The 114091-nt window shown below is 73.8% G+C and carries 96 protein-coding genes, 5 tRNA genes, 1 pseudogene and 1 riboswitch (1 of these 103 cut by a window edge); of the genes and pseudogenes, 33 read left to right on the top strand and 69 right to left on the bottom strand.

Features of this window, described 5'->3' with window-relative positions:
• Nucleotides 1-382, bottom strand: a 382-nt coding sequence (locus RF640_RS11575) for an MFS transporter (RefSeq protein WP_368827904.1), incomplete at its 3' end; no start/stop codon positions are given.
• 224 nt (nt 383-606) lie between these two features.
• Nucleotides 607-906, bottom strand: a complete 300-nt coding sequence (locus RF640_RS11580) for a GntR family transcriptional regulator (protein WP_126350102.1) — start codon at nt 904-906, stop codon at nt 607-609.
• A gap of 186 nt (nt 907-1092) precedes the next feature.
• Between RF640_RS11580 and RF640_RS11585 the strand changes: the two genes are divergently transcribed.
• Genes RF640_RS11585 through RF640_RS11595 form a run of 3 tightly spaced genes read left to right on the top strand, consistent with a single transcriptional unit; the run spans nt 1093 to nt 3961 of the window.
• Nucleotides 1093-2121: a Gfo/Idh/MocA family oxidoreductase gene (locus RF640_RS11585; protein WP_368827906.1), complete on the top strand. Its 1029-nt coding sequence runs from the start codon at nt 1093-1095 to the stop codon at nt 2119-2121.
• Entirely contained in the window at nt 2118-2906 is a 789-nt protein-coding gene (locus RF640_RS11590; protein WP_176337690.1) for a TIM barrel protein, read from the top strand. Before RF640_RS11585 ends, RF640_RS11590 begins: the two co-directional genes overlap by 4 nt.
• On the top strand, nt 2903-3961 hold the full coding sequence (locus RF640_RS11595; protein WP_368827908.1) for a LacI family DNA-binding transcriptional regulator: 1059 nt from the start codon (nt 2903-2905) through the stop codon (nt 3959-3961). Before RF640_RS11590 ends, RF640_RS11595 begins: the two co-directional genes overlap by 4 nt.
• Before the next feature lie 103 nt (nt 3962-4064).
• Here RF640_RS11595 and RF640_RS11600 read toward each other — a convergent pair whose 3' ends face one another.
• The 5 genes from RF640_RS11600 to RF640_RS11620 form a co-directional block, all read right to left on the bottom strand.
• A complete protein-coding gene (locus tag RF640_RS11600; RefSeq protein ID WP_152609221.1) occupies nt 4065-5234 on the bottom strand; it encodes a hypothetical protein in 1170 nt (389 codons plus the stop codon).
• 236 nt (nt 5235-5470) lie between these two features.
• Complete coding sequence (locus tag RF640_RS11605; protein WP_017832857.1) at nt 5471-5740, bottom strand: hypothetical protein; 270 nt, start codon at nt 5738-5740, stop codon at nt 5471-5473.
• A gap of 121 nt (nt 5741-5861) precedes the next feature.
• Nucleotides 5862-7619 carry a BCCT family transporter gene (locus RF640_RS11610; protein ID WP_017832858.1) on the bottom strand — a complete coding sequence of 586 codons (1758 nt, stop codon included), beginning with the start codon at nt 7617-7619 and terminating at the stop codon, nt 5862-5864.
• Nucleotides 7620-7756: 137 nt separating this feature from the next.
• A complete protein-coding gene (gene coaE, locus RF640_RS11615) occupies nt 7757-8374 on the bottom strand; it encodes a dephospho-CoA kinase (RefSeq protein WP_035924002.1) in 618 nt (205 codons plus the stop codon).
• 44 nt (nt 8375-8418) lie between these two features.
• Nucleotides 8419-10140 (bottom strand): alpha-amylase family protein, encoded by a 1722-nt coding sequence (locus RF640_RS11620; protein WP_368827911.1) that lies wholly within the window; start codon nt 10138-10140, stop codon nt 8419-8421.
• Nucleotides 10141-10230: 90 nt separating this feature from the next.
• On the opposite strand from RF640_RS11620, the gene RF640_RS11625 reads away from it, so the two are divergent.
• Nucleotides 10231-10950 carry a YigZ family protein gene (locus RF640_RS11625; RefSeq protein ID WP_368827913.1) on the top strand — a complete coding sequence of 240 codons (720 nt, stop codon included), beginning with the start codon at nt 10231-10233 and terminating at the stop codon, nt 10948-10950.
• A 114-nt stretch (nt 10951-11064) separates the two neighbouring features.
• Here RF640_RS11625 and rpsA read toward each other — a convergent pair whose 3' ends face one another.
• From rpsA to RF640_RS11645, 4 genes are all read right to left on the bottom strand, one after another.
• Nucleotides 11065-12555: a 30S ribosomal protein S1 gene (gene rpsA, locus RF640_RS11630; RefSeq protein WP_035924005.1), complete on the bottom strand. Its 1491-nt coding sequence runs from the start codon at nt 12553-12555 to the stop codon at nt 11065-11067.
• 172 nt (nt 12556-12727) lie between these two features.
• Nucleotides 12728-14140: a GNAT family N-acetyltransferase gene (locus RF640_RS11635; protein WP_109222610.1), complete on the bottom strand. Its 1413-nt coding sequence runs from the start codon at nt 14138-14140 to the stop codon at nt 12728-12730.
• A gap of 62 nt (nt 14141-14202) precedes the next feature.
• A complete protein-coding gene (gene polA / locus RF640_RS11640) occupies nt 14203-17091 on the bottom strand; it encodes a DNA polymerase I (protein WP_115162595.1) in 2889 nt (962 codons plus the stop codon).
• An 84-nt stretch (nt 17092-17175) separates the two neighbouring features.
• Nucleotides 17176-17778: an ANTAR domain-containing response regulator gene (locus RF640_RS11645; protein ID WP_031282683.1), complete on the bottom strand. Its 603-nt coding sequence runs from the start codon at nt 17776-17778 to the stop codon at nt 17176-17178.
• Between the two features lie 227 nt (nt 17779-18005).
• Between RF640_RS11645 and RF640_RS11650 the strand changes: the two genes are divergently transcribed.
• Nucleotides 18006-18086: transfer RNA gene (locus tag RF640_RS11650), tRNA-Leu, on the top strand.
• A 52-nt stretch (nt 18087-18138) separates the two neighbouring features.
• On the opposite strand, the gene RF640_RS11655 is transcribed toward RF640_RS11650, so the two are convergent.
• From RF640_RS11655 to RF640_RS11715, 13 genes are all read right to left on the bottom strand, one after another.
• Nucleotides 18139-18597: a PaaI family thioesterase gene (locus RF640_RS11655; protein ID WP_031282685.1), complete on the bottom strand. Its 459-nt coding sequence runs from the start codon at nt 18595-18597 to the stop codon at nt 18139-18141.
• A 14-nt stretch (nt 18598-18611) separates the two neighbouring features.
• Nucleotides 18612-20090, bottom strand: coding sequence for a pyruvate kinase (gene pyk, locus RF640_RS11660; RefSeq protein ID WP_368827916.1), 1479 nt, complete (start codon nt 20088-20090; stop codon nt 18612-18614).
• A gap of 271 nt (nt 20091-20361) precedes the next feature.
• Nucleotides 20362-21825: a glutamate synthase subunit beta gene (locus RF640_RS11665; protein WP_031283259.1), complete on the bottom strand. Its 1464-nt coding sequence runs from the start codon at nt 21823-21825 to the stop codon at nt 20362-20364.
• Entirely contained in the window at nt 21818-26488 is a 4671-nt protein-coding gene (gene gltB, locus RF640_RS11670) for a glutamate synthase large subunit (protein ID WP_109222607.1), read from the bottom strand. The genes RF640_RS11665 and gltB overlap by 8 nt, the downstream gene beginning before the upstream one ends.
• A 303-nt stretch (nt 26489-26791) precedes the next feature.
• Entirely contained in the window at nt 26792-27682 is an 891-nt protein-coding gene (gene lgt / locus RF640_RS11675; protein ID WP_052132729.1) for a prolipoprotein diacylglyceryl transferase, read from the bottom strand.
• A gap of 77 nt (nt 27683-27759) precedes the next feature.
• A complete protein-coding gene (trpA, locus tag RF640_RS11680) occupies nt 27760-28563 on the bottom strand; it encodes a tryptophan synthase subunit alpha (protein WP_052132747.1) in 804 nt (267 codons plus the stop codon).
• 47 nt (nt 28564-28610) lie between these two features.
• On the bottom strand, nt 28611-30737 hold the full coding sequence (trpB, locus tag RF640_RS11685; protein ID WP_272027522.1) for a tryptophan synthase subunit beta: 2127 nt from the start codon (nt 30735-30737) through the stop codon (nt 28611-28613).
• 155 nt (nt 30738-30892) lie between these two features.
• A complete protein-coding gene (locus tag RF640_RS11690) occupies nt 30893-31150 on the bottom strand; it encodes an HGxxPAAW family protein (protein WP_368827919.1) in 258 nt (85 codons plus the stop codon).
• 195 nt (nt 31151-31345) lie between these two features.
• Nucleotides 31346-31945 carry a Trp biosynthesis-associated membrane protein gene (locus tag RF640_RS11695; RefSeq protein WP_368827921.1) on the bottom strand — a complete coding sequence of 200 codons (600 nt, stop codon included), beginning with the start codon at nt 31943-31945 and terminating at the stop codon, nt 31346-31348.
• Nucleotides 31938-33536, bottom strand: a complete 1599-nt coding sequence (locus RF640_RS11700) for an anthranilate synthase component I (RefSeq protein ID WP_368827922.1) — start codon at nt 33534-33536, stop codon at nt 31938-31940. Before RF640_RS11700 ends, RF640_RS11695 begins: the two co-directional genes overlap by 8 nt.
• Nucleotides 33537-33589: 53 nt before the next feature.
• Nucleotides 33590-33970, bottom strand: a complete 381-nt coding sequence (gene hisI / locus RF640_RS11705; RefSeq protein ID WP_017833956.1) for a phosphoribosyl-AMP cyclohydrolase — start codon at nt 33968-33970, stop codon at nt 33590-33592.
• Between the two features lie 78 nt (nt 33971-34048).
• Nucleotides 34049-35539, bottom strand: coding sequence for an ATP-binding protein (locus RF640_RS11710; protein ID WP_109222604.1), 1491 nt, complete (start codon nt 35537-35539; stop codon nt 34049-34051).
• Nucleotides 35505-36170, bottom strand: a complete 666-nt coding sequence (locus tag RF640_RS11715; RefSeq protein ID WP_017833954.1) for a Pr6Pr family membrane protein — start codon at nt 36168-36170, stop codon at nt 35505-35507. The genes RF640_RS11710 and RF640_RS11715 overlap by 35 nt, the downstream gene beginning before the upstream one ends.
• Nucleotides 36171-36320: 150 nt before the next feature.
• Between RF640_RS11715 and RF640_RS11720 the strand changes: the two genes are divergently transcribed.
• Nucleotides 36321-36827: a hypothetical protein gene (locus RF640_RS11720; RefSeq protein ID WP_109243818.1), complete on the top strand. Its 507-nt coding sequence runs from the start codon at nt 36321-36323 to the stop codon at nt 36825-36827.
• 4 nt (nt 36828-36831) lie between these two features.
• Here RF640_RS11720 and RF640_RS11725 read toward each other — a convergent pair whose 3' ends face one another.
• Nucleotides 36832-37350: a helix-turn-helix domain-containing protein gene (locus RF640_RS11725; protein ID WP_219931161.1), complete on the bottom strand. Its 519-nt coding sequence runs from the start codon at nt 37348-37350 to the stop codon at nt 36832-36834.
• 161 nt (nt 37351-37511) lie between these two features.
• On the opposite strand from RF640_RS11725, the gene RF640_RS11730 reads away from it, so the two are divergent.
• Nucleotides 37512-37718: a hypothetical protein gene (locus RF640_RS11730; protein WP_136341564.1), complete on the top strand. Its 207-nt coding sequence runs from the start codon at nt 37512-37514 to the stop codon at nt 37716-37718.
• 444 nt (nt 37719-38162) lie between these two features.
• On the opposite strand, the gene hisF is transcribed toward RF640_RS11730, so the two are convergent.
• From hisF to RF640_RS11810, 16 genes are all read right to left on the bottom strand, one after another.
• Complete coding sequence (gene hisF / locus RF640_RS11735; RefSeq protein ID WP_126350088.1) at nt 38163-38927, bottom strand: imidazole glycerol phosphate synthase subunit HisF; 765 nt, start codon at nt 38925-38927, stop codon at nt 38163-38165.
• A 42-nt stretch (nt 38928-38969) separates the two neighbouring features.
• Nucleotides 38970-39815 carry an ATP phosphoribosyltransferase gene (hisG, locus tag RF640_RS11740; protein WP_095651010.1) on the bottom strand — a complete coding sequence of 282 codons (846 nt, stop codon included), beginning with the start codon at nt 39813-39815 and terminating at the stop codon, nt 38970-38972.
• A gap of 60 nt (nt 39816-39875) precedes the next feature.
• Nucleotides 39876-40139 (bottom strand): phosphoribosyl-ATP diphosphatase, encoded by a 264-nt coding sequence (locus RF640_RS11745; RefSeq protein WP_017833948.1) that lies wholly within the window; start codon nt 40137-40139, stop codon nt 39876-39878.
• A 70-nt stretch (nt 40140-40209) separates the two neighbouring features.
• The gene (gene ribH / locus RF640_RS11750) at nt 40210-40689 is read right to left on the bottom strand and encodes a 6,7-dimethyl-8-ribityllumazine synthase (RefSeq protein WP_017833947.1); all 480 of its coding nucleotides are present in this window, start codon (nt 40687-40689) and stop codon (nt 40210-40212) included.
• Entirely contained in the window at nt 40686-41447 is a 762-nt protein-coding gene (locus RF640_RS11755) for a GTP cyclohydrolase II (RefSeq protein ID WP_144836576.1), read from the bottom strand. Before RF640_RS11755 ends, ribH begins: the two co-directional genes overlap by 4 nt.
• Complete coding sequence (ribB, locus tag RF640_RS11760) at nt 41444-42118, bottom strand: 3,4-dihydroxy-2-butanone-4-phosphate synthase (RefSeq protein WP_081994146.1); 675 nt, start codon at nt 42116-42118, stop codon at nt 41444-41446. The genes RF640_RS11755 and ribB overlap by 4 nt, the downstream gene beginning before the upstream one ends.
• Nucleotides 42118-42795, bottom strand: a complete 678-nt coding sequence (locus tag RF640_RS11765) for a riboflavin synthase (protein WP_272027515.1) — start codon at nt 42793-42795, stop codon at nt 42118-42120. The genes ribB and RF640_RS11765 overlap by 1 nt, the downstream gene beginning before the upstream one ends.
• 86 nt (nt 42796-42881) lie before the next feature.
• Nucleotides 42882-43940, bottom strand: coding sequence for a bifunctional diaminohydroxyphosphoribosylaminopyrimidine deaminase/5-amino-6-(5-phosphoribosylamino)uracil reductase RibD (ribD, locus tag RF640_RS11770; RefSeq protein WP_035924014.1), 1059 nt, complete (start codon nt 43938-43940; stop codon nt 42882-42884).
• A gap of 117 nt (nt 43941-44057) precedes the next feature.
• A riboswitch (FMN riboswitch) is annotated at nt 44058-44221 on the bottom strand.
• Between the two features lie 55 nt (nt 44222-44276).
• Complete coding sequence (gene rpe / locus RF640_RS11775) at nt 44277-44942, bottom strand: ribulose-phosphate 3-epimerase (protein ID WP_017833942.1); 666 nt, start codon at nt 44940-44942, stop codon at nt 44277-44279.
• 31 nt (nt 44943-44973) lie between these two features.
• A complete protein-coding gene (locus tag RF640_RS11780) occupies nt 44974-46563 on the bottom strand; it encodes an RsmB/NOP family class I SAM-dependent RNA methyltransferase (protein WP_368827927.1) in 1590 nt (529 codons plus the stop codon).
• Complete coding sequence (fmt, locus tag RF640_RS11785) at nt 46560-47483, bottom strand: methionyl-tRNA formyltransferase (protein ID WP_017833940.1); 924 nt, start codon at nt 47481-47483, stop codon at nt 46560-46562. Before fmt ends, RF640_RS11780 begins: the two co-directional genes overlap by 4 nt.
• A 34-nt stretch (nt 47484-47517) precedes the next feature.
• The gene (gene def, locus RF640_RS11790) at nt 47518-48090 is read right to left on the bottom strand and encodes a peptide deformylase (RefSeq protein WP_017833939.1); all 573 of its coding nucleotides are present in this window, start codon (nt 48088-48090) and stop codon (nt 47518-47520) included.
• Between the two features lie 74 nt (nt 48091-48164).
• Complete coding sequence (locus tag RF640_RS11795; RefSeq protein ID WP_035924018.1) at nt 48165-49019, bottom strand: hypothetical protein; 855 nt, start codon at nt 49017-49019, stop codon at nt 48165-48167.
• A gap of 164 nt (nt 49020-49183) precedes the next feature.
• Nucleotides 49184-49258 (bottom strand) — tRNA-Val (locus tag RF640_RS11800).
• Nucleotides 49259-49308: 50 nt separating this feature from the next.
• Nucleotides 49309-49379, bottom strand: a tRNA-Cys gene (locus tag RF640_RS11805).
• A gap of 60 nt (nt 49380-49439) precedes the next feature.
• A tRNA-Gly gene (locus RF640_RS11810) sits at nt 49440-49512 on the bottom strand.
• Nucleotides 49513-49810: 298 nt separating this feature from the next.
• On the opposite strand from RF640_RS11810, the gene RF640_RS11815 reads away from it, so the two are divergent.
• A tRNA-Val gene (locus RF640_RS11815) sits at nt 49811-49882 on the top strand.
• 124 nt (nt 49883-50006) lie between these two features.
• On the opposite strand, the gene zapE is transcribed toward RF640_RS11815, so the two are convergent.
• Nucleotides 50007-51068 carry a cell division protein ZapE gene (gene zapE, locus RF640_RS11820; RefSeq protein ID WP_017834193.1) on the bottom strand — a complete coding sequence of 354 codons (1062 nt, stop codon included), beginning with the start codon at nt 51066-51068 and terminating at the stop codon, nt 50007-50009.
• Nucleotides 51069-51348: 280 nt separating this feature from the next.
• On the opposite strand from zapE, the gene RF640_RS11825 reads away from it, so the two are divergent.
• The 3 genes from RF640_RS11825 to ybaK are packed head-to-tail and all read left to right on the top strand — an operon-like array spanning nt 51349 to nt 53218.
• On the top strand, nt 51349-52257 hold the full coding sequence (locus RF640_RS11825; RefSeq protein WP_017834192.1) for a sulfurtransferase: 909 nt from the start codon (nt 51349-51351) through the stop codon (nt 52255-52257).
• Complete coding sequence (locus tag RF640_RS11830; protein WP_035924019.1) at nt 52254-52709, top strand: SufE family protein; 456 nt, start codon at nt 52254-52256, stop codon at nt 52707-52709. The genes RF640_RS11825 and RF640_RS11830 overlap by 4 nt, the downstream gene beginning before the upstream one ends.
• A 17-nt stretch (nt 52710-52726) precedes the next feature.
• On the top strand, nt 52727-53218 hold the full coding sequence (gene ybaK, locus RF640_RS11835) for a Cys-tRNA(Pro) deacylase (protein ID WP_368827930.1): 492 nt from the start codon (nt 52727-52729) through the stop codon (nt 53216-53218).
• Between the two features lie 25 nt (nt 53219-53243).
• Here the strand turns inward: ybaK and RF640_RS11840 are convergent, their stop codons facing one another.
• The gene (locus RF640_RS11840) at nt 53244-54557 is read right to left on the bottom strand and encodes an alpha/beta hydrolase family protein (protein ID WP_368827932.1); all 1314 of its coding nucleotides are present in this window, start codon (nt 54555-54557) and stop codon (nt 53244-53246) included.
• A 168-nt stretch (nt 54558-54725) separates the two neighbouring features.
• Here RF640_RS11840 and msrB point away from each other — a divergent pair, with 168 nt between their 5' ends.
• The 3 genes from msrB to RF640_RS11855 all read left to right on the top strand — a co-directional run bounded on the left by msrB (nt 54726) and on the right by RF640_RS11855 (nt 57331).
• Nucleotides 54726-55160, top strand: coding sequence for a peptide-methionine (R)-S-oxide reductase MsrB (gene msrB, locus RF640_RS11845; protein WP_017834188.1), 435 nt, complete (start codon nt 54726-54728; stop codon nt 55158-55160).
• Between the two features lie 103 nt (nt 55161-55263).
• Nucleotides 55264-55932, top strand: a complete 669-nt coding sequence (locus RF640_RS11850; protein WP_109222597.1) for a DUF3000 family protein — start codon at nt 55264-55266, stop codon at nt 55930-55932.
• Between the two features lie 103 nt (nt 55933-56035).
• Nucleotides 56036-57331 (top strand): HRDC domain-containing protein, encoded by a 1296-nt coding sequence (locus RF640_RS11855; RefSeq protein ID WP_109222596.1) that lies wholly within the window; start codon nt 56036-56038, stop codon nt 57329-57331.
• Between the two features lie 143 nt (nt 57332-57474).
• Here the strand turns inward: RF640_RS11855 and RF640_RS11860 are convergent, their stop codons facing one another.
• Nucleotides 57475-57918, bottom strand: a complete 444-nt coding sequence (locus RF640_RS11860) for a hypothetical protein (protein WP_109222595.1) — start codon at nt 57916-57918, stop codon at nt 57475-57477.
• 246 nt (nt 57919-58164) lie between these two features.
• Here RF640_RS11860 and RF640_RS11865 point away from each other — a divergent pair, with 246 nt between their 5' ends.
• The gene (locus tag RF640_RS11865) at nt 58165-58602 is read left to right on the top strand and encodes a Rieske (2Fe-2S) protein (RefSeq protein WP_095651020.1); all 438 of its coding nucleotides are present in this window, start codon (nt 58165-58167) and stop codon (nt 58600-58602) included.
• 7 nt (nt 58603-58609) lie between these two features.
• Here RF640_RS11865 and dxs read toward each other — a convergent pair whose 3' ends face one another.
• The 4 genes and pseudogenes from dxs to RF640_RS11885 all read right to left on the bottom strand — a co-directional run.
• Nucleotides 58610-60649, bottom strand: a complete 2040-nt coding sequence (gene dxs, locus RF640_RS11870) for a 1-deoxy-D-xylulose-5-phosphate synthase (protein WP_017834183.1) — start codon at nt 60647-60649, stop codon at nt 58610-58612.
• Between the two features lie 167 nt (nt 60650-60816).
• The gene (locus RF640_RS11875) at nt 60817-63642 is read right to left on the bottom strand and encodes an aconitate hydratase (RefSeq protein WP_109222593.1); all 2826 of its coding nucleotides are present in this window, start codon (nt 63640-63642) and stop codon (nt 60817-60819) included.
• A 167-nt stretch (nt 63643-63809) separates the two neighbouring features.
• Entirely contained in the window at nt 63810-65240 is a 1431-nt protein-coding gene (locus RF640_RS11880; RefSeq protein WP_368827976.1) for a class I SAM-dependent RNA methyltransferase, read from the bottom strand.
• A pseudogene (locus RF640_RS11885) lies at nt 65217-67160 on the bottom strand (APC family permease); the annotation flags it as partial. The pseudogene RF640_RS11885 and the gene RF640_RS11880, both read right to left, overlap by 24 nt.
• A gap of 86 nt (nt 67161-67246) precedes the next feature.
• Between RF640_RS11885 and RF640_RS11890 the strand changes: the two are divergent.
• Both RF640_RS11890 and RF640_RS11895 read left to right on the top strand, forming a co-directional pair.
• The gene (locus RF640_RS11890) at nt 67247-67993 is read left to right on the top strand and encodes a TrkA family potassium uptake protein (RefSeq protein ID WP_017834179.1); all 747 of its coding nucleotides are present in this window, start codon (nt 67247-67249) and stop codon (nt 67991-67993) included.
• The gene (locus RF640_RS11895; protein WP_017834178.1) at nt 67993-68676 is read left to right on the top strand and encodes a TrkA family potassium uptake protein; all 684 of its coding nucleotides are present in this window, start codon (nt 67993-67995) and stop codon (nt 68674-68676) included. The genes RF640_RS11890 and RF640_RS11895 overlap by 1 nt, the downstream gene beginning before the upstream one ends.
• Before the next feature lie 15 nt (nt 68677-68691).
• Here the strand turns inward: RF640_RS11895 and RF640_RS11900 are convergent, their stop codons facing one another.
• From RF640_RS11900 to dut, 4 genes are all read right to left on the bottom strand, one after another.
• Nucleotides 68692-69417, bottom strand: coding sequence for a DUF3159 domain-containing protein (locus RF640_RS11900; protein ID WP_017834177.1), 726 nt, complete (start codon nt 69415-69417; stop codon nt 68692-68694).
• Nucleotides 69414-69818 (bottom strand): hypothetical protein, encoded by a 405-nt coding sequence (locus tag RF640_RS11905; RefSeq protein ID WP_232035311.1) that lies wholly within the window; start codon nt 69816-69818, stop codon nt 69414-69416. The genes RF640_RS11900 and RF640_RS11905 overlap by 4 nt, the downstream gene beginning before the upstream one ends.
• Nucleotides 69819-69821: 3 nt before the next feature.
• Entirely contained in the window at nt 69822-70553 is a 732-nt protein-coding gene (locus tag RF640_RS11910; protein WP_249033801.1) for a DUF3710 domain-containing protein, read from the bottom strand.
• 71 nt (nt 70554-70624) lie between these two features.
• On the bottom strand, nt 70625-71110 hold the full coding sequence (dut, locus tag RF640_RS11915) for a dUTP diphosphatase (protein WP_017834174.1): 486 nt from the start codon (nt 71108-71110) through the stop codon (nt 70625-70627).
• A 54-nt stretch (nt 71111-71164) separates the two neighbouring features.
• Here dut and RF640_RS11920 point away from each other — a divergent pair, with 54 nt between their 5' ends.
• Nucleotides 71165-71686, top strand: a complete 522-nt coding sequence (locus tag RF640_RS11920) for a DUF3093 domain-containing protein (RefSeq protein WP_109222588.1) — start codon at nt 71165-71167, stop codon at nt 71684-71686.
• A gap of 94 nt (nt 71687-71780) precedes the next feature.
• Here RF640_RS11920 and RF640_RS11925 read toward each other — a convergent pair whose 3' ends face one another.
• Complete coding sequence (locus RF640_RS11925; protein ID WP_017834172.1) at nt 71781-72080, bottom strand: DUF4193 domain-containing protein; 300 nt, start codon at nt 72078-72080, stop codon at nt 71781-71783.
• Between the two features lie 298 nt (nt 72081-72378).
• Between RF640_RS11925 and sepH the strand changes: the two genes are divergently transcribed.
• Nucleotides 72379-73800 (top strand): septation protein SepH, encoded by a 1422-nt coding sequence (gene sepH / locus RF640_RS11930; RefSeq protein WP_272027510.1) that lies wholly within the window; start codon nt 72379-72381, stop codon nt 73798-73800.
• A 157-nt stretch (nt 73801-73957) separates the two neighbouring features.
• Nucleotides 73958-74689 (top strand): hypothetical protein, encoded by a 732-nt coding sequence (locus tag RF640_RS11935; protein WP_368827937.1) that lies wholly within the window; start codon nt 73958-73960, stop codon nt 74687-74689.
• Between the two features lie 160 nt (nt 74690-74849).
• Here the strand turns inward: RF640_RS11935 and RF640_RS11940 are convergent, their stop codons facing one another.
• The 4 genes from RF640_RS11940 to RF640_RS11955 are packed head-to-tail and all read right to left on the bottom strand — an operon-like array spanning nt 74850 to nt 81071.
• Nucleotides 74850-76016, bottom strand: coding sequence for an alkaline phosphatase family protein (locus tag RF640_RS11940; RefSeq protein ID WP_109243803.1), 1167 nt, complete (start codon nt 76014-76016; stop codon nt 74850-74852).
• Nucleotides 76017-76021: 5 nt separating this feature from the next.
• On the bottom strand, nt 76022-76732 hold the full coding sequence (locus RF640_RS11945) for a DUF5998 family protein (protein WP_035924032.1): 711 nt from the start codon (nt 76730-76732) through the stop codon (nt 76022-76024).
• Nucleotides 76733-76778: 46 nt separating this feature from the next.
• Nucleotides 76779-78359: a protein kinase gene (locus RF640_RS11950; RefSeq protein WP_368827939.1), complete on the bottom strand. Its 1581-nt coding sequence runs from the start codon at nt 78357-78359 to the stop codon at nt 76779-76781.
• 15 nt (nt 78360-78374) lie between these two features.
• Nucleotides 78375-81071, bottom strand: coding sequence for a GNAT family N-acetyltransferase (locus RF640_RS11955; protein ID WP_017834168.1), 2697 nt, complete (start codon nt 81069-81071; stop codon nt 78375-78377).
• Between the two features lie 127 nt (nt 81072-81198).
• Between RF640_RS11955 and RF640_RS11960 the strand changes: the two genes are divergently transcribed.
• Nucleotides 81199-83700 carry a DNA topoisomerase (ATP-hydrolyzing) subunit A gene (locus tag RF640_RS11960; protein ID WP_368827941.1) on the top strand — a complete coding sequence of 834 codons (2502 nt, stop codon included), beginning with the start codon at nt 81199-81201 and terminating at the stop codon, nt 83698-83700.
• A 3-nt stretch (nt 83701-83703) separates the two neighbouring features.
• Here RF640_RS11960 and RF640_RS11965 read toward each other — a convergent pair whose 3' ends face one another.
• Both RF640_RS11965 and RF640_RS11970 read right to left on the bottom strand, forming a co-directional pair.
• Nucleotides 83704-84756, bottom strand: a complete 1053-nt coding sequence (locus RF640_RS11965; RefSeq protein ID WP_115162576.1) for a malate dehydrogenase — start codon at nt 84754-84756, stop codon at nt 83704-83706.
• A 94-nt stretch (nt 84757-84850) separates the two neighbouring features.
• On the bottom strand, nt 84851-86959 hold the full coding sequence (locus RF640_RS11970; protein ID WP_017834165.1) for a type IIA DNA topoisomerase subunit B: 2109 nt from the start codon (nt 86957-86959) through the stop codon (nt 84851-84853).
• Nucleotides 86960-87225: 266 nt separating this feature from the next.
• Here RF640_RS11970 and RF640_RS11975 point away from each other — a divergent pair, with 266 nt between their 5' ends.
• A complete protein-coding gene (locus tag RF640_RS11975; protein ID WP_017834164.1) occupies nt 87226-87426 on the top strand; it encodes a hypothetical protein in 201 nt (66 codons plus the stop codon).
• A gap of 159 nt (nt 87427-87585) precedes the next feature.
• On the opposite strand, the gene RF640_RS11980 is transcribed toward RF640_RS11975, so the two are convergent.
• The 4 genes from RF640_RS11980 to RF640_RS11995 all read right to left on the bottom strand — a co-directional run bounded on the left by RF640_RS11980 (nt 87586) and on the right by RF640_RS11995 (nt 93146).
• Complete coding sequence (locus RF640_RS11980; RefSeq protein ID WP_031283343.1) at nt 87586-89082, bottom strand: RNA polymerase sigma factor; 1497 nt, start codon at nt 89080-89082, stop codon at nt 87586-87588.
• A gap of 187 nt (nt 89083-89269) precedes the next feature.
• Nucleotides 89270-90718: a DUF4192 family protein gene (locus RF640_RS11985; RefSeq protein WP_109243802.1), complete on the bottom strand. Its 1449-nt coding sequence runs from the start codon at nt 90716-90718 to the stop codon at nt 89270-89272.
• A gap of 120 nt (nt 90719-90838) precedes the next feature.
• Nucleotides 90839-92134: a nitrate/nitrite transporter gene (locus RF640_RS11990; RefSeq protein WP_368827945.1), complete on the bottom strand. Its 1296-nt coding sequence runs from the start codon at nt 92132-92134 to the stop codon at nt 90839-90841.
• A gap of 94 nt (nt 92135-92228) precedes the next feature.
• On the bottom strand, nt 92229-93146 hold the full coding sequence (locus tag RF640_RS11995; protein ID WP_017834159.1) for a proteasome assembly chaperone family protein: 918 nt from the start codon (nt 93144-93146) through the stop codon (nt 92229-92231).
• A 267-nt stretch (nt 93147-93413) separates the two neighbouring features.
• On the opposite strand from RF640_RS11995, the gene RF640_RS12000 reads away from it, so the two are divergent.
• From RF640_RS12000 to RF640_RS12015, 4 genes are all read left to right on the top strand, one after another.
• A complete protein-coding gene (locus RF640_RS12000) occupies nt 93414-94967 on the top strand; it encodes a leucyl aminopeptidase (protein ID WP_081994153.1) in 1554 nt (517 codons plus the stop codon).
• A 143-nt stretch (nt 94968-95110) separates the two neighbouring features.
• A complete protein-coding gene (gene lpdA / locus RF640_RS12005) occupies nt 95111-96478 on the top strand; it encodes a dihydrolipoyl dehydrogenase (protein ID WP_017834157.1) in 1368 nt (455 codons plus the stop codon).
• Nucleotides 96479-96587: 109 nt separating this feature from the next.
• The gene (sucB, locus tag RF640_RS12010) at nt 96588-98888 is read left to right on the top strand and encodes a 2-oxoglutarate dehydrogenase, E2 component, dihydrolipoamide succinyltransferase (RefSeq protein ID WP_368827948.1); all 2301 of its coding nucleotides are present in this window, start codon (nt 96588-96590) and stop codon (nt 98886-98888) included.
• Nucleotides 98889-99020: 132 nt separating this feature from the next.
• Nucleotides 99021-99368, top strand: a complete 348-nt coding sequence (locus tag RF640_RS12015) for a hypothetical protein (RefSeq protein ID WP_035924038.1) — start codon at nt 99021-99023, stop codon at nt 99366-99368.
• 49 nt (nt 99369-99417) lie between these two features.
• Here RF640_RS12015 and RF640_RS12020 read toward each other — a convergent pair whose 3' ends face one another.
• The gene (locus RF640_RS12020) at nt 99418-101127 is read right to left on the bottom strand and encodes a hypothetical protein (RefSeq protein ID WP_368827951.1); all 1710 of its coding nucleotides are present in this window, start codon (nt 101125-101127) and stop codon (nt 99418-99420) included.
• A gap of 95 nt (nt 101128-101222) precedes the next feature.
• Between RF640_RS12020 and lipB the strand changes: the two genes are divergently transcribed.
• The 3 genes from lipB to RF640_RS12035 all read left to right on the top strand — a co-directional run bounded on the left by lipB (nt 101223) and on the right by RF640_RS12035 (nt 103926).
• Nucleotides 101223-101924, top strand: coding sequence for a lipoyl(octanoyl) transferase LipB (lipB, locus tag RF640_RS12025; protein WP_035924040.1), 702 nt, complete (start codon nt 101223-101225; stop codon nt 101922-101924).
• A 70-nt stretch (nt 101925-101994) separates the two neighbouring features.
• Complete coding sequence (gene lipA, locus RF640_RS12030; RefSeq protein ID WP_017834152.1) at nt 101995-103002, top strand: lipoyl synthase; 1008 nt, start codon at nt 101995-101997, stop codon at nt 103000-103002.
• A 126-nt stretch (nt 103003-103128) separates the two neighbouring features.
• The gene (locus tag RF640_RS12035; protein WP_368827953.1) at nt 103129-103926 is read left to right on the top strand and encodes a DUF4191 domain-containing protein; all 798 of its coding nucleotides are present in this window, start codon (nt 103129-103131) and stop codon (nt 103924-103926) included.
• 108 nt (nt 103927-104034) lie between these two features.
• On the opposite strand, the gene RF640_RS12040 is transcribed toward RF640_RS12035, so the two are convergent.
• Nucleotides 104035-104481, bottom strand: coding sequence for an RDD family protein (locus tag RF640_RS12040; RefSeq protein WP_109243797.1), 447 nt, complete (start codon nt 104479-104481; stop codon nt 104035-104037).
• A 196-nt stretch (nt 104482-104677) separates the two neighbouring features.
• On the opposite strand from RF640_RS12040, the gene glnA (RF640_RS12045) reads away from it, so the two are divergent.
• On the top strand, nt 104678-106102 hold the full coding sequence (gene glnA, locus RF640_RS12045) for a type I glutamate--ammonia ligase (protein ID WP_017834149.1): 1425 nt from the start codon (nt 104678-104680) through the stop codon (nt 106100-106102).
• A gap of 121 nt (nt 106103-106223) precedes the next feature.
• Here glnA (RF640_RS12045) and RF640_RS12050 read toward each other — a convergent pair whose 3' ends face one another.
• Nucleotides 106224-109289, bottom strand: a complete 3066-nt coding sequence (locus RF640_RS12050) for a bifunctional [glutamine synthetase] adenylyltransferase/[glutamine synthetase]-adenylyl-L-tyrosine phosphorylase (protein WP_368827956.1) — start codon at nt 109287-109289, stop codon at nt 106224-106226.
• A gap of 18 nt (nt 109290-109307) precedes the next feature.
• Nucleotides 109308-110648 carry a type I glutamate--ammonia ligase gene (gene glnA / locus RF640_RS12055; protein WP_017834147.1) on the bottom strand — a complete coding sequence of 447 codons (1341 nt, stop codon included), beginning with the start codon at nt 110646-110648 and terminating at the stop codon, nt 109308-109310.
• A gap of 137 nt (nt 110649-110785) precedes the next feature.
• Here glnA (RF640_RS12055) and panB point away from each other — a divergent pair, with 137 nt between their 5' ends.
• Entirely contained in the window at nt 110786-111622 is an 837-nt protein-coding gene (panB, locus tag RF640_RS12060; protein WP_095651555.1) for a 3-methyl-2-oxobutanoate hydroxymethyltransferase, read from the top strand.
• A 64-nt stretch (nt 111623-111686) separates the two neighbouring features.
• Here panB and RF640_RS12065 read toward each other — a convergent pair whose 3' ends face one another.
• Nucleotides 111687-111863 (bottom strand): SPOR domain-containing protein, encoded by a 177-nt coding sequence (locus RF640_RS12065; protein WP_017834145.1) that lies wholly within the window; start codon nt 111861-111863, stop codon nt 111687-111689.
• Nucleotides 111864-111994: 131 nt separating this feature from the next.
• On the opposite strand from RF640_RS12065, the gene map reads away from it, so the two are divergent.
• Nucleotides 111995-112894 carry a type I methionyl aminopeptidase gene (gene map / locus RF640_RS12070; RefSeq protein WP_272027493.1) on the top strand — a complete coding sequence of 300 codons (900 nt, stop codon included), beginning with the start codon at nt 111995-111997 and terminating at the stop codon, nt 112892-112894.
• Nucleotides 112895-112952: 58 nt separating this feature from the next.
• Nucleotides 112953-113765 (top strand): polyphosphate--glucose phosphotransferase, encoded by an 813-nt coding sequence (gene ppgK, locus RF640_RS12075; RefSeq protein WP_017834143.1) that lies wholly within the window; start codon nt 112953-112955, stop codon nt 113763-113765.
• Nucleotides 113766-114002: 237 nt separating this feature from the next.
• On the opposite strand, the gene nrdR is transcribed toward ppgK, so the two are convergent.
• On the bottom strand, nt 114003-114091 hold the 3' portion of the coding sequence (gene nrdR / locus RF640_RS12080) for a transcriptional regulator NrdR (protein WP_368827959.1). It continues 481 nt past the right edge of the window; only the last 89 of its 570 coding nucleotides appear in the window; its start codon lies beyond the right edge, outside the window — the gene reads right to left on this strand; the stop codon is at nt 114003-114005.

The raw sequence follows: 114091 nt of genomic DNA on the forward strand, positions 1-114091 counted from the left end.
CCGTGTACCCGGTCAGGGAGAACGTTCCCTCCTCAGCAGGTGTGGGGGTGAGGACCACCAGGGCGGTGCCGAGGAAGAACAGCACGGCCAGCAGGATGATCGTCCTGCGCCTCCCCCAGGCATCCGAGACCCGGCCCCAGACCAGGGCGCCGACGGCGGCGGCGAAGATGAGCGAGCTGATCACCACGCCCAGCTGGATCAGGCTCAGCCCCAGGTCCTGGGCCATCGGCCCCTCGGCGCCGTTCGTCACGCCGGTGTCGTAGCCGAACAGCAGCCCGCCCAGGCAGGCGACGACCGAGATCAGTCCGAGCCGCTTCCGGTGCGGCCCCTGGGTCAACGGCGGGAGGGCGACCCGGCTGTCGCTCGGAGACTGGTGAGACATGGGAACTCCTTGGGTGATGACCTCGTGAAGCACGGTCGAACCGTGTGCGGCACCGGTCGGATGGTGGGTTGTTCGTGCGGGTGGATCGGGGATCGGCCGAGAAGGCAGGACGCCGCTCGGGGCCGGCGGGCGTGCAGGCGGAATGCCCTTCGCCGTCCGGGCGGGGTCGTGGCTCCTCCGGTCGGTTGCCGCACCCGGCATCCGGTGCGACGGTGGCGAAGCGTCTACAGCGACTGCTGCGACGTGGAGTGCGCCGGAGGGCGCGCCCACCGGTGGGGCGGGGTGACGTGCGTGCCGGATCCGGGGGTGCGTACCACCAGGCCGGCCTCGACCAGATGCTGCAGAGCGCTGCGCACGGTGACGCGGGCAATGCGCAGTCGGGACGCGAGCTCGTGCTCGTTGTCCAGCTTGCTGCCCGGCGCCAGAGCCCCGCTGTGGACAGCCCCCTCCAGGAGGAGAGCGAGTTGGTGGTAGAGGGGCACCGGGGAGTTCCTGTCGATCGGCAGGGACAGCGTTGCGGTCATGAGAGGTCTCCTCTTCGGGCCGGGCCTCGGCCCTTCGACGCGCTGCCGCACACTCGTTCGGCAGAGGTGTTGGCGATCACACTAATACGTACTAGTGTTTCTGCCAAGGGTTTGTCAGGACATGTTCACGACACCGTTCCCGGGCATCCCCTTCCGCGCTCCATCCCTGACCTGAAGGAGAATTCCGTGTCCGAGCCCCGTACCTTGAACATCGGCCTGATCGGCGCCGGCCGGATCGGTTCCAGCCATGCCGAGCTGATCACCCGCACCGTGCCCAACGCCCGGCTGGTCGCGATCGCCGATCCCGTCGAGGGCGCCGCGGCGCGCCTGGCGGAGGCGTTGCACGTGCCTGCGGCCTGCACCGACATCGCCGAGCTGCTGGCCGACCCGGAGGTGGAGGCCGTGGTGATCACCGCACCGGCCCGGTTCCACACCGAGCTGGTGGAGCAGGTCGCCGCGGCCGGCAAGGCGATCTTCTGCGAGAAGCCGGCCGGGATGACGCTGGAGGAGATCGACCGGGTCCACCAGGCCGTCGAAACCCACGGAATGCTGTTCCGGATCGGGTTCAACCGCCGCTTCGCCGACGGATTCCCGCAGGCCCGGGCGGCCATCGAGGCCGGGCGGATCGGCTCCCCGCAGCTGCTGCGCTCGACCACCCGCGACCCGGGACTGGCGAACCCCGGCGCGGTGGCCCCGTGGACGATCTTCCTGGAGACCCTGATCCACGACTTCGACACCCTGAACTTCCTCAACCCCGCCGCCCGGGCGGTACAGGTCCACGCGGTGGCCGACGCCCTCGTGGCCCCGGACTTCAAGGACGCCGGGCTGCTGGACACCGCCGTGGTCACCATCCGCTACGACAACGGGGCGATCGCCACCGCCGAGGCCAGCTTCTCGGCCGCCTACGGCTACGACACCCGCGCGGAGGCCTTCGGCTCCGCCGGCATGGTCACCGCCGGGGACCTGGCGGCCTCGAGCATGCGCTACTACGGCCCGGAGGGCATCGCCGCCGAGACCGTCCGCGCCGACACCCAGTCGATGCGCGGCGCCTACACCGCGGAGCTGCAGGCCTTCACCGACACCGCCCTCGGACACCTCTCGCCGGGTCCGGGCGTGGAGGCGGCCCGGGACGCGCTGCGGATCGCCCTGGGCTGCATCGAGTCCTGCCGCACCGGCGCCCCGGTGAGCCTGGACCCGGTGGGAGCCACCCGATGAGCGGCTTCACCCTGGCGGCGAGCGCGGAGATGGTCTTCGTCGACCTGCCGTTCGAGCAGCGGGTGCGCCGGCTGCACGAGGCCGGGTTCGAGGTGGAGATCTGGGACTGGACCACCAAGGACCTGCCCGCCCTGGCCGCCACCGGGGCCCGGTTCGGGTCGATGACCGGCTACGTGCGCGGGGCCCTCGTGGACCCGGACGGGGCGGCGGAACTGCTGCGCACCGCAGAGGACTCGCTGGCCGCCGCCGAGGTCCTCGACTGCCCCCGGCTCAACGTCCACGGCACCGGCCTGGACCCCCAGGGGCTCCCCGTGGTGCCACACGAGGTGGTCACCGGGGCGGACTGGCTGGCAGCGGCCCGCACGCTGGAGCGGCTGGCCGTCCTGGGCGAGCGCCACGGGCGGGTCTTCACCCTGGAGAACCTCAACCGCGCCGTCGACCACCCGGGGGTGCCCTTCGGGGCGGCCGAGGACACCCTGGCGCTGGTCGCGGCGGTGGACAGTCCGCACCTGCGGCTGAACCTGGACCTCTACCACGCCCAGATCGGGGAGGGGAACCTGGTAGAACTGTGCCGGAGGGCCCTCCCGTACGTGGGGGAGATCCAGGTGGCCGACGTCCCCGGGCGGTGCGAGCCGGGCACCGGGGAGATCCACTTCCCCCGGGTGGCCACCGCCCTGGCCGAGGCCGGATACGAAGGAGTGATTGCGATGGAGGCCTTTGCCGCCGCCGACCCCGAGCTGGCGCTGAGGCGATTCCGGGACGCCTTCACCGTTCCCTGCCCGTGAGCCCGGACGCCCCGGGGCGGGAAGCCCCCGGCCACCCGTCCGGGCGCCGCGTCACCATGCGCGACGTCGCCCGGGCGGCCGGGGTCTCCCAGCCCCTGGTCTCGATCGTCTTCCGCGACGCCCCCGGCGCCAGCGAGGAGACCCGGGCCCACGTCCTGCGGGTCGCCGCCGAGCTGGGCTACCGCCGCGACGAACGTGCCCGGCTGCTGCGCCAGGGCCGCTCCCGGCTGCTGGGGGTGGCCTTCGAGCCCGTGCAGCCCTTCCACGGAGAGATCCTCGACGGCGTCCACACCGCCGCCCAGCAGCGGGGCTACGACGTCGTGCTCTCGGCCGTCACACCGCACCGGGCGGAGGACGCCGCGGTGGAGGCCCTGCTGCGCGACCGGTGCGAGGCCCTGGTCCTGCTGGGCAGCGCCCTGCCGCGGGCCCGTCTCGAGCAGATCAGTGCGACCCTGCCGGTCGTCTCCGTCACCCGGGCTTTCGACGCGGCGGCCTTCGACAGCGTGGCCACCGACGACCACCGCGGCGCGGTGCTGGCCGTGGAGCACCTCCTCGACCTGGGGCACCGGCGGATCGCCTACATCGACGCCGACCGCGAGGCCGGCGGGGCGCGGCGCCGGGCCGGCTACCAGGACACCATGGCCGCCGCGGGCCTGGTCGACGAGATGCTGATCGTGCGCGGCAGCGCCTCGGAGGCCGGCGGCGCCACCGCCATCACCGGGCTCCTGGCCCAGGACCCCGCGCCGACCGCTGTCATCGCCTTCAACGACCGCTGCGCCGTCGGGGTGATCAGCCAGGCCCGCGTCCTGGGCCGGTGCGTGCCCGAGGACCTGTCGGTGGTCGGCTTCGACGACTCCGAGCAGGCGTCCCTGCCCTACCTCGACCTCACCACCCTGGCCCAGGACCCCTGCCTGCTCGCGCACACCGCCGTGGACCTGGCGCTGCGCCGCTTGGATGCGACGGCTGAGGACACCGCGGTGACCGGCGAGCACGTGGTGCTCCCCGCCCGGCTGGTCACCCGCACCAGCACCGCACCCGTCTCCGCTGCCCCCTGAGGCGGCTCCCTCGCCACACCGGCCCAGGACCGGGCAGGCGGCACTTGCGGGACGGGGCCCTTCCGCACCGATCAGGAACCCCGCCTGTCCCCCGATGAACGGACTACACGGGGCCCCCGACGAGGTCGTGCCGGGGCACGCTGCGCTGCACGAGCAGGTACGGGGCCCACAGCAGGGCCGCGGAGAGGACGGTCAGCCCGAAGCCGATCATCGCGGTCTGCTCGGCAGCCGGCCCCATCTCCACGCTGCCCACCAGCACCGAGAAGGAGATGACCACCAGCAGAAGCCAGCACACCAGCCCGTGGAACCAGCGCAGGCCACGGCGCAGCGGCAGGAAGAAGAGCGCGGCCGCCGGCAGGACCACGAGGAGCTCCAGCGGCCAGACGGCGGCGGGCAACCACCCGTGCTGGACGAGGTAGGGCAGCAGGAAGCCGGCGCTCAGGGCGTACATGCCGGCGAACCATGCACCGAGGATCCAGTGCCGGCCGGTGGGCCGCTGACGCGCCTCCCGCAGCGCGGGGTCCCGGCGCTCCGCCTGCTCCTGGGCCTGCGCGGCGTTCTGATGCCAGCGGTTCTCCAGCCGGATCGTGTTGTCCAGCCACCCGCCGGTGGCGGGGAAGGGGATGACCTCTTCGGTGGTCGCGAGGTGCTCGAGCTGGGCCTCGGGGCCGAGGTAGGCCTCGCCCTTCCACGAGAGCGGCCGGGCGGTGTAGCCCAGTTCCACGCCGTGCTTCCGCAGCGCTGCGATCCAGACGTCGACCGCGGGGTCCTTGTGCGAGGAGAAGGGGACGCTCGTGATCCGGCGGCTCCCGTCCTGGTCGAACAGGATGTGCAGGACGGGGGCCGTCTCGGTCAGTGTTCCGCCGCCGTTCTCGACGAGGATCGTGCGGCGCAGGATCCGGTAGGAGGCCACGACGGAGGCCACGGCCTCCCACGGGATGGCCCGGCGGACCGGTGCGTCGGCGCCGAAGGTGTTCCACTCGGTCGTCTCGATGCCGGTCTCGCGCAGGGTATAGGTCGAGCGGTGGCGGGCGTGCCAGGCTCCCCTGCGCACCAGGTCCACCGTCCTGACCAGGAGCAGGACCCCGGCCGCCACGAAGACCAGAGTGAACAGCAGCCACGGGTTCCAGAACGCGATCATCAGCCAGACGGGGACGCCGATGAAGAGCGCGACGATGGCCGCGACGAAGAACAGGCCGACCACCGCGGCGCCGCGCCAGAACAGGTCCTCCCGCTGCTCCTGCTGGACGTGGACGATTCGGCTTCCGGTCACGGCGGTCCGGGAGACGGGGTGGGGGTCCGGTGTCACGACAGGTGCTCGCTCTCGATGCAGGGGCGGGTGCGTCCCGGGCAGGGGTGTTCCGGCGCTCTCGGAGCCTATCGGGGACCAGGGCTCAGGGCGCTGACCCGACACGGCGCCACCCCGTCGCCTCCGCCCGCCCGTCCGTCCGGAGAGCGCACGCAGAAGGGCGGGGAGCCTCCGGAGGCTCCCCGCCCTTCGCGAGAGTTCTAGTTGCGCGAGCTGCCGGTGTTCGTGCCCTCGCCGGAGTCGTCCCGGTGGTAGAGGTACTCGTTGCCGTGCTCGTCCTTCTCGACGTAGAAGTGCTCCTGGACCTCTTGGTACCAGGTCTGGGCGGCCTCGCTCATCCTCTCGCCCTCCTGCGCCTGGGCCAGCCGGTCCCCCGGCCCGTAGACGCGCATCGCGATGGCGTTGAGCCGGTCGAGGATGCGGTGCTGCTGCTCGCCGTCCCGGTTGGTGTTCTGCCTGTTCCGCGCCATGACGTCCCCCGTTGCCGACTGTGATGGTGATCACCAGTCTAGCGCCTGGGTGCCGGCACGGACCGGGCCCACCGGCGGGTGTGACGCCGGTGGGCCCGTACGGTCCCTGGTGTGCGGGCGGCTACTCGACGTCGCGGATCTGCTTGAGGGAGCCGGTGCTCGTGCGGTACTCCCGCACGTAGTCGGGCTGCTCCGGGTGCTCGATGGCCGGGGCGTTGGCCGGCTCCGAGCCGTGCACGTAGTCCGGGGCCACGACGATCTCCTCGTCCACCTCGGCGCCGGTGGAGGTGCGGCGGCGGAACTCCTCGGGCGGCAGCACCCGGCGCCACTGGCGGGTGGGCAGGACGCCCACCTCCCCGGCGTCCTCGCGCAGGGCCCGGAGCAGCGAGTAGATCATCACGTACCCGAGCACGAAGAACGGCAGGCCGATGAGGATTGCCACGTTCTGCAGGGCGGCGAGCCCGGTGGCGCCGGTGGCGGTCAGCAGGATCGCGGCGATGAGGCCGATGGCGACGACCCAGAACACGCGCTGGTGCACCGGGGACTCCTCCTCGTGGCCGCTGCCCATGGTGTCCATGACCAGGGCGGCCGAGTCGATCGAGGTGATGAAGAACAGCACCACGATGAGCACGCCCACGGCGGAGGTGACGGTGGAGAACGGGAAGTTCTCGAGGAAGACGAACATCGCGCCGGGGATGTCGCCCTCGTCGACGACGGCCTCCACGAGCCCGCCCCCGCCGTTGAGCTCGATGTCGAACACGCCCATGCCGAAGATCCCGAACCAGATGACGGAGAACAGCGTGGGGAAGGCGAGCACCCCGGAGACGAACTGGCGGATGGTACGGCCGCGGGAGATGCGGGCGATGAAGATGCCCACGAACGGGGACCACGTGATGGTCCACGCCCAGTAGAAGACGGTCCAGCCGCTCTGCCACCCGGTGTCCGCGAGCGAGTCGTTCCAGAAGGCGAGCGCCGGGAGCATCGACAGGTACGTGCCGGCGGACTCGACCATGCCCTTGAGCATCAGCACGGTGGGCCCGGAGACGAGGATGAAGACCAGCAGGGCGATCGCGATGAGGATGTTGGTGTTGGACAGCCGCTTGATGCCCCGGTCGAGGCCGAGGGCCACGGAGACCGAGGCGACGAGGCTGACGGCGGCGATGATGAGGATCTGCGACAGCGCCGACTCGGAGATGCCGAAGAGCCGTGCCAGGCCGCTGTTGATCTGCATGGTGCCGAGCCCGATCGAGACGGCCACGCCGAAGAGGGTGCCGACGATGGCCAGGATGTCGATGAGCCGCCCGACCGGCCCGTGGATGCGCTCCCCCAGCAGCGGCTGGAACATGGAGCTCACCCGCGGCGGGAGGTTGCGCTTGTACATGAAGTAGCCGAAGGCCAGTGCCGGGAGGGTGAAGATCGTCCAGGTGTGCAGCCCGAAGTGGTAGAGCGTGAAGCCCATCGCCTCGGTGGCGGCCTCCATGGAGGCCGGCTCGACGCCCTGCCGGGGCGGGTTCGCGAAGTGGTTCACCGGTTCGGCGACGGCCCAGAACATCAGGATCGTGCCGATGCCCGCGGCGAAGAGCATCGAGAACCAGGACAGGTTGGTGTGCTGGGGCCGTTCGTCGTCGGCCCCGAGCCGGACCTGACCGAAGCGGCTGACCATGAGGTAGATCAGGAACAGCAGGAAGACGGTCACACCCAGGATGTAGAACCAGCCGAGCTGTTCGATCACCCAGGTCGAGCCGTCCGCGAAGACAGCGTCCATGAACTCCGTGAACACCAGCGTCAGGACCACGAACGCGGCGATCACCAGCGCGGAGCCGAAGAAGATGGTGGGACTGGTCCGCAGTCGCAGGGAGTCGTGCAGTCTGTTCAGCATCGCCGTGCTTCCCCGGCTGCCCTCGGCCTCGGACGAGCGGACGGCCGCCGTGTCTCGGTTGTGTGCGTCGGTCGTGTGGATCGGTGGTGCGTTCTGGTTGCTACGACCCTACCGCGTGGTCGTCCTGAGGCGGAGGCTCACTCCGGGGACGGCGTGGACGCCAGGCGCGGCTCCACGTGCCACTCCCACCACGCGTCCACGCGGTCGCGCAGGCGCTGCACGGTGCCGTCGTTGACCAGCACGGTGCTGGAGACGGCTGCCCGCTCCTCGTCGGTGGCCTGGGCGGCGATCCGGGCGCGGGCGTCGGCCTCCGTCATGCCGCGGTCCTCGACCATCCGCCGCACGCGCTCCTCTGCCGGGGCCTGGACCGTGAGGACGAGGTCGAAGCGCCCGTGCTGGCCGGTCTCCACGAGCAGCGGGATGTCCTCGACCAGGACGGCGTCCTCCCCGGCCGCGGCCGCGAGCCGCTCGGCCTCCGCCCGGACGAGGGGGTGGATGATCGCGTTGAGCCGGGCGCGCGCCTCCGGGTCCGCGAACACGCGGGCGCCGAGCGCGGCCCGGTCCAGGCGGCCGTCCGGGGTCAGCACGGAGGGTCCGAACTCCTCCACGATCCCCTCGAGGCCGGGCCGGCCCGGCTCCTGCAGGGCGCGGGCGATCGCGTCGGCGTCGACCACGGTGGCCCCGAGCTCCATGAGCCGCCGGGAGACCGTGGACTTGCCCGAGGCGATCCCGCCGGTGAGTCCGATGGTCAGCATGGGACCATGCTATCGGCCGGTCCCGGCCGCGCCCCGCCGGGCGCTCAGGCCTCCCCGGCCCCGGCCACGGTGGTCATGACGTCCGGCAGCGTGCCGGGCCCGTGCGCCCGCTGCACCCGCAGCCAGCGGTACCCGTAGCCCTCCAGGGCCAGCTCGGCCGAGGAGTCGGCGTCGAGGGTGCACGTCCCGCTGCCCAGCAGGTCCAGCAGCTCGGTGCCCTCCTCCTCGTCCGGCAGCCGCAGCAGCACCGTGGTGGGCTCGGCGGAGAAGTTGTGCAGCGCCACGATGCCGGAGCCCTCCCACGAGCACCGGTGGGCGAGGACCTCCCGCCGCGGCTGGTCCAGGACCTCGGCGGGCCCCCAGGCCAGCTCGGTGCACTCGCGGTAGCGGCGGGCCAGGGTGGTGACGAAGTTCAGCAGGGAGTCCGGGTCCCGCTTGGCGTCGGCCACGTTCACGGCCGCGGGGCCGAACTCCCCCTCGACGACGGGGCCGGAGAGGTCCTCGGCGCCGGCGGAGGAGAACCCCCCGTTGCGCCCGGAGGTCCACTGCATGGGCGTGCGGACGGCCATGCGGCCCTCGGCGGCGAGGTTCTCGCCCATCCCGATCTCCTCGCCGTAGTACAGCACCGGGGTGCCCGGCAGGGAGAAGAGCAGCGAGTAGACCATCCGGATGCGCTGCCGGTCCCCGTCCAGCATGGGCGGCAGCCGCCGGGTGAGGCCCCGGCCGTAGATCTGCATGCGCTCCTCGGGCCCGAAGGCGGCGAAGACCTCCTCCCGCTCGGACGCGGAGAGCTGGTCGAGGGTGAGCTCGTCGTGGTTGCGCACGAAGTTGGCCCACTGGGCGTCCTGCGGGATGCGGGGCCGGTTCTTCAGGGCGGTCGCCAGCGGCCCGGCGTCCCGGCGGGCCAGCGAGAGGTAGAGGTTCTGCATGGCCACGAAGTCGAAGATCATGGTCAGCTCCCCCGCGTCCTCGGTGCCGAACAGCTCGAGCTGCTGCTGGTAGGGCAGGTTGACCTCGCCCAGCAGGGCGGCCCGGCCGTTGCGGCGGTTGGCGAACCTGCGCAGCGAGCGCAGGAACCCGTGCGGGTCCGTGAACCCGCCCTGGTTCTCGATGTCGTCGCCCTGCGCCAGCGTGAGCAGCTGGGGGATCCCGTCCACGCGGAAGCCGTCGAGGCCCAGGTGCAGCCAGAACCCGACGATCTTCGCGATCTCGTCCCGCACCTTGGGGTGGGAGAGGTTGAGGTCGGGCTGGTGGCGGTAGAAGCGGTGCAGGTACCAGTGCCCGGTGATCTCGTCCCGGGTCCAGATGCCGCCCTCCTGGTCGGGGAACACGGCCTTCCCGGAGGTGTCCGGCGGCTCGTCGGCCCGCCACACGTAGTAGTCGCGGTACGGGCTGTCCGTGCTCGAGCGCGCGGCCTGGAACCACGGGTGCTGGTCGGAGGTGTGGTTGACCACGAGGTCGGCGATGACCCGCAGACCGCGGTCCTGGGCGGTGCGGACGAGCTCCACGAGGTCGCCGAAGCTGCCCAGCCGCCGATCCACGCCGTAGAAGTCGGTGATGTCGTAGCCGTCGTCCCGGTTCGGTGAAGGGTAGAACGGCATGAGCCACAGGCAGGTGACGCCGAGCTCCGCCAGGTAGTCCACCCTCTCGGCCAGCCCGGCGATGTCGCCGACGCCGTTGCCGTCCGTGTCCAGGAACCGCTCGACGTCCACGCAGTACACGACCGCCTGCTTCCACCAGAGGTCGGAGGTGTCGGCGATGCGCATGTCTGCTCCCTCGGTCGCGGCTGCTCCCCTGTCTAGCACCCCGTCCCGGTCCCGTCGAGGGCGCGCGGTGCCCGGCCTAGAGTGGGGAGCATGGACCCGGACCCCCTGCTCAGCCGCGCGACCCGGTACACGACGCTCGCCGCGGGCACGGAGGCGGTGGCCGAGCTGGAGATCAAGCGCTCCCGCTTCCTGGCGGTGCTGCGCCGGGCGCCCACGGAGGCCGAGGCCCGGGCCCTGGCCGAGGAGCTGCGGCGCGGATTCCACGACGCCCGCCACCACTGCTCGGCGTTCGTCCTGGGCCCGGACCGGGACGTGCAGCGCTCCTCCGACGACGGCGAGCCCGCCGGCACCGCGGGCCTGCCGATGCTCGAGGCCCTCGTGCTGCGGCGCACCGCCACGGACGCCGCCGGCCGGGACGTCACCGACCTCTCGGACGTGAGCGCCGTGGTGGTCCGCTGGTTCGGCGGCACCCTGCTCGGCGCCGGCGGGCTGGTCCGGGCCTACTCCGAGGCCGTGTCCCAGGCCCTCGACGGCGCGTCCCTGGTGGTCCGCCGGCGGCAGCGGCTCTACCGGCTCCCCGCCTCCCACGCGGACGCGGGCCGGATCGAGAACGAGCTGCGCGCGGCCGGGACCACGGTCCTGGACACCGCCTACGGGGCGGCCGGCGCGGAGCTGGGCCTCGCCCTGCCCGACGACGACGCGGCCGTCGCCGCGCTGCACTCCCGCGTGGCCTCGCTGACCTCCGGCGCCGGTGTCCTGCGGCCCGTCGGCACGGACTGGGTGGACACCCCCGCCGGCAGCCGGCCCTGAGCGGCGCCCGGCCGGTCCGGCGGCCCCGGGAACAGCACGACGGCCCCCGCCCTGCGAAGGGTGGGGGCCGTCGTGGTCAGCGCCGTGCGGAACGGCCTGGCGGTGCCTGTCGGATCAGGCTCCGGTCAGCTTCTCGCGCAGAGCGGCCAGGGCCTCGTCGGAGGCCAGGGTGCCGGAGTCGGCGGCCGGGGCCTCGGAGGAGTAGCTGGTCGGGGCCGGCGCGGACGAGGAGGAGGACGAGGAGGACGAGGACGAGGAGCTCGTCGTGCCGCCGGCGGCGGCCTCGGCGTCCTCGGCGATCGACTTCCGGACCTGCTCCTTGTGCGCCTCCCAGCGCGACTGGGCGTCGGCGTACTGCTGCTCCCAGGCGGCGCGCTGGGTCTCGTAGCCCTCGATCCACTCGTTGGTCTCGGGATCGAAGCCCTCGGGGTACTTGTAGTTGCCCTGGTCGTCGTACTCGGCGGCCATGCCGTACTGGGCCGGGTCGAACTCGGTGGAGTCCGGGTCCACGCCCTCGTTGGCCTGCTTGAGCGACAGCGAGATGCGGCGGCGGTCCAGGTCGATGTCGATGACCTTGACGAACAGCTCGTCGCCCACGGAGACGACCTGCTCGGCCATGTCCACGTGGCGCTGGGCCAGCTCGGAGATGTGCACCAGGCCCTCGATGCCGTCCTCGACGCGCACGAACGCGCCGAAGGGGACGAGCTTGGTGACCTTGCCCGGCACGACCTGCCCGAGGGCGTGGGTGCGGGCGAACAGCTGCCACGGGTCCTCCTGGGTCGCCTTCAGCGACAGGGAGACGCGCTCGCGGTCCATGTCGACGTCCAGGACCTCGACGGTGACCTCCTGGCCGACCTCGACGACCTCGGAGGGGTGGTCGATGTGCTTCCAGGACAGCTCGGAGACGTGCACGAGGCCGTCGACGCCGCCCAGATCCACGAAGGCACCGAAGTTGACGATCGAGGAGACCGTGCCCGTGCGGACCTGGCCCTTCTCGAGCTTGTGCAGGAAGTTCGAGCGGACCTCGGACTGGGTCTGCTCGAGCCAGGCACGGCGGGACAGGACCACGTTGTTGCGGTTCTTGTCCAGCTCGATGATCTTCGCCTCGATCTGCTGGCCGATGTACGGCGCGAGGTCGCGCACGCGGCGCATCTCGACGAGGGACGCGGGGAGGAAGCCGCGCAGGCCGATGTCGAGGATGAGGCCGCCCTTGACGACCTCGATGACGGTGCCGGTGACGACGCCGTCGTCCTCCTTGATCTTCTCGATGTCGCCCCAGGCGCGCTCGTACTGAGCCCGCTTCTTGGACAGGATCAGGCGGCCTTCCTTGTCCTCCTTGGTGAGGACCAGAGCCTCGACCTCATCACCCACGGTCACGACCTCGTCCGGGTCGACATCGTGCTTGATGGACAGCTCGCGGGACGGGATGACGCCCTCGGTCTTGTAGCCGATGTCGAGAAGGACCTCGTCGCGGTCGACCTTGACGACGGTGCCCTCGACGAGGTCGCCGTCGTTGAAGTACTTGATGGTCGCGTCGACAGCGGCGAGGAAGTCCTCGGCGGACCCGATGTCGTTGACGGCAACCTGCGGGGTGGTGGTGGTCATGTAGTAGGGGCTCCGATGGGGATAGTTTGTGATCAGTCGGAACGGAGATTGTCCGGCCGGACCGCGGCCGTTCCGAAGGATTGCTGGACAGGGCACGTGCAGAGCACGCACCGGGTCAGTCTACGGACGGAGGAAAAGGGGCGCAACACGCGACCCGCCGCGGCGCGCGGGCTCAGAACTGTGTGACGCCGTACGGGGCGGTCGGGGTCTCCATGAAGTCCTGCAGGTCCCGCAGCGCGTCCTCGTCCCGGGCCACGATCAGCCCCGCCTGCGCGAGGGTGCTCGCCTTCACCGCCCCGAGGTACAGGGACCCGAGCACGTCCACCCGCATCGCCACGTCGGCCCCGTCGGGCAGCTCCACCGCGGGGACGGAGCGCCCGGCGTCGTCGTCGGCGGTGCGGGGCCGGTCGCCCAGCCGCTCGACCACGGGCGTCCCGCCGCTGGTGTCCAGCGCCCAGACGCCGTCGGCGTAGCCCATCGAGTCCACGAGGGAGATCACGATCCGCCCGCGGAAGGTGTACGGGCGGGCCTCCAGCGCGGCGGCGGGGTCCAGGACCCGCACCCACACCTTGTCGGACTCCGCGGTGACGCGGTACTTGGCCCGGTCCGCCATCGCCCACACCAGCGGGTCCTCCACGGGGGCGCGGCCGAAGCGGACCTGGTCCACGAGGTCCAGGGAGGTCACGAACTCCCACAGGGCGATCGACACGTCCGGGGAGGCGCCCACGAGGTCGAGCACCGTCAGGGTCAGCGGGTAGGAGGTGTTGGGCTCGAACCGGTAGGTCACGTAGCCGTCCGGGCGCATCGCGTCGTCGTAGTGCACGGCGCAGCGCACCTCGGGGTCCGCCTTCTGCGGGGTGATGGCGTACTCCCCCGTGTACTCGGGCCAGTGGTAGGCCACCCGGCTCACCGATCCGTGGGAGCTCTCGTGGAAGCGCTGGAAGAGCACGGGGGCGAGCTGGCGCACCGCCTCGCCGTCGGCCATCTCCACGCTGCCCACGGTCGGTGCCTTGAGCTGCAGGCGGGTCGTGGCGTCCACGGTGACCTCGCGGTTGAACGTGGCCGCGCCGAAGCCGAACCGGCCGTAGATGGTGGCCTCGGTCGCGGTCAGCAGCGCCACGGGGTAGCCGTCCCGCCGGGCGCGGTCGAGCTCCCCCGTCATGAGTCGGCGCAGCAGCCCGCGGCGGCTGTGCGTGGGCCGCACGGTGACCTCGGAGATGAGCCGGGCCCGCAGCAGCCGGCCGCGGCCCGCGTTGAGCGAGCCCTCCCAGGAGGTGAAGGTCGCCACGGGCCGCCGGGTGGGGAGCGCCGCCTCCGGCACGGCGTGCGGGTACGCCGCTCGCAGCCGCACCCGCTCGGCGTGCATCCAGGACAGGGTGCGCTCGAGGGTCTCGTCGGTCGGCTCCGCCTGGTGGAAGCCCTGCCGGATGGCCCGCACCCACTCCACGGCGGCCGGGTTGGCCGCGACGCCGCCGGGGCCCACGCCGAACTCCGCGAAGGTGTAGTCGTGCCCGCCGGCCGAGTAGGACTCGGTCACGGTGCCGGGGGTGGACGGTGTCGTCGGAGCGTCGTGCTGGGGGTCCATGGTGGGTTCCTCGTTCGCGGTGGGTTCGGGGAGCGGGCCGGCCGGGGCGCCGGTCCGGCCGGTCAGTGGGCCGCCTCGTGCCAGGAGCGGCCCGCGCCGACGTTGACCTCCAGCGGCACGGACAGCTCGGCGGCGCCGCCCATCTCCTCGCGCAGCACCCGCTCCACGGTCTCGCGCTCCCCGCGCACGACCTCCACCACGAGCTCGTCGTGGACCTGCAGGAGCATCCGGGAGCCGAGGCCCTCGTCGGTGAAGCGCCGGTCCACCCCGAGCATCGCCTTCTTGATGATGTCGGCGGCCGAGCCCTGGATGGGGGCGTTGAGGGCGGCGCGCTCGGCCATGGAGCGCAGCTGCCGGTTGTCGCTGGAGAGGTCCGGGAGGTACCGGCGGCGTCCGTCGATGGTGGCCGTGTAGCCGTCCTCGCGGGCCTGCTCCACGACGCCGCGCAGGTAGTCGCGCACCGCCCCGAACCGGGTGAAGTAGTCGCTCATCAGGGTGCGGGCCTCGTCGACGGGGATCCGCAGCTGCTTGGAGAGCCCGAAGGAGCTCAGCCCGTAGACCAGCCCGTAGCTCATGGCCTTGACCTTGGAGCGCATGGGCGCGGTGACCTCCTCCGGGGCCACCCCGAAGATCTTCGAGCCGACGAAGCGGTGCAGGTCCTCGCCGCTGCGGAACGCCTCGATCAGCGCCTCGTCCCCGGACAGGTGCGCCATGATGCGCATCTCGATCTGGGAGTAGTCGGCGGTGAGCAGCTGCTCGTAGGCCCGCCCGTCCTCCGGGCGCCCGACCACGAACAGCCCGCGGATGCGGCGGCCCTCCTCGGTGCGCACGGGGATGTTCTGCAGGTTGGGGTTGGTGGAGGACAGCCGGCCGGTGGCGGCGACGTTCTGCATGTAGGTGGTGTGCACGCGACCGTCCTCGGCGATGGCCTTCTGCAGGCCCTCGACGGTCTGGCGGAGCTTGTTGGCGTCCCGGTAGGCCAGCAGGCCGGCGAGGAAGCGGTGCCCCTTGGAGTCCGGGTCGGTGCGGGTGAGCAGCTCCGCCACGGCGTCGGCGTCGGTCGTGAAGCCGGACTTGATCTTCTTGGTCTTCGGCAGCCCCAGCTCCTCGAACATCACCTGCTGCAGCTGCTTGGTGGAGCCGAGGTTCACGGGCTCCGCGATCTGGGCGTGCGCCTCCTGCTGCGCCTGCTCGATCACCCGGGCGAAGTCGTCGAGCAGGACCTGCACCCCCTCGGGGTCCACGGCGATCCCGGCGAGCTCCATCCGGCCCAGCACCACGGCCAGGGGCAGCTCGAGGTCCGTGAGGAGGGCGGTCTGGTGGGTCTCGGCCAGCTTCTCCAACAGGTGCTCGGAGAGCTGGACGGTGGCGACCGCCAGCTCCGCCTCCCGCCGCAGCACCGCCGGGGCGGGCCAGGGCTCGGCGTCCAGGGCGAGCTGCTGCTGCCCCTCGGCGGCGGGGCCGTCCGCGGCGGGGGCCACCGCCAGGCCCAGCCGGTCCTCGAGCAGCGCGGGGAGCTCGTAGCTGCGCCGCGCCGGCTGCAGCAGGTAGGCCGAGAGCTGGGGGTCGTCCACGACCCCGGCCAGCGGCAGGCCGCGCACCGCGAGGGACTTCCAGACGTCCTTGAGCCCGTCCACGATCTTGGGCCGGTCCGCGTCGGCCAGCCAGCGGGCCAGTGCGGACTCGAGGCCGGAGTCGGCGGCCGCGAGGTCCAGGAACAGCGCGGACGGCTGGTGGCCGCCGCGGGCGAGGACCGCCCCGGAGAGCTCGCGGGCGCCCGGCAGCACGGGGTCGTCGTCGCGGTGCAGGGCGTGCAGCACCACGGGGCCCTCCCCGCCGGCCAGCCACTGCTCGAGGTCCTCGGCGGTGCCGGGGCGCTCGACCTCGCCCAGGCCGAGGTCGGCCGGCGGGGCCGCCTCCTCGACGGGACGCCCGAAGGCGTCGAAGAGCCGGTTGCGCAGGCCGTCGCCGAACTCGAGGTCGTCGAAGACCTCCCCCACCGCCTGGGCGTCGGGCACGGGCAGGCCGGCGTCGGCGAGGTCGACGTCCAGCGCGAGATCGGTGATCAGACGGTTGAGCCGGCGGTTGCGCTCGACGTCGGCGCGGTGCTCGCGCAGCGCCTCGCCCTTCTTGCCCTTGACGCGGTCCGCGTGCGCGAGGATCGCGTCGACGCCGCCGTAGGCGAGGATCCACTTGGCCGCGAACCCCGCGCCCACGCCGGGGATCCCGGGGAGGTTGTCGGCCTGCTCCCCGGTCAGGGCCGCGAGGTCCGGGTAGTGCTGGGGCGGCACCTTGTACTTCTCCACCACGGCGGCGGCGTCCATGTGCTTGAGGTCGGACGGGGTGCGCCCGGGGTAGACCACCGTGACGTGCTCGTCGATCATCTGGAAGGCGTCCCGGTCCCCGGAGAAGACCAGCACCTCGTAGTCCTGCTCGGCGCCGCGGCGGGCGAGGGTGGCGAGGACGTCGTCGGCCTCGTGGCCCTCGGCGGTCACCACGGGCACGCCCAGGGCGTCGAGGATCCGGCGGATCTGCGGGACCTGCCCGTGGAACTCCTCGGGCGTCTCGTCCCGCCCGCCCTTGTACTCCTCGTACTCCTGGGAGCGCAGGGTGGGGCCGTCGAGGTCGAAGGAGACCACCAGGTGGGTGGGCCTCTGCTCGCGGATCAGCTTCACGAGCGTGTTCACGAAGCCGTAGACGGCCTCGGTGTGCCGGCCGTCGGAGGTCACGAAGGCGGGCCCGCCGCCGTACTCCGCGGCGCGGGACAGCGCGAAGAACGCGCGGAACGCCAGGGAGTGACCGTCGACCAGCAGCAGCTTGCGCTCGGGCCGGGAGACCGGGTGGGGGATCTCGACGTCGACGGGGTGGTCGGTGTCGGTCCCGACGGTCACCGTGCGGACAGCGGTCTCGGGGCTCGGGTCGGTCTGCGTGTGCTGCGTCGTTTTCTCCACGGACCCATCCTAGGGCCGGGCGGGAGCAGGGGCCGGCGGTCCGCCGGGGCCCGGCGGGTCAGCCGGCGCGGCCGGACAGTGCGCTCAGGCGACCTGGTTGATGATGGCCTCGGCGACCTCCCGCATGGAGAGCCGGCGGTCCATGGAGGTCTTCTGGATCCAGCGGAACGCCTCGGGCTCGGTGAGGCCCATCTTGGTGGTCAGCAGCGACTTCGCGCGCTCCACGAGCTTGCGGGTGGCGAACTGCTCCTTCATGTCCGAGACCTCGCGCTCGAGCGCGGCGATCTCCTCGGCGCGGGAGATCGCGATCTCGATCGCGGGCACGAGGTCGTCCACCGTGAACGGCTTGACCACGTAGGCCATGGCCCCCGCCTCGCGGGCGCGCTCCACGAGTTCCCGCTGGCTGAAGGCCGTCAGCAGGACCACCGGGGCGATCCGGTCCGAGGCGATCTGCTCCGCCGCGGTGATCCCGTCGAGGACGGGCATCTTCACGTCCATGAGCACGAGGTCGGGGCGGTGCTCGCGGGCGAGCTCCACGGCGCGCTGGCCGTTGTCGGCCTCCGCGACCACCTCGTAGCCCGCGTCTTGGAGCATCTCCACGATGTCCAGGCGGATCAGGGTCTCGTCCTCGGCGACCACCACCCGGCGGGCCGGGCGCAGGTCGTTCTCCGCCGCCTCGCCGGACAGGTCGTCGCGGGTCTCGGGCTCCTCCGCCGGGGAGGGGTTCGGCTGCTCCGTCACGCTGACTCCTTGGCTGCTGGTGCGTCGTTGCCCGCGCCGCGCGGGCAGCGGGGCCGGCGGCGCCCGACTGCCCGGCGCCGCGCGTTCCGTCCGATCAGCCCCAGCCTATAACTGTTGTAGAGTGGTCGAGCGCAGGAGCCGCCCTCCCGAGGCGGCGCGGACTGCGACCGCAGGCCCAAGTGGCGGAATTGGCAGACGCGCCGCACTCAAAATGCGGTTCCCCTGGAGTGTGGGTTCGAGTCCCACCTTGGGCACCGGCACCCCGGACCTCTCGGTCCGGGGTCTTCTCGTCCCGCCCCCGTGCCGTCAGCCCGCGGCGCCCCGCTCCCGCACCAGGTTGGTGACCCGGGCGGTGGACAGCCGCCGCCCCCGCTCGTCGGTCATCACGACCTCGTGGACGGTGAGCGTGGCGCCCAGGTGCAGCGCCGTGCACGTGCCGGTGACCGTCCCGGAGGCCACGCCGCGCTGGTGCGTCGCGTTGACGTCGACACCCACCGCGTACCGCCCCGGACCGGCGTGCACGCTGGCCGCGGTCGAGGCGAGCGTCTCGGCGAGGACGCAGTGCGCTCCCCCGTGCAGGATCCCGCCCGGCTGCGTGTTCGGCTCGACCGGCATCGTGGCGACCGCCCGCCCGGGCGTGAGCTCCGTGAACCGGATGCCCATCGCCCGGGCGAGACCGCCCATCCCGTGCCCGGGGAAGGCGGCGTGCAGCTCCTCGGGGACCCCGTGCTCGCGCAGGTCCCGGGAGTGCTCCTCGGGGGTCATGGCCGGGGGGCTGCTCACCCCTCCCGCCACGGTCCCACGCGCTCGCGCCGCTGACCGCTGCCCAGCAGCTCCCCGGCGTCGGCGACGTCGCCCACGCGGTGCACCTTGACGAGGTTCGTGGTGCCGGCGACCCCGGGGGGCGAGCCGGCGCAGATCACCACGAGGTCGTCCTTGCCCGCGAGGCCCTGCTCCTGGAGGTGCAGGTCGACCTGCCGGGTCATCTCGTCGGTGTGGTCGACCTTCGCGACCTGGATCGGCTGCACGCCCCACAGCAGGGACATGAGCGCCGTGACGAGGGGCTCCGGGGTGAACGCCAGGATCGGGTGGGCCGGGCGCAGCCGGGAGAGCCGGCGGGCGGAGTCCCCGGACTGGGTGAACGTGCAGAGGTAGCTGACGTCGAGCTGCCGGGCGATGGTCACCGCCGCCCGCGTCACCGCGCCACCGCGGGTTCGGGGCTCCGTGCCCAGCGCCGGGACGCGCTCGAGGGCCTGGGACTCGATGGCCTCGATGATGCGGGCCATCGTCTCGATCGTCTCGATCGGGTACTTGCCCACCGAGGTCTCCCCGGAGAGCATGACCGCGTCGGCGCCGTCGAGCACGGCGTTGGCGCAGTCGGAGGCCTCGGCCCGGGTGGGGCGGGGGCTGTCGATCATCGACTCGAGCACCTGGGTCGCGACGATCACGGGCTTGGCCCAGCGCCGGGCGAGCTCGATGGCGCGCTTCTGCACGATCGGGACCTGCTCCAGCGGCAGCTCCACGCCGAGGTCCCCGCGGGCCACCATGATGCCGTCGAACGCGTCGATGATCTCGTGCAGGGCGTCCACCGCCTGCGGCTTCTCGATCTTGGCGATCACCGGCAGCCGCCGGCCCTCCTCGTCCATGATCTCGTGCACCCGCACGATGTCCTTGGCGTCGCGCACGAAGGACAGGGCGATCAGGTCCACGCCGCGGCGCAGGGCCCAGCGCAGGTCGTCCTCGTCCTTCTCCGACAGGGCCGGGACGTTCACGGCCACGCCGGGAAGGTTGATGCCCTTGTTGTTGGACACCGCCCCGCCCACGACCACCTCGGTGGTGACGGTGGTGTCCGAGACGGCGGTGGCGCGCAGGGCGACCCGGCCGTCGTCGATGAGCAGCGGGTCGCCCACGTTGACGTCGCCCGGCAGGGCCTTGTGCGTGGTGGAGCACAGGCTCGCGGTGCCCTCGACGTCGTCGACGGTGATGGAGAACACGTCGCCGGGGAGCAGCTCGTGCGGACCGTCCGCGAAGCGGCCCAGCCGGATCTTCGGTCCCTGCAGGTCCGCGAGGATCGCGACCGTCTGCCCGGCGTCCGCCGAGGCGCGCCGCAGGTTCTCGTAGGACGCGTCGTGCACGGAGTGGTCGCCGTGGCTCATGTTGAGCCGGGCCACGTTCATGCCGGACCGGATCGCCTGGGAGAGGTTCTCGTACGAGGAGATGGCCGGGCCGATCGTGGCCACGATCTTTGCTCGTCGCATGTGTGCCGCCTTGGGTCGAGGGATGCCACCGGGGAGGACGCGCACAGCACTGCGGCCGGGGGCTCCGTCGCGCAGGACACGACGCAGCTCCCGGCCGCACTGCCTGGATGTCCGCCCTGGGGCGGGAGGTCGTTCCCAGCCTACCAACGCCGCCGCCGGTGTCGAGGCGCCCGGCCCGTCGGCCCGCCCCGGACGTGCGACGGCGCGGGCCGCCCCCTCCCTCTCGGAAGGGGGCGGCCCGCGCCGCGGGACCGTGGGGCCCGGTGCCGTCCTACAGGGTGAGGTCGATGGCCCGGTCGGTCGGGGCCACGGGCTCGGGCAGACGGGTCGAGCCCATGAGGAACCGTTCGACGGCGGCCGCGCAGGCGCGGCCCTCGGCGATCGCCCAGACGACGAGGGACTGGCCGCGGCCGGCGTCGCCGCACGCGAAGACGCCGTCCACGCTGGTCATGTACCGGTCGTCCCGGGCCAGGTTGGTCCGGCCGTCCAGCTCGGCGCCGATCTGCTCGGTGATGTCCTCGGACTCGTTGCCGGTGAAGCCCAGGGCCAGGAAGACGAGGTCCGCCGGGATCACCCGCTCGGTGCCGCCCTTGGGGGCGCGCCGGCCGTCGGGCAGGTACTCGGTCTCGGCGACCTTCAGGCCGGTGAGCCTGCCGCCCTCCCCCACGAACTCCACGGTGGAGGCCATGTAGGTGCGGTCGCCGCCCTCCTCGTGGGAGGTCGAGACCTCGAAGACCTTGGGCATCATGGGCCACGGGTCGGCGTCGGAGCGGTCCGCGGCGGGCTTGCGCCCGATCGCCAGGGACGTGATCGACGCCGCGCCCTGGCGGTTGGCGGTGCCGATGCAGTCCGAGCCGGTGTCGCCGCCGCCCAGGACGATGACGTGCTTGCCCGCCGCGGAGATCTGGTCCTCGACCTCGTCGCCGGCCACCACGCGGTTGCCCTGCACCAGGTAGTCCATCGCGAAGTGGACGCCGTCCAGGTCCCGGCCCGGGATCTCGAGGTCCCGCGGCCGGGTGGCGCCGGTGGCGACCACCACGGCGTCGTAGCGGCGCTTGAGCTGGTCCCAGGTGATGTCCTTGCCGATCTCCACCCCGGGGCGGAAGCGGGTGCCCTCGGCGCGCATCACGTCGAGGCGCCGGTCGAGGACCTCCTTCTCCATCTTGAAGTCGGGGATGCCGTAGCGCAGCAGCCCGCCGATGCGGTCGTCGCGCTCGTAGACCGCCACCGTGAACCCGGCCTGGGTCAGCTGCTGGGCGACCGCGAGGCCGCCGGGCCCGGAGCCCACGACCGCCACGGTCTTGCCGACCAGGCGCTGGGGCACGTACGGCTTGACGATGCCCTCGTCGAAGCCCATCTCCCCGATCGAGTACTCGATCTGCTTGATGGTCACCGCCGGCTGGTTGATGCCGAGCACGCACGAGGACTCGCACGGGGCCGGGCAGACCCGCCCGGTGAACTCCGGGAAGTTGTTGGTGGCGTGCATGCGCTCGACCGCCTCGGCGTCGAGGCCCCGCCACACGAGGTCGTTCCACTCGGGGATCAGGTTGCCGAGGGGGCAGCCCTCGTGGCAGAAGGGGATCCCGCAGTCCATGCACCGGCCGGCCTGCTTCTGCAGGACCCCCCGGTCCTGGGCCTCCTGGACCTCCTTCCAGTCCATGATCCGGACGGGCACCGGCCGCTTGGGGCGGTCGACGCGCTCGGTCACCTTCATGAAACCGCGCGGATCAGCCACGGGTCGTCACCTCCAGGATCTTGTGCCAGGCCTCGTCGCCGTCGGGGTCCTGCCCCTGGGTCCGGGCCTCTTCGCGGATGCCCTGCACGGCGGCGTACTCCCGCGGCAGGACCTTGGTGAAACGCCCGAGCGTGGCCACGGGGTCGGCCAGGAGCCGGTCCGCGAGCTCGGAGCCCGTCTCCTCGGCGTGCTTCGTGATGAGCGCCAGCACGACTTCGGCGTCCGCCTCGTCCAGGGGCAGCAGCTGCAGCTCGCCGCCGTCGCGCGCCTGCTTGTTGACCGAGGTCTCGGCGAGGTCGATGACGTAGGCCACGCCGCCGGACATGCCGGCGCCGAAGTTGCGCCCGGTGCGGCCGAGCACCAGGGCGGTGCCGCCGGTCATGTACTCGCAGCCGTGGTCGCCGATGCCCTCGACCACCGCGGTGGCGCCCGAGTTGCGCACCAGGAACCGCTCGCCCACGGTGCCGCGCAGGAAGATCTCCCCGCTCGTGGCGCCGTAGCCGATCACGTTGCCCGCGATGACGTTCTCGGAGGCCTCGAACACCGCGTCCCGCTCGGGACGCACGATGATCCGCCCCCCGGACAGGCCCTTGCCGCTGTAGTCGTTGGCGTCGCCCTCGAGCCGCAGGGTGATGCCCTGCGGGAGGAACGCGCCGAGGGACTGGCCGGCCTGGCCCGTGAGCGTCACGTCGATGGTGTCGTGGGCGAGGACGTCCGTGCCGAACGTCCGCGTCACCACGTGGCCGAGCATCGTGCCGACCGCGCGGTCCGTGTTGATGATGTGCTGCTGGATCCGCACGGGCTCGCGCTTCTCCAGGGCGGCCCGGGAGAGCCGGATCAGCTCGTTGTCGAAGTGCTTCTCCAGCTCGTGGTCCTGGCCGCGCATGTTGCGCACCGCCGCGCCCCGGTGCTCGAGCACCGTGGAGTGCAGGATCGGCGAGAGGTCCAGCCCGTGCGCCTTCCAGTGGTCGATGGCGTCCTTGGTCTCGAGGACCTCGGCGTGCCCGACGGCCTCCTCGATCGAGCGGAACCCGAGCTGGGCCAGGTACTCCCGGACCTCCTCGGCGATGAACTCGAAGAAGTTCACCACGTGCTCGGCCCGCCCCGTGAACCGCTTGCGCAGCTCCGGGTTCTGGGTGGCCACGCCCACCGGGCAGGTGTCCAGGTGGCACTTGCGCATCATGATGCAGCCCTCGACGATCAGCGGCGCCGTGGCGAAGCCGAACTCCTCCGCGCCGAGCAGCGCGGCGACGATCACGTCCCGGCCGGTCTTCATCTGCCCGTCCGCCTGGACGACCACGCGGTCCCGCAGTCCGTTGAGCATCAGCGTCTGCTGGGTCTCGGCGAGGCCGAGCTCCCAGGGGGCGCCGGCGTGCTTGAGGGAGTTCAGCGGGGCCGCGCCCGTGCCGCCGTCGTGCCCGGAGACGAGCACCACGTCCGCCTTGGCCTTGGTGACGCCCGAGGCCACGGTGCCGATGCCGATCTCGGAGACCAGCTTGACGTGCACCCGGGCCTGCGGGTTGGAGCGCTTGAGGTCGTAGATCAGCTGCGCCAGGTCCTCGATCGAGTAGATGTCGTGGTGCGGCGGCGGCGAGATCAGGGACACGCCCGGGGTGGAGTGGCGCGTGCGGGCGATCCACGGGTACAGCTTCTGGGCCATGAGCTGGCCGCCCTCGCCGGGCTTCGCGCCCTGGGCCATCTTGATCTGGATGTCGTCGGCGTTGGTCAGGTACAGGCTCGTGACGCCGAACCGGCCGGAGGCCACCTGCTTGATCGCCGAGCGCCGCTGCGGGTCGAGCAGCCGGTCGACGTCCTCGCCGCCCTCACCGGTGTTGGACTTCGCGCCGAGCCGGTTCATCGCGATCGCCAGGGTCTCGTGCGCCTCCTGGGAGATGGAGCCGTAGCTCATCGCCCCGGTCTGGAAGCGCTTGACGATCGAGCTGACGGGCTCGACCTCCTCGAGCGGCACCGGCTTGCGGTCCGCGGTGAAGCCCAGCAGCCCGCGCAGGGTCAGCAGCTTCTTCGTCTGGTCGTCCACGAGCTTCGTGTAGGACTTGAAGATGTCGTAGCGGCCGGTGCGGGTGGCGTGCTGCAGCCGGAAGACGGTCTGGGGGTTGAACAGGTGCGGCGGGCCGTCCCGGCGCCAGTCGTACTCGCCGCCGGTCTCGAGGTCCCGGTGGGGCTCGGTCACGCCGTCCGCCGGGTACGCCCGGCGGTGGCGGGAGGCCGTCTCCTCCGCGATCACGTCGAGGCCGATGCCGCCGATCTGGGTGTGGGTGCCGGTGAAGTAGTCGTCCACGAGCTCCCGCGACAGGCCGAGGGCCTCGAAGACCTGGGCGCCGCAGTAGGAGGAGACCGTGGAGATGCCCATCTTGGACATGATCTTCTGCACGCCCTTGCCCAGGGCCTTGATCAGGTTGTGCACCGCGTGCTCGGTGGTGATCCCGGTGAGGTCGCCCGAGCGGACCAGCTCCTCCGCGGACTCCATCGCCAGGTAGGGGTTCACCGCGGACGCGCCGTAGCCGATGAGCAGCGCCACGTGGTGGACCTCGCGCACGTCGCCGGCCTCCACGACCAGCGCCACCTTGGTGCGGGTCGCGGAGCGCAGGAGGTGGTGGTGCACGGCCGAGGTGAGCAGCAGCGACGGGATCGGGGCCCACGCGCCGTTGGAGTCGCGGTCGGAGACGATCACGTACTCGACGCCGCGGGCCACCGCCGCGGAGACCTTCTCGCAGATCTCCGCGATCCGGGCGCGCAGGGACTCCGCGCCGCCGTCGGGGCGGTACAGGCCCCGGACCTTGAGGGCCGCGGGCATCCCGTCCTCGCCCTCGAGGTGCAGGAACTGGTCGAGCTGGTCGTTGTCGATGACCGGGAAGTCCACCGCGACCTGGCGGGTGCGGACCCGCTCGGTGGTCAGCAGGTTGCCGGAGGGGCCCACGGAGCCGCGCAGGCTCGTGACGAGCTCCTCGCGGATGGCGTCCAGCGGGGGGTTGGTGACCTGGGCGAAGGACTGCACGAAGTAGTCGAACAGGGTGCGGGACTTCTCGGAGAGCACGGCGATCGGGGTGTCGGTGCCCATCGCGTAGATGGGCTCGGCGCCCTTGGCCGCCATGGGCCCGACGATCATCTTCAGCTCCTCCTGCGTGTACCCGAAGGTCTTCTGGCGCAGGGTGATGGAGGAGCGCGGGTGGATCATGTGCTCGCGCTCGGGGAGGTCCGTGATGTCGACGATGTTGCTGTCGGCCCACTCCTCCCACGGGGCGGCGGAGGCGATCTGGGCCTTGATCTCGGCGTCCTCGACGATCCGGCCCTGCGCGGTGTCCACGAGGAACATCGTGCCCGGGGACACGCGGCCCTTGCGCACGATCTTGCGGTCCCCGACGTCGACGACGCCGACCTCCGAGGCGAAGACGACCAGGCCGTCGTCCGTGACCCAGAACCGGCCGGGGCGCAGCCCGTTGCGGTCCAGCAGGGACCCGACCTGCACGCCGTCGGTGAAGGCCACCGCGGCGGGCCCGTCCCACGGCTCCATGAAGGAGGCGTGGTAGCGGTAGAACGCCTTGCGGGCGGGGTCCATGGTCTCGTGGTTCTCCCAGGCCTCCGGGATCATCATCATCATGGCCTGGGTGACCGGCCGGCCGGAGAGCACGAGCAGCTCGGCGACCTCGTCCAGGGACTGCGAGTCGGAGGCGCCCTCCGAGCAGATCGGGAACAGCTCCTCGGGGTTGCGGCCCAGCAGCGGGGACTTCAGCTGCGACTGGCGGGCGCGCATCCAGTTCCGGTTGCCCTTGACGGTGTTGATCTCGCCGTTGTGCGCGAGCGTGCGCATGGGCTGGGCCAGCGGCCACGAGGGGAAGGTGTTGGTGGAGAACCGGGAGTGCACGATCGCGAGCTCGGTGGTGAACCGCTCGTCGGACAGGTCCGGGTAGAAGGGCTCGAGCTGCTGGGTGGTCAGCATGCCCTTGTAGACGATCGTGCGCGAGGACAGCGAGGGGAAGTAGACGCCGGACCGGTTCTGGGCGCGCTTGCGCAGCCGGAACGCCTTCTGGTCCAGGCGCCGCCGGGCGGCCTCGTCCTCGGGGGCCGGCGTGGTCTCGGCCACGAACAGCTGCACGAAGTAGGGCATGACCTCCCGCGCGGACCGGCCCACCACGGACTCGGCGATCGGGACGGGCCGCCAGCCGAGGACCTGCAAATCCTCGGAGCGCGCGAGCTCCTCGAGGGCGCCCTGGATCCGCTCCGCGTTCTCTCCGCCGTGCGGGAGGAACGCGGTGCCCACGGCGTAGCCGCCCAGGGGCGGCAGCTCGAAGTCCAGCACGGCGCGGAAGAACGCGTCCGGCAGCTGGGTCAGCAGCCCGGCGCCGTCACCGGTGCCCTCGTCGCCGCCCACGGCGCCGCGGTGCTCCAGGTTGCGCAGTGCCGTCAGCGCCGCGTCGACGATCTCGTGGCTCGGGGCGCCGTTGAGGGTCGCGACCACGGCGAGGCCGCACGCGTCCTTCTCCTCGTCCGGGTGGTAGAGGCCCTGCTCCTCGGGCGCGTTGGAGAACTGCTCGAACGGGGACTCCGGCTGCTCCTGCGCGGTCTCGGCGGGATCGGCCGGACGCGGGTCCGTGCCGCCCTGGGCGGAAGTGTCACCGGGGGTGCCGGCCGGGGTAGAGGTCATGACTGACGTCTCCTCACCATGGGATGCGGTCAACAGGAGCGGCCCCCGCGGCAGAGCTCCGGTCGGGAGGTGCCGCCGGATCGTGAGCTGCCGCCGACGTCCTCGAGCAGTGGTCGAAGAGGTGCCGGGCGGCGGAAGGGCCCCGTTCCAGGAATGTCCGACGATGGACGATCGTGGCGTGCACCGGAGCGGTGGACGTGGTTCACCCGTCCGCCGGTCAGGCGCTGGAAAAATCTAGCACTCAGATGTTACAGCTCTGAAAACTCTCCGGCCAGGAGCCCCGGTGCGGCCCCCGGTGCGGTATCAGGCGCGCGAGGACTCCACCGCGGCGCCGCGGGCCCTGCGGCGGCGGAGCACCGCCGCCGCGAAGAGGGCCAGCCCGAGCAGCACGAGCCCCAGGGCGGTCCACACGTGCACGCGCAGGCCCAGCACCATGAGGGACGGGTCGATCCGCAGGAACAGCTCGATGAGCATCCGGCCCAGGCCGTAGTGGACCAGGTAGAGCGCGAAGAGGCGGCCGCCGTCCAGGCGGAACCGCCGGTCCAGGGCCAGCAGGAGCACCACGCCGAGCAGGTTCCACAGGGACTCGTAGAGGAACGTGGGGTGGAAGAGCGTGTCGGCCGGCAGCCCGGCCGGGAAGTTCGGGCTGCCGGGGTCGATCTCGAGGCCCCACGGCAGGGTGGTGGGCCGGCCGAAGAGCTCCTGGTTGAACCAGTTGCCCCAGCGCCCGATCGCCTGCGCGAGGAGCAGGCCGGGTGCCGCGGCGTCGGCGAAGACGGCCAGGGAGACGTTGTTGCGGCGGCACACCCACCACGCGGCCGCCGCGCCGAAGGCCACGGCCCCCATGATCCCGAGACCGCCCTCCCAGATCCGCAGCGCGTCGACGGGGTCGGCGCCCGGGCCGAAGTAGCCGGCCGGGTCGGTGATGAGCACGTGGTAGACGCGGGCGCCCACGATCCCGGCGGGAACGGCCCACATCACGATGTCCCACACGATCTCCGGGTCCAGCCCCCGGGCCGCCCAGCGGCGCGTGGTCAGCCACAGCGCCGCCGCGATGCCCGCGAGGATGCACAGCGCGTAGGCGTGCACGGTCAGCGGGCCGAGCGAGAAGCCGGACCAGTCCGGGGAGGGGATGCCCTGCCGGAGCGGGGCGCTCATCAGGGCGGGCACGGGGGGAACGGCGCTCAGCAGCATGCGGTGGGGCCTCGGCTCGTGGGGTCGTCGGGACGGGCGGCCCCGCCCGGAGGAGGGCGGGGCGCCACGTCACGCTATCAGGCGCGCCCGGCCAGTTCCCGGGCCAGCGCGCCCACGGCCTCGGGGCCGCCGTCGGCCAGCGCCTGCACGAGGGCGGTGCCCACGATGACGCCGTCCGCGTAGGCCCCGATCTCCTCGACGTGCTCCCGGCGGGAGACGCCCAGCCCCACGCACACGTGCTGGGCCCCGGCGGCGCGGGTGTCCGCCACGAGCTTCTCGGCGACGTCGGAGACGGCGTCCCGGGCGCCGGTGACGCCCATCACGGAGACCGCGTAGACGAAGCCGCTCGCGGCCTTGACCACCAGGTCGAGCCGCTCCCGCGAGGAGGAGGGCGCCACCAGGAAGATCCGGTCCAGGCCGTGGGCCTGGGACGCGGCGAACCACTCCCGGGCCTCGTCGGGGATCAGGTCGGGGGTGATCATCCCCGCTCCCCCGGCCTCGGCGAGCCGGCGGGCGAACGTGTCGACGCCCATCTGCAGGACGGGGTTCCAGTAGGTCATCACCACGGGCACCGCGTCGGTGCGCTCGGCCACGGCACGGACCACGCGGAACACGTCGGCCACCCGGAAGCCGTTGGCGAGGGCCGTGGTGGTCGCGTGCTGGATCACCGGCCCGTCCATGACGGGGTCCGAGTACGGGATGCCGATCTCGATGACGTCGGCGCCGTTGGTGCCCAGGGCCACGGCCGCCTCGATGGACTCGTCGACGGTCGGGAAGCCGGCGGGGAGGTAGCCGACGAGGGCCGGCCGGCCCTGGTCCCGGCACTCGGCGATGCGCGCGGCGAGCCGCGAGCCGGGGTCGGCGCTCAGGCCCGGCGGCAGGAGGCGGGAGGCGAGGTCCGCCCCGGGGGTCTCGTGTCGGGTGGTGCTCACAGTCGCTCGCCCTTCTCGCCGAGCTCGGCCTCGGCGCTGTCGTCCGGGAGCATCCCGAACCATTCCGCGGCGGTCGCCACGTCCTTGTCGCCCCGCCCGGAGAGGGAGACCACGATGATCTTCTCCGCGGCCGCCTCCGGCCCGAGCTCCTCCACCCAGCGCCGGCCGATCTTCAGCGCGCCGGCCAGGGCGTGGGAGGTCTCGATGGCGGGGATGATGCCCTCGGTGCGGCACAGGAGCCGGAAGGACTCCATCGCCTCCACGTCGGTGATCGCCTCGTAGCGCGCCCGCCCGATGTCGTGCAGGTAGGAGTGCTCGGGGCCCACGGCCGGGTAGTCCAGGCCCGCGGAGATCGAGTGGGACTCGAGCGTCTGCCCGTCCTCGTCCTGCATGAGGTAGGTCCGGGCGCCGTGCAGCACCCCGGGACGGCCCAGCGAGATCGTGGCGGCGTGGCGTCCGGACTCCACGCCGTCCCCGCCGGCCTCGAGGCCGTAGAGCTCCACCGAGGGGTCGTCCAGGAAGCCGTGGAAGATGCCGATCGCGTTGGACCCGCCGCCCACGCAGGCCGCGACGGCGTCCGGGAGGCGCCCGGCCTGGGCCAGGATCTGCTCGCGGGTCTCCTCGCCGATCTGCTCGTGGAAGTAGCGGACCATCGCGGGGAACGGGTACGGCCCCGCCGCGGTGCCCAGCAGGTAGTGGGTGTGCTCGACGGAGGCGACCCAGTCCCGCAGGGCCTCGTTGATCGCGTCCTTGAGCGTGCGGGAGCCGTTGGTCACGGGCACCACGGTGGCGCCCAGCAGCTCCATGCGCGCGACGTTGAGGGCCTGGCGCCGGGTGTCCTCCTCGCCCATGTAGACCACGCACTCCATGCCGAACAGGGCGGCGGCGGTGGCCGAGGCCACGCCGTGCTGGCCGGCACCGGTCTCGGCGATCAGCCGGGTCTTGCCCATCCGGCGCGCCAGCAGGGCCTGGCCGAGCACGTTGTTGATCTTGTGCGAGCCGGTGTGGTTGAGGTCCTCCCGCTTGAGGAAGATCCGGCACCCGGCCTCGGCGGCGAAGCGCTGGGCCTCGGTGAGCAGGGAGGGCCGGTTCGAGTAGTCGCGGGAGAGCCGCTGGAACTCCGCGGTGAACTCCGGGTCGGCCTTCGCCTTCTCGAACACGTCCGTGAGCTCGTCGAGGGCGGCGATGAGGGACTCGGGCATCCACCGGCCCCCGAAGTCCCCGAAGTACGGTCCGGGGGCCTCGCGCAGGGAGGCGGCCTCCGCGGCGACGGCGTCCGCCTCGGCCTCGGGGACGTGCCGCCGGGCGCGCGCGGCGGCACCGGCCGCGCGGAAGGCCGCGATGGTGGACGCGGGCTCGGCGCTGCGCACGAGGGCCTCGCCGACCAGGACGGCCTTGGCACCGTGCGAGGCGTAGAGGGCGATCTGCTCCTCGCCCTCGACGCCGGACTCGGCCACGATCACCGCGTCCTGGGGCAGGAGGCCGGCGAGCCGGCCGAAGGTCTCGACGTCGGTGTCGAGGGTCTTGAGGTTGCGGACGTTGACGCCCACGATGCGGGCGCCCACGGCGACCGCCCGCTCGATCTCCTCGGGCGTGTGCGTCTCCACCAGGGCGTGCATGCCCAGCTCGTGGGTCAGCGCGAGGAAGCGGCGCAGCTCGTCGTCGGAGAGGGCGGCGACGATCAGCAGGACGAGGTCGGCCCCGTGGGCGCGCGCCTCCCAGATCTGGTACTCGTCGACCGTGAAGTCCTTGCGCAGCACGGGCACCCCCACCGCCGCGCGCACGGCGTCGAGGTCCGCCAGGGAGCCGTTGAAGCGTCGCTGCTCCGTCAGCACGGAGATCACCGAGGCCCCGCCGTGCTCGTAGGCCGCGGCCAGGCGCGCCGGGTCCTCGATCGGGGCCAGCGCGCCCTTGGAGGGGCTCGAGCGCTTGACCTCGGCGATGACCTGCACGGCGTCCGTGCTGGGTCCCCGGAGCGCCGACTCGGCGTCCAGGGCCGGCGGCCGCTGTGCGGCGGCCCGGCGGAGCTCGTCGAGGCCGACGTGCTCCCGGCGCTCCGCGAGATCCGCCCGGACGCCCTCGATGATGGCGTCCAGGACCGTCCCGGTGCTCTGTTGCGACATGGTTTCCTGTCCTCTCGGCGGCGCTGGCCGCGCTGGTGCGTTCGTGGGCCGCGCCCGGACCGGGCGGGGACGGCGACCGGTCCCTTCCGGGGACCGGTCGGCCCGTGCGCGTGCCGCGCTCCCGGGGCCGGCCCGCGCCGGCCCCGGTCTCAGCCCTAGTGCTGGCGGGCCTCGTGCTTGCGCTGCTCGGAGCCGCTGCCGTGGCCCATCCTGCTCAGCACGGCGCCGGCGACGAGCCCGACGACGACCAGCACGATGCCCGCGATCAGCAGGGCGGTGCTGCCCACCGTGAAGCCCACCACGCCCACGATGACGCCCACCGACATGATGCCGACGGTCACCCACGCGGCCAGCGTGTTGCCGTGCCCCACGAAGCCGGTGTGGTCGAGGACGATCTCGTTTCCGTTTGCCATGTTGTTGCACTCCCGATTTCCCTGCCGGAGCCGGCCGGCTCCGCGCGCACGGCCCCGGCGGGGCGCGGCGGTTGCTGACAGTCTGTCCCGTCCCATTGTGCCACCCCTCGGCCCGCGCCCGCGCACGCCCCACGGGGCCCCGGGGCGCCCGCTGCCCCGCCGCGGCGGGCCCGGGCCCCGGGGCGGGCAGGGTGCTCAGGCGGTGGGGTCGTGGCCCTCGGTGAGGGCGTCCCACGAGTCGATCTCGTCGCCGGAGCGGGCCGTCCCGGCCGGGGGCCCGTCCGCCCCGGAGCGCTCGTAGCGCCGGGCCGCGGTCCAGGTGCGGCCGGCCACGAGGGCCCAGGCGCCGCACAGCGCCACGAGCGCCGAGGCGGCCGCCGCGAGCGGGGGCCAGGCGGTGACGGCGAAGTCGCCGCCGGCGTTGATCATGCCGGTGGCCTCGCCCACGGCGGTCTGCGCGGCCCCGGCCGGATCGGCCAGCACGGCCACGGACGCGGCCAGTGCGCCGAGGCCGGCGAGCACGACCACCACGGACACCACGGTGCGCAGCACCCGGCCGGAGATCGCCGTGGTGAGGGCACCGGCGGCCGCGACGAGCCCGAGGGCGGTGACGGCCGGCGCGGCGTCGGACCCGGCGACGTCCACGGTCACGGGCTCGAGCGTGGTCTGCACCGTGGCGGAGACCCAGGTGGCGGCCGAGCAGGCGAACACGGCCAGGGCGGCGACCAGGGTGGCGAGCACCACCGTGGACCGCCGGGACAGCGCCGCCCGCCGGGAGCCGCGGGCCTCAGGCACGCCCGGCGCCCGTCTCCGGCACGGCCACCCGGTCGAGGTCCAGGGCGTGCAGCCGCTCGGCGAGCAGCACCGCCCGCAGCGGTGCGGTGGCCTTGTTGAGGGACTCGAGGGCCTCGGTCTCGGGGTCGGAGTCCGCGACGATCCCGCCGCCGGCCTGGACGTACGCCTTGCCGTCGACGAGCAGGGCCGTGCGGATGGCGATGGCCATGTCCATGTCCCCCGCGAAGTCGAGGTAGCCGACCACGCCGCCGTAGACGGCGCGGCGCAGGGGCTCGTACTCGTCGAGCAGGCGCAGGGCCCGGGGCTTGGGCGCCCCGGAGAGGGTGCCGGCGGGGAACGTCGCGGCGAGCACGTCGTAGGCGGTGGCGTCCGGGCGCATCCGGCCGACGACGTTGGAGCACAGGTGCATGATGTGGCTGAAGCGCTCCACCTCCATGAACTCCGTGACCTCCACCGAGCCCGGGACGGCGATCTTGGAGATGTCATTGCGCGCGAGGTCCACGAGCATGAGGTGCTCGGAGCGCTCCTTCTCGTCCTGGAGCAGGTCCCGCTCCAGCGCGAGGTCCTCCTCGACCGTGCGCCCGCGCGGGCGGGACCCGGCGATGGGGTGGGTCACCGCCTGGTCCCCCGTGACGGTCACGAGCGCCTCCGGGGAAGAGCCGACGATCGAGAAGGGACGGCCGCCGGCGTCCTCGAAGCTGTACAGGTACATGTACGGGCTGGGGTTGATGGCGCGCAGCATGCGGTAGACGTCGAGGGAGTCGGCCGTGCACCCGGTCTCGAAGCGCCGGGAGACGACCACCTGGAAGATGTCCCCGTCCACGATGGCCTTCTTGCCCTCCACGATGGAGTTCATGAACAGGGTGCGGTCCCAGCTCTGGTCGACCTTGGACTCCAGGTCCCCCCGGATCTCGTCGCTGCCGGTGAGCGTCGAGGCCGTGCCGTGGCCGAGGGGCCGGGCGAGCCGCTCCAGCATCGCGTGCACCCGGTCCACGGCGTCGGCCCAGGCCTCGTCGACGCGCTCGTCGGTGTCGTCGAAGTTGATCGCGTTGGCCGCGAGCATCACGGTGCCGTCCGTGTTGTCGTGGATGGCGATGTCCGAGACCAGGTTCATGGCCAGCTCGGGGATGCGCAGGTCGTCCTCCGGCGGGTGCGGGAGCTTCTCCCAGCGGCGCACGGCCTCCCAGCCGACGAAGCCCACGAGCCCGGAGGTCAGCGGGGGGACGTCCTCGAAGCGCTCCGTGTGCAGCAGCGCCATGGTGTCCCGCAGCGCCTCGACGGGGTTGCCGCCGGTGGGGGCGCCGGCCGGGGCCTGCCCGATCCAGTGCGCCTCGCCGTCCCGGGCGGTGAGCGTGGCCCGCGAGTTGGCGCCGATGAAGGAGTAGCGGGACCAGACGCCGCCCTCGGCGGCGGACTCGAGGAGGAACGTGCCCGCCCGGGCCGCCCCGTCCTCGAGGGCGAGGGCCCGGTAGAGACCGATCGGGGTCATGGCGTCCGCGAGAATCTTGACGCGGACGGGGATGACGCGGCGCTCCGCGGCGAGCGCGCGGAACTCCTCGAGCGTGGGGCTGATGCTGCCCAGGTCCTGCATGGGTGTCGACCTGACTTCCTGGTGGCGGACGGGAGGAATGAGGGTGGCGGGGCTCAGACGGCGGCGACGGCGCCGAGGTCGCGGCCGTCGAAGCAGCTGCGGGTGCCGGTGTGGCAGGCCGCCCCGGTCTGGTCGACCCGGACGAGGAGGGCGTCGCCGTCGCAGTCGAGGCTCACGCTGTGCACGGCCTGGACGTGCCCGGACGTGTCGCCCTTGCGCCAGTACTCCTGGCGGGAGCGGGACCAGAACGTCACGCGGCCCTCCGTGAGGGTGCGGCGCAGGGCCTCGTCGTCCATCCAGCCCAGCATGAGCACCTCGAGGGTGTCGTGCTGCTGCACCACGGCGGCCACGAGGCCCGAGGGGTCGCGCTTGAGCCGCCGGGCCACGGCGGGGTCGAGGACGTCGGTTCCGGTGTCGGGGGTCTGCTCGCTCATCGCCACCCATCCTATCGACCTGTCCGGGCGGCCCGGCCCCCGGCGCCCCCCGGCGTCCGCCGGGGGGCGCCGGAGCCGTCAGGGGGCCTCCGGCCGGGCGCACCACCGGAGCCCGTCCGTGTCCTCGCCCGTGTCTTCGCCCGTGTCCTCGTACTCGTCGGGGGACCCCCCGGTGTCCGCGTGGCCGAGCAGCCGGCGGGTCAGCGCCTCCCGACCGGAGAGGAGCTCGTCGAGGGCGGCGGACAGGTCCGCGTCCGCCGCGTCCTCGCCCCGGACCGCCGCCGCGAGGACGGCCCGGCGGACCAGCTCCTTCGGGAAGGAGCCGGTGGTCCCCTCCGCGCGCGCCGCCGCGGCGTCGAGGGCGGCGGCGGAGAACCGCTGCTCCCCCGCGTACCGCCGGAACAGCCGGGACCGGGCGTCCGCGTCCGGCAGCGGCACCTCGACCGCGAGGTCCACGCGCCCGGGGCGCTCGGCGAGCGCCCGCTCCAGCACGGCCACGCGGTTGGTCGTGAGCACGAACGCGACGTCGGCGTCGCCGTCGAGCCCGTCCAGGGCGTCGAGCACCTCGAAGAGCACCGGCTGGGGCCCGGGCCCGAGGTCCCGGTCCATCGCCACGAGGTCGACGTCCTCGAGCACCACGATCGACGGCTGGAAGGTGCGGGCCACCTCGGCGGCGGCCCCGATGAGGTGCAGGCCCGACCCGGTCAGCAGGATCGCCGTGGTCCCCGGGGTGACGGAGAGCAGGTGCCGGACCGTGAGGGTCTTGCCGGTCCCCGGCGGGCCGTGGAGCAGGATCCCGCGCTTGAGGTGCTGGCCCGCGGCCCGGAGCGCGTCGCGGTGCTCCCCGATGCCCACGACGTGCCCCACCACCTGCTCCAGCAGGCCCGGGGGCAGCACGATCTCGTCGGCGGGCACGTGCGGGCGCGGCAGGAACGTGGCCCCGGCCTCGCTGCCGTACTCGGTGGCGGCGAACGAGAGCACCTGGCCGCGCAGCACGCTGCGCTCGAGCATCAGCGCCCGCAGCCGGGCGAGGAACGTGGCGCAGACGGCGGGGTCCGCGGCGAGCACCTCCAGGACCACCTGCGACCGGCCGTACTCGGGCCGGGGCATGCGCTGGAGCACGGCCACCGGCACCCCATCCACGGTGAGGCACCGGATGCCGAACGCGACGACCTGCCGCTCGGTGGCCGGGCCCGTGGCCCGGGTCGCGTAGTCGACGGGACCGATGTCGGCCCCGGAGTACGGGGCCGTGAGCAGCTCGGCGAGGCCGAGGTCGTCGCGGCTCCGGCCGCCGCTGACGCCGAGGAGGGAGCCCGGCCCGTCCCCCGCCAGCTCGGCGAGGGCGATGTCGACGTCCGCCAGGCGGTGCGGGGCGAAGTCCTCCGAGACCACGGGCAGGGTGCGCACGTCCGCGCCGAGCACCGCGGACAGGTGCCGCCCGAGCGGCGTGGGCTCGTCCCCGCGCTCGGGCGGCAGGGCGGCGAGGCGGTCCACCAGGCGCCGGACCGAGCGCAGGAGCTGGGCGTCGTCCGGATCAGGGACCGGGCCGGCGGGAGAGGAGTCGTCCATGGGCCGACCCTACCGGGACGGTGGGCAGACGGGTGGCGGCGACAGTCAGGAAGGACACCGCGAGGATCAGCACGGACAGCCCGAGGGCGTAGGTGCCCACCGCGCGATAGCCGCCCACCAGGGCGGGGTCGAGGAAGAAGTACGGGTACCAGCCCACCAGCTGCCCGCGGACCAGGGTGTACACGGCCCACAGCGCCGGGAACACGGTGGACGCCCAGGTGGCGGCCCAGCGCAGCCGCCGGCGGCCCGGGCACAGCAGGAAGTCGGCCACGGCGTAGACCGGCAGCACGAAGTGCAGCACCTGCGAGGACAGCGGGACGAGGAAGAGGTGGCCGAACAGCTCTGCGTTGGCCAGCAGCACCCCGAACACCGCCCCGGAGACCACGGTGTAGGTGGTGGCCATCGCCCGGAGCCCGGTCAGCCAGCCCGGCTCCTGCGCCCCGGCGGCGGTGTGCAGGAGGGCCAGCAGCACGGCCAGGATCAGCAGCACGGCGCTGTGGACCGTGAAGTAGCTGAACAGGTTCGACCCCAGGCAGGTGCGCGTCACGAAGGCGCAGTCCGCCCGCGAGACCAGGGCCCAGACCGCGACGGCCAGGGCGCAGGCCCGGGCGGCGACGACGACGACTCGCACGTTCGTCCTCCTCCCGGCCCTCCGGGCTCCAGGATAGGAGTTCCGGCACCCCCAGGCCGTGCCCGCCCGCCCGTGGCCCTGCCAGGTCGGGTCGGCGGCGCCTATGGTGGGAGCAGGACCAGAGCGGCGACGGCGGGCGGGACCGAGACGATGCATCCCAGGGCGGCGACGGGGCGGCGCGCCGCCCCCGGCACGGCGGTGGCCGCGCTCGTCGTCGCGGTGCTGTGCGGATGCGGGAGCCCCGGCGCCCCGGGCCCGCCGACCGGCTCCCCCACGGCCGCGGCGCCCCCGGCCTCCCCCGCTGCGTCGACCGCTCCCGCCACGGACGTCACGTGGGGCGCCTATCCGGACCGCCGGGAGGCGTGCGCGGCGGTCGCCGACGACATCCTGGTGCTCGCGCTGCTGCCGGCCGGCCTCTCGGCGGGCCCGACCGTGGCGGAGGTGCAGGACGTCGAGGACGAGGTCGAGGCCGTGCGCGGGGCCGCTCCTCCGGCGCTGGCCGCGGACTACGCGCGGGTGCAGCTGCTGGTCGACTCCTACGGGGAGGACCTGGCGGAGGACCCCTCGGCGCGGTTCGACGGGCAGGCGCTCGACGAGGCGCTCGTCCCGGTGCGGGACTGGTTGGAGGGGACCTGCCGGGACGGCGACCGAGCCTGAGGTCTCAGCGGCGCAGCGTGGCGGCGGGCGGCTCCCCGAACCGGGCCCGGTAGGCGGTCGCGAAGCGCCCGGGATGGCCGAAGCCCCAGCGGGCGGCGACGGCCGCGACCGTCACGCCCCCGGCCGGGTCGGCCCGGAGCAGCTCCTGCTGGGCGGCGTCCAGGCGGGCCTCCCGCAGGTAGCCGACGGGGGTGCGCCCGAGCTCCCGGCGGAACGCGGCCTGCAGCCCCCGGGGGCTCATCCGTGCCGCCGCGGCGATCTCGGCGAGACCGACGTCCTCGTGCAGGTGCTCGTCGACGAAGGCGACCGCCCGGCGCACCTGCGCCGGCAGCGCCCGTGCGCTCTCCGACGGCGCCGGCTGCGCCAGGAAGGTGTTCGGGAAGCAGTGCAGCAGGGCACCGGCCAGCGACCGGAACGCCTCGGCCCGCACCAGGGGCGTGCGCAGCGCCTCCGCGTTGGGCAGCAGGTCCCGGTGGAAGTGCCGGACCTGGGCCAGCCAGTACCGCGTCATCTGCGCGGACACGGGCGTGCTGCCCGTGTCCGCGCAGCGCGAAGTCCGGCCGGCCGAGCAGGTTGCGCGCGATCGCCTCGACCGAGCGGGCGTCCAGGACCACGGTGCTCAGCTCCAGCAGCCCGTCCCACCGGCCGCCGTACAGACCCTGGGGCAGCAGGAACGGCAGGGTCGTGCCGATGCGCTCCTTCCCGGAGCTGACCGTCAGCCGCCCGGTCAGCACGTGCACGACCGAGTACGTGCCCGAGACGTCGCCCGTGCCGGAGGACTCCGAGGTGGACAGCCGGAACCGGTGCGCCAGGAGCGGGCCCGTCGAGGCCGCCGCCATGCGCAGCTCGAACGAGGCGTCGGTGGGTGGGCGCATGCCGAGACCCGTGTAGAGCTCGGACATGGCGGCGATGCCCCGGTCGGCGTCGTTCGTGGCGAACGACGTCCGGCGGACCGGGTCCGCCGCGGGGCCGGAGTTCTCGCCCGGGGCGGACGGCTCGGTCGTGGTTATGGATGTCCTCGGCACGTGCAGGAGCGGCCCCGTTCCGGGGCCGCTCCTGGTTCGGTGCGCTATCGGCGGTTGAGGAGGCCGCGCAGCATGCCGCCCAGACCGCGGCCGCTCCTGCCCGCGCCCGCCTGGCCGGCGGCGTTCATTCCGCGGGTGCCCCGGCGTCCGCCGGCGGGACGGCCGGCGGTCCCCCCGGCACGTCCGGTGAAGCTCCTGATGATGCTGTTCAGTCCCACGGTGGACTCTCCTTCGGGTCGGCCTGTCGAGCGACTGTCGTCAGCTCACTGTCGACTCTACGCCCGGTGGCCGTCCCGGACCACGGGGCCGTTCAGCGGACCTCGTGGCCGGCCGCGCGCAGCGCGTCCTTGACCTCGGCGATCGCGTGCACGGGACCGAAGTGGAAGATCGAGGCGGCGAGCACGGCGTCCGCGCCCGCGTCCACCGCCGGCGGGAAGTGCTCGGGGGCGCCCGCGCCGCCGGAGGCGATGAGGGGCACGTGCACCCGGGCGCGCACGGCTTGGATCATCTCCAGGTCGAAGCCCGCCCGGGTGCCGTCCGCGTCCATGGAGTTGAGCAGGATCTCCCCCACGCCGCGGTCCTCGGCCTCCTGCGCCCAGTCCAGGGCGTCGAGACCGGTCAGCGTGCGCCCCCCGTGGGTCGTGACCTCGAAGCCGGAGGGCGTGTTGCCCGTGCGGCGGGCGTCGAGGGAGAGGACGAGCACCTGGCTGCCGAAGTGCCCGGTGATCTCGTCGATCACGCCGGGCCGGGCGACCGCGGCGGTGTTGATGGACGCCTTGTCCGCGCCGCAGCGCAGCAGCCGGTCGACGTCGGCGACCGCGCGGACGCCGCCGCCCACCGTGAGCGGGATGAAGACCTGCTCGGCCGTGCGGGAGACCACGTCGAAGGTCGTGGCCCGGGCCGCCGAGGAGGCCGTGACGTCGAGGAACGTCAGCTCGTCCGCACCGGCCTCGTTGTAGCGCTTGGCGAGCTCCACCGGGTCACCGGCGTCGCGCAGGTTCTCGAAGTTCACGCCCTTGACGACTCGACCGGCGTCGACGTCCAGGCAGGGGATGACACGTACGGCAACGCCCACGGGCGGCACCTCCTCGGCTGCGGGGATGGGGCGGGAAGGGGGTCAGATCCGGGCGGCCTGGATCGGGGAGACCAGGATGGCGCGGGCCCCGACGTCGTAGAGGGCGTCCATGACCTTGTTGGTCTCGGACTTGGGGACCATGGCGCGCACGGCCCAGGCGTTGCCGCGGCCGAGCCGGGAGATGGTGGGCCCCTCCATTCCGGGGGTGATCCGGGTGGCGGCCTCGACGTACTCCTCGGCGACGTCGTAGTCCATCAGCACGTACTGCCGGGCCACGAGCACGCCCTGCAGGCGCCGCCGGAGCACGGCCAGGCCCTCGGGCTCCCCGGCCGCACGGCTGCGGATGAGCAGCGCCTCGGAGGTCATGATGGGGTCGCCGAAGACCTGCAGGCCCGCGGCGCGCAGGGTGTTGCCGGTCTCCACGACGTCGGCGATCGCGTCCGCCACGCCCAGCCGGATGGAGGACTCCACGGCGCCGTCGAGGCGGACCACGGAGGCCTCCACGCCCTGCTCGGCGAGGTAGTCGCGCAGCAGGCCGTCGTAGCTCGTGGCGATCCGCCGGCCCGCCAGCTCGGTGATCGAGGAGAACTCGCCCGCCGGGCCCGCGAACCGGAACGTGGAGCGGGCGAAGTCCAGCCCGAGGTCCTCGTCGGCGTGGGCCCCGGAGTCCAGGAGCAGGTCCCGGCCGGTGATCCCGACGTCGAGGATGCCCCCGCCCACGTACACCGCGATGTCCCGGGGGCGCAGGTAGAAGAACTCGACGTTGTTCTCGGGGTCCACGAGCACCAGCTCGCGGGAGTCCCGCCGCTGCCGGTAGCCGGCCTCCTTGAGCATGGTGACGGAGGACTCGGACAGGGCGCCCTTGTTGGGCACTGCGACACGCAGCATGGGGTTCCTTCTCGGCTCAGGGAGTTCGGTGGGGCGGGGACGGACGGTGCGGCGGGGCGCTCAGAGGTGGCGGTAGACGTCCTCGAGCCGCAGGCCCTTCGCGACCATCATCACCTGCACGTGGTAGAGCAGCTGCGAGATCTCCTCCGCGGCCTGCTCCGAGGTCTCGTACTCGCAGGCCATCCAGACCTCGGCGGCCTCCTCGACGACCTTCTTGCCGATGCCGTGCACGCCGGTGTCGAGCTCCCGGACCGTGCCGGAGCCCTCCGGTCGGGTCACGGCTTTGTCGCTGATCTCGGCGAAGAGGGTCTCGAAGGTTTTCACGACTACCAGGGTAATGGGTCCGCGACGGCCTCCGGACCGGCGCGGGCCCGCACGCCCCGCGGGACGGGGCTCAGACCCCGAGGGAGCGCAGCAGCAGCGCGGTGCGCACCGCGGCGGCCGTGGCCTCGTAGCCCTTGTCCTCCTGGGAGCCCTCGAGCCCGGCGCGGTCCAGGCCCTGCTGCTCGGTGTCGCACGTGAGCACGCCGAAGCCCACGGGCACGCCGGTGCGCACCGACACGTCCGTGAGGCCCTGCGTGGCCGCCGAGCACACGTAGTCGAAGTGCGGGGTGCCGCCGCGCACGACCACGCCGAGGGCCACCACGGCGTCGAGGCCCGGGGCGAGGCGGGCCGCGGCGACGGGCAGCTCGAAGCTGCCGGGCACGCGCACGACCGGCGCGTCCCGCACGCCGGCGTCGGCGAGCGCGCGGCGGGCGCCGTCGACCAGCCCGTCCATGATCTCGGTGTGCCAGCTGGAGGCGACGACGGCGACGCGCAGGCCGCTCGCGTCGTCGGTGCTGAGGTCGATGTCGGGGGCGCCGTGTCCGCTCATGGGGTGTGGTCTCCTGTGCCGTTGGTGGTGCTGTCGGTGGTGCTGTCGTACGTGCGGTCGGTCGTGCTGTCGGTGCTGCGGTCGGCCCGGCCGCCGGGCTCCGCCGCGGGGCCGCGGTGGGCGGTGGGGTCGTCGACGTGGCGCAGGCGGTGCCGCATGCGGTCCCGCTTGGTCACGAGGTAGTCGTGGTTCTCCGGGCGGGCCGGCACCTCGTTGGGCACCATGGCGACCACCTCGATCCCCAGGTCGGCCAGGCGCTCGGCCTTGGCGGGGTTGTTGCTCAGCAGCCGGATCCGGGTCAGCCCGAGCCGGTGCAGGATGGCCGCCGCGGCGGTGTAGTCCCGGGCGTCGGCGGGCAGGCCGAGCAGCTCGTTCGCCTCGACCGTGTCCGCCCCGCCGTCCTGGAGCTTGTAGGCGCGCAGCTTGTTCACCAGCCCGATCCCCCGGCCCTCGTGGTTGCGCAGGTAGATGAGGGTGCCGCCGTCGTCGGAGATCCGGCGCAGCGCCAGGTGCAGCTGGGGTCCGCAGTCGCACCGGTAGGAGCCGAAGACGTCCCCCGTGAGGCACTCGGAGTGCAGCCGCACGAGCGGGGGCCGGCCCACGGGCACGCGGTCCGAGGAGGGCGCGGTGAGGCTGAGGTGCTCGGCGACCGCGTCCCTGGGCCCGCCCGGCAGCTGCCAGCCGATGACCTCGAACCGGCCCTCGGGCGTGGGCACCACCACGGGCTCGGAGCTGACCAGGGGGGCGTCCGGCCTCATCGGCGGTCCTCCTGCAGCTGCGCCGCCAGGTCCTCGATGCTCACGAGCGGGATGCCGTGCCGGTCGGCGAAGGCGCGCAGGGCGGGCAGCCGCATCATCTCGCCCTCGTCGTGGACGAGCTCGGCGATCACGCCGACCGGCTCGAGCCCGGCGAGGGAGCACAGCTCGACGGCGGCCTCGGTGTGCCCGCGGCGCACGGCGACCCCGCCCTCGGCGGCCCGGAGGGGCAGCACGTGCCCGGGCCGGGTGATGTCCCCGGGCCCGGCGGCGGGGTCGGCCAGCACCCGGGCGGTGAGCGCGCGGTCGGCGGCGCTGATGCCGGTGCTCACCCCGAGGCGGGCGTCGCACGTGACGGTGTAGGCGGTGCCCTTCGAGTCCTCGTTGACGTCGACCATCGGGGGCAGCCGCATCGCGTCGGCCCGCGCCCCGGTCATGGGCACGCACACGACGCCGGAGCTGTGCCGGATGGTGAAGCCCATCAGCGCGGGCGTGGCGTGCTCGGCCGCGAAGACGATGTCGCCCTCGTTCTCCCGGTCGGCGTCGTCCACGACGACGACGGGCCGTCCCTGGGCCATGGCCTCGACGGCCGCCCCCACGGGGTCGAGCCGGATCTCCCCGGTCGTCCCGTCGCCCCCGCGGCCGGTCCCCTCGTGGGTGCTGCTGGTCCGCATCATGCTCCTTCTCCTGCCGTGGTCCGGGCCGTCTCCGGCGCCGGGGTGCTGTCGGTCCGGGCGAAGGCCAGCAGGCGCTGGGCGTACTTCGCGAGGACGTCGACCTCGAGGTTGACGGACGCGCCGACGGGGCGGCGTCCGAGGGTGGTCTCGGCGAGGGTGGCCGGGATGAGCCCGACCTCGAACCAGTGCTCCCCGGCGCCGGGGGCGCTGACCGCCGTCACGGTGAGGGACACGCCGTCCACGGCGATCGACCCCTTCTCGGCGAGGAACGGGGCGAGCTCGGCGGGCACGGCGACCCGGACCCGCTCCCACTCGCCCAGGTCCTCGCGGACCGTGACGGTGCCCGTGCCGTCGACGTGGCCCTGGACCACGTGCCCGTCCAGCCGCCCGCCGGCGGGCACGCAGCGCTCCAGGTTCACGGTGTCCCCGGCGGCCAGTGCCCCGAGGTTGGTGCGCACGAGCGTCTCGCCGATGACGTCGGCCAGGAACTGCCCGGGGCCGATCTCCTCGGTGCGCGTGGCCGTGAGGCAGACCCCGTTGACGGCGAGGGAGCCGCCGTGCGGCAGGTCGGCCACGAGCGGGCCGGCGTCCACGAGGAGGCGGGCGCTCGTGCCGTCGGGGCGGGGGTCGACCGAGCGCACGGTGCCCTGGCCGGCGACGATTCCTGTGAACATGCGGTGCTACCTCTGTCTCTGTCTCTGTCTTGGTCTCTGACTCTGTCTGTCTGTCTGTCGGTCGGTCTTCGGGGCCGGCGGTCCGCTCAGTCCGGCGGGACGGGCCGCAGGTGGATCCACAGGTCGGGGCCGAGCTGCTGCACGGGCCCGCCGCCGGCGGGGTCGAGCCGCCACCGGGAGGCGTCCGCGAGGGTGCCGATGCCCAGCTCCTCGAAGGCGGGCCGTCCCGCCCCGAGCACGAGGGGCGCCTGGTAGAGGCTGAGCTCGTCGACGAGCCCCGCGCGCAGGAAGCCGGCGGCGACGGTGGCCCCGCCCTCGATCAGCACGTGGCGCACGCCGGCGTCGTAGAGCTCGGCCAGGGCGGAGTGGGGGTCGTGGGTGGCGACGTGCCGGAACCGTCCGTCGGTCCCGCGGATCGCGGCGTCCCGGGGCACGGGGCGCAGGCCCATGGCCACGCGCAGGGGCTGCCGCGGGACCACGCCGCCGTCGCCGGTGCGGGCGGTGAGCCGGGGGTCGTCGGCCAGGACCGTGCCGCTGCCCACGAGGACCGCGTCGGCGCGGGCGCGCAGGTCGTGCCCGTGCTCGCGGGCCGACGACGACGTGATCCACCGGCTGGTCCCGTCCGCGGCGGCGATCCGGGCGTCGAGGCTCTGGGCGACCTTCAGGGTCACGAACGGGCGCTGGGCGCGCACGGTCTCGCCCCAGCGGTCGTTGAGCCGCTCGGCGTCCTCGGCCAGCAGCCCCGAGCGGACCTCGAGGCCCGCGGCGCGCAGGGTGGCGGCTCCGCCGGCGGCGGCGGCGGTGCGGTCGGGGGCGCCGTAGACCACGCGGGGCACACCGGCCTCCACGATCGCCTCGGCGCACGGGCCGGTGCGGCCCCAGTGGTTGCACGGCTCGAGGGTGACGTACATGGTGGTGCCCCGGAGGTCGGTGCCGGCGGACCCGGCGCGCTCCAGGACGTCGACCTCGGCGTGGACGGTGCCCGCCCCGCGGTGGTGGCCGACGTGGAGGATCCGCCCCTCGGCGTCGACGAGGACGGCTCCGACGAGGGGGTTGGCCCCGCGCGGGCCGCGCGCCGCCGCGTGCAGGGCGGTCCGCATGACCGAGCGCTCGGCGTCGTCGCCGGTCCGGTGCTGCGGGTCCATCACGTCGTCCTTTCCCGGGGCGGAACCGGGGCGCAGGACAACGGTGCCGCCGTCGGGACCCACGGGTCCGGACGGCGCCGTGGCGGGTGCCGTCGACGGCACGCCACGAGGGCCGTTGAACGTGTTGCCTTCCATCCAGACTGTGACTGTCGGTACCGGAGTTCCACCGGTTCGGCCGGGCGACCCGTCGGTGCGGGCGCTGGGCGCCCGCAGGGACGTGGTCGTCCGGTTCGCGGACTGTGACCGCCGGTTCGGACTTCCACCGACCCCGGAACACGTTGTTCGTGCCCCGATTATGTCACAGGGCGTGCCCGCGGCGGCCCGCGGCCGGCCGGCTCAGGACTGCGCGGAGCGGGCCGCCCCGCGCAGGGCCGTGATCGCGGCCCCGGGGTCCTCCGCGCCGTAGACGGCGGAGCCCGCCACGAACGTGTCGGCCCCGGCCTCCGCGGCCCGCACGATGGTCTCCTCGGTGATCCCGCCGTCCACCTGCAGCGCCACCCGTCCCCCGCCGGCCCGGATCGCCTCGGCGGCCCGGCGGATCTTCGGCAGCGTGACGTCGAGGAAGGCCTGGCCGCCGAAGCCGGGCTCCACCGTCATGACCAGGAGCATGTCCAGCTCGGGCAGCAGGTCGAGGTACGGCTCCACGGGGGTCGCGGGGCGCAGGGCCATCCCGGCGCGGGCGCCGTGGGCGCGCAGCTCGCGGGCCAGCTTCAGCGGGGCGCGCGCGGCCTCGGCGTGGAAGGTGACCGACTCGCAGCCGAGCTCGGCGTAGCCCGCGGCCCAGCGGTCCGCGTCCTCGATCATCAGGTGCACGTCCAGCGGGAGGGGGCTGACGGCGAGGATCCGTTCCACGAGGGGCATGCCCAGCGTCAGGTTCGGGACGAAGTGGTTGTCCATGACGTCCACGTGCACGGCGTCGGCGGCGGCGATCCGGCCCAGCTCGGTCTCGAGGTTGACGAAGTCGGCGGAGAGGATCGAGGGGTGGATGCAGGTGCGGGGCACGGGGACTCCTGGTGGTCGGGCGGTCGGGGGCTCAGCGCTTGCGCAGCAGGGCCAGGAACATGGCGTCCGTGCCGTGGACGTGCGGCCACAGCTGGACGGTCGCGGGGCCGGCGCCCCCCGCCCACGGGCGGGACGGGTCGCGGTCCCCGTCGAGGCTGCCGGGCAGGGCCGCGGCCCGGACCGGCGCCAGGGCGTCGACCAGCTCGGCGTCCTCGCGGCGGGCCAGCACGTCCTGGACCACGGCGAGGGTCTCGGCCGCGTGCGGGGAGCAGGTCGCGTAGGCGACCAGGCCGCCGGGGCGGGCGACGTCCAGGGCGGCGTGCAGCAGCTCCCGCTGCAGCGGCCCGAGCTCCGCCAGGTCGCGAGGGGTGCGCCGCCAGCGCGACTCCGGGCGGCGGCGCAGCGCCCCGAGGCCGGTGCACGGGGCGTCGACGAGGACCCGGTCGAAGCCGGCCTCCTCGACGGGGCGGCCTCCGAGCAGCTCGTCGGCGGCGCGCCCGTCCCCCGTGTGCACCGTCCAGGCGCGCTCCGGGACCGGCCGCAGGGCCCGGCGCACGAGCTCGGCCCGGTGCGAGGCCACCTCGTTGGCCGTCAGGTGCGCCCCCTGCCGGTCGGCGAGCGCCGCCAGCAGGGCCGCCTTCCCGCCCGGGCCGGCGCACAGGTCCAGCCAGCGCCCGCCCCCGGCGCCGCCGTCGGCGTCCTGGCCGGCGGCGAGCAAGGCGCGGGCGACGAGCTGGGACCCGGCGTCCTGGACGCGGACCCCGCCCTCCCGGACGGAGGCGAGCCGGTGCAGGTCGCCGCCGCTGCTCAGCGCCGAGCCCGGGACGAGCGTCCCCTGCTCCGCGCCGGCGGCGAGGGCCTCGTCGAGGTCGCCGAGACCGGGCAGGGCCACGAGGTTGACCACGGGGGCGGCGTTGTCCGCCTCGAGCAGCGCCTCGAGCTCGGCGGCGTCCCGCCCGTGGGCGGTGAGCGCCTGGCGCAGGGCCCGGACCACCCACGCCGGGTGGGCGTGGGCCAGGCCCAGGCGGGCGGTCTCGTCGACGGCCTCGGCGGTCAGCTCCGCGATCCACGCGGGCAGGTCCCGGGCCGCGACGTTGCGCAGCACCGCGTTGACGAGCCCGCCGGGGCCCGCGCCGATGACGGCCCGGACGAGGCCCACCGTCTGGTCGAGGGCCGCGTGGTCGGGCACCCGCATCGCGAGCAGCTGGTGGGTGCCCAGGCGCAGGGCGTCCAGCACCGCGCCGTCGAGCTCGCCCAGGGGCCGGTCGACGCACCGGGCCAGCACGGCGTCCCAGGTGCCCTGCCAGCGCAGCGCCCCGTAGGCCAGCTCCGTGGCGAAGCCCGCGTCCCGCCGGTCCAGGTGGTGGGCCCGGACCAGCTTGGGGAGCACGAGGTTGCCGTAGGCGCCCTCCTCGGACACCGCGCGCAGGGTCTCGAACGCCGCCAGCCGGGCCGGATCGGCCCGCCGCGTGCGCCCCGCGGGCGCCGACGAGGAGAAGGCGCGGTCGGACTGCGCCCGCCGGTTGCGCTCGTGGCCCCTCGCGCTGCGCCGCGGGCCTCCCGGTCGCCGGTCGCGGTCGCCCCGCCGGTCTCCGCCCTGCCTGTCCTCGTGCCCGCTCACTGGAACACCACTTCCTCTTCCGTGCTGCGGCCCCGCGCCCAGGCGGTGGCCTCCATGGTCTTCTTCCCCGCCGGCTGCACCCGGGTGAGCTGGACGGCGTACGAGCCCGTGCCCACGAGCACGGCGTCCCCGCGCAGGACGCACCGGCCCGGGGCGAGATCCCGGACGTCGGGCCGGGGCAGCACGAGGTCGAGCTTGAGCCGGCGCTCGTCGAGCCGGGTCCACGCCCCGGGCTCGGGGGTCGCCCCGCGCACCCGGTGGGCCACGGCCACGGCGGGGTCCGACCAGCGGACCCGCCCGTCCTCGGCGGTGAGCTTCGGGGCGTGGGTCACGTCGCCCTGCTGCGGGGCCGGGCGCGCGGAGCCGTCGACCACGGCGCGCAGGGAGTCCGCCAGCAGCGGCGCCGCGGTGCGGGACAGGCGCTCCAGGACCGTCCCGGCCGTGTCGTCGGGACGGACCTCGTCGGTCATCGTGCCGAGGACGGGCCCGGTGTCCAGGCCGGCCTCCAGCAGGAAGGTGCTGGCCCCGACCACCGTGTCCCCGGCCATCAGGGCCCGCTGGACGGGGGCGGCGCCGCGCCACTGCGGCAGCAGGGAGAAGTGCAGGTTGATCCAGCCGTGCGGCACGGCGTCCAGGGCCGCCTGCGGGACCAGGGCCCCGTAGGCGACGACGGCGGCGACGTCCGCGCCCAGCCCCCGGATCCGCTCGGTCAGCTCGGCGTCCACCCGGTTGGCCTTGAGCACGGGCAGGCCCCGCCGCCCGGCCTCCTCGGCCACGGGCGAGGGGGTCAGCACCTTCTTGCGCCCCACGGGGGCGTCGGTGCGGGTGAGGACAGCCACGATCTCGACGTCGGGCCGCTCGGCCAGGTGGACCAGGGGCGGCACGGCGACGGACGGCGTGCCGGCGTAGAGGATCTTCACGGCTCTCCTGACGGGTGGGGACGGGGGGCGGGAATCAGGCCGGGCCGGCGCCGAAGGAGCCGGCCCCGAAGGAGGTTCCAACGTGCGCGGCGCGCTGCCCGGCCACGCCGCGCACCACGCCGTCGTAGCCGGCGGCGCGGATGGCCCGCATCGCGTCCCGCTTCTCGGCGCCGGTCAGCCGGTCGACGTAGAGCCGCCCGTCCAGGTGGTCGGTCTCGTGCTGCAGGCAGCGCGCCAGCAGGCCCGTGCCCTCGACGGTCACGGGGGCGCCGTGCTGGTCGAGGCCGGTGACCCGGGCCCAGTTCCGGCGCGGGGTGTCGTAGGCCAGGCCCGGGACGGAGAGGCAGCCCTCGCCGCCCTCCTGGGGCTCCTCGCCCACCTCCAGGACCGGGTTGACCACGTGCCCCGCGCTGCCCTCGACCGCCCAGGTGAACAGCCGCACGCTGACGCCCACCTGGGGCGCGGCGAGGCCGACGCCGCCGACGTCCAGCATCGTCTCGTGCATGTCGGCGACGAGCCGGCGCAGGGCGTCGTCGAAGGCCGTGACCTCCTCCGCGCGGGTGCGCAGGACGGGATCACCGATGGTGCGGATGGGCAGGACGGACATGGCGGGACCTCGCTCTCGACCCGGCAAGTCTACGGGCCGCCCGTCCCCCCGCGGGCACGCGGGGCGCTCCCGGCCTACGCCTGCTCGCGCAGCGGCGGGGGCGGCACGGGGCGCAGGGCGGGGCCGGCCGCGGCGAGGGCCGTCTCCTGGGTCCACAGCCGGTGCAGGGCGCAGAACTTGTACCAGTGCTGCTCGAGCACCGCCGGGACGGCCTGCACGGGCACGACCTCCGTCTCGCCGACCGCCACGCCCAGCAGCAGGTCCGCGCCGCCGTACGCCCACGGCTCCCAGGTGCCGGCGTCCGCGTCCACGAGGGACTCCTCCGCCTTGAGCCCGGCCACGAGCTGGGTCACGACCTTGGGGTCCAGGGACTTCACGCGCCCGTCCCGGTCCGTGCCCTTCGTCTTGTAGTCGATCAGGCACACCTTGCCCGCGATCCGGGCCACGAGGTCGAGGGTCCCCGCGTAGCCCACGGTGGAGTTCCACACCGTGACCTCCACGGCCAGCGGCTCGGGGGCGTAGAGGTCCCACCACTCGTCGAAGCGCGAGGCGAAGCGCTCCTCGCCGTGCTCGGCCAGCGCGGCCCGCGCCTCCGCGGCCCGGTGGGGCCGGCCGAGGGCCCGCAGGGCGATCTGCTCGGCGTAGGTGTGCACGCGGTCCCCGCGCGCCGCGGCCTCGTCGCGGTGCCGCTCGGCGGCCTTGGCCGCGTCGCGCACCACGGCGCGCAGCTGTGCCGGCGAGCCCAGGGCCGCGCGCAGCCGGTCGTCCCGCACGGCGGCCTGCGCGGCGGAGTAGCCGTACCACCCGTCCAGGTCCGTGGCGGCCCGGGAGAGGACCGTGGTGATGGAGGGGACGGTCGCCTGGTCCGCCACGGACCTCGCGTACATCCGCCCGTACTCGGTCTGTTCCGCCAGCCTGGGCTGTGTCACGCTGCTCGTCGCCTCTCCCTCGCCTCGCCCCGGGGCCCGGGGCGGTCCCGGTGCTCCGGGTCCTGCCCCGCAGGCTACCGACCGCCTCGGACACGGCGCCCGCCGGGCGGTGCCGTGTCCGGGCACGACGAAGGCCCCGGCTCGTGGAGCCGGGGCCTTCCAGGTGGTGCGCGATACTGGGATCGAACCAGTGACCTCTTCCGTGTCAGGGAAGCGCGCTACCGCTGCGCCAATCGCGCTCGACCGGCGGTTCCCGAGGGAGACCGTCAAGCGTGGTGGGTGTGCACCGAGGTGGAGACGGGATTCGAACCCGCGTAGACGGCTTTGCAGGCCGCTGCCTAACCACTCGGCCACCCCACCGGGACCTGGTCCTTGCGGACAGGGCCGTCGGTCACGACATCGTTCATGCCGATCACTGCGAGCGGACGACGGGAGTCGAACCCGCGACATCCACCATGGCAAGGTGGTGCTCTACCAGCTGAGCTACGTCCGCATGTCTTGCTTCGGTCGATCTCTCGATCTTCCGATCAGGAACTCTAGCACAACCGTTCCGGCGGTGTTCGCGCCGGTCCGAGGCGTGCAGGCGTCGACGGGATCGGTGTCCTGGGCGGCCTCGTAGCCGCTCCGCTCGCCGGAACCCGTCGGTGTTCCTGACAGGTGGAGACTTTACGGGACCCTTTTCCGAAACGCCAAATCCCCCGGGGAGCCGCGGCGCGGTGGGTGCCGGCGGACCGTGCCCGCCCCCGAATTGGCCCGCGGCCGGGATGTGGGTTATGGTTTTCGAGCAGTGAGCGCGATTGGCGCAGTGGTAGCGCGCTTCGTTCACACCGAAGAGGTCACTGGTTCGAACCCAGTATCGCGCACGAGCAGTGCACAGAGGGCCCCGGCTGGAATTCCAGCCGGGGCCCTCTGTCGTCGTCGGTGCGCCCTGACGACGCGCGGGCCCGTCCCTCCGGGCGCCGCGGCGCCCGGAGGGGGTGCGGGCGCTCAGACCGCGGAGACGTCCCCGAGGATGCCCTCGCGGGCCAGCGCCGTGAGGCGGGAGACGGCGCGGAAGTACTTCTTCTGGTAGCCGCCGGCCATCATCTCGGCCGTGAAGACCTCGTCGAAGGGCCGGCCGGAGGCGATGATCGGCAGGTTCTTGTCGTAGAGCCGGTCCGCCAGCACCACGAAGCGCAGGGCGACGGCCTGCTGCTCGATGGTGTGCACGTCGCGCCAGACCACGGCGTCGATCCCCTCGAGGAGCTTGCGGTACCGGGAGGGGTGCACGCTCGCGAGGTGCTCCACGAGGTCGGCGAACCGGTCGGCGGCCACGACGCGGCCCGGGAAGTGCTCCTCCACGGCCCGGTCGAGCTCGCCGTCGGACAGCGGCGCCGGGGCCTGCGGCAGGCCCCGGTGGCGGAAGTCCTCGCCGTCGATGCGCAGCACCTCGAACTGGTCGGCCAGCACCTGGATCTCCCGCTGGAAGTCCTGCGCGGCGAAGCGGCCCTCGCCGAGCGATCCGGGCAGGGTGTTGGACGTCGCCGCGATCCGCACGCCGGAGTCGGCGAGCTCGCGCATCAGCCGGGACATGAGGACCGTGTCCCCGGGGTCGTCGAGCTCGAACTCGTCGATGCACACGAGGCTGTAGGCGCTCAGGGCGTCGACGGCCTTGCGGAAGGTCAGGGCCCCCACGAGGTTGGTGTACTCCACGAAGGTGCCGAACGCCTTGGGACCGGGGACCGCGTGCCACAGGGACGCGAGCAGGTGGGTCTTGCCCACCCCGAAGCCGCCGTCGAGGTAGATCCCCGTCCGGACCTCGTCCTTGCGGGGGCCTCCGCCGAAGAGCTTCGTGAAGAACCCGCCGCCGGAGCCGGTCGAGCGGTTGACGGACTCCGCGAACTTCCGCAGTTCCCGCACCGCCTCCGCTTGGGACGGCTGCTGCGGGTCGGGGCGGTAGGTGTCGAACGAGACCTCCCCGAAGCGCTCCGAGGGCCGGAACGCCGACAGCAGTTCGTCGGCCGACACCTGGGGGCGCCGCTCGGTGAGGTGTTCGATCTGGATGCTCACTTGGGAGACCTCTCTGTCCGCCGCGCCCGGCGGTTCGCTGGTTCGGCGCGCCGAGCGGCGCACGCGCGTGCTCCGGCGATTTTACCGGCTCCCCGTCGCCCGGGACGCGCCCGCCGCGTCATCAGGGCGGCGGCACCGCCGCGACGGGGTCGCGGCAGGGCCGGGCCGGGGCCCCGGCGGCTCCCCGGCGGGGGCGGTCCGCCGCCGGGACCACTACCCTGGAGGGGAAGCCGGTCCGCGAGGACCCGTTCCCCTGATCCCCACCCCGGAAGGAGTCCCCATGGGCGTTGCCGTGGAGAACAACGAAGAATTCGCGCAGTACGCGCACCCCGAACGACTCGTGTCCACCCAGTGGGTCGCCGAGCACCGGGACGACCCCGGGGTCGTCGTGGTCGAGTCGGACGAGGACGTCCTGCTCTACGAGACCGGCCACGTGCCCGGCGCCGTGAAGATCGACTGGCACACCGACCTGAACCGTCCCGACACCCGGGACTACGTCGACGCCGCGGAGTTCGCCGAGCTCATGGCGCGCAAGGGCATCTCCCGCGACACCACGATCGTGGTCTACGGGGACAAGTCCAACTGGTGGGCCGCCTACGCGCTGTGGGTGTTCGAGCTGTTCGGCCACCCGGACGTGCGGCTCATGAACGGCGGGCGGGACAAGTGGGTCGCCGAGGGCCGTGAGCTGTCCACGGAGAAGGTCGTGCCCGAGCGCGCCGACTACCCCGTGGTCGAGCGCGACGACGCCCCGATCCGCGCCTTCCAGGAGGACGTGCTGGCCCACCTGGGCGAGCAGCCGCTGATCGACGTCCGGTCCCTGCCGGAGTACACGGGCGAGCGCACGCACATGCCCGAGTACCCCCAGGAGGGCACGCTGCGCGGCGGGCACATCCCGACCGCGGCGTCCGTGCCGTGGGCGCGGGCCGCCGCCGAGGACGCCACGTTCCGCTCGCGCGAGGAGCTCGAGGCGATCTACCGCGACGAGGTCGGGCTCTCCCCCGACGACGACATCATCGCGTACTGCCGCATCGGCGAGCGCTCCAGCCACACGTGGTTCGTGCTCAAGCACCTGCTGGGCTACGACAGGGTCCGCAACTACGACGGCTCCTGGACCGAGTGGGGCAACTCCGTGCGCGTGCCGATCGTCCGCGGCGAGGAGCCCGGCGAGGTCCCGGGGTCGGCCCGATGAGCGGGGCCCTGCCCGCCCAGCTCGAGGAGCTCGTCGCGGACTTCACGGCCGTGCCGCAGGAGGACAAGCTCGAGCTGCTGCTCGACTTCTCCCGCTCCCTGCCGGCGCTGCCGGACCGCCTGGGCGAGCACCCGGAGGAGCTCGAGCAGGTGGTCGAGTGTCAGTCGCCGCTGTTCCTGACCGTCGAGTGGGAGGAGGGCGCCGTCCCCGGCCCCGGCGCCCCGGTGCGGCTGTTCTTCTCCGCCCCGGCGGAGGCCCCGACCACCCGCGGCTTCGCCTCGATCCTGCACGAGGGCCTCGACGGGCTCCCGGCCCAGCAGGTCCTGGACGTCCCCGACGACCTGCCGGAGCGCTTCGGGCTCACCCAGCTGGTCTCGCCCCTGCGGATGCGCGGGATGTCCGCGATGCTGGCCCGGATCAAGCGGCGCGTCCGCGAGCTCCAGGACGCCTGAGGCCCCGGGGCACCGGCATGGCGAAGGCGTCCCGCGGTGCGGGCCCCACCGCAGCCGTCGCGCTCCTGGCGCGGGAGCGCGTGGCCTTCACCGTGCACGAGTACGCCCACGACCCTGCGGCCGCGTCCTACGGGCTGGAGGCCGCCGCCGCGCTGGGGCGCGACCCGGGCCAGGTGTTCAAGACGCTGCTGGTCGTGCACGAGCGGGACTGGGCGGTCGCGGTGCTGCCCGTCTCCGCGCGGCTGTCCCTGCGCGCGGCCGCGGCCGCCCTGGGCTGGAAGCGGGCCGCCCTGGCCGAGCCCCGGCTCGCGGAGCGGCGCACCGGCTACGTGGTGGGCGGGATCTCGCCCCTCGGGCAGAAGACACCCTCCCCCACCCTGCTCGACGACTCCGCGGAGACATGGCCCACGGTCCTCGTCTCCGGCGGGCGGCGCGGGCTCGACGTCGAGCTGCCCCCGGCCGAGCTGCTGCGGCTCACGGGCGGGCGCACCGCCGCGCTGCGCTCCTGACCCGCGCCGCGGTCCGGACCGGACCTCAGCTCCGCTGCGCGCGCACGGGCCCGAGGGTCCTGGCGTCCTGGGCCAGCCGGGCGGGCAGCCAGCGCCGCACGGCGTCCTCCCAGCGCTGCGGGTCCACGTTCCACTCCTTGGTGTGCCGGGCGCGGGCGAAGGGCACGAACTCCACGAGCCGGTTGAGCTCCGCGAGCCGGCGGGAGCTGGCGGCCGGGACGAACTCGTCGTCCACGGAGTGCAGCACCAGGGTGGGCGTGCGCAGGTGCTCGGACCGGGAGAGCCAGTCGAGGGCCTGGAGGTCCACCGGAGCGGCGAGACCGGTCAGCATCCGCCCCGCCGGGTGGGAGATCAGGTTCGTGGCCAGCCGGCCGATCCCCGAGGGGATCCGGCGGGAGCGGGAGTGGTGGGCGATCAGCTCGAACCAGTCGACCACCGGGCCGGTGAGCACGAGGGCCGCGATGTCGTCCCGGTAGAAGGACAGGTCGGCCGTCTGCAGCGAGATCGCCCCGCCCATGGACCAGCCGAAGAGCACGATCTGGGTGGCGCCGCGGGATTTCGCGTAGCTGATCGCCGTCTGCACGTCCTTCCACTCCGTGAAGCCCAGCCCGTACCGGAAGTCGTGCGTGGGCGGCGCCTCCCGGTCGTTGCGGTAGGAGATCAGCAGGGAGGTCAGCCCGAGCTCCCGCGCCACCGGCACGGCACGGACCGTCTCCATCCGGTTGGCGCCGCGCCCGTGCACCATGATCGCCCACGGACCCGGGAGCACCCGGGGCCGCTCGCCCTCCGGGGTCGGCCCGCCCTCCGCGGGGACCACCCAGCAGGGCGCCGGCCCGACCTCGATCGGGATCTCCACCTCCTCGAACGGCAGGCCCGCCGCCCCGGGGTCCGGGTAGACCGTCCCGGACCAGAAGCCGCGGGTCGCCCGGGAGAGGTCCCCCGAGTAGACCTCCTCGACCACCCGGGTCACGGTGCCCTCCCGGGGGGAGTAGGAGCGGATGGCGCCGATCCGGGCGTGACCGCGGCCCGCGTCGAAGCGCAGGCTGTAGGTCCCCGCCACGGTGGTGTCCACCGTGGCGGGGAGCCGCACGAGCGTCGTCGCGGACGGGTCGCCGTCCTCGCCGGTGCGGGTGACGCCGAGGATGTGCAGGTCCTCGGAGCGGTACTTCGGCGGGACCACCACCTGCCGCGCGAAGTAGGCGGCCGCCGCGCTCGAGAGCCCGAAGGACAGGGACGCCGCCCCCACCGTGACGGCCGCGCCCACCACGGCGCCGCGCGCCCACTGCGTCGCGGACTGGGGCTCGGGGGCGGCGGGGACCGGCAGGGGGCGACGGGGCATGCCCCCCAGTCTTCCACGCAGCCCGGGCATAACCGGGAGGGACGCGTCGTTGTGCTGGCCGGGCGGTCCGCGCCCCGCAGGCCCCGCGCCGCCCCGTGCGGACCGCCGGGCGGGCCCCGTGCGGGGACCGCCGCCCGGAGCACCGACCACATCCCGGAGGATCACACCATGAGCGAGACCACCAGGCACGGCGACCGCCCCGACGCCACCGGACGGACCGAGGAGGACTGGCGCTCCATCCTGTCCCCGGAGGAGTACCACGTGCTGCGCGAGGCGGGCACGGAGCGGCCCTTCACCGGCGAGTACTGGGAGACGAAGGCCGAGGGCGTCTACGAGTGCCGCGCGTGCGGGGCGGAGCTCTTCCGCTCCGACACCAAGTTCGACGCGCATTGCGGCTGGCCCTCCTTCTACGCGCCGCTGGCCGAGGACCGGGTCCGCTACATCAAGGACACCGCCCTGGGCATGGAGCGGGTGGAGGTCCGGTGCGCCGCCTGCGACTCGCACATGGGCCACGTCTTCGGCGGCGAGGGCTTCCCGACCCCCACGGATCTCCGGTACTGCATCAACTCCGTCTCCGTCCGCCTCGTGCCCGCCGGCTCCTGAGCGGTCCCGCCCGGACGGGACCGGGGTGACCGGGACCACGCCGATCGCGCGCTCGCGGCGTGGCACGAGGGGCCGGGACGCCCCGACGGCCTACCCTTCCAGTGTGAGCGCGGTGAACGGCCTGACCGAGGTGTACCAGGACTTCCAGGACGCCCTCGAGCAGCTGCGCCGCACCGGCCACCGGGAGGGCGTCGAGCTCACGGCGATCCCGGCCCCGACGCACCTCGCGCCGTTCGCGGCCGCGGTGCGCGCCGAGGTGCGGCGACCGCCCGCACCGTCCCGCGCCCCGGCCCTCACGGCCGGTCCGGCAGCGGCGCAGGACGCCGGCGCGGCCGCCGTCCCGGGCCGGGCGCCCGGCGCCCCGGAGGACGAGCTCGCCACGGGACGCTTCGTGCTCCTGCACGACCCGTCCGAGCCGACGGCGTGGGGCGGACCGTTCCGCATCGTCACCTGGGCCCGCGCGGCCGCGAGCCGCGAGATCGGCTGCGACGACACGGCGGGCGCGAACGCGTGGACCTGGCTCCTCGAGGCCCTGGAACGCCACCGGGCCGGATATTCTCGGGAGGGCGGCACCGCGTCCCGGGTCCTCGCCGAGGGCTTCGGTCTGCTCGGCGACCAGGAGGAGGGGGCCGACGTCGAGCTGCGGGCCTCCTGGACGCCCGACGGCTCCGACGTGGCACCGCACCTGGCGGCCTGGGCCGACACGGTCTGCACCTTCGCGGGCCTGCCGCCGTACCCCCGGGGCGTGACCGTGCTGCACCCGCGCCGCTGACCACCGAACCGACCGCGCCCCGCCGGGGCCGACACAGAATCGAAGACGCTCCTTGACCAGCCCAGCCGACCGCCGATCCGCGCCCGACGAGCCCTCGACCCCCGTGGTCGCCGGCTTCGAGGACTTCGAGATCCCCGACAGCGTCCACCTCGCGGCGCCGTTCGACGGGATCCCTCCCGTCATCGACACCGTGGCAGGACTGGAGCGGGCCGCCGCCGCCGTCGCCGCGGGCTCCGGCCCGGCGGCGATCGACACCGAGCGGGCGTCGGGCTTCCGCTACGGGCAGCGCGCCTTCCTCGTGCAGCTGCGGCGCGAGGGCGTGGGCACCGTGCTGATCGACCCGGAGGCCACCGGTTCGCTGGCCGTGCTGGGCGAGGCGCTCTCCGGCGTCGAGTGGGTGCTGCACGCCGCCACCCAGGACCTGCCCTCCCTGCGCGCCCTCGGCATGGAGCCGGACCGGCTCTTCGACACCGAGCTGGGCGGGCGCATCGCCGGGCTCCGGCGCGTGGGCCTGGCCGCGGAGACGGAGGAGCTGCTGGGCTACACGCTGGCCAAGGAGCACTCCGCCGTGGACTGGTCGAAGCGGCCCCTGCCGAGGGACTGGCTGAACTACGCCGCGCTCGACGTGGAGATGCTCATCCAGCTGCGCTGGGCCATGGAGGAGCTGCTGCGGGAGAAGGGCAAGCTGGACTGGGCGCTCCAGGAGTTCGAGGCCGTGCGCACCGCCGAGCCCGCTCCCCCGCGCCAGGACCCGTGGCGCCGGACGTCGGGGATCAACAAGGTGAAGGGCCGGCGCCAGCTCACCGCGCTGCGCGGGCTGTGGGAGGAGCGGGAGCGGCTCGCCCAGCACAAGGACGTCGCCCCCGGCCGGCTGCTGCCCGACGCCGCCCTGGTCGCCGCCGCGGCCGCCATGCCGCGCACCGTGCCGCAGCTCCTCGACACCCCCGGCTTCCACGGCCGGCTCGCGGCGCGGGAGGCGCCCCGGTGGCTGCGGGCGATCGCCGAGGCCCGCACGGCCACGGAGCTCGTCCCCTTCACCGTGAAGTCCGACGCCCTGCCGCCCGTGAAGGCGTGGGAGGTCAAGCGCCCCGAGGCCGCAGCACGGCTGCGGGTCCTGAAGCCGCTCGTGGCCGAGCTCGCCGAGGCGCACGAGCTGCCCACCGAGAACCTGCTCACCCCCGAGCACCTGCGGCGCTTCTGCTGGCAGCCGCCGAAGAGCACCACCGACCAGGCGGTGGCGGACCGCCTGCGGGACCTCGGGGCGCGCCGGTGGCAGGTCGAGCTGACGGCCCCGGTCCTCGGCCCGGCCTGGCGGGAGCTGCGGGCCCGCAAGCGCGCGGCGCGCCAGGTGGAGCGCGACCAGCCGCCGGCCGGGGACGAGGACGAGCCCGCAGCGTGAGCCGCTCCCCCGGGGACGGAGGAAGGGCCCCGGCCGACGGCCGGGGCCCTTCCTCCTGTGCGGGCCGGGCTCCGCTCGCCCCGCGGCCCGCGTCCTGCGTCAACGGTGCTGCGGCCGCGGTGCTGCGGGCGGGCGCCGGCGGGTCAGTGCTGCGTGTCGCCGGGGGCCGGGTGCGGCTCGGCCGGGTCCAGGGGGCTCTCCGGGGTCACCGGCTTCGCGTCCTGCAGATCGGCGTAACCAGTGGTCGAGGTCCCGGCGGTCGAAGCCCCGGTGGCGGCGGCACCGCTGGAGGATTCCGTGCCGGCCGAGGACCCGGAGACCTTCTCCTTGACGGACGAGGAGGCGTCGGCGGCCTTGGTGCCCACCGTGTCGGCGGCCTTCTTGGCGCTGTCGGCCAGCTTCCCGCCGACCACGGGCACCTCGGACTTCACCCAGTCGGTGCCCTCGGAGACCTTCTCCTGGACCTTGGGGTCGTGCCACGTCTTCACGGCGTTCTGCTTGAGGGCCTCGTAGCTCTTGCGGCCCGAGGCCGAGCCGACCACGAAGCCGACCCCGAATCCGGTGACGAAGATGAGTCGCTTGATCATGGTGCTGTCCTTCCGTCCGTCCCGGCGCGGCGGCCGGGCCCGAGGACGAGCCGGTCGTGCACGGCCCGTCCCGCTGACTGATGTCTTCATCATCCTACTGATGAACCGGCGCGGCGGACACCGGCCCCGTGCGGCTCCGCTCACAGCGATCACCGCACGGGGCGCCCTCGGGCAGGCAGCACCCGGGGGTGGGGCCCGGCGCCTAGACTGACGGCGGACCCGCACCCCGCCGTCGAGAGGACCCCGATGCCCGAGCGCCCGACCACCCCGTCCGCCCCGTCCCGGCGCACGGTCCTCGGCCTGGCCGGGGCCGGCTCGACCGCGGCGCTCACCGCGTGCGCCGCCGACGCCCCGCCGTCGACGGGCGGCGGCCCCGCCCCCGCAGCGTCCGGCCCCGTGGACGCGGGCGCCCTCGAGGACCTGCCGGTGGGCTCAGCGGTGAAGTTCGACCGGGACGGCGTGCAGGCCGTCGTGAGCCGCCCGGACCCGGACACGGTCGTCGCGTTCTCCCCCGTGTGCCCGCACCAGGGGTGCATGGTGGCCCCGCAGGAGGAGCTCTACGTCTGCCCGTGCCACTCCTCGCAGTTCGACCTGACGACCGGCGAGGTCCTGGCCGGACCCGCCGAGTCCGGGCTGGAGCCGTACCCCGCGAGCGTGGCGGACGGGCGGATCCTGCTCGGCTGAGCGGGGCTCAGCCCCGGTGCGACCGCGGCAGCGACGCCCCGCGGGCGTCCTCGGCCGTGTCGGGCACGGCACCCTGGCCGGCGGCCGCGCCCTGCACCGGGCGCGCGTAGGGCACCCGGGTGCCGAGCACGGAGGCCAGCGTGTCCTGGGCGACGCGCTGGGCGGTCAGGCCGACCCGCGCGAGGACCTGGGAGCGGGAGCCGTGCAGGAGGAACTCCGTGGGCAGCCCCACCTCGTTGAGGGCGGTGTCGACGCCCGCCGCCCGCATCTCCTGGCGGATCCGGGAGCCGATCCCGCCGGCGCGCACGCCGTCCTCGACGACCACCACGATCCGGTGCTGGGCGGCGAGCTCGATGACCGAGGCCGGCACGGGCAGCACCCAGCGGGGGTCGACCACGGTGGAGGTGACGCCGTGGGCCTCGAGCCGGTCGGCCACGTCCAGCGCCAGAGCGCTCATGGCGCCGACGGACACGAGCAGGACGTCCCGGCGGGCGCCCTCGGTCCCGCTCTCGCCGCCGCGGCGCGCGAGCACGTCCACCCCGTCCGCCAGCCGCTCGACGGCCGGGACGGGGGCGCCCACGGCGCCCTTGGGGTACCGGATGACGGTGGGGGCGTCGTCGACGGCCACCGCCTCGCGCAGCTCCTCGGTCAGGGTGGGCTCGTCGCGCGGTGCGGCCAGGTGGAGCCCGGGCACGATCTGGAGCAGCGCGAGGTCCCACATGCCGTGGTGGCTGGGGCCGTCCGGGCCGGTGACCCCGGCCCGGTCGAGGACGACCGTGACGCCGGCCCGGTGCAGCGCCACGTCCATGAGGAGCTGGTCGAAGCCGCGGTTGAGGAACGTCGCGTAGAGGGCCACCACGGGGTGGAGGCCGCCGTAGGCCATGCCGGCGGCCATGGCGATGGCGTGCTGCTCGGCGATGCCCACGTCCACGACCCGGTCGGGGTGGGCGGCCTGCATCTTCTGCAGCCCCACGGGGATGAGCATGGCGCCGGTGATGCCGACGACGTCCTCGCGCTCGTCGGCGATCCGGGCGATCTCGTCGCGGAACACGGCCGTCCAGCTGCGCTCGGAGCTCGTGGCCGTGGAGCGGCCGGTGACGGGGTCGATGACGCCCACGGCGTGGAACTGGTCGTCCACGTTCGCGGTGGCGGGCCCGTAGCCGTGGCCCTTCTCGGTGATCGCGTGCACGATGACCGGCCCGCCGTAGTTCTTGGCGTTGCCCAGGGCCTGCTCGACGGCCTCGAGGTCGTGCCCGTCGACGGGGCCGACGTACTTCATGCCGAGGTCCTCGAAGATGCCCTGGGGCACCACGACGTCCTTGATGCCCTGCTTCATCCCGTGCAGACCGCGGTAGAACATCTCCCCGACGGGGCCGGAGTGCTTCAGCAGGTCCTTCACGGTCTCGAGGGTCTGCTCGTAGCGGCGGTCGGTGCGCACGGCGTCCACGCCCTGCTGCACGCTGGCCTGGAGCTCCGCGAGGTGGTTGGCGAACCCGCCGACGGTCGGGGCGTAGGAGCGGCCGTTGTCGTTGACCACGATGACGACCTTGCGGTCGCGGTCGGAGGCGATGTTGTTGACGGCCTCCCAGGCCATCCCGCCGGTGAGCGCCCCGTCCCCCACCAGCACCACCGTGTGCCGGTCGTGCTGACCGGTCATCGCGTAGCCGCGCGAGATGCCGTCGGCCCAGGACAGGGAGGAGGACGCGTGGGAGGACTCGACGATGTCGTGCTCCGACTCGCGCCGGTCCGGGTAGCCGGCGAGACCGCCCTCCTGGCGCAGGGTCTCGAAGTTCTTGCGGCCGGTGAGCAGCTTGTGCACGTAGGACTGGTGCCCGGTGTCGAAGACGACGGAGTCCTTGGGCGAGTCGAAGACCCGGTGCACCGCGAGGGTCAGCTCGACGACGCCCAGGTTGGGTCCCAGGTGGCCGCCCGTCGCGGAGACGTGGGTGACGAGGAACTCGCGGATCTCCTCGGCCAGCCGGCCCAGCTCCGCGCGGCTCAGTCCCGCGAGGTCCTCGGGCCCGGACACCCGCTCCAGCACGCTCATGGTTTCTCCCGCAGTCCTCGGCGTCGTGGTCGCTCGCGCCGTCGGTCCCGGGGGGCCGGGGCGGCGCGCTCCCCCGATCCTACTCGTTCGCCCCGACAGGGCCGACGACGCGCAGGGGCCCGGTCCGTTCCCGGACCGGGCCCCTGCGTGCTGCGAACGCCCTGGGATCAGGACTTCGCGATGTTCCTGAGCACGTACTGCAGGATGCCGCCGTTGCGGTAGTAGTCCGCCTCGCCCGGCGTGTCGATGCGCAGGACCGCGTCGAACTCGACGGTGGAGCCGTCCTCCTTCGTGGCGGTGACCTTGAGCGTCTTCGGGGTGGTGCCCTCGTTGAGCCCGGTCACGCCCTGGATGTCGAAGGTCTCCGTGCCCTCCAGGCCGAGGGAGTCCGCGGACTCCCCGGCCGGGTACTGCAGCGGGAGCACGCCCATGCCGATGAGGTTCGAGCGGTGGATGCGCTCGTAGCTCTCGGCGATGACGGCCTTGACGCCCAGCAGGGAGGTGCCCTTCGCGGCCCAGTCGCGGGAGGACCCGGAGCCGTACTCCTTGCCGCCCAGCACGACCAGCGGGACGCCGGCCTCCTGGTAGTTGATCGAGGCGTCGTAGACGGCGGCCTGCGGGCCGCCCTCCTGCGTGAAGTCCCGGGTGAAGCCGCCCTCCACGCCGTCCAGGAGCTGGTTCTTGATCCGGATGTTGGCGAAGGTGCCGCGGATCATGACCTCGTGGTTGCCGCGGCGGGAGCCGTACGAGTTGAAGTCCTTGCGCTGGACCCCGTTCTCGATGAGGTACTTGCCGGCCGGGGTGTCGGACTTGAACGAGCCCGCCGGGGAGATGTGGTCGGTCGTGACCGAGTCGCCCAGCTTCAGCAGCACGCGGGCGCCCGTGATGTCCTCGACCGGGGTCGTCTCCATCGTCATGCCCTCGAAGTACGGGGGCTTGCGGACGTAGGTGGACTCGGGGTTCCACTCGAACGTCTTTCCGGTGGGGGTGTCCAGGTTCTGCCAGCGCTCGTCGCCGTCGAAGATGGTGCCGTACTCGCGGGTGAACATCTCCGTGTCGATGGACGCGTCGATGATCTTCTGCACCTCGGCCGGGTCCGGCCAGATGTCCTTGAGGTAGACCTCGTTGCCGTCGGCGTCCTGGCCCAGGGACTCGCTCTCGAAGTCGAAGTCCATGTTGCCGGCCAGGGCGTAGGCGATGACCAGCGGCGGGGACGCCAGGTAGTTCATCTTCACGTCCGGGTTGATGCGGCCCTCGAAGTTGCGGTTGCCGGAGAGCACCGAGGTCACGGCCAGGTCGTTGTCCTGGATGGCCTGGGAGATCTCGTCCTCGAGGGGACCGGAGTTGCCGATGCAGGTGGTGCAGCCGTAGCCCACGATGAAGAAGCCGAGCTCCTCGAGCGCCGGCACCAGACCGGACTTCTCGTAGTAGTCGGTGACGACCTTCGAGCCCGGGGCGATCGAGGTCTTGACCCAGGGCTTGGCCTTGAGCCCCTTCTCGACGGCGTTGCGCGCCAGCACCGCCGCGGCCATCATGACCGACGGGTTCGAGGTGTTGGTGCACGAGGTGATCGACGCGATGGACACCGCGCCGTGGTCGAGCTCGAACTCGCGGCCGTCGGGCATGGTCACGGGGACCTGCTTGCTCGGGCGGCCGTCCTCGGCGTAGGCGTGGTGCTCGCGCGGGCGGTCCGCCTCCGACTGGTGGTCGTCCGCGGTGTAGCCGGGGGCGTCCGAGGCCGGGAAGGACTGCGCCGCGACGTCGTCCACGGTGTCGCCGGAGGCGTTGTCGTCGACGTGCGTGGCGTAGTTCTTGATGTCCTCGTGGAACTGCGCCTTCGCGTCGGTGAGCGAGATGCGGTCCTGCGGCCGCTTCGGCCCGGAGATCGAGGGGACCACGGTGGAGAGGTCCAGCTCGAGGTACTCCGAGAAGGTGATCTCCTCGGACGGGTCGTGCCACATGCCCTGTTCCTTGACGTACGCCTCGACGAGGTCGATCTGCTCGTCGGAGCGGCCGGTCAGGCGCAGGTACTCGAGGGTGACGTCGTCGATCGGGAAGATCGCGGCGGTGGAGCCGAACTCGGGGCTCATGTTGCCGATGGTGGCGCGGTTGGCCAGGGGCACGGCGCCGACGCCCTCGCCGTAGAACTCGACGAACTTGCCGACCACGCCGTGCTCGCGGAGCATCTCGGTGATGGTCAGCACCACGTCGGTGGCGGTGGCCCCGGACGGGATCTGGCCCGTCAGCTTGAAGCCGACCACGCGCGGGATGAGCATGGAGATGGGCTGGCCGAGCATCGCGGCCTCGGCCTCGATGCCGCCCACGCCCCAGCCGAGCACGCCGAGCCCGTTCTCCATGGTGGTGTGCGAGTCGGTGCCCACGCAGGTGTCCGGGTAGGCGCGCAGCACGCCGTCGACCTCGCGGGTCATCACGACGCGCGCCAGGTTCTCGATGTTCACCTGGTGGACGATGCCCATGCCCGGGGGGACGACCTTGAAGTCGTCGAACGCCGTCTGGCCCCAGCGCAGGAACTGGTAGCGCTCCCCGTTGCGCTGGTACTCGATGTCCATGTTGATCCCGATCGAGTCCGAGGTCCCGAAGGAGTCGATCTGCACGGAGTGGTCGATCACGAGCTCGGCCGGGGCGAGCGGGTTCACGCGGGCGGGGTCGCCGCCGAGGTCCGCGATGGCCTCGCGCATCGTCGCGAGGTCCACGATGCAGGGCACGCCCGTGAAGTCCTGCATGATCACGCGACCCGGGGTGAACTGGATCTCGATGCTGGGCTCGGCCGTGGGGTCCCAGTTGGCCAGGGCCTCGATGTGCTCGGAGGTGATGTTGGCGCCGTCCTCGGTGCGCAACAGGTTCTCGAGCAGAACCTTCAGGCTGTACGGGAGCTTCTGCGCACCCTCCAGCGTGTTCAGTCGGAAAATCTCGTATTCGGTGCCTTTGACGTCGAGTACGCCCTTGGCCCCGAAGCTGTCCACTGTGCTCATATGCGTGGAACTCCTCTCGCCACCGTCTTGGAAACGCCCGCGGGAGGACACCGGCGAAGGGCCGGAGGTTCTCCCGTGAACAGTCATCCGCCAGTGTAGCCCGTGTGAGCCCGGTGACTCCGAACGACTCCCGGCGGTCGCCGTCACGCAGCGGGCGGCGGCGTCCGTCAGGGCTCCAGGACCGCCAGCGTCTCGACGTGGTGGGTGTTCGGGTACATGTCGAAGGCGCGCACCGACTGCACGTGCCACCCGGCGCGGCGGAACCGGCCCAGGTCCCGCGCCAGCGTGGCCGGGTCGCACGCGAGGTAGACGATCCGGCGCGGGGCCAGCGCCACGAGCTGGTCCACGACGGTCCGCCCGGCGCCCGCCCGGGGCGGGTCCAGGACCACGACGTCGGGGCGGGCCGCGCCGCTCCGGGCCGGGCGGCCGCCCCGCGCCGGCCGGCGGCCACGGGCCGGCGCCGCCTGCGGCCAGGTCCGGGCGAGCACCTTGTCGACGCTCCCGCGCTCGACACGGACCCCCGGCCGGCCGGCGAAGGCGCGGCGGGCGTCGGCGCTGGTGACCGGCGAGCCCTCGACGGCCAGGACCGTGCCCGTCTCCCCCACGGCGTCCGCGAGCGCGGCCGTGAACAGTCCGGCGCCGGCGTAGAGGTCGAGGGCGTGCTCCCCGGGGCGCGCCGCGGCGGCCGCGGGCACCTCCCGGTGCAGCAGGGCGGGGGCGGCGCGGTGGATCTGCCAGAACCCCTCGGCGGAGACCTCCCACCGGTGCGGACCCACGTGCTCGGCGACCGACGGCCGGCCCGCCCACGTCTCGGGCTCGCGCTGCCCCTCGGCGCGGGCGGTGACGGAGACGTCCTGGTCCGCGGTGAGCCGTGCCAGCTCGCGGCGCAGCCGGTGCAGGTCGGCCCCGGCGGCCAGGCTCAGGTGCACCAGCGGCGTCCCGCCGTCGGCGGGGGCCGCGACGTCGACCCGTTCCGCCCCGCGCAGGTCGAGCCGCCCGAGCCGCAGGGCGTCGATGGCGGGGACCACGAGCGGGAAGCCGTCCACCGGGACGACGGCCGCGCTGCGGTGGGGGTGCATCCCGATCCGCCCCGCGGGGTCGACCGCGAAGTGCGCCCGGGTGCGCCAGCCGCGGCCCTGCGGGTCCTCCCCCGGCACGGCCTCGACGACGAGCTCGGTCTCGAGCCCGGCCAGGCGGGTGAGCTGCTCGGTGACCACGGCGGCCTTGAGGGCGCGCTGGGCCTCCAGCTCGGCGTGGCCGAACTCCGCGCCGCCGACGGGCGGCTCGCCGCGCCGCCAGGTCAGCAGGGGGTCGGCCGGGGCCCACACGTGCTCGGTCCGCCGGTGGGGGTCCGCCTCGAGGACGGCCACGACGTCGCCGCGCCAGAACCGGGCCTCGGGGCCGCTGTCGGTGAGGCGGACGCGGACGAGCTCGCCGGGCAGGCCGTGGCGGACGAACACCACGCGGCCCTCGCCGGTGCGGGCCACGGTGTGGCCGCCGTGGGCGACGAGGCCCAGGCGCAGCTCGAGCTCGACGGGGGCGGCGGGCTCGGCGGGGCCCGTGTCCTGGCCGGAGGCGGAGGACAGGTGCCAGGGCACGGAGGCCGTCATGACCCCGCGCTCCTGGTGCAGGCGGGCCCGCAGCGGCCGGATGGCCTGGTTGTGCAGCAGCCGCTCCCACCGGTGCCGCACGACGTACTCGGGCAGGTACACCACGACCAGGTCCCGGGGCGACTTGCGGCGCACCCCGCGCACGTGGTCGAGGACCGGGCCGATGGTGTCCCGGTAGGGCGCGTGGAGCACGGTGACGGGCACCGGGATCTCGAGGCGGCGCCACTCGTCGAGGATCCGGCGGGTGGCGGCGGCGTTCGTGTCCACGACGACGGCCTCGAGGGTCGAGGGCCGGGACGCCCGGGCGTAGGCCAGGGCGCGCATGAGGGGCTTGCGGACGGAGGAGACGTAGATGATGGCGTGCACCCGCGAGGGCAGGGCCCGGACCGGGGAGTCGGGCTGCAGCGCGAGCTCGGCGTCCACGGCGTCGTAGTGCCGCCGGACCCCCGCCATGACCGCGCTGAGGACCACGATGGCCACGATGGTGATCCACGCGCCCTGGGTGAGCTTGGTGACCAGGACGACGACGAGGACCGCCGCGCACAGCACGAAGGCGACCAGGGCCACGGCCCGGCGCACGAACAGCTCGCGGCGGACCCCGGGGTGCGGGCGCATCCGCCGGACGCGCGCCCAGTGCCGGACCATGCCGGCCTGGGTGAGCGTGAAGGAGACGAACACGCCCACGATGTAGAGCTGGATGAGGCTGTTGACGTTGGCCCCGAACGCCACGGTGAGCACCACGGCGACGAGCAGCAGCAGCAGGATGCCGTTGGTGAACGCGAAGCGGTCCCCGCGCGCCTGCAGCTGCCGGGGCAGGAAGGCGTCGCGCGCCAGCCGGGACGCCAGCGTGGGGAAGCCGGAGAAGGCGGTGTTCGCGGCGAGGATCAGCACGCCCACCGTCGCGGCGACGAGCACGAAGAACCACAGGGAGTCGGTGCCGAAGACGGTCTTCGCGAGCTGGCCCAGCACGGGGTCCTGGAAGAAGTCGGGGCCGGGGAGCCGGCCCTCGACGAGCAGCTGCTCCTCCGGGTCGCCGACGACCACGACGTCCGTGCGGTCCGCGAGGTACAGCACCCCGGCCAGCAGGGCCGCCGAGATCGCCCCGAGCACGCCCAGGGTGGCCGCGGCGTTGGCGGCGCGGGGCTTGCGGAAGTAGGGCACCGAGTTGGTGATGGTCTCCACGCCGGTCAGTGCCACGGCCCCGGAGGAGAAGGCCCGCAGCACCAGCAGGGCGCCCGCGAGACCGGCCAGCCCCGCGTCGAAGCCGGCGGCGGGCAGGACCTCCCGGCCGGCGCTGGGGGCGTCCCCCAGGGAGCCGGTGAGGTCCTGGCCCAGGCCCACGAGCAGCAGCGCGGTCAGGACCGCGAGGAAGAAGTAGGTGGGCACGGCCGCGGCCCGGCCCATGAACTTCAGCCCGCGCAGGTTGAGCAGCCCCACGAAGAGGATCCCGGCCACGGCCAGCTCCACCCGCCGCCCGGCGAGCGCGGGCAGCGCCGCGGTGACGTACTGGGCGGCGGTGGCCATGGACACCGCCACGACGAGGGCGTAGTCGGCCATCAGGGCCGCGCCCACGCCCACCCCCGCGGTGCGGCCGAGGTTCTTGGAGACGATCTCGTAGTCGCCGCCGCCGGAGGGGTAGGCGCGCACGTTCTGCCGGTAGGCGGTGATCACCACGGTGAGCACCACGAGCACGGCCAGGCCCACCCACGGGGAGACCGCCACGGCGGTGGTCCCCGCGAGCGCGAGGGTGAGGATGATCTCGTCGGGGGCGTAGGCCACCGAGGAGAGGGCGTCCGCCGAGAACACCGGCAGCGCCGTGCGCTTGGGCAGCACGGCGTCGCTGAACCGCTCGTTGTGGATGGGCTTGCCGACGAGGGCTCGCCTCAGCGCCCGGGGAATGCTCTGCACGGCTCCCCACGGTAGTCCGTCCCGCACCGATTGTCCGCCGCGCCCCGTGCGGGCCGCGCCCCCCGGGGTGACCTAGGCTGGGACGCATGGCGCATTTCGTGATCATGGGAGTGGGGCGCGTCGGCGTGATGGTCGCCCACACCCTCGAGGACTCCGGGCACACCGTGGCGGTGATCGACCAGGACGACCGCGCCTTCCGGCGGCTGCGCAAGTCCTTCGAGGGCAAGAAGGTCACCGGCCTCGGCTTCGACCAGGAGGTGCTGCGCCGGGCCGGGATCGAGGAGGCCTACGCCTTCGCGGCCGTCTCGAGCGGGGACAACTCCAACATCATCGCGGCGCGCGTGGCGCGCGAGACGTTCAAGGTCCGCCACGTGGTGGCCCGCATCTACGACCCCTCCCGGGCGGAGTTCTACCAGCGGCTGGGGATCCCCACCGTCGCCGCCGTGCGCTGGAGCGCCGACCAGGCGCTGCGCCGGATCCTGCCCGAGCAGACGATCACGGCCGACTTCCGCGAGGCCTCGGGACGGCTGCAGCTGGGCGAGCTGTCCCTGGACGACTCGTGGTCCGGGCTGCACCTGGACGCGATCCAGGAGGCCACGGGGGTGCGGATCGCGTTCGTGACGCGCTTCGGGGAGGGCGTGCTGCCCGGTCCCGACATGAGCTACCAGCAGGGGGACGTGGTCCACGCCATGATGCGCACCGACGACGTCGAGGCCGTGTCCCGCGTCCTGTCCCGCCCGCCCGGCCCGGACGTGCTCGACTTCGCCAACTCCCTGCGCCGGGAGTCCGACGACGCGCCCGGCTCCGACGACACCTCCCGGGGAGGATCCTGATGCGCGTGGTCATCGTGGGCGCGGGCGCCGTGGGCGCCTCGATCGCCCGGGAGCTGCTGTCCCACCAGCACGAGGTGGTGATCTTCGACGAGAAGCCCGAGGTCATCGGCCGCTCGGACCTGCGCGGGGCCCAGTGGATCATCGGTGACGCCTGCGAGCTCTCCACGCTGCGGGAGGGCGGGCTGGAGGAGACCGACGTCGTCGTCGCCGCCACGGGCGACGACAAGGCGAACCTGGTGGTCTCCCTCCTGGCGCGCAGCGAGTTCGGCGTGCCCCGCACGGTGGGCCGGGTCAACAACCCGAAGAACGAGTGGCTCTTCGACGACGCGTGGGGGGTGGACGTGGCCGTGTCCACGCCGCGGCTGATGACCGCGCTCGTGGAGGAGGCGGTCGAGGTGGGCGACGTGGTGCGCCTGCTGACCCTGCAGACGGGCGGGGCGACCCTCTCCGCCTACACGGTGCCGCACGAGCACCCCATCATCGCCACGATGGTCTCCCAGGTGCCGTGGCCGCCGGACGTGACCCTCGTGGCCATCCTGCGCGACGGGGTGCCCATCACCCCCTCGGGGGACGACGTGGTGGAGGGCGCCGACCAGCTGTTCTTCGTCTCCACCACGGAGGGCGAGGCGCAGCTGCGCGCGATGTTCACGACGGCCGGCCGGCACGAGCCGCACCGGAGCTGAGCGCGGGCCGGGGCCTCAGGGGGTGTCCTGCTCCTGGGCGGCGATCTGCTCCGGGGGCCGGGAGACGAGCCAGGCGAGCCACAGGGTCAGCGCGTACAGCGGCACGCCCATGACCAGCCGCGCCACGCCCAGGCCGGTGAGGTTCTCCGCGAAGTACAGGGGCACCTGCACGAGCAGGCGGGCCGCGAACATCGCCATCAGCATGACCGTGGCCACCTGGTAGGCGCGACGGCGCACCGGGACGTCGCGCCACTGCGCGCCCTCCCCGCGGATGTAGCCGTAGAAGACGCCGAGCAGCGGCCAGCGCAGGAGCAGGGACGCGCCCAGGCCCGCGAACCAGGCCGCGTTGATCCAGAAGCCGGGGACGTAGTAGTCCAGCGCCTCGCCGGTGGCCCGCGCGAACAGCGCGCAGACGCCCACGCCCACGAACCCGGACACGGCCTGGACCAGGCTCTGGCGCTGGACCAGGCGCAGCACGGTGAACAGGGCGGCCGTGCCCAGGGACGCGGCGAGCGCGACCCCGAGGGTGTTGCCGACGAGCAGCACGGCGAGGAACACGAAGCCCGGCAGGATCGTCTCGGCCAGACCGCGCCAGCCGCCGACGGCGTGCAGCACGTCGAGCTGCCCGTTGTCCTTGCGGCGCATGCCCGAGCGCGCGGCGTAGGCGGCCATCGAGCGCTCCACGTCGTGGCCGCGCCCCGGACCGTCCGCGGCGCTGCCGGGCTCCTGGGGATCCGTCATCTGCTGACCTGCTTCGCGATGATCTCGTAGCGCGGGTTGAACATCGAGGGGCGCCCGTCCCGGAAGCTCACCACGCCCACGCAGCGCAGCCGCGTCCCCGCGGTGACGCCCGGCACGGTGCGCTGGCCGTGCCACACGAGGCGCAGCGGCCGGGGGGCGGTCACGCCCTCGTCCCCCGGCGCCTGCGGGCAGTCCGGGGCGAGCAGGGCGGTGTAGTTCTGCGCGCCGGTCACCGGGGGCACGGTCACCTCCACCACGAGACCGGTCGCCATCACCCGGCGCCGGCTCCCGGCGGCGGTCGAGGGGTCGAGGTCGCCCGCGCACACGGGCGCCTCGGCGACCACGTCGATGGACCCGGTCCCCGGTGTCGGCCGGAACTCGCCGGTGCCTGTTCTCGTCACGGCTCAGCCGATCTCGGTGATCTCGGGTCCGCGCCGCGGCGGCCGCACGGGCTCCGGCGCCGGCTCCGGCTCAGGCTCCGTGTCCGGGACGGGGGAACGGACCGCGTCCTCGGGCACGACCAGCGTCAGCAGCTCGCGGGGGGGCATGGGCCGGTCGCCGCGCACCACCACGAGCTCGCGCACGACCTCGTCGAGGGCCGCGGCCGACTCCGCGGTCACCGCGGCGGTGCCCGTGAACACGGCCCGCACGAACCAGCGCGGCCCGTCGACGCCCACGAAGCGGGCGAGGCGGAAGCCGCGGGTCCCGTCGGAGGCGGTGGCGGGGAAGCGGGTGACGACCTGGAGCCCGAACGGGCCCTCCTCGACCGTCGGCTCGCCGTTGCTCGAGCGCAGCGACTGCACCAGCTCGCGGCGGACCTCGTCCCACAGCCCCTCGGAGCGGGGCGCGGCGAACGCCTGGACCTGGACCGAGCCGCCGTCGAGGTCGAGGGCGACGGCACGGGGGCGCTGCGTGCGCTCGTCCACCTCGAGCCGCACCCCCAGCCCCGGGCGGGGACGCACGAGCACGGCGCCGAGATCGAGGTAGCCGTCCCGGTCCTCCACCTGGGAGACGTCGAGCGGGCCCTGCGGCTCGCGCCGCCGCGCCGCCGCGGCGTCCTCCGCGCTCGGCGCGGCCTCCGGCTGCTGCGGGGCGGCGTCCTGCGCCGCGGCCTTCTTCTTCTTGCGACCGAACATGGTGTCGTTCTCCTCCGCCGGCACGCGGTGCCGGCTCTTGGCGTGAGCTCGTGGGGGGTCTGCTCGTGGATTCAGGCGGTGCCGCTGGAGCCGAACCCCGTCCCGCCGCGCGCCGAGCCGGGCAGCACGTCGACGAGCTCGAAGACGGCCTGCTCGACGCGCTGGACGACGAGCTGGGCGATGCGGTCGCCGCGGCGGACGGTGAAGGGCTCGGCGCCGTCCGTGTTGAGCAGGGTGACCATGATCTCGCCCCGGTAGCCGGAGTCCACCGTGCCCGGGGCGTTGACCACCGTGATCCCGTGCCGGGCCGCCAGCCCCGAGCGGGGGTGCACGAATCCGGCGTACCCCTCGGGCAGCGCGATCGCCACCCCCGTGGGCACCAGGGCCCGCTGACCGGGGCCGAGGACCACGTCCTCGCGCGAGCGCAGGTCGGCGCCCGCGTCTCCGGGCTTCGCGTACACGGGCAGGGGAAGGTCCGGGTCGAGGGCCTGCAGCGCGATGCTGAGCGGGCGCCCGTTGCCCGACGGCGGCCGGTGGCCTGTCGACTGGTCGTTCACAGTGCCCCACTCTAACGCGCCGGACCCCGGGCGCAGTCGTGAGACGCTAGAGGCATGTCCCGTCCTGCGTCCTCCAGTGCGTCCCCGGCCGACGGCCCCCGCGAACCCCGCCGGTCCTCCTCCGAGCGGCCCGGCGCCGAGATCCTCTACCAGGAGAAGCTCACCCCCGCGTGGTGGATGTGGCTGCTCGTGCTCTTCGCCGGCGTCGTCGCCCTCGTCGCGCTCGCCCCCATCGACCCGTGGGTGGCCGGAGCGGCGGCCGTCGTGGTCGGCGGCGGCGCGGCCGTGGCCCTCGTCGCCTCCAGCACCACCATCGTCGTCACCGGCGAGTCCCTGCAGGTCGGCCGGGCCCGCATCGAGCGACGGTTCGTGGGCGAGGCCGAGGCCTTCCGCGGCGACGACGTCCGCCGGGTCCGCGGCCCCGAGCTGGACGGGCGGGCCTTCATGAACTTCCGGGCGTCCGTGGGCCCGGTGGTGCGGATCCGGATCACCGACCCCGTGGACCCCACGCCGTACTGGCTCACCTCCACCCGGCACCCGGAGCGGATCGTCGAGGTGCTGTCCGCGCGCCCGTGAGCGCGCCCGCCGCCACCGCACGGAAGAACCCCGCCGCGACGACCGTCGCGACGGGGTTCTTCCGGTCCTCCGGACGAGCTCGGCCCTGCGGGGCTCAGCCCACGCACTCGACGCAGTACTTGACCCCGCCCCGCTCCTCGGCGATCTGGGAGCGGTGGCGCACCAGGAAGCACGAGCCGCAGGTGAACTCGTCCTCCTGGGCCGGCAGCACGACGACGGACAGCTCCTCGTTGGAGAGGTCCGCGCCCGGCAGCTCGAAGCTCTCGGCCGCGGCCGCCTCGTCCTCGTCGACGGTGCCGGACTGCGCATCGGTGCGGCGCGTCTGCAGCTCCTCGATCGAGTCCTCCTTGAGCTCGTCCTCCTGCTTGCGCGGCGCGTCGTAATCAGTGGCCATGTCCGGTCTTCGCTCCAATGCGGGGTCCGAGGGCGGGCTCCGGCACGGCTGTGCGCCGCCCTCCGGGCTCTGTGTCGCGTAGATTGTTCACCATCCGTGGGCAAAAATCCAACCCCGTCCCGGGCCCGCGAACACGCGGCCGGGCCCGTCCGCGGGCGGCCTCCGGCCGGGGCGCGCGACGGCCAGTAGGATTGGGGCAGGTCCGGGCCGGCACGTCGGCCGCGACCGACGGACCCGCCCCGCAGCGCCCGCTCGACGACCCCGAGCGCACCCGAGAACCACCCGGAGGAATGACAGCATGGAGCAGTTGCGCCTGGCAGGTGTGCACGACGACGGTGAGCACCTGGTCGTCGAGGACGAGGCAGGCACCCGCCACCTGTTGCGGATCGACCAGGAGCTGCGCCTGGCCGTCCAGCGCGCCCGGCGGCTGCCGGGCGCCCGCCAGCGGGGAACGGGCCAGTTCGGGCCGCGTGAGATCCAGGCCCGGTTCCGCTCCGGGGCCACGGTCGAGGAGATCGTGGCCGAGAGCGGGTGGGAGGCCTCCCGGGTCCGCCGCTACGAGTGGCCGATCCTCGCCGAGCGCGCCCACATCGCCACCGAGGCCCAGAAGGTCGAGATCGAGGACCGCTCCGCGCACCGCGGCTACCACTCCGTCTTCGAGGGCGAACCCCTCACCCTGGGCCGCGCCGTCGCCCACCGGGCCGCCGACCTCGGGGTGGACCCCTCCTCCCTCGAGTGGGACTCCTGGCAGCGGGAGGACCACCTGTGGGCGGTGGTCGCCCGGTTCTCCGTGGTCGACCGCGCCGCCGCGCCCGCCCACGACGAGCCGCTGGCCGAGTGGCTCTACAACCCCGCGAACCAGAGCGTCCGTCCCACGAACGCGTGGGCGGAGGCCCTCACGGAGGCCGGCACCCCGGACACGCCGCTCGGCACGGGCCTCGGCGTCCTGGACGGTGGCCTCGACCCCGAGCTCACGCAGCTGCGCCGGTCCGCCGTGGAGGCCGACGACCTGCTCGACGTCCTGCAGGCCCGCCGCGGGCAGCGCATCGGGGAGGACGCCGAGGGGGACGACGCCCTCGCCGAGATCCTGGGCCGCGGCATGGGGCACGTCGAGCGGCGGCCCCGCCCCCTGGCCGCACCCGAGGACAGCTCCGTCTTCGACCGCCCCTTCCAGCCGGCCACCCGGTTCCCCGAGCCGGGTCCCGCGCCGGAGCCGGCACCGGCCGGTGAGCCCGCGCCCCGGACGGACGGGCCCGCCACCGTGCAGCCCGCCGACGATCCCGTCGTCGAGCCCACCGCGCCCGCTGCGCCCGCCGCTCGCGCCGGCGCCCGGGACACCGTTCAGGAGAGGGCTTCGGAGGCCGGACGGGAGCGGGGCGTCGACGACGGCACCGAGCGGTCCGCGGCGCGACCGGACACCGCCGCCTCCCGGGACGAGGCGCCCGCGGCCGGGGACTCCGCCGCCCAGGACTCCGCGCCCCAGGGCTCCGCGACCCAGGACTCCGCGACCGGGAGCTCCCGGGACGACGACGTCCGGGGCGACCGCTCCGCCGGCCCGGCCCCCGCGGTCCCCGGCGAGGAGCCCGAGGACTCCGGCCCCGCCGAGGAGACCGCGCCCGAACGGCCCCGCCCGCGCAACAAGACCGCCAAGGCACGGCGCCCCGCGCGGTCCTCGGTGCCCAGCTGGGACGAGATCGTCTTCGGCAGCTCGTCCGACTGAGCCCCCGGCGCCGGTGCGCGCCGTCCGGCGCCGCCGGCCCGGCACACGCTAGAGTGCACGCAGCAGGGGACGGCTCCGCGCCGTCCCTCCGGGCTCGTGCGCTCCCCCATCCCGCGCGCGGCCCGGACGGACGACACCACGTCAGGGGCAGCACGACATGGGCAATTCCATCCAGGACGACCTCTTCGGGGACGACGAGCGCGACGCCGCAGCCGCGGACCCCGGCGACCCCGGTGTCCGCGGCGCCTCCGCCGCTCCGGAGGCGCCGGCCGAGCTGGTCCGCGGCTCCGGGCCGGGACGGTTCGTCGCCGGGCTGGTCCTCGGCGCGGTCGTGCTCGTGGTCCTGGTCGGCGCGGGTGCGCTCTACCTGGGCGGCGTCGGTCGCGACCTCTTCGGCGCCGGCCGGGAGGCCGAGTTCACCCCGGCCCCTGCGGTGACCAGCTCGCCGTCCGCCACGCGCACCAGCACGCCCACCGCGTCGCCCACGCCGTCGCGCTCGCGCACGCCCTCCCCCACGCCGAGCCCCTCGGCGGAGGAGCCGGCACCGCCACCCCCGGCCCCGGAGCCCGTGGCGCCCCCGGCGCCGTACGTCCCCCCGGCACCCGTGGTCCCCGAGCCCGTCGTGCCCGAACCCGTGGTGCCCGCCCCGGTCCCGCCGCAGCCCGTGGTCCCCGCGCCCCCGGCGCCGGCCCCGTCCGCACCGGCCCCGGCGGATCCCGGTCCGACCACCCCGGGAGCGCCCGCGAAGGACGACGAGGCCGGCGCGGAGGACGTCGACCCGGACGAGGAGGACGCGGCCGAGGAGGACGCCGGCCCGGCCGCCGCAGAGGCGGGGACCGAGGGGGCCACCACGGAGGACGCGGCCGAGGACGCCTCGCCAGCACCCTGAGCGCAATCCCCCGGCCGCGGTCCACCCGGCGCGGCAGCCGGATCGCCGCGCTGCGCGGCGGCCCCGTGGCGGCTCGTCCGGCGCGGCGGCCCCGTGACGGCCCACCCGACCCGGCACCCCGGTCGCGGCGTCCCTGCGCCGGCTCGCGGTGGGCGGGCGCTCAGGCCAGGCGCAGCAGCGGGACCTCCCGCTCGGCGCGCGTCAGCGAGCCGTGCTGGCCGACCATGGACAGGACGCTCGGGCGGACCCGGCCCAGGTCGAACAGCGCCAGGGGCTCCCGCCCCAGCACGAGGAGGTCGCCGATGCGCCCGCGCACCGCGTCGCGCACGAGCGCCGGCGGGCCGAAGTAGCCCGCGTCGAGGGCCGCCTCCCGGGAGAGGATCCACACGCGGGACCCGAACTGCTCCCGCCAGGCGGCCACGAGCGCCCGGACGTCCTGCGCCGTCGCGTCCGGCTCCAGGTGCAGCTGCACCGCGCGGGGCTCGCCGGCCGTGTGCCGGACACCGTCCAGCAGCCCCGGGAGCTCGGAGAAGTCGACGCGCGCGTCCCGCGGGACGTCCACCATGCCGTGGTCACCGGTCACCAGCACCGTGGTGCCGGCCGGCACGCGCGCGACCAGACGGCGCAGCGACGCGTCGAGCTCCTCGAGCTGGGCCGTCCACTCCCAGGACTCCCAGCCCCGGGCATGGCCGGTGCGGTCGAGCTCGTCCCAGTAGAAGTACATGAGGGCGTCGCGTCCCGCCGCGAGCTGGTCGAGTGCGGTGCTGACCCGCGCGGCCGGCCCCTCCGCGGCCACGAACCGGCCCCCGCGCAGGGCCGCGTCGGTGAGCCCGGAGCCGGCGAAGCGCTGCCGGCTGACCGTGACCACGTCCACGTGCTCGGCGGCGCGCTCGAGCACCGTGGGCAGCGGCTGCCACGCCCGGGGGTCCACGGCGGCGTCCCAGCCGCCGAGCTGGTTCACGACCCGGTCCCGGTCGGGGTCCAGCACGTCGTAGCCCACGAGTCCGTGCGCCCCGGGGGCCGCGCCCGTGCCGAGGGACGCCAGCGAGGCCGCCGTGGTCGTGGGGAACGCCGCGTCCAGGGTGGCCAGGCCCTGCGCGCCGGCCAGGCCCGGGGCGTGCCCGGCGCGGGCCCGCAGCTGGGCCCGTCCCAGGCCGTCCACCATGACGACGACGACCCTCCGGGCGGCGGGCAGCCCCAGCGCGTCCCGGAAGCCGGGCACGCCCAGGGACGCCGCGGCCGAGGACATGACCTCCGCGACCGAGCGGCTGCCGTAGCGCGGCGGCCCCGGCAGGTCGGCGGGCAGCGCGGCCAGGACCTCCTGCACCGCCCTCACCGGGCGGCGCCGCTGTCCCGGCCGGTGAACCGGTCGGTGAACCGGGTGCGCGGTGTGGCGGCGGCCGCCCGCCGCGGAGCCGGCGTGCGCCCGTGGGCCGGCTGGGCGATCTGCGCGCCGTCGGTCAGCGGGGAGAGGTTGGCCCGGCGCAGTGTGCGCGCGAACTCCCGCGCGCCCTCCACGGCGGTCGGGCCGTCGGCCTCCGCGCTGATCCGCAGCACGATGTCCTCCCGGGCGGCCGTGCCGGTGTAGCCGTGGTCGGCCTGGCACTGGGGGTCCTCGCACAGTGCGGGCGCCAGGTCCACGTGCAGGGTGCCCGTCCACGCGATGGCGAGCGTCACCTCGGAGATCGGGCTGTCCGGCCGGTAGTTGGCCGGCTGGTAGTACGAGTAGCTCAGCGTGACCGAGCGGATCTGCGAGATGCCGACCGTCTCCGTGGAGACCCGTGCCACCACGTCCCGGCCGCCCTCGTCGAACTCCTCGTCGTCCACGTGCGTCACGTGCAGCACGTCCTCGGCGAGCACCAGCACGGTGGTGTGGCGGTGCACCTCCGTCCGGTCGATGTGGGTCTCCAGCTGCACGAGGTGGGAGACCGGGGACCGGCCGTCCAGGGAGTCCTGGACCACGTCGATCACCAGCTGCGGGTAGAAGCCGGCCTTGTTGATGTCCTCGACCAGCCGCTGGCCGCGCTCACCTGAATACGTCATGGGGGCCATTTTCCCCCACGGCCGCGCCAGTGCCCAACACGGGCCCTCAGGGCACCCGGAAGTAGCACCGCTCCTCCCCGCCGCCCACGTCCTCGCAGACCCGTTCCAGCACCACGGGGCTCTCCTCCGGCGCCGGGCTCGGGGTCGTGTCGGCGCTGCGCGTGACCGTGGGCGAGCTCCCGGGACCGGGCACCCGCTCCGCGGAGCCCAGGGGATCGAGCAGCAGATATCCGCTCAGCAGCGCAGTCATCCCCACGAGGACCACGAACACGCCGGTCACGGCTCGGCCGCCGCGGCGCCGCCCGGTCCGCGCCGGCCGCGGGAGCGCCTCCGTGGCCCTCCCCCCGGCGGGCCGGCGGCCCGCCCGGTCCCGGCCGGGGTCGTTCCCGGTGCCCCCGCCGTCGCCGTCGCCGGACCCGCCGTGCCCGGAGCCGTCGCGCCCGGACCCGGCAGGGTCCGGCACCTCGTCGTCGCCCGACCCGGTGTGGACTCCCCCGGTGTCGACTCCCCCGGCACCGGTTCTCCCGCTGCCGGCGCCGCCGGCGTCGGCCAGCCCGCCGCCGCCCACCGTGGTCCCGGCCGTCCGCTGCCCGGTGCTGCCGGGAGCGGTGCCGGCGGAGTCGGTGCTCCCGGAGCCGGCGTCCAGGGTGTCGGGGCCGTCCGGGAACCGGCCGCCGGCCTCCGCGCCCGCGGCGGCTCCGCCGCCGAGCCCGGCGCCGGTCGTCCCGTCCGTCCCCTCCGTGCCGTCCCACCCGGTCAGCACCCGGCTCGCCCACGGCTCCGGCAGCGGCTCGAGGACGTCGAAGACCTCGAACGGCTCGCCGTCCCGGGTGCGGGCAGGGTCGAAGCGCCGTCTCGCCGCTCCCGCGGTGAGCTCGTGGAGCACGGTGACGGCCGCGTCGCGGCGCTGGGCGGGGTCCGGGGTGAGGAGGGCGGCGAGGTGCTCCGCGAGGTCGCCCTGCTCCCCCACCACGGCGCGCGCATCGTTGGGCCCCAGGCTCTCCTGCGGCTCCAGCGAGGGGTCGAGCATCCGCAGCGCGGTGATGCCCGCCGCGTAGAGGTCCTGCGCGGGGTTCGGGTCGGTGAGCTCGTAGGCCTCCGGGGGCAGGTAGCCGGGCGTGCCCACCACGGTGCCCGTCCGGGTCAGCCGGGCGTCCTGGACGCGCACGGCGATGCCGAAGTCGGAGAGGAGGACGTGGGGGCGGCCCGTCCCGGTGCTGTCCAGCATGAGGTTGCCCGGCTTCACGTCCCGGTGCACCCAGCCCTGGGCGTGCACGAACTGCAGGGCCTGGAGCAGCTGGGCGAGAACCTCCTCGGTCAGCTCCACCGAGGCGGCCCCGTTGTCGAGCAGCGCGGACTCCAGGGTGCCGCCGTGCACGAGGGGCATCGCGATGACCACGTGCGCGTCCTCCGCGGCCCACCCGTAGGGGGCGAGCACGTGCGGGTGGTCCAGCTTCACCGACTGCTCCCGCGCGAAGCGCAGCAGGTCCGCGGAGTCGCGCTGGCGCAGCACCTTGGCCGCGCACAGCTGCTGGAGCCGGCCGTCCCAGGCCCGCCACACGGAGCCGCTGCCGCCGCGCGCGATGGGGTCGATGAGGGTGTACCGACCGGCTATGGTGTCCGCCACGAAGTCCGGGCCCGCCTAGCTGCGCATGGCCCGGCGCGCGCTGTCCGTCCGCTGCCGGGCGTTGCCGATGCCGACCGAGGCCCCCAGCACGGTCACGGAGCCGCTGGAGACGAGCACGGGGTTCAGCTCCACGCGGGCGATCTCGGGGTGCCGGTCCTTGAGCAGCGCCACCCGGGCGACGAGGTCCTCGAGCCGGTCGACGTCCGCGGCCGGGACCCCCTGGTGGCCGAAGAGCTTGCGCGAGGCCTTGGGCTCGCGGACCATCCGCCGCACGTCCTGGTCGGTGAGCGGCGGGACCCGGTGGGCCCAGTCCTCGAGGAGGTTCACCGCGTCCCCCGCCATCCCGAACGAGACCACGGGGCCGATCAGGGGGTCCTCGATGGCCCGGAGCACCACCGACTGGCCGGTGGGGGCCATGGCCTGCACCTCGAGGTCGAAGGTGCCGAAGGGGGCGAGCGCCCGGTGCATGGTCTCGATGGCCGCCCGCAGCTGCGCGTCGTCCTGGATGTTGAGCTGCACGCCGCCCAGGTCCAGGCGGTGCCGGAGGTTGGGGTCGGTGGTCTTGAGGGCCACGGGGTAGCCGAGCCGGTCGGCGGCGGCCAGGGCGTCCTCGGGATCGGTGAACCGCTCGCTGGGCAGCAGGCCCACCCCGTAGGTCTCCAGCAGCTCCCGCGCCTGGTCCCCGTCCAGCTCGAGCAGCTCGTCGCCGGTGACGCTGGGCAGGATCTTCTCCACGAAGGTCTCCGCCGCCTCCGCGTCGATGCCCTTCGGCTCGGCGAGGCTGCCCTGGTCCTGGGCGCGCCACCGGGTGTAGTCCACGACCTTGGCGAGCGCGCGCAGGGCCGCCCCCGGGGAGTCGAAGCAGGGCACGTCCAGTCCGTCCTCGGCGTGGTGCAGGGCGGAGACCGCTCCGGGCTCGGTGCTGCCCGTGAAGACGACCACCACGGTCTTGCCGTGCTCCCGCCCCACCCGGCCCACGAGCTCGGCCACGCGCTCCGGCGTGGCGCCCGGGATCGGCATCAGCGTGACCACGGCGGAGTCGACGGCCTCGGCGCCGAGGCAGCTGTCGACGGCCGCCCGCAGCGCCTCGAGGGCGTCCTCCCCGCCGTCCGCGGTCCGGACCCCCGCCTGGGTCACCGCGACGTCCAGCCCCAGCTGCATGCACCGGTCCTCCATGAGCTGGCCCAGGGCCAGCGCGTTGGAGACGAGGGCCGTGCGGGCGCCCGCGGGCAGGGGCTGGCCGGCGAGGATCCCGGCCACGTCCATGAGGTGCTCGCTCGTGTCCGCGCGGATCACGCCGGCCTGCCGGAACATCGCGTCCAGGGCCCCCGGCGGGGCCTGGGTGGTGCGCCCGGTGTGGCCGGGCGGCAGCCGGAGACCGGTGACCTCGCTCTTGGCCACGATCACGGGCTTGGTCAGGGACAGCCGGCGGGCGATCCGAGAGAACTTGCGCGGGTTGCCCACGGACTGCAGGTAGAGCCCGCACGCGCGGGTCGCGGCGTCGTCCTCCCAGTACTGCATCATGTCGTTGCCGGAGACGTCGGCCCGGTTGCCGGCGGAGAGGTACGTGGACACGCCCACGTCGTGGCGCAGCGCGGCCGCGTTGAGCATCATGCCGATGGCCCCGGACTGGCTGAACAGCCCCAGCGGGCCCTCCCGCGGCACGGTGGGCAGGATGGAGGCGTTGAAGCGGGACTCCGGGGCCGTGCTGTAGAGGCCCAGGCTCGCCGGGCCGACCACGCGCATCCCGTAGGAGCGAGCGCGGCGCACCAGCTCGGTCTGCCGGGCCCGGCCCGCCGCGCCGGCCTCGGCGTACCCGCCCGTGACCACCACGACGGCGCGCACGCCCGCCGCGCCGCACTGGTCCACGACGTCGGCCACCTGGTCGACGGGCACGGCGACCACGGCGAGGTCCACGGGCTCGGGGACCTCCCCGATCGAGGTGGCGTGGGTCATGCCCTCCCGCTCGAAGGGCGTGGGGCTCACCCCGCTGAGCCGGCCGGCGAACCCGGAGGCGACGAGGTGCTCGACCAGCGCGTGCCCGGCGTGGCCGGGGTCCCGCGACGCCCCGATCACGGCGATCGAGGACGGGGAGAGGAGGTCGGCCATGGAGAGGGCCTCGGCGCGGTGCTCCCGCGCGGCCATTACGGCCAGCGACTTCTCGGTCGGGTCGATGTCGAAGCCGACCACCACCACGCCGTCGTCGAACTTGCGGGTGAGCTCGTAGCCCGCCTCCGCGAACACGCGGAGCATCTTGCGGTTCTCGGGCAGGACCTCCGCGGAGAAGTGGTCGATCCCGTTCTCGCGCGCGGCCGCGGCGAGGTGCTCCAGCAGGATCGAGCCGATGCCCCGCCCCTGGTGGGCGTCCGAGATCATGAACGCGACCTCGGCGTCGTCGTGCCGGTCCGTGCGGTCGTAGCGGCCCACGCCGATGATCCGGTCCGCCAGCACCAGCACGAAGCAGACGCGGTCCCGGTGGTCCACGCGGGTGAACCGCTCCAGCTCCCGGGCGGAGAGGGTGGGCTTGTAGGAGAAGAAGCGCAGGTAGATGGAGTTCTCGGACTGCGACTGGTGGAAGGCCAGGAGCGCGTCCTTGTCCTCCGGGGAGATCGGGCGCAGCTGCGCCGTCGCGCCGTCGCGGAGGATGACGTCGGCCTCCCAGTACTCGGGGTACTGCCCGGCGTCGTCCGTGTCCGCGGTCTCTGGAACCATAGACTTCAGGCTAGTAGACAAACCTGCACCGTCAACGGTGCGTCCCGGTGCGTCCCCGCACGATCTCGAACGCCGAGCCGCCGGGCCCGCCCCGGACCGACCAACGACCGAAGGACCCCCCGCTGTGATGGCACGCCGCCGTGCGCCCTCCCGCCCGTCCGCCGAGGACGAGCTGCCCCCCGACTTCCGGGAGAACATCGTCGACATCGACGTGACCTCCGAGATGGAGACGAGCTTCCTCGAGTACTCGTACTCCGTCATCTACTCCCGCGCCCTGCCCGACGCCCGGGACGGGCTCAAGCCCGTGCAGCGGCGCATCCTGTTCATGATGAACCAGATGGGGCTGCGCCCGGACCGCGGCCACGTCAAGAGCGCCCGCGTCGTGGGCGAGGTGATGGGCAAGCTGCACCCGCACGGCGACTCCGCCATCTACGACGCGATGGTCCGGCTCGCCCAGTCCTTCGCGATGCGCCTGCCGCTCGTGGACGGGCACGGCAATTTCGGCTCCCTCGACGACGGCCCCGCCGCCTCCCGCTACACCGAGGCCCGGATGGCCCCGGCCGCCCTGGCGCTGACGGCCGACCTCGACGAGGACGTCGTCGACTTCGTGCCCAACTACGACAACCAGTTCACCCAGCCGGGCGTGCTGCCCGCGGCGTTCCCCAACCTGCTGGTCAACGGCTCCTCCGGCATCGCGGTGGGCATGGCCACGAACATGGCCCCGCACAACCTGCGCGAGGTCGTCGCGGGCGCCCGGCACCTCGTGGAGCACCCCGAGGCGACGCTCGAAGAGCTCATGCGCTTCGTCCCGGGCCCGGACCTGCCCTCGGGCGGGCGGATCGTGGGCCTCGACGGGATCCGGGACGCCTACCGGACCGGGCGCGGCTCCTTCAAGACCCGCGCGAAGGTCTCGGTCGAGCAGATCTCCCCCCGCAAGCAGGGCATCGTCGTCACCCAGCTGCCCTACATGGTGGGGCCCGAGAAGGTCACCGAGAAGATCAAGGAGGCGGCGCAGGCCAAGAAGCTCCAGGGCGTCTCCGACGTCGTGGACCTGACCGACCGCAAGAACGGCCTACGGCTGGTCATCGAGGTCAAGAACGGCTTCAACCCGCAGGCCGTCCTCCAGCAGCTCTACAAGTACACGCCCATGGAGGACTCCTTCGGGATCAACAACGTTGCCCTCGTGGACGGACGGCCCCGCACCATGGGCCTCCTGGAGCTGCTGCGGGTCTACGTGGAGCACCGGCTGTCGGTGGTCCGGCGGCGCACCGGCTTCCGGCTGGCCAAGCGGCGCGACCGCCTGCACCTGGTCGAGGGCCTGCTCGTGGCGATCGTCGACATCGACGAGGTCATCCAGATCATCCGCTCCTCCGACGAGACCGCCGTGGCCCGGGAACGGCTCATGGCCGTGTACGACCTCAGCCGCGTGCAGGCCGACCACATCCTCGAGCTGCGGCTGCGGCAGCTGACCAAGTACTCGCGGATCGAGCTCGAGAAGGAGCAGGAGGAGCTGCGCCGGGAGATCGCCGAGCACGAGGAGACCCTCGCCTCGGACTCGCGGCTGCGGGCCCTGGTCTCCGCGGAGCTCGCGGAGGTCGCGGAGGTCCACGGCGACGACCGGCGCACCGAGCTGCTGGAGTCGGAGGCCCTGCCGGCGCCCGTCGCCGCGGCGGCGGCCCCCGCACCGGGGCGGACGGCGGCGGGCGGGCTCGCGCTCGAGATCGCCGACGACCCCTGCTGGGTCTTCCTGTCCACCTCGGGCCAGCTCGCCCGCACGCCCTCCCAGGTCCCGCTGGTGGACCCGCCCCGGCGGATCAAGCACGACGCCCTGGTCTCCGCGGTGCGCGCCACCGCCCGCGGGGAGATCGGGGCGGTCACGTCCACCGGGCGCATGCTGCGCGTCCAGGTGATGGACGTGCCCGTGCTGACCGCCTTCGAGGGCACCCCGAAGCTGGGCGACGGCGTCCCGGTCAAGGATTTCCTCACCCTCGGCCGCGGGGAGCGGCTCGTGGGGCTCGCGCCGCTCAACGCGGTGCTGGCCCTGGGCACCCGCAACGGCGTGGTCAAGCGGGTCAGCCCCGAGTATCCGCTCAACCGCGAGGACTGGGAGGTCATCACGCTCAAGGACGACGACGAGGTGGTCGGCCTCGCCGAGTCCGCCGCCGCGGAGGACGAGCTGGTGTTCGTGACCCGGGACGGGAAGCTGCTGCACTTCGAGGCCGGTGCGGTGCGCCCCCAGGGCCGGACCGCGGGCGGCGTCGCCGGGGTCAAGCTGGTCGCGGGGGACGCCGTGGTCTTCTTCGGGGCGGTCCGCGCCGCGGACGAGACGCCCGTGGTCGTGACCCTCGCCCGCGCCGACGAGGTGCTGCCCGGCATGTCGCAGTACTCGGTGAAGGTCACCCCGTTCTCGGAGTACCCGCCCAAGGGCCGGGCCACCGGAGGGGTGCGCGCGCACCGGTTCCTCAAGGGCGAGACGGGACTGGCCCTGGCCTGGGTGGGGCACGGACCGGCCAAGGCGGTCGCGGCCTCGGGCGTGGCCCGGGCCCTGCCCACCGAGCACGGGCGCCGGGACGGCTCGGGCGTGCCCACCGACCAGGTGATCGACGCGGTGGGCCCGGCCTACGGCTGAGGCTCAGCGGCGGGGCCCGAGCAGCCCCATCTGCTCCACCGCCGCCCGCTCCTCCTCGAGCTCCCGGACGGAGCGGTCGATGCGGGCGCGGGAGAACTCGTCCAGCTCGAGGTCCGGCACGATCGCTGCCCGGCCGTCCCGGCAGACCACCGGGAACGAGCTGACGAGTCCCTCCGGCACGCCGTAGGAGCCGTCGGACGCGACCGCCATGGACGTCCACGTGCCCTCGGGGGTGCCCAGGACCCAGTCGCGGACGTGGCACAGGGCCGCGTGGGCCGCCGAGGCCACCGAGGAGCCGCCGCGCACGTCGATGATCTCCGCGCCGCGGCGCGCCACCCGGGGGATGAAGGTGTCGTCCACCCAGGCGAGGTCGTGGCCTTCCCCGGCCAGCACCTCGAGCGCCGGCCGGCCCCCGACCGTGGCGTGGGTCAGGTCGGGGTACTGGCTCGCCGAGTGGTTGCCCCACACGGCCACGCCGTCGATCTCGTCGACGCGGGCCCCGGTGGTCGCGGCGAGCTGGGCCAGCGCGCGGTGGTGGTCGAGCCGGGTGAGGGCGGTGAAGCGCTCGCGCGGGACGTCCGGGGCGTGCGAGGCGGCGATGTAGGCGTTGGTGTTGGCGGGGTTGCCGACCACCACGGCCCGGAAGTCCTCGGCGGCGCCGCGGTTGACGGCCCGCCCCTGGACCGAGAAGATCCCGGCGTTGGCCTCGAGCAGGTCGGCCCGCTCCATGCCCTGGGACCGGGGGCGGGCCCCGATGAGCAGCCCCACCGAGGCGCCGTCGAACGCGGCGTCCGCGTCCTCGAAGACCTCCACGCCGTCGAGCAGCGGGAACGCCCCGTCCTGCAGCTCCAGGGCGGTGCCCTCCGCGGCCCGCCGCGCCTGCGGGAGCTCGAGCAGGTGCAGGCGGACGGGGGTGCCGGGGCCGAGGAGGTCGCCCGCCGCGGCCCGGAAGACGGTGGCGTAGCCGATCTGGCCCGCGGCACCGGTCACGGTGACGGTGACCGGCCGGGGCCGGCCGGGTGCGGGGGACGGGGTGTGCGGGCCGGTGGCGGTCATGCGGGGTCCTTCCTCGGGGACGGTCGCTCGTCCCTGCCCAGCGTAGCGGCCGCACCAGGGCACCGGCCCTCGGTGCGCCCGCCGTCCCGCGCGCTCAGGCGTCGATGCGCTCCTGGTCCAGGTGCGTGGCGCCCTCGATGATGAAGTCCTTGCGCGGGGCCACCTCGGAGCCCATGAGCAGGGAGAAGGCGTGCTCGGCGGCCTCGGCGTCCTCCACCCGGATCCGGCGCAGCATCCGGTGCCGGACGTCCATGGTCGTCTCCGCGAGCTGGTCCGCGTCCATCTCGCCCAGGCCCTTGTAGCGCTGGATGGGCTCCTTGTACCGCCGCCCCTCCGCCTCGAGCCGGGCGAGCAGGTCCGTGAGCTCGCGCTCGGAGTACGTGTAGACCATCTCGTTGGCCTTGCCGCCGGCGTTGACGATCTCCACCCGGTGCAGCGGGGGCACCGCCGCGTAGACCCGCCCGGCCTCCACGAGCGGGCGCATGTAGCGGTAGAACAGCGTGAGCAGCAGGGTGCGGATGTGCGCGCCGTCGACGTCGGCGTCCGTCATCATGATGACCTTGCCGTAGCGGGCGGCGGTGAGGTCGAAGGTGCGCCCCGAGCCGGCGCCGATGACCTGGATGAGCGCGGCGCACTCCGTGTTGGCGAGCATGTCCGTGATGGACGCCTTCTGCACGTTGAGGATCTTGCCGCGGATCGGCAGCAGCGCCTGGTAGTTGGAGGACCGGGCCAGCCGCGCCGTGCCGAGCGCGGAGTCGCCCTCCACGATGAACAGCTCGGAGCGCTCCACGTCGTTCGAGCGGCACTCGACGAGCTTGGCCGGCATCGAGGAGGTCTCCAGGGCGTTCTTGCGCCGCTGGGTCTCCTTGTGCACCCGCGCGGAGATGCGGGACTTCATCTCCGCCACGACCTTCTCGAGCAGCTGCCCGGCCTGCTGCTTGTCGTGACGGCCGGTGGCCGTGAGCTTGGCGGTCAGCTCCTTCTCGATCACCCGGCTCACGATCTGGCGCACGGCCGGGGTGCCCAGGACCTCCTTGGTCTGGCCCTCGAACTGCGGCTCGGCCAGCCGCACCGTGAGGACGGCCGTGAGCCCGGCCAGGACGTCGTCCTTCTCGATCTTGTCGCTGCCGGCCTTGAGCTTGCGGGCGTTGGCCTCGATCTGCTTCCGGAACGTCTTCAGCAGGGCCGCCTCGAAGCCGGCCTGGTGGGTGCCGCCCTTGGGGGTCGCGATGATGTTCACGAACGAGCGCAGGGACGTGTCGTAGCCGATGCCCCAGCGCAGGGCGACGTCGACCTCGCACGTGCGGTCCAGCTCCGTGAGCTTGGAGCGGCCGTTCTCGTCCAGGACCGGGACGTTCTCCTTGAACCGGCCCTCGCCCTGGAACCGCCACACGTCGGTGACCGAGCTGTCGGCGGCGAGGTACTCCACGAACTCGGAGATCCCGCCGTCGTGCTGGAACACCTCCTCGTGGGTCCCGAACTCCCCCGGCGTGCCGGGCAGGCCCCGCTGGTCGCGCACGGTGATGCGCAGCCCGGGGATCAGGAACGAGGTCTGGCGGGCGCGCTTGGCGAGCTCCTCGTAGCTGAACCGGGCGTCCGCCGTGAAGATCTGCTCGTCCGCCCAGTACCGGATCCGGGTGCCGGTGACGCCCCGCTTGGCCTTGCCGACGACGTCGAGCACCGACCCCTCCACGAACGGCTCGAACCGGGCGTGCGGGGAGGGCCGGCCCTGGTCCACGAAACGGCCGGGCTCGCCGTGCCGGAAGGACATCTGGTAGGTCCTCCCGCCGCGGTCCACCTGGACGTCCAGGCGGGCGGAGAGCGCGTTGACCACCGAGGCGCCCACGCCGTGCAGGCCGCCGGAGGCGCTGTAGGAGCCGCCGCCGAACTTCCCGCCCGCGTGCAGCTTGGTGAAGACGACCTCCACGCCGGTCAGCCCGGTGCGCGGCTCGAGGTCGATGGGGATGCCGCGGCCGTCGTCGTGGACCTCCACGGCGCCGTCGGCGTGCAGGACCACCGTGATCTGGTGGCCGAAGCCGGCGAGGGCCTCGTCCACGGAGTTGTCGATGATCTCCCACATGCAGTGCATCAGTCCGCGGGAGTCGGTGGAGCCGATGTACATGCCCGGCCGCTTCCGGACGGCCTCGAGGCCCTCGAGGACGGAGAGGTGGCGGGCGTTATACTCGGAACGGGACGGTGTCACGGGGATACGACTCCTGGGGGACGGCGGGATTCCCCACCACTGTAGTCCCGGCGGCGGACACCGCAGGCCCGGGCGCGGGTCACGCGGACGCGACCCCGGCCGGCACCGTGACCTACGCCCGGGGCGAAAAACGGCCTCCGCCGGAATCGATTGTCCGAGGGTCGTGGTTGTATAGAGCAGTACCCCGACGCGTCCACGAGACCCCGGGTACCCGCACCGGCGGCCCCGTGCCCCGTGCAACGAGTACGACCCAGGAGGAGGATCCCGTGAACGCAACATTGGAGAGCCGAGAGCTCAATGCGACCGACCGCTGCGACGCGTGCGGCGCCCAGGCCTACGTCCGAGTGATCCTCGAGTCGACGGGCGGTGAGCTGCTGTTCTGCGCTCACCACGCGCGCAAGAACGAGCAGAAGCTGCGGCCGCTGGCCGCCACCTGGCAGGACGAGACCGAGCGCATCGGTTCCTGACCGGGCGACCGCCCAGGGCGGTCGACGCAGGAGGGCCCCGACACCTGGTGTCGGGGCCCTCCTGCGTGTCCGGTCCTCGCCCCGGTCACCGGAGCGGTGCGCGGGTCCCGGACGTGGTCGCCCCGCGCCCGGAGGATCTCCGGGCGCGGGGACGGCCGGTCAGTCGAGGTAGTCGCGCAGCACCTGCGAGCGGGACGGGTGGCGCAGCTTGGACATCGTCTTGGACTCTATCTGCCGGATGCGCTCACGCGTCACGCCGTAGACCTTGCCGATCTCGTCGAGCGTCTTGGGCTGGCCGTCGGTCAGGCCGAAGCGCATCGCCACGACCCCCGCCTCCCGCTCGGAGAGGGTGTCCAGGACCGAGTGCAGCTGCTCCTGCAGGAGCGTGAAGCTCACGGCGTCCGCGGGGACCACGGCCTCGGAGTCCTCGATGAGGTCGCCGAACTCCGAGTCGCCGTCCTCCCCCAGCGGGGTGTGCAGCGAGATCGGCTCACGGCCGTACTTCTGCACCTCGACGACCTTCTCGGGCGTCATGTCGAGCTCGTTCGCCAGCTCCTCCGGGGTCGGCTCCCGGCCGAGGTCCTGCAGCATCTGGCGCTGGACGCGGGCGAGCTTGTTGATGACCTCGACCATGTGCACCGGGATGCGGATGGTGCGGGCCTGGTCGGCCATGGCACGGGTGATGGCCTGGCGGATCCACCAGGTGGCGTACGTGGAGAACTTGAAGCCCTTGGTGTAGTCGAACTTCTCGACCGCGCGGATCAGTCCGAGGTTGCCCTCCTGGATGAGGTCCAGGAACAGCATGCCGCGACCGGTGTAGCGCTTCGCGAGCGAGACGACCAGGCGCAGGTTGGCCTCGAGCAGGTGGTTCTTGGCGCGCTTGCCGTCGTGGATGACCCAGCGCAGCTCCTTGCGGGTCTGCGGGTCGAGGCTGTCCTTCCCGTCCGCGAGCTTGTGCTCCGCGTACAGGCCGGCCTCGATCCGCAGCGCCAGGTCCACCTCCTGCTCGGCGTTCAGCAGCGCGACCTTGCCGATCTGCTTGAGGTAGTCCTTGACCGGGTCGGCGGTGGCGCCGGCGGAGACGACCTGCTGGGCCGGGGCGTCGTCGTCGTCGTTGTTGGTGATGACGAAGCCGGAGGTCTTCTCGTCCTTGGGCGCTGGGACGGCCGGCGCGTCCTCGGGCGCGGCCTCCTCCTCCGCGTCGGCGTCCTCGTCCACGTCGGGCTCGATCACCCCGGCCTCGTCGGTCAGTGCGGTCTCGATGTCGGCGTCGTCGGTGACGACGACGTCCTCCTCGGGCTCCCCGGCGACGGCCAGGGCGTCCTTGTCCGCCGGGGCCGCGGCCTTCTTGCGGCCCGCGGCCTTCGGTGCGGCCGGGGGCTTGCTCGCGGCGGTCCTGGTCGCGGTCGACCGGCCGGCGGTGGACTTCGTCGAGGCGGCCGCGGTGGCGCTCTTGGGAGCGGTGGACTTCGCGGCGGTGGACTTCGCCGCCGTGGTCTTCTTCGCGGCCACGGTCTTCTTGGTCGCGGTCGACTTCGCAGCGGCGGTCTTCGCCCGCGGCGACGTGCCCGTGGTGCCGGACGGCGACCGAGCGTCCCCGGTGCCCGGGGTCTCGGCGGCGGTGTCCGTCGTCTTGTTGCTGGCGGCAGGTGACACTGAGAGCCTTTCGTTGAGCGGTCACGGCGTCCGCCCTCGGGGCAACACGCCTATGACCCTGTCAAGTCCGTGCGCCGGGCAGTGTCCGGCGCGGCGGGCTTGAAGGGTCCTGACAGCCGGAACCACCCGTGGGCGGGATTTGTTCCCGCTCGACCGGACGGACCCGAAAAAGCTCGTCGCACGGGGCTCAGGAGTGCCAGGCGGTGGCACGGTCCCGGGCCCAGAGCGGCACGGGCCGGGCGTCGGCGAGGCGGAGCACGCGCAGCGCGGGCGGGTGTCCGGGGAGCAGCGCCGTGGCCCGGCGCACGAAGTGCGCGGTGTGGGAGCCGCGCGCCCGGAACCGGTTGAGCTGCGCGAGCTCGACCAGCACGCCCGCGAGCACGGCCCGGCCCCGCGCCTCGTCGTCCGTCCGCGCCGCGTCGCCCGTCCCCGCGGAGTCCTCGGCCGCTCCGCCGGCCGCCCCCGCACCGGGCTCCGGTCCGGGCCCCGGTCCCAGCCCCGTGGGCTCCAGGAGCCAGCCGAGCACCTGGAGCACCCGGTAGAGGGTGTCGAGCAGCGACCAGTGCGGGGTCTCCGCCCACTCGCCGGAGAGCACGCGGGAGAGCCGGACCAGCTCCCCCGCGTCCGGCACGGGCACCCGGGCGGCGGCCGGGCCGGACGCGGTGCCGCCGCGACCGGCCGCCGGTCGGCGGGGCAGCGGCGGGACGCCCGGAGGGAGGGGCGCCCGGGTCGGCCCGATCGGAACGCCCGGGGCGTCGGGTCCGTCCACCCGGTCGTCGACGTCGTCGCACAGCTCGGCCCACATCGCGGCGGCCGCGAGGACGCCGTCGAGGTCGTCCGTGGCGCAGGCGGCCAGGAGCAGGTCTGCGAGCACGGGGTCGGCCAGGCTCGCGGCCAGGAAGCCGAGCAGGTCGTCGTCGTGGTCCAGCACCGCGGGCACCGCATCCCCCGGCGCGCCCCGGACCGTGGCGAGCACGTCGGTCCAGACGGACAGTGCGGGCCCGAGGCGGTCCAGGTGGTGCCATGCGTCCGCACCGGCCCGTGCCCAGCGGACCGCGGCCTGCCCGGCGGCACGGGCGGTGCCGGCGGGCAGCGCCCCGTACTCCTGGTCCATGGCGAGCCGCGGGGCGGCCGCGTAGGAGCTGCCCGAGGCCACGAGCGCGGCGTTGACGGCGCTGTCCTCGATGTCCGCGACGTCCTGGACGTCGGCCGGGTCCTCGGCCGGCCACCAGCGGTCGCCGGCCACGATCCAGCGCGCCGCCACCGCCCGCCCCGCGCGTCGGGCGGCCTCGTCCACGACGGCGAGCACACCGTCCACCGCGGCGGGTGGCGCCGCGGCCCCGGACGGGTCCCCGGGCGGCGGCGACGTGTACACGATGACGAAGACCCGGTCGCTCAGGGTGTCGTGGGCGACGAGGTCGGCGAGCTCGGCGACGAAGGCCTCCCCGAGGCGTTCGTCGGACGGGCCGGCCGGGAGGTCGACGCGCACGCACGCCCCTGCCGTCCCGCCGCCGGCGGCGAACAGGACGAGGGAGTCGGCGGGCCAGTAGCCGAGCGTGTGCGGCACGACGGCCAGCAGGTCGGCCGCGCACCGGACGACGGGGACGAAGGGGTCTCGGATGGGGTGCTGTCTCATGCGCCCAGCCTGGGCACCGGCCGGTCCGGGAGCACCGGCCGGGGCGCGGTCTGTGGACGGCCGGCGGGTCGGGGGCCCGGCGCCCGGCGCGGTGCAGTGCCGACGGGACCGGCCGGCCGGTCAGGCGGCGTCGTGCCCGTGCTGCCGGCGCACCCGCCGGACGGTGGCCAGCACGCCCGCGGCGCCCGCCGCAGCGACCAGGAACTGCGCCGCGATCGCGACCCGGAACGCGTCGGGCGCGTACAGCTCGTCGCGGAAGCCCGCGGCGTGGAGCACGTCGAGCACGAAGCCGGTGACGAAGATGGCCAGCACCGAGGCCGTGAAGCCACCGACGTTGACGATGCCCGTGGCGGTGCCCGAGCGGCGGGCCGGGTTGAAGCTGCGGGTGATGTCGAAGGCGATCATGGAGGCCGGCATGCTGATCGCGATGACGCACACGGCGGCCAGCACCACCGGGACGGGGGCCGTCCCGGGCCAGACCAGCAGGACCGTCCACGCCGCGAAGATCATGGCGGTCACCCCCAGCGACAGCCGCACCCGGCGGTGCGGGTGGCGGGCGGAGAGCCCGCCGAGGCCGAGGGCCACGGCCAGGTTGGTCACCACGAAGGAGGTCATCACCAGGGAGATCGTGGTGTCCGACAGGTCCTGGGCGTACTCGAGATAGGGGTAGCCCCACATCAGCACGAACGTGTTGCCCGCGAACTGGGTGGTGAAGTGCACCCAGAAGCCGAGCCGGGTGCCGGGCTCGGCCACGCTCTCCCGGAGCACCCGGCCGGTCCGCCGCAGGCCCAGCGCCGGGTTCAGGACCTCCACCCCGGGGGGCGCGTTGCGCAGCAGGGTCGCGGCGAGCACGGCGGCGAGCAGCGCGAGGGAGGCCAGCGCCGCGAAGGACGGGAACCACCCGGTGAGCTCGAGCAGCCACGCGAACGGGATGACGGACACCAGCTGGCCGAGGTTGCCGACCACGCCCAGGAACTGGGTCAGTGGCGGCACGCGCAGCGCGGAGAACCAGGCGGGGATCAGGCGCATCACGCACACGAAGGTGGTCGCGTCGCCCGCGCCCACGAGCACGCGGGCGGCCACGCCCTCGCCGACCGTGTCGGCCAGGGCCAGCTGGACCTGCCCGGCCGTCATGAGCAGCGCCCCGGCGGCGACCATGACGCGGGAGCCGAAGCGGTCCACGAGCACGCCGACGGGGATCTGCAGCGCCGCGTAGACGAGGACCTGCATGAGCGAGAACATCGACAGCGCGGAGGCCGCGGTGCCGAAGCGCTCGGCCGCGTCGACCGACGCCACGCCGAAGCTGGTGCGCTGCGCCACGGCGCTGAAGTAGGCGAAGGTGCCGACCGCGAAGACCAGGTAGGCGCGGCGGGAGTCCTTGCCGGGCTCGTGGGCCCGGTACCGGTCGGACGGCATGCACTTCGCTCTCGGGGGGGACGGGACCGGGCCGGGACCCGGGACGGCGGGACCGCCCCGGACGGCGCCGGACCGCCCCGCGCGCCGGCCGGGCTCAGTCCTGGTCGTCCTCCTGGGCGGCGAGGAAGGCCTCGGCCGCGGCGCCGATCTCGTCGGCGTCGGGGAGCTCGGACTCGTCCCCCACCAGCAGGGAGCGCGGGACCGAGGCGTCGACGACGTCATCGTAGCGCTGTTCCAGTCCTGCCACGACCGCCTGTACCTCGGGCGAGGCGCCGACCTGCTGGTCGATCTGGCGCTCGATCTCGCGGGCCGCCTCGCGCAGCTCGTCCGAGGGCAGGGTCAGAGAGGTCACGGCGCTGATGTGCTCGAGGGCGGCCACGGCGGCGTGCGGCAGGTGCGCCTCGGCCAGGTACTGCGGGACGTGCACGGTGAAGCCGATGTTGTCGATCCCCGCCTCGCCCAGCCGGATCTCGAGGAGCTGCGCGGCCGACGAGCTCATCTCCACGACCGGCTTCCACGCGTGCTCGGCGGGCAGCAGGTCGGCCCGGTTGCCGTGCACCGAGACGATGAACGGACGGGTGTGCGGGACGGGCATGGGGATTCCCGAGACGATGGCCACGAGGGACACGTCCATCCGCCGGGCCAGGCCCACGACGGCCTCGGTGAACCGGTTCCACTGCAGATCCGGCTCGGGGCCCGTCAGCAGCGCGAAGCTGCGCCCCAGACCGTCCGTGACGAGCCGGAGGGACAGCTCGGGGGTCTGGAAGCCCTCGAAGTGGTCCTCCACGAAGCTCACGTGCGGGCGGCGGGCCCGGTAGTCGTAGAGCTGGTCCAGGTCGAAACGGGCCACGACCTCGTGCGGGAGGGCCTCGGTGATGGTGTGCTCGATCTGCACGGCCACGTGCCCCGCCTCCGCGTAGCCGGACAGGGCGACGATCAGCGGCAGTCCGCGAACCCGGGCGTCCTCGAGCAGAGCGGGGTTGCTCAGGTACAGCGAGGTGGGGTCCAGCACAGCTCTTCCTCCTGGGGTGGGTCGGTTCCGGGCGTCCGTGGGGAGACCGGTGGGAGCACGCCTGCGACGGCGGGCCCGGATCATGTCAACCGTCCGCGGGCACCGCGTTATTCCCCGCCGATCCCGCGGGGCCCGCCCCGTGCGTCCGGGCCCCGGCGGCGCGCCGGCCGAGGATAGGATCGACAGCACGCCTGCTGGACCGGTCCGGTCCGCCGACCGCGGACCGGACCGGCCCCGCCGGTCCAGACCTCAGCGAAAGGACGATCCATGCCCGACGTACAGGACCTGCTCGAACCCCGTGGCATCGAGCTCACCGCCACGCACAAGGCCCTGGGCCGGACGCCGGCCCACGCGCTCGTGCTCGGGGTGGCGAAGGGACAGGACGGCGACGGCTCGGGCCGTGTCCTGCTCCCCGCCGGTGAGCAGCGACGGCTCGCCCCCGTGGTGGAGGCCGCGGCGGCGCTGCGCGTGAAGGGTGCCGCCGACGAGGTGACCGTGGTGCCGGCCCCGTCCGGGCTGCCGTTCACCGTGGTGGTCCTCACCGGGGTCGGCGCCCTGCCCGCCGGGACCGCGGAGCGCGCCGAGGTGCTGCGCCGGGCCGTGGGCGCCGCCGTGCGGCGGCTCGCCGGCACCGACTCCGCGGTGCTCGCCCTGCCCGTGGACTCCGAGCAGGACGCCGCGGCGGTCGCCGAGGGCGCCGCCCTCGGCGCCTTCGCCTTCGCCCACCAGCGCGCGGCGACCGCCGGTTCCGTGCAGGACCCGCTGGCCTCCGCCGTCGTGCACGCCCCGGGCGTGGCGCGCGCCGCGCTGGGCCGGTGCCTCGACCGCGCCGCTGCCCTGGGCCGCGGCGTCCGCGCGGCCCGCACCCTCGTGGACCTCTCCCCCAACGTCATGTACCCGGAGGCCGTGGCGGACTACGCCCGCCGGGCCGCCAGGGGCACCAAGGTCTCCGTGACCGTGCTCGCCGAGAAGGAGCTCGCCAAGGGCGGCTACGGGGGGCTCCTGGGAGTGGGACAGGGCTCCGTGCACGGCCCGCGCCTCGTCAAGCTGGAGTACGCCCCGGCGCGGGCCGCGAAGCACTACGCCTACGTGGGCAAGGGCATCACCTTCGACTCGGGCGGCCTCTCCCTCAAGCCCCCGGCCTCGATGATGACCATGAAGTCGGACATGGCCGGCGCCGCCGCCGTGCTCGCGACCGTCCTCACCGCCGCCGAGCTGGGCCTGCCCGTGAAGGTCACGGGGTGGCTGTGCCTGGCCGAGAACCTGCCCTCGTCGACCGCCACCCGCCCCGGCGACGTCATCACCATCCGCGGCGGCCGCACCGTCGAGGTGCTCAACACCGACGCAGAGGGGCGCCTGGTGCTGGCCGACGGTCTCGTGGCCGCGTGCGAGGAGGCCCCGGACGCCGTCGTCGACATCGCCACGCTGACCGGCGCGCAGATGGTGGCCCTCGGCGCACGGACGTTCGGGATCATGGGCGACGAGACAGTGCGCGCCGCCGTGGCCGAGGCCGCCCGCGCCGCCGGCGAGGACGGCTGGCCCATGCCGCTGCCCGAGCACCTGCGCCCGTCCCTGGACTCCAAGGTCGCCGACCTCAAGAACATCGGGGACAAGAACGGCGGGATGCTCGTCGCCGGGATCTTCCTGCGCGAGTTCGTCGGCGGCGGTGACGGGGCACGGGTGCCCTGGGCGCACGTGGACATCGCCGGCCCCTCCTTCAACGAGGGATCGCCCTACGGCTACACCCCGGCGGAGGGTACCGGCGCGGGCGTGCGCACGCTCGTGCGGCTGCTCGAGGACGCGGCCGCCGACCGCGGCTGAGGTCCCGCGACACCCCTGCGCCGGAGGGAGCGCCCGCCTGGTCGCTCCCTCCGGCGTAGGGCTAAGGTATGTACGAAACGAACCCGTCACGGGACGGGTGCGACCCACCCGGAACGACGTCAACGCGCAAGGGAGCCAAACACGTGGCCGACAACGAATTCGACATCCTCGTCCTCGGCGGAGGGAGTGCCGGCTACGCCGCCGCGCTGCGGGCCGTCCAGCTCGGCTTCACCGTGGCGCTGGTGGAGAAGAACAAGCTCGGGGGCACGTGCCTCCACTGGGGGTGCATCCCGACCAAGGCGTACCTGCACTCCGCCGAGCTGGCCGAGGACGCCCGCGAGAGCTCCAAGTACGGCATCCACACCACGCTGGACTCCATCGACATGGCGGCCGTGCGGGAGTACAAGGACAAGATCGTCGCCGGCAAGTTCAAGGGCCTCACGGGTCTGATGAAGATGCGCAAGATCAAGGTCATCGAGGGAGTCGGCAAGCTCACGGGCGAGAACACCGTCGAGGTCGACGGCACCACCTACACCGGCAAGCACATCGTGCTGGCCTCCGGCTCGATCTCCAAGACCCTGGGCGTGGAGATCGGCGGACGGATCATGACCTCCACCGAGGCGCTGGAGATCGACTTCGTGCCCAAGAGCGCCATCGTCCTCGGCGGCGGCGTGATCGGCTGCGAGTTCGCCTCCATGTGGAAGTCCTTCGGCGTGGACGTCACCGTGATCGAGGGCCTCCCCCACCTGGTCGCCAACGAGGACCCCGCGCTCATCAAGATCCTCGAGCGGGAGTTCAAGAAGCGCGGCATCAAGTCCAGCCTCGGCACCTTCTTCGAGAAGGTCGAGCAGGACGACAACGGGGCGAAGGTCACCCTGGCCGACGGCAAGGTCTTCGAGGCCGACATCGTGCTGGTCGCCGTGGGCCGCGGCCCGAACACCGCCGACATGGGCTACGAGGAGCAGGGCATCCCCATGGACCGCGGCTTCGTCACCCCGAACGAGCGCCTGCACACCGGCGTCGGCAACATCTACGCGATCGGCGACATCGTCCCCGGGGTCCAGCTCGCCCACCGCGGCTACCAGCAGGGGCGGTTCGTGGCCGAGGAGATCGCCGGTCTGAACCCCGCCGTCGTCGACGACGTGAACATCCCCAAGGTGACCTTCACCGAGCCGGAGATCGCCTCGGTCGGCTACACCGAGCCGAAGGCGAAGGAGAAGTTCGGCGAGGACAACGTCGAGGTCGCCGAGTACAACCTCGCCGGCAACGGCAAGAGCTCGATCCTGGGCACCGGCGGCATCATCAAGCTGGTGCGCGAGAAGGACGGGCCGATCATCGGCTTCCACGCCATCGGCAAGCGCATCAGCGAGCAGATCGGCGAGGGCCAGCTCATCGTCAACTGGGAGGCCTACCCCGAGGACGTCGCCGCGTTCGTGCACGCGCACCCCACCCAGAACGAGGCCATCGGCGAGGCCGCCATGGCACTCGCGGGCACGCCGCTGCACGGCTGACCGCGTCGAGGCCCCGCCCCTCCCGGGCGGGGCCTCCCCCACTACCCCGGACCCGGGCCCGGCGCCCGGACCGCACCATCGAAGGCACCGAAAGAGAGACGGTCGGACCATGTCAGAAACCGTAAACCTGCCCGCACTGGGCGAATCCGTGACCGAGGGCACCGTGACCCGGTGGCTCAAGCAGGTCGGTGACGAGGTCGCCGTCGACGAGCCCCTGGTCGAGGTCTCCACCGACAAGGTCGACACCGAGATCCCCTCCCCCGTGGCGGGCGTGATCGAGGAGATCCTCGTCGAGGAGGACGAGGACGTCGAGGTCGGCGCGCCGCTGGTCGTCATCGGTGACGGCTCGGGCTCCGGCTCCGGCGGCGGGTCCGGCCAGGACGAGGCCGCCGCGGACACCTCCGCCCAGGAGGCCGAGGACGCCGCGACCGAGGCCGAGACCCCCGAGGCGACCGACGAGGCCGCCGAGCAGAAGTCCTCCGGCCAGGAGTCCTCCGGTCAGGAGCAGGCCCCGCAGGCCGAGGCCCAGCAGACGGGCGAGGGCAGCGAGATCACCCTGCCCGCCCTGGGCGAGTCCGTGACCGAGGGCACCGTGACCCGGTGGCTCAAGCAGGTCGGTGACGAGGTCGCCGTCGACGAGCCGCTGCTGGAGGTCTCCACCGACAAGGTCGACACCGAGGTCCCCTCCCCCGTGGCCGGGACCCTGCTGGAGATCCGGGTGCAGGAGGACGAGGACGCCGAGGTCGGCCAGGTCCTGGCGGTCATCGGCTCCGGCTCCGCCCCGTCCGGGGACAAGCCCGCCGAGAAGCCCGCCGCGGACACCTCCGCCCAGGAGGCCGAGGACGCCGCGACCGAGGCCGAGACCCCCGAGGCGACCGACGAGGCCGCCGAGCAGAAGTCCTCCGGCCAGGAGTCCTCCGGTCAGGAGCAGGCCCCGCAGGCCGAGGCCCAGCAGACGGGCGAGGGCAGCGAGATCACCCTGCCCGCCCTGGGCGAGTCCGTGACCGAGGGCACCGTGACCCGGTGGCTCAAGCAGGTCGGTGACGAGGTCGCCGTCGACGAGCCGCTGCTGGAGGTCTCCACCGACAAGGTCGACACCGAGGTCCCCTCCCCCGTGGCCGGGACCCTGCTGGAGATCCGGGTGCAGGAGGACGAGGACGCCGAGGTCGGCCAGGTCCTGGCGGTCATCGGCTCCGGCTCCGCCCCGTCCGGGGACAAGCCCGCCGAGAAGCCCGCCGCGGACACCTCCGCCGAGGAGAAGCCGGCGAAGCAGTCCTCCGCCGGCGGCGAGGGCTACGAGGGTTCCTCCTCCGGGAAGCAGGAGAAGGCGCCGTCCCGCGACGAGGCCCTGGTCGAGACCGACGAGCCCGTGCTGGCCGACACCTCCGGGGACGAGCAGCAGGACGCCGCCCAGCGCGACGGCGCCCGCACCGAGAACGCGGAGGCGCCGACGGGCGACAACTCGTCCTACGTGACCCCGCTGGTGCGCAAGCTCGCCAAGAAGGAGGGCGTGGACCTCTCCGCGCTCACCGGCACCGGTGTGGGCGGCCGCATCCGCAAGCAGGACGTGCTCGCCGCCGCCGAGCAGCAGAAGAGCGCGGCCGCACCGGCCGCCGAGGCCCCGGCCGAGACGGCCGCGGCCGCCCCGGCGAAGGAGGCCGCCCCGGCCGCGCCGAAGGCGGACGCCAAGCGCGGGACCACCGAGAAGGCCCCGCGGATCCGGATGACGATCGCCCAGCGCATGCGCGAGTCGCTGCAGGAGGCCGCTCAGCTGACCCAGGTGACCGAGGTCGACATGACCCGGGTGGCCGTGCTGCGCGGCCGGGCGAAGGCGAAGTTCCAGGAGCGGGAGGGCGCCAAGCTCACCTACCTGCCGTTCTTCGCCAAGGCCGTGGCGGAGGCCCTGCAGGCCCACCCGAAGCTCAACGCCACCTTCAAGGAGGCCGAGAAGGAGATCGTCTACAACGGCTCGGAGAACATCGCCATCGCGGTGGACACCCCGAAGGGCCTGCTGGTGCCGGTCATCAAGAACGCCGGCGACCTCAACCTCGGCGGCCTGGCCAAGCAGATCGCGGACCTCGGCTCCCGGGCCAAGGACGGCAACATCACGCCGGACGACCTCACCGGCGGCACCTTCACGATCACGAACCTCGGGTCGTTCGGGGCCCTGTTCGACACCCCGATCATCAACCAGCCGCAGGTCGCGATCCTCGGCACGGGATCGATCGTGAAGCGCCCCATGGTGGTCTCCGACGCCGACGGCAACGACACCATCGCCATCCGCCAGATGTGCTACCTGTCGCTGACCTACGACCACCGCCTGGTCGACGGCGCGGACGCCGGCCGCTTCCTCCAGGCGCTCAAGGCGCGCCTGGAGGAGGGCCGCTTCGAGTCCGAGGTCGGCCTCTGACCGGCCCCGTGCCGGTCCACGGCCCCCGCTGAGCACCTGCGGAGGGTCGGCGGACGCCGAGAGGGCGTGTTCCTGGTCACAGGGGCACGCCCTCTCGGCGTCCGCCGGCGGCGCTCCGATAGGCTCGACGGCATGACCTTCCTGACCGGACTCCTCGTCTTCCTGCACCTCGTCGGCGCCGCGATCATCGTGGGCACCTGGATCTACACCATGAAGCGCCCGACGGTGTCCCCCGGCCAGTTCCACGCCTCGCTGCTGAGCCTGGTGACCGGTCTCCTGCTCGTGGCGGTCCACGAGATGGGCGAGGCCGACGTCAACCACGCCAAGGTCGCCGTGAAGCTGCTGGTCGCCCTCGCCGTGGCGGTCGCCGCCTTCGTGGGCCAGCGGAGGACCAGGCGCGGGGAGACGGTCTCGACCGGTCTCGCCCACGCCGTGGGCGGGCTGGCGCTGATCAACATGGCGGTCGCCACCCTCTGGTGAGCCCCGCCCGCCACCGCACCATCGAGGACCGGACCCCCGGCGCTGCCCGTCAGCCCCGGGGGTCCTGCCGTGCCGGTTCCTGTCCGTCCGGCCCCTGTCCGTCCGGCCCCTGCCCGTCCGGCCCCTGCCCGTCCGGCCCCTGCCCGTCCGGCCCCCGTCCGTTCCGCGGCTGCCCGTCCGAGCCGGTTCCCGGCGGGGCCGTCGCCCCCGCCGCAGGTTCCACCTCGGACAGCCGCCAGCCATGCTCCCCGTGGACCAGCTCGACGAGGACCGTCTGCACCCACCCGTCCCCGGCCGGCACCACGGACGGGACCGTGCCCGGCCCGCCGCGGTGGCCGTCCACCCGCACCTCGGCCACCAGCACGACCCCGCCCGGCGGCGCGGACCCCGCCGGCCCGTCGCGGACGCTCTCGGCCTCGAGGACGAGGCCGGGAAAACCGCCGTCCGCCCGGGCGATGGTGTCCCGGTCCGCCGCCGCGGCCCGGGCGCCGGGGGCGTACACCTCGTCCAGCAGCCGGGCGTCACCGGTGCGCAGGGCCTCTCCCCGCCGCGCCACCAGCTCTCCCAGCGCCCGCCGGGGGTCCGCGTCCTCGACGGAGTCCTGCGGCGGGTCGACGACGGACCCCGGCGCCACCGGGCCCGACCGCGCCGCAGAGGGGAACCGCGCCGGGGGCGTCGTGGCCGCCGGCGTGTTCGCCGGATCGGCCGCCGGTTCCGGCGACGGGCCGGCCCCGCCCAGGGGGAGCAGGACCGCGCCCCCGGCGGCCAGCAGCAGCGCCGCCCCGACGAGCGCGGCCCGGCGACCGCCGCCCGTCCGGACCGGCTCCGGACGTGCGGCGGCGACCCGCCGCCCGCCGGGGTCCGGCTCCTGGGCCCGCGCGAACCGGTCGGCCAGTTCCGCCGCCGTGGGCCGGGCCGAGACGTCGGGGTCGAGGGCCGCCTCGACCGCCCGCACGAGGCCGGGCGGGGCGCCGGGGCACAGCAGGGACAGGGGCGCCCGCCGCGCCTCCCGGGCCGGGGCCCGCCCGGTGAGCGCCGCCCACCCGAGGGCCCCGAGAGCGCGGACGTCCTCCTCCGGGCTCCCCGCCGCGGTGCCCGCGCGCACCGCGGCGACGTGCCCCGCGCCGTCCGCGGCCGCCGTGCGCTCCCCTGTGCTCTCCGCCGGGCCCGCGGCCGGGCTCTCCGGAGGGGCCACGGTGCCGCGGAACAGGACCTGCCGGGCGGAGAGCTCCCCGTGGCACCGGCCGAGGGCGTGCAGGGCGGCCAGGCCGGTCGCGGCGTCCCGCAGCACCGCGGCGGCCTCGGCGGGCGCCAGCCGGCCGCGCTCGGCCAGCCGGTCGGCGACGGAGCCGCCCCGCAGGAAGTCCTCGACCAGCCCGACCGGTGCCGCCGCCGGGCCCAGCAGGCCGCGCACGGCCACGAGACAGGCCTCGTCCCGGCCTGCCAGGGCGACCGCGAGCGACCGGAGCGCGGCCCTCGACCGGTCGCGCTCCGGTCCGGGCTCCTCCGGGCAGGGCCGCAGGACGAAGTGCTCCCCCGACCGGGCCTCCCGCACCAGCCACGATCGGCCGCCCAGGCGGCGCACCGGCTCCAGGCCGTCCTCCGGCGGGAGCCGCGGAGGCGTGTCCTCGATCCGCGTGCCGGGGAGGGGGCCCGCCCCGTCGTCCCGGACGGCCGCGGCGAGCCGCGTCCGGGCGGAGACTGACGGGGCCCGGGAGGGCTCGTGGTGGCCGCCGTGCGCGGCGGGGCGCTGCTCCATGCCCCCAGCATGCCCGCCCGTCGCCCCGGGCCGTGGGCGCCGTCCACAGCCCCCGTCCGGCGCGCGTTGTCCCCGCCGCGCGATAGGCTGGGGACATGTCCATCTGCTTCGAACGGCTCGGCTTCGACCCGCACCTCGTCGACTACCGCTCGGCGCTCGAGCTGCAGAAGAACGTGCACCGGGAGGTCGTCGCGGGCGAGCGGGACAACACCGTGCTGCTGCTGGAGCACCCCCCGGTCTACACGGCTGGACGGCGCGCCGAGCCCCACGAGTACCCCACCGACGGGACCGAGGTCGTGGAGATCGGACGCGGGGGCAAGCTCACCTACCACGGCCCGGGGATGCTCGTGGGCTATCCCGTCGTCCGGCTGACCACGCCCATCGACGTCGTGCGCTTCGTGCGCCTGCTCGAGGAGATCATCATCGCCGTCGTCGCGGACCTCGGGGTGGAGGCCACCACCGTGGCGGGACGCTCCGGGGCCTGGGTGCTCGCGGACGAGCACGGGCCGGACCGCAAGATCGCCGCCATCGGCGTGCAGGTCTCCAAGCGGGCCACCATGCACGGCTTCGCCCTGAACTGCTCCAACGACCTGCGGCCGTTCGGCAGGATCATCCCCTGCGGCATCACCGACGCCTCCGTCACGAGCCTCTCGCAGGAGACGGGCCGGCTCGTGACCCCGGAGACGGTGGTCGCGCGCGTGGAGCAGGAAATATCCGCCCGCCGGGACGAGTTGTGCGAACAGTTCGTCCCGTCAGGGACCCCGGGTCCGCTGCCCTGGCCCACCGCCGTCAGCTGACCCGCGCCGCCCCCGGGACCGCCGGGACCGTGAGCGCACCACCGTCGACATCTCGACAAGGAGACCGACCATGACCGTTGCCCCCGAGGGCCGCCGCCTGCTGCGCGTCGAGGCGCGCAACGCCGAGACGCCGATCGAGAAGAAGCCGTCCTGGCTGAAGAACACCGCACGGATGGGCCCCGAGTTCCAGGAGCTGAAGTCGCTGGCCCGCGGCAAGGGCCTGCACACCGTGTGCGAGGAGGCGGGCTGTCCCAACATCTACGAGTGCTGGGAGGACCGGGAGGCCACGTTCCTGATCGGCGGATCCAAGTGCACCCGCCGCTGCGACTTCTGCGACATCGCCACCGGCAAGCCGGACCTGCTGGACGTCACCGAGCCCCGCAAGGTGGCCGAGTCCGTCAAGGAGCTGGGCCTGCGCTACGCGACCGTGACGGGCGTGGCCCGTGACGACCTCGACGACGGCGGCGCCTGGCTCTACGCGGAGACGATCCGCGCGATCCACACGCTGAACCCGAACACCGGTGTGGAGATCCTGATCCCCGACTTCCAGGGCAAGCCGGACCGGCTGCAGCAGGTCATCGACGCCGCGCCGGAGGTCTTCGCGCACAACGTCGAGACGGTCCCGCGCATCTTCCGCCAGATCCGGCCCGCGTTCACCTACGAGCGCTCCCTGGACGTCATCACCCAGGGCAAGGACGCCGGGATGATCACCAAGTCCAACCTCATCCTCGGCATGGGCGAGACGAACCAGGAGATCTACGAGGCGCTGTGCGACCTCAACGACGCCGGGTGCGACATCATCACGCTCACCCAGTACCTGCGCCCCTCCCCGCTGTTCCACCCGATCGACCGGTGGGTCAAGCCCGAGGAGTTCGTGGAGCTCTCCGAGATGGCCGAGGAGATCGGCTTCCTGGGCGTCATGGCCGGCCCCATGGTCCGCTCCTCCTACCGCGCCGGCCGGCTGTGGGCCCGCGCCATGGAGAAGTCGGGCCGGGCGATCCCGGAGCACCTGGCGCACATCGAGGACACCGGCAGCGCCTCCCAGGAGGCCTCCTCGCTCGTCCAGCGACTCCGCTGAGGTCCGGCGGGGCGTGGCCCCGCCCACCCGCTAAACTGGAGGACGGACCACGGCCGGGCGCCCTGACGCCCTGACGCCGCGGGTCCCCCGGAACACCGCCACCGCACCACAGGACGAGGTCTCACCGTGTCACCTTCCCACGCCAAGTCGCGCCCCGCGTCGCGATCCACCTCCCCCGGGAAGCCGGCGGGCAAGCCGTCCGGGAAGCCCACCCGGGCGCAGAAGCGCGAGGCGAAGAAGCAGCGGAAGGCGACCAAGGGGCCCGGGTTCCTCGGCCAGATCAAGCAGGTCTTCAAGATGACCCGCGAGGTCGAGCCCAACATCGGCTGGTGGATGCTGCTGATCGGCCTCGGGGTGCTGCTGGTCTTCCTGCTCATCGGCGCGCTCCTCGGCAACTGGATCACCGGGCTGCTCATCGGCCTGCCGTTCGCCCTGCTGGCCGCCTCCTTCTACCTGTCCCGGCGGGCCGAGCGCGCCGCGTTCGCCCGGATCGAGGACCAGCCCGGGGCCGCCGGCGCCGCGCTGTCCGCGCTGCGTCGCGGCTGGATCGTGGAGGACCAGCCGGCCGCCATGGACCCGCGCACCCGCGACCTCATCTTCCGGGCCATCGGCCGGCCCGGGGTGGTCCTCGTGACCGAGGGCCCCGCGGGGCGGGTCGACAAGCTCGTCGCCAAGGAGCGCCGCCGGATCGGCCCCGTGATCCAGAACGTGCCGATCCACGTCATCAAGACCGGCAAGGGCGAGGGGCAGGTCCCGCTGCGGGAGCTGTCCAAGCGGATGAAGAAGCTCGACAAGAAGCTCACCCAGCAGGAGGTGCAGACCGTGCACAAGCGGATCAGCACCCTGGGCAACCGCCTGCCGATCCCCAAGGGCGTGGACCCGATGCGCGCCCGCCCGGACCGCCGGGCCATGCGCGGCCGCTGAGCCGCAGGCCCCGCGACACGCACCACGACACGCACGGAGCCCCCCGCCTTCCTCGGAAGGCGGGGGGCTCCGTCGTCGTGGTGCCGGGTGCCGCGCCCGGCGCTGCGCTCAGCGCGTGCGGACGAGGATCGTCTCCGCCGCCCGGTCGTGCAGGCCGCGCTGGTCCGGGTCGAACACGACCGCCGGGATCACGAGGCACAGCAGGAGGGCGCGGACAGCGGCGCGGGCGAACCCTGCCGGCCGCCCCGCCAGCGCCTGCACCTGGAGGCCCAGGAGCAGGTGCCCGGGGGTGTGGCCGGTCGCGCCGACCAGCAGCACGTTGAGCACGAACAGGAACGCCAGGGTCATCAGGCCCTGCTCGTTCCACTGGGGCACGAGCCACTCGGCGAGGCCCCAGCACAGGAACCAGTCCACCACCAGGGCCACGATCCGCCGCCCCACGCGTCCCACGGAGCCCGGCCCCTGCTCCGGTCGCCCGAGGCGCTGCCCCGGGTACTGCTGCCGGCCGGTCCCCGGTCCCTCGAGCCACGAGCCCACGTCACGTCTGTCGATCATCCCCTCAGGGTATCGGGGCGGGACTCCCCTAGACTGACGGGAGACCGTGGCTCCCCGGAGGTCCTCCGCGTAACACCGAGGAAACACCCGGGACACGGGGCCTTAATGCCCGGTCCGTAGCGTTGTCCCCGGAAACGGACGCCGCACGAGCATTCCCGGCACGGCGGTCCAGCCCACCTAACAAGGAGAACAGCACATGTTCCAGACACCCGAGGAAGTCCTCACGTTCATCAAGGACGAGGAGATCGTCTTCGTCGACGTCCGGTTCACGGACATGCCCGGCGTGCAGCAGCACTTCAACCTCCCCGCCAAGTCCGTGGACGACGACTTCTTCGAGCACGGGCAGCTGTTCGACGGCTCCTCCATCCGGGGCTTCCAGGGCATCGCCGAGTCCGACATGCAGCTCATCCCGGACCCGACGTCGGCCTTCGTGGACCCGTTCCGCGTCGAGAAGACCCTCGTGGTCACCTGCTCGATCGTGAACCCCCGCACCGGGGAGCCCTACCACCGCGACCCCCGCGGCGTCGCCGAGCGCGCCGAGGCGTACATGGCGTCGACCGGCATCGCGGACGTCGCCAACTTCGCCTCCGAGGCCGAGTTCTTCATCTTCGAGGACGTCCGCTACGACATCCAGCCCCAGGGATCCTTCTACGCCATCGACTCCGACGAGGCCGCCTGGAACACCGGGCGCAAGGAGGAGGGCGGCAACCTGGGCAACAAGACCGCCACCAAGGGCGGCTACTTCCCGGTCTCCCCGGTCGACAAGCAGGCCGACCTGCGCGACGCGATGTGCGTGGCCCTGGACGAGGTGGGCCTCGAGGTCGAGCGCTCCCACCACGAGGTGGGCGCTCCCGGCCAGGCCGAGATCAACTACAAGTTCAGCACGCTCACCCGGGCGGCCGACGACCTGCAGAAGTTCAAGTACGTCATCAAGAACACCGCGGACGCCTTCGGCAAGTCGGCCACGTTCATGCCCAAGCCCGTCTACAACGACAACGGCTCCGGGATGCACTGCCACCAGTCCCTGTGGAAGGGCAGCGAGCCGCTGTTCTACGACGAGAAGGGCTACGCGGGCCTGTCCGACATCGCGCGTTGGTACATCGGCGGCCTCCTGGAGCACTCCTCGGCCGTGCTGGCCTTCACCAACCCGACGGTGAACTCCTACCGTCGCCTGGTCAAGGGCTTCGAGGCGCCGGTCAACATGGTGTACTCGCAGGGCAACCGCTCGGCCGGCATCCGCATCCCGATCACGGGCACCAACCCGAAGGCCAAGCGCCTCGAGTTCCGCGCCCCGGACCCCTCGTGCAACCCGTACCTGGCGTTCGCCGCCCAGCTGATGGCGGGCCTCGACGGCATCCGCAACCGCATCGAGCCGGCCGACCCGATCGACAAGGACCTCTACGAGCTGCCCGCCGAGGAGGCCAAGGACATCAAGAAGGCCCCGGCCTCGCTCGAGGAGGCGCTGCTGGCCCTCGAGGCGGACCACGAGTTCCTGCTCGCCGGTGACGTCTTCACCGAGGACACCATCCAGTCCTGGATCGAGTACAAGCGCGAGTTCGAGCTCAAGCCGCTGTCCGTGGTCCCGCACCCGCTGGAGTTCTCGATGTACTACGGCGTCTGATCCGCACGGATCGGCCACCGCACCGGGAAGGCCCCGGACCCCACGAAGAGGTCCGGGGCCTTTCCCATGCCGCCGGCAGTCCGACGACGACGCCGTCGGTAGCCGCCGACGATGGCCGCCGTCAGTGGCCGTAGAAGAGCCGCTCGAACACGGCGCGGGCCTTGCGGGTGGTGCGCAGGTAGTCCTCCTCGAGCCGGCCGGCGCCACCGTGGGGGTACCCGCACCAGCGGGCCACCGCCTCGAGGTCGGCCCGCTTGGCGGGCAGGGCGTCGGAGCGGCGCCCGGTCCGCAGGACGTTGCCGTTGCGCACGGCCGTGGCCAGCCGCCACGCGGCGGACAGGGCCAGGGCGTCCTCGGCGGTCACGAGACCGGCCTCCTCGGCGGCGTGCAGGGCCCGCAGGGTGCTCGTGGTCCGCAGCCCCTGGACGCGGTGCCCGTGCTGGAGCTGCAGCGTCTGGACGAGCCACTCGACGTCCGAGAGCCCGCCGCGGCCCAGCTTCAGGTGCCGGGCCGGGTCCGCGCCGCGCGGCATCCGCTCGTTCTCCACGCGGGCCTTCATCCGCCGGATCTCCAGCAGCTGGCGCTCCGTGAACTCCGCCGGGTAGCGCAGCGGGTCCACGACCCGCCGGAACGCGTCGGCCAGCTCGTCGCTGCCGGCCAGGGGCAGCGCCCGGGTGAGCGCCTGGAACTCCCAGGTCTGCGCCCACCGGGCGTAGTACTCGGCGTAGGACTCGACGGAGCGCACCATGGGCCCCTGCTTGCCCTCGGGGCGCAGGTCGTTGTCGATCTCCAGCACGCGCTCCGCCACAATGGGCGGCGTGCAGGGCGCCTTGAGCAGCTGCACCATCCGCTGCAACAGGGTCTCGGCCTGCTCCCGGGCCGCGGCGGGGTCCGCGTCCCCCACCGGGGCGTAGACGTACATGACGTCGGCGTCGGAGCCGTAGCCGATCTCCCGCCCGCCCTGCCGGCCCATCGCGACGACGAGGACGTCGGCGAGCCGGCCGGCGCGGTCGTAGACCTCCCGCTCGGCCACGTGCAGGGCGCCCAGGACGCAGACCCGGTCGATGTCGGACAGCGCCGCCACGACCTGCTCGACGTCGAGCAGCCCGGAGGTGTCCGCGAGCGCCACGCGCAGCTCCTCGCGGCGGCGGATGAGGCGGATCATCCGCACGGCCTCCCCGGGGTCGGGGTGGCGGGCCATCTGGGCGCGGATCTCGCTCCACAGCGTCTCGAAGGACACCGGGCACAGCTCGTCGTCCTGGCCGAGCCAGGCGGTCGCCTCCGGAGAGTTCTCCAGCAGGTCGGTGACGTACCGGGAGCTGGAGAGGATCTGGCACAGGCGTTCGGCGGCGGCGTTCGAGTCGCGGAGCAGGCGCAGGAACCATGGGGTGGTCCCGAGGGACTCGGAGAGCCGCCGGAAGCCCAGCAGCCCGGCGTCGGCGTCGACGCCGTCGGCCAGCCAGGCCAGGAGCACGGGCAGCAGGGTGCGCAGGATCTCGGCCCGCCGGCTGACGCCGCGGGTGAGCGCCTCGATGTGGCGCACGGCGGCCTTCGGGTCCCGGTAGCCGAGCGCGGCGAGCCGGTCCCGCACCGACTCCGCCGAGAGCTGGGTGTCGGTCTCGGGCAGGTGGGCGAGCGCGGCCAGCAGCGGCCGGTAGAAGATCCGCTCGTGCATCCCCCGGACGCTGCGCTTGACCTTGCGCCACTCCTCGAGCAGCGAGTCGCCGGAGGGGCGGGCGGTGTCCGCGGCGCCGCGCAGGGAGCGGGCGATGACCGTGAGCTCCTGCTCGCCCCGCGGCATGAGGTGGGTGCGGCGAAGCCGGAACAGCTGGATGCGGTGCTCCAGGAGGCGCAGCCAGCGGTAGTGGGCGGAGAACTGCTCGCTGTCCCGGCGGCCGATGTACCCGCCCTCGGAGAGCGCGGCCAGGGACTCGGTCGTGGCCTGGGTCCGGACCCGCTCGTCCGTGCGCCCGTGCACCAGCTGGAGGAGCTGGACGGTGAACTCGACGTCGCGCAGCCCGCCGGGGCCCAGCTTGATCTGGCGCTCGCCCTCGGCGGCCGGGATGTTGTCGGTGACCCGCCGACGCATGGCCTGCACGGACTCGACGAAGCCCTCGCGCCCGGAGCTGCGCCACACGAAAGGCTCGATGGCCTTGCGGTAGGCCGCCCCGAGCTCCGGGTCCCCGGCCACGGGCCGGGCCTTGAGCAGGGCCTGGAACTCCCAGGACTCGGCCCACCGCTCGTAGTAGCGCACGTGCGAGTCCAGGGTGCGCACGAGCGGCCCGTCCTTGCCCTCGGGCCGGAGGTTGGCGTCCACCTCCCACAGCGGGGGCTCCGCGCCGCGGGCCATGAGCGCCCGGGCGGTGCCCGTGGCGAGGGCCGTGGCGATGACGGTGGCCTCCGCCCCGTCCATGGGCTCCGCGCCGTCCGGGTCCTCGACGGCCATGACGTGGACGACGTCGACGTCGGAGATGTAGTTGAGCTCCCGGGCGCCGCACTTGCCCATCCCGATCACGGCGAGCCGCACCCGGTCGACGGTCTCGGGGGCCCAGGTCCCCGCCGCCTCCGCCCGGGAGACGGCGAGCGCCCCCTCGAGGGCCGCGGCGGCCAGGTCGGCGAGCTGGCGGCCCACCGCGGGCATGTGGTCGGCCGGGTAGAGGGCCCCGACGTCCCGGATCGCGATGCGCGTCAGCTCCCGACGGTAGGCCGCGCGCAGGGCGCTGCAGGCGGCGTCACCGGTCCCGGAGGCCACCGGGGTCCGCGCGGCGGGGTCCGCGCCGACCGCCGTCAGCAGCGCGTCGCGGAACTGCTCGCCGGGGATCTCCGCCGGCTCGGCGGCGGCGGGCTCCGCGAGCAGGTCCAGGTGCTCGGGGCGCCGGAGCAGGAACTCCCCGAGCGCCTCGGAGGAGCCCAGGAGCCGGAACATGGCCTCGGAGGCCTCCGGGCCGGCGTTGATCCGCTCGGCGAGCTCCGGGGAGCCCTCGAGGAGCCGGACGGTGAGCCGCAGGGCGACATCGGGCGAGGCCGCCAGGGCCAGACCCTCCAGCAGCCGGTCGAGGTCGACCTCGGCGAGCTCCGGGAAGCCGAGCCAGCGCTGGGCGTTGCCCGTGTCCGCGAAGCCGACCTTGATGAGACGGCCGGACGGGACGGTGCCCGCCGGGGCTGCGGACTGGGGAGGGTGTGTCATGGGACGGTCCGTCCGGGGTCAGAGGATGCCGAGGTTGTTCTTGAGCTCGAAGTGCGTGACGACCCGGCGGTAGTCGTTCCAGTCGCGGCGCTTGTTGCGCAGGAAGTAGTCGTAGACCTGCTCCCCGAGCAGCTCGGCCATGAACTCCGACTCCTCGGTCTCCCGGATGGCGTCGTACAGGCTCGAGGGCAGCGGGTTGTGGCCGAGGGCGCGGCGCTCCGCGGAGCTCATCGCCGCGACGTCGTCCAGCTCCACGGGCGGGAGCTCGTACTCGTTCTCGATGCCCCGCAGACCCGCGGCCAGCAGCGCGGCGTAGGAGAGGTAGGGGTTCGTGGCGGAGTCGATGCCGCGGTACTCGATGCGCGCGGCCTGCACCTTGTCCGGCTTGGACAGGGGCACCCGCACGAGCGCGGAGCGGTTGTTGTGGCCCCAGGACTGGTAGGAGGGGGCCTCTCCCCCGCCCCACAGCCGCTTGTAGGAGTTGACGAACTGGTTGGTCACCGACGTGAACTCGGGGGCGTGACGCAGGATGCCGGCGATGAAGTGCCCGGCCGTGCGGGAGAGGCGGAACTCGGACCCGGCCTCGAAGAAGGCGTTGGTGTCCCCCTCGAAGAGCGAGAAGTGGGTGTGCATGCCGGAGCCGGGGTGCTCGGTGAACGGCTTGGGCATGAAGGTCGCGTACAGCCCCTGCGAGAGCGCGACCTCCTTGATGACCGTGCGGAACGTCATGATGTTGTCGGCCGTCTGCAGGGCGTCGGCGTAGCGCAGGTCGATCTCGTTCTGCCCGGGGCCGGCCTCGTGGTGGGAGAACTCGACGGAGATCCCGACGGCCTCCAGCATGTTCACGGCCTTGCGCCGGAAGTCCTGCACCACGCCGCCCGGCACGTGGTCGAAGTACCCCTCGTGGTCCACGGGCGTGGGCCGGCCCTCGGCGTCGAGGTCCGCGGACTTCAGCAGGTAGAACTCGATCTCCGGCGCCGTGTAGCAGGTGAAGCCCATGTCCGAGGCCTTCTCCAGGACCCGCTTGAGCACCCCGCGCGGGTCCGAGGAGGAGGGCTCGCCGTCCGGGGTGAGGATGTTGCAGAACATCCGGGCGGTGGGCTCCGTCTCGCTGCGCCAGGGCAGGATCTGGAACGTGGACGGGTCCGGCTGCAGGAGCATGTCCGCCTCGGAGACCCGCGACAGGCCCTCGATGGAGGAGCCGTCGAAGCCGAGCCCCTCCTCGAAGGCCGCCTCGACCTCGGCGGGGGCCAGGGCCACCGACTTGAGGCTCCCGACGACGTCCGTGAACCACATGCGCACGAAGCGCACGTCGCGCTCCTCGATGGTCCTGAGGACGAACTCCTGCTGACGGTCCATGGTTGTCTTCCTCGTCTTCCTGCCCGGGAGTGCTGTGCCGCCCGGGCACGCCTGCTGTCCCGCCCACTCTAACGCGCTGTCCCGCCGCGCCCGCCGGACCGGACGGCGCGGACGGGCGCGCCCGATAGGGTGGGGCCATGACCCAGGAGACACCCCGTCCGGCACCGGGCGCGCTGGACGTGCGCCGGGTGCGCACGCACCACCTGCGCGAGGCCAAGCGCCGTGACGAGAAGTTCACGATGCTCACGTGCTACGACGCCCTGACGGCGGCGATCTTCGACGCGGCCGGCGTCGACTCGCTGCTGGTCGGGGACTCCGCGGGCAACAACGTCCTGGGCCACTCCAGCACCCTGCCCGTCACCGTGGACGAGCTGCTGCCGATGTGCCGTGCCGTGTCCGGCGCCGTCGAGCGCGCGTTCGTGGTGGTGGACCTGCCCTTCGGCTCCTACGAGGCCTCCCCCGAGCAGGCGGTGGCCACCGCGGTGCGCTTCCTCAAGGAGGGCGGCGCGCACGCGGTGAAGCTCGAGGGCGGGGCGTGGTTCGCCCCCCACGTCCGGGCCATGGTCCAGGCCGGGGTGCCCGTCGTGGCCCACATCGGCTTCACCCCGCAGAGCGAGCACGCCCTGGGCGGGTACCGGGTGCAGGGGCGCGGCGACGCCGCGCGCACGCTCGTGGAGGACGCCCGCGCCCTCGAGGCCGCCGGGGCCTTCTGCCTGGTGATGGAGATGGTCCCGGCGGAGGCCGCCGCGGCCGTGGACGCCGCCCTGGAGATCCCGACCGTGGGCATCGGGGCCGGGCCCGCGACCACCGGCCAGGTGCTCGTGTGGCAGGACATGCTGGGGCTGCGCCGGGGCCGGATGCCGCGCTTCGTCCGGCAGTACGCGGACCTGCACGGGGTGGTCTCCGACGCCGTGGGCCGCTACGTCGAGGACGTGCGCTCGGGGGCCTTCCCGGCCCCGGAGCACGGCTTCTGAGCCGCCGCGCCCGGCGCACCGTTCCGGGGCGCCCCGGCCGTCGGGGTGCTGCGCCCGCGGCGGATCAGCCCTCCTCGAAGGCGCGGTCCTCCTCGTCCCACTGCCGGGTGCGCTCCGCGGCGAGCTTCAGCGCGTTCTGCGCCTCCTCGCGCGTGGCGTAGGGCCCGAGCAGCTTGCGGTAGTCCGACTGCGGGCCCTCCTCGACCTGGTGGGTGTAGGTGTTGAACCAGTACTCGGCCATGACCTCTCCTCTCGACGGCCGCCGGGCCCCGGTGACCGGACCGGCCCCGTGCCCGGCGCGCTAGGGTAGATCCTAGGCCCGGACCGGCCCGGACGGGGCCGGCCCACCCGATCCAGGAGGTCCAGACCCCCGTGCCCACGCACAACCTCACCGCTCCCGCCCCCGGCGGCACCGCCCCCGTCGGCGCCCTCGCCCCCGGCGCCGTGACCCCCGGCCGGCCCGTGCCGGCGTCCATCCCCCGCCCCGAGTACGTGGGCCGGGCGGAGCCGGACGAGGGCCGCGGCGGCAACGTCTACACCCCGGACGAGATCGAGCTCATCCGCGCGGCGGGCCGGATCGCGGCGCGCGCCCTGCAGGAGGCCGGCCGGGCCGCCGTGCCGGGCACGACCACGGACGAGCTCGACCGGATCGCCCACGAGTACCTGTGCGACCACGGGGCCTACCCCTCCTGCCTGGGGTACCGGGGCTTCCCCAAGTCCATCTGCACGTCCCTCAACGAGGTGATCTGCCACGGCATCCCCGACTCCACGGTGCTGGAGGAGGGCGACATCATCAACCTGGACGTCACGGCCTACAAGGACGGCTTCCACGGCGACACCAACCGGATGTTCCTGGTGGGCGAGGTCGACGAGCAGTCCCGCCTGCTGGTCGAGCGCACCGAGGAGGCCCTGAACCGGGCCGTCAAGGCCGTCCGCCCGGGCCGGGAGATCAATGTCATCGGCCGCGTCATCGAGAAGTACGCCCGGCGCTTCGACTACGGCGTGGTGCGGGACTTCACCGGCCACGGGGTGGGCCGGGAGTTCCACTCCGGGCTGATCGTCCCCCACTACGACGCCGCGCCGTCCTACTCCACCCCGATGGTCCCGGGCATGGTCTTCACGATCGAGCCCATGCTGACCCTGGGCACGATCCAGTGGGAGCAGTGGGACGACGACTGGACCGTGACCACGCGCGACCGGCGGCGCAGCGCGCAGTTCGAGCACACCATGGCCGTCACCGAGGACGGGGTGGACGTCCTCACCCTTCCGTAGGCCCTGCCGTAGACTGCCCACTGATCATCCGACCACGGCCCCACGAGAGGACCGCCCCATGACCACACCAGACCGCGACGTCGCCGCCGTCCCGAACCGCCGCGTCATCGGCATCGACTTCGGCGGCACCGGGACCAAGGGCGGGATCGTGGACCTCGACACGGGCGAGCTCGTCGGCGAGCGCTTCCGGATCGCCACGCCCCGCCCGGCCACCCCCGAGAAGGTCGCGGAGGTGATGCAGCAGATCGTCGCGGAGCTGCAGTCCCGTCCCGAGGCTCCCGCCCCCGACTCGCCCGTGGGCATCGTCTTCCCGGCGATCATCAAGGAGGGCGTGGCCCTGTCCGCGGCGAACATCGACAAGTCCTGGATCGGCACGGACGTCGACGGCCTCATGACCGAACGGCTCGGCCGTCCGGTCGAGGCCCTCAACGACGCCGACGCCGCGGGGCTGGCCGAGGCCGTCTACGGCGCCGGACGGGGCGTCAAGGGTCTGGTCATCGTGATCACCCTGGGCACCGGGATCGGCTCCGCCCTGATCCTCAACGGCAAGCTCGTCCCGAACGCCGAGCTGGGGCACCTGGAGATCGACGGCCACGACGCCGAGACGAAGGCGTCCGCCGCCGCGCGCGAGCGCGAGGACATGCCGTGGAAGAAGTGGGCGACCACCCGCCTGCAGCGCTACTTCAGCCACGTGGAGTTCCTGTTCTCGCCCAACCTGTTCGTGGTCGGCGGCGGGGTGTCGAAGAAGGCGGAGAAGTTCCTCCCCTTCATCGAGCTGCGCACGCCCGTGAAGGTCGCCGAGCTCCGCAACAACGCCGGGATCGTGGGCGCCGCCCTGTGGGCCGGCATCCCGCACGCGCCCGAGAGCTGAGCCCGGTCCGACGACGACGCCCGGTCACCTCCGCGAGGAGGTGACCGGGCGGCGTCGTGACCGGGCGGGAACGATCCGGCCGGGGGCAGAAAAAAACCCGCCGGGGGCCGCGGCTTCCCCTCCGCAGCCCCCGGCGGGAGCTTGTTGTGGACCCCACTCTACGGTCCTCATCCGGCCTGCGGCAAGGGACACGCCGGGACGTGGCGGCCGGAGCCGGTGCACCGCACGGGCGGGTCGTCAGAGCAGCCTCGGCTGGGACACGCCCTCGAGGCCCTTGCCCCGCGGCCGCCGGCCGCTGCGCTTCCGGGCGGCGCCGATGGGCTCCA

Source organism: Kocuria sp. CPCC 205231 (genome assembly GCF_040980965.1).
Classification (GTDB): Bacteria; Actinomycetota; Actinomycetes; order Actinomycetales; family Micrococcaceae; genus Kocuria; species Kocuria rosea.

What these genes read in the sequence shown, in the direction of transcription:
- RF640_RS11580 (WP_126350102.1), bottom strand. Translation starts at nt 906, where the DNA reads ATGACCGCAACGCTGTCCCTGCCGATCGACAGGAACTCCCCGGTGCCC.
- RF640_RS11590 (WP_176337690.1), top strand. Translation starts at nt 2,118, where the DNA reads ATGAGCGGCTTCACCCTGGCGGCGAGCGCGGAGATGGTCTTCGTCGAC.
- RF640_RS11605 (WP_017832857.1), bottom strand. Translation starts at nt 5,740, where the DNA reads ATGGCGCGGAACAGGCAGAACACCAACCGGGACGGCGAGCAGCAGCAC.
- RF640_RS11610 (WP_017832858.1), bottom strand. Translation starts at nt 7,619, where the DNA reads ATGCTGAACAGACTGCACGACTCCCTGCGACTGCGGACCAGTCCCACC.
- coaE (WP_035924002.1), bottom strand. Translation starts at nt 8,374, where the DNA reads ATGCTGACCATCGGACTCACCGGCGGGATCGCCTCGGGCAAGTCCACG.
- RF640_RS11620 (WP_368827911.1), bottom strand. Translation starts at nt 10,140, where the DNA reads ATGCGCATCGCCGACACCTCCGACCTCTGGTGGAAGCAGGCGGTCGTG.
- RF640_RS11625 (WP_368827913.1), top strand. Translation starts at nt 10,231, where the DNA reads ATGGACCCGGACCCCCTGCTCAGCCGCGCGACCCGGTACACGACGCTC.
- rpsA (WP_035924005.1), bottom strand. Translation starts at nt 12,555, where the DNA reads ATGACCACCACCACCCCGCAGGTTGCCGTCAACGACATCGGGTCCGCC.
- RF640_RS11635 (WP_109222610.1), bottom strand. Translation starts at nt 14,140, where the DNA reads ATGGACCCCCAGCACGACGCTCCGACGACACCGTCCACCCCCGGCACC.
- RF640_RS11655 (WP_031282685.1), bottom strand. Translation starts at nt 18,597, where the DNA reads ATGACCCCCGAGGAGCACTCCCGGGACCTGCGCGAGCACGGGGTCCCC.
- pyk (WP_368827916.1), bottom strand. Translation starts at nt 20,090, where the DNA reads ATGCGACGAGCAAAGATCGTGGCCACGATCGGCCCGGCCATCTCCTCG.
- gltB (WP_109222607.1), bottom strand. Translation starts at nt 26,488, where the DNA reads ATGACCTCTACCCCGGCCGGCACCCCCGGTGACACTTCCGCCCAGGGC.
- lgt (WP_052132729.1), bottom strand. Translation starts at nt 27,682, where the DNA reads ATGCTGCTGAGCGCCGTTCCCCCCGTGCCCGCCCTGATGAGCGCCCCG.
- trpB (WP_272027522.1), bottom strand. Translation starts at nt 30,737, where the DNA reads ATGTCGCAACAGAGCACCGGGACGGTCCTGGACGCCATCATCGAGGGC.
- RF640_RS11690 (WP_368827919.1), bottom strand. Translation starts at nt 31,150, where the DNA reads ATGGCAAACGGAAACGAGATCGTCCTCGACCACACCGGCTTCGTGGGG.
- RF640_RS11700 (WP_368827922.1), bottom strand. Translation starts at nt 33,536, where the DNA reads ATGCAGGACCTGGGCAGCATCAGCCCCACGCTCGAGGAGTTCCGCGCG.
- hisI (WP_017833956.1), bottom strand. Translation starts at nt 33,970, where the DNA reads ATGAGCGAGCAGACCCCCGACACCGGAACCGACGTCCTCGACCCCGCC.
- RF640_RS11710 (WP_109222604.1), bottom strand. Translation starts at nt 35,539, where the DNA reads ATGGACGACTCCTCTCCCGCCGGCCCGGTCCCTGATCCGGACGACGCC.
- RF640_RS11720 (WP_109243818.1), top strand. Translation starts at nt 36,321, where the DNA reads ATGCATCCCAGGGCGGCGACGGGGCGGCGCGCCGCCCCCGGCACGGCG.
- hisG (WP_095651010.1), bottom strand. Translation starts at nt 39,815, where the DNA reads ATGCTGCGTGTCGCAGTGCCCAACAAGGGCGCCCTGTCCGAGTCCTCC.
- ribH (WP_017833947.1), bottom strand. Translation starts at nt 40,689, where the DNA reads ATGAGCGGACACGGCGCCCCCGACATCGACCTCAGCACCGACGACGCG.
- RF640_RS11755 (WP_144836576.1), bottom strand. Translation starts at nt 41,447, where the DNA reads ATGAGGCCGGACGCCCCCCTGGTCAGCTCCGAGCCCGTGGTGGTGCCC.
- ribB (WP_081994146.1), bottom strand. Translation starts at nt 42,118, where the DNA reads ATGCGGACCAGCAGCACCCACGAGGGGACCGGCCGCGGGGGCGACGGG.
- RF640_RS11765 (WP_272027515.1), bottom strand. Translation starts at nt 42,795, where the DNA reads ATGTTCACAGGAATCGTCGCCGGCCAGGGCACCGTGCGCTCGGTCGAC.
- ribD (WP_035924014.1), bottom strand. Translation starts at nt 43,940, where the DNA reads ATGGACCCGCAGCACCGGACCGGCGACGACGCCGAGCGCTCGGTCATG.
- def (WP_017833939.1), bottom strand. Translation starts at nt 48,090, where the DNA reads ATGTCCGTCCTGCCCATCCGCACCATCGGTGATCCCGTCCTGCGCACC.
- RF640_RS11825 (WP_017834192.1), top strand. Translation starts at nt 51,349, where the DNA reads ATGGGCGTTGCCGTGGAGAACAACGAAGAATTCGCGCAGTACGCGCAC.
- RF640_RS11830 (WP_035924019.1), top strand. Translation starts at nt 52,254, where the DNA reads ATGAGCGGGGCCCTGCCCGCCCAGCTCGAGGAGCTCGTCGCGGACTTC.
- ybaK (WP_368827930.1), top strand. Translation starts at nt 52,727, where the DNA reads ATGGCGAAGGCGTCCCGCGGTGCGGGCCCCACCGCAGCCGTCGCGCTC.
- RF640_RS11840 (WP_368827932.1), bottom strand. Translation starts at nt 54,557, where the DNA reads ATGCCCCGTCGCCCCCTGCCGGTCCCCGCCGCCCCCGAGCCCCAGTCC.
- msrB (WP_017834188.1), top strand. Translation starts at nt 54,726, where the DNA reads ATGAGCGAGACCACCAGGCACGGCGACCGCCCCGACGCCACCGGACGG.
- RF640_RS11860 (WP_109222595.1), bottom strand. Translation starts at nt 57,918, where the DNA reads ATGATCAAGCGACTCATCTTCGTCACCGGATTCGGGGTCGGCTTCGTG.
- RF640_RS11865 (WP_095651020.1), top strand. Translation starts at nt 58,165, where the DNA reads ATGCCCGAGCGCCCGACCACCCCGTCCGCCCCGTCCCGGCGCACGGTC.
- dxs (WP_017834183.1), bottom strand. Translation starts at nt 60,649, where the DNA reads ATGAGCGTGCTGGAGCGGGTGTCCGGGCCCGAGGACCTCGCGGGACTG.
- RF640_RS11875 (WP_109222593.1), bottom strand. Translation starts at nt 63,642, where the DNA reads ATGAGCACAGTGGACAGCTTCGGGGCCAAGGGCGTACTCGACGTCAAA.
- RF640_RS11890 (WP_017834179.1), top strand. Translation starts at nt 67,247, where the DNA reads ATGGCGCATTTCGTGATCATGGGAGTGGGGCGCGTCGGCGTGATGGTC.
- RF640_RS11895 (WP_017834178.1), top strand. Translation starts at nt 67,993, where the DNA reads ATGCGCGTGGTCATCGTGGGCGCGGGCGCCGTGGGCGCCTCGATCGCC.
- RF640_RS11900 (WP_017834177.1), bottom strand. Translation starts at nt 69,417, where the DNA reads ATGACGGATCCCCAGGAGCCCGGCAGCGCCGCGGACGGTCCGGGGCGC.
- RF640_RS11910 (WP_249033801.1), bottom strand. Translation starts at nt 70,553, where the DNA reads ATGTTCGGTCGCAAGAAGAAGAAGGCCGCGGCGCAGGACGCCGCCCCG.
- RF640_RS11920 (WP_109222588.1), top strand. Translation starts at nt 71,165, where the DNA reads ATGTCCCGTCCTGCGTCCTCCAGTGCGTCCCCGGCCGACGGCCCCCGC.
- RF640_RS11925 (WP_017834172.1), bottom strand. Translation starts at nt 72,080, where the DNA reads ATGGCCACTGATTACGACGCGCCGCGCAAGCAGGAGGACGAGCTCAAG.
- sepH (WP_272027510.1), top strand. Translation starts at nt 72,379, where the DNA reads ATGGAGCAGTTGCGCCTGGCAGGTGTGCACGACGACGGTGAGCACCTG.
- RF640_RS11935 (WP_368827937.1), top strand. Translation starts at nt 73,958, where the DNA reads ATGGGCAATTCCATCCAGGACGACCTCTTCGGGGACGACGAGCGCGAC.
- RF640_RS11945 (WP_035924032.1), bottom strand. Translation starts at nt 76,732, where the DNA reads ATGACGTATTCAGGTGAGCGCGGCCAGCGGCTGGTCGAGGACATCAAC.
- RF640_RS11955 (WP_017834168.1), bottom strand. Translation starts at nt 81,071, where the DNA reads ATGGTTCCAGAGACCGCGGACACGGACGACGCCGGGCAGTACCCCGAG.
- RF640_RS11960 (WP_368827941.1), top strand. Translation starts at nt 81,199, where the DNA reads ATGGCACGCCGCCGTGCGCCCTCCCGCCCGTCCGCCGAGGACGAGCTG.
- RF640_RS11965 (WP_115162576.1), bottom strand. Translation starts at nt 84,756, where the DNA reads ATGACCGCCACCGGCCCGCACACCCCGTCCCCCGCACCCGGCCGGCCC.
- RF640_RS11985 (WP_109243802.1), bottom strand. Translation starts at nt 90,718, where the DNA reads ATGAGACAGCACCCCATCCGAGACCCCTTCGTCCCCGTCGTCCGGTGC.
- RF640_RS11990 (WP_368827945.1), bottom strand. Translation starts at nt 92,134, where the DNA reads ATGCCGTCCGACCGGTACCGGGCCCACGAGCCCGGCAAGGACTCCCGC.
- RF640_RS12000 (WP_081994153.1), top strand. Translation starts at nt 93,414, where the DNA reads ATGCCCGACGTACAGGACCTGCTCGAACCCCGTGGCATCGAGCTCACC.
- sucB (WP_368827948.1), top strand. Translation starts at nt 96,588, where the DNA reads ATGTCAGAAACCGTAAACCTGCCCGCACTGGGCGAATCCGTGACCGAG.
- RF640_RS12015 (WP_035924038.1), top strand. Translation starts at nt 99,021, where the DNA reads ATGACCTTCCTGACCGGACTCCTCGTCTTCCTGCACCTCGTCGGCGCC.
- RF640_RS12020 (WP_368827951.1), bottom strand. Translation starts at nt 101,127, where the DNA reads ATGGAGCAGCGCCCCGCCGCGCACGGCGGCCACCACGAGCCCTCCCGG.
- lipB (WP_035924040.1), top strand. Translation starts at nt 101,223, where the DNA reads ATGTCCATCTGCTTCGAACGGCTCGGCTTCGACCCGCACCTCGTCGAC.
- lipA (WP_017834152.1), top strand. Translation starts at nt 101,995, where the DNA reads ATGACCGTTGCCCCCGAGGGCCGCCGCCTGCTGCGCGTCGAGGCGCGC.
- RF640_RS12040 (WP_109243797.1), bottom strand. Translation starts at nt 104,481, where the DNA reads ATGATCGACAGACGTGACGTGGGCTCGTGGCTCGAGGGACCGGGGACC.
- glnA (WP_017834149.1), top strand. Translation starts at nt 104,678, where the DNA reads ATGTTCCAGACACCCGAGGAAGTCCTCACGTTCATCAAGGACGAGGAG.
- RF640_RS12050 (WP_368827956.1), bottom strand. Translation starts at nt 109,289, where the DNA reads ATGACACACCCTCCCCAGTCCGCAGCCCCGGCGGGCACCGTCCCGTCC.
- glnA (WP_017834147.1), bottom strand. Translation starts at nt 110,648, where the DNA reads ATGGACCGTCAGCAGGAGTTCGTCCTCAGGACCATCGAGGAGCGCGAC.
- panB (WP_095651555.1), top strand. Translation starts at nt 110,786, where the DNA reads ATGACCCAGGAGACACCCCGTCCGGCACCGGGCGCGCTGGACGTGCGC.
- RF640_RS12065 (WP_017834145.1), bottom strand. Translation starts at nt 111,863, where the DNA reads ATGGCCGAGTACTGGTTCAACACCTACACCCACCAGGTCGAGGAGGGC.
- ppgK (WP_017834143.1), top strand. Translation starts at nt 112,953, where the DNA reads ATGACCACACCAGACCGCGACGTCGCCGCCGTCCCGAACCGCCGCGTC.